The 115,343-nt window shown below is 59.7% G+C and carries 97 protein-coding genes and 10 pseudogenes; 46 read left to right on the forward strand and 61 right to left on the reverse strand.

What is annotated here, in order from left to right; all coding sequences use genetic code 11:
• Positions 1-96: 96 nt before the first annotated feature.
• Positions 97-456 (forward strand): annotated as a pseudogene (locus B0G69_RS31720) (GNAT family N-acetyltransferase); the annotation flags it as partial.
• On the opposite strand, the gene B0G69_RS31725 reads toward B0G69_RS31720, so the two are convergent.
• On the reverse strand, positions 451-1,542 hold the full coding sequence (locus B0G69_RS31725; protein WP_121321042.1) for an IS630 family transposase: 1,092 nt from the start codon (positions 1,540-1,542) through the stop codon (positions 451-453). The pseudogene B0G69_RS31720 and the gene B0G69_RS31725 sit on opposite strands and share 6 nt — an antisense overlap.
• 71 nt (positions 1,543-1,613) lie before the next feature.
• Here B0G69_RS31725 and B0G69_RS31730 point away from each other — a divergent pair.
• A pseudogene (locus B0G69_RS31730) lies at positions 1,614-1,832 on the forward strand (GNAT family protein); the annotation flags it as partial.
• A 302-nt stretch (positions 1,833-2,134) separates the two neighbouring features.
• A complete protein-coding gene (locus B0G69_RS31735) occupies positions 2,135-3,487 on the forward strand; it encodes a serine hydrolase (protein WP_121324023.1) in 1,353 nt (450 codons plus the stop codon).
• A 216-nt stretch (positions 3,488-3,703) separates the two neighbouring features.
• Here B0G69_RS31735 and B0G69_RS31740 read toward each other — a convergent pair whose 3' ends face one another.
• From B0G69_RS31740 to B0G69_RS31750, 3 genes are all read right to left on the reverse strand, one after another.
• The gene (locus B0G69_RS31740) at positions 3,704-4,093 is read right to left on the reverse strand and encodes a VOC family protein (RefSeq protein WP_121324024.1); all 390 of its coding nucleotides are present in this window, start codon (positions 4,091-4,093) and stop codon (positions 3,704-3,706) included.
• A gap of 126 nt (positions 4,094-4,219) precedes the next feature.
• Positions 4,220-4,735 carry a GNAT family N-acetyltransferase gene (locus B0G69_RS31745; RefSeq protein ID WP_158609009.1) on the reverse strand — a complete coding sequence of 172 codons (516 nt, stop codon included), beginning with the start codon at positions 4,733-4,735 and terminating at the stop codon, positions 4,220-4,222.
• 846 nt (positions 4,736-5,581) lie between these two features.
• Positions 5,582-6,214: a TetR/AcrR family transcriptional regulator gene (locus tag B0G69_RS31750; RefSeq protein WP_121324026.1), complete on the reverse strand. Its 633-nt coding sequence runs from the start codon at positions 6,212-6,214 to the stop codon at positions 5,582-5,584.
• A gap of 127 nt (positions 6,215-6,341) precedes the next feature.
• Here B0G69_RS31750 and B0G69_RS31755 point away from each other — a divergent pair, with 127 nt between their 5' ends.
• The 3 genes from B0G69_RS31755 (at position 6,342) to B0G69_RS31765 (ending at position 8,973) form a co-directional block, all read left to right on the forward strand.
• Positions 6,342-7,289 (forward strand): SDR family NAD(P)-dependent oxidoreductase, encoded by a 948-nt coding sequence (locus B0G69_RS31755; RefSeq protein WP_121324027.1) that lies wholly within the window; start codon positions 6,342-6,344, stop codon positions 7,287-7,289.
• 50 nt (positions 7,290-7,339) lie between these two features.
• Positions 7,340-8,086 (forward strand): SDR family oxidoreductase, encoded by a 747-nt coding sequence (locus B0G69_RS31760; RefSeq protein WP_121324028.1) that lies wholly within the window; start codon positions 7,340-7,342, stop codon positions 8,084-8,086.
• A gap of 140 nt (positions 8,087-8,226) precedes the next feature.
• Positions 8,227-8,973: an SDR family oxidoreductase gene (locus B0G69_RS31765; protein WP_120294497.1), complete on the forward strand. Its 747-nt coding sequence runs from the start codon at positions 8,227-8,229 to the stop codon at positions 8,971-8,973.
• A gap of 621 nt (positions 8,974-9,594) precedes the next feature.
• Here the strand turns inward: B0G69_RS31765 and B0G69_RS31770 are convergent.
• The 3 genes from B0G69_RS31770 to B0G69_RS31780 form a co-directional block, all read right to left on the reverse strand.
• On the reverse strand, positions 9,595-10,020 hold the full coding sequence (locus tag B0G69_RS31770; protein ID WP_241991575.1) for a hypothetical protein: 426 nt from the start codon (positions 10,018-10,020) through the stop codon (positions 9,595-9,597).
• 180 nt (positions 10,021-10,200) lie between these two features.
• Positions 10,201-10,425 carry a CDGSH iron-sulfur domain-containing protein gene (locus tag B0G69_RS31775; protein ID WP_121324030.1) on the reverse strand — a complete coding sequence of 75 codons (225 nt, stop codon included), beginning with the start codon at positions 10,423-10,425 and terminating at the stop codon, positions 10,201-10,203.
• A gap of 478 nt (positions 10,426-10,903) precedes the next feature.
• Positions 10,904-11,164 carry a transcriptional regulator gene (locus tag B0G69_RS31780; RefSeq protein WP_121325050.1) on the reverse strand — a complete coding sequence of 87 codons (261 nt, stop codon included), beginning with the start codon at positions 11,162-11,164 and terminating at the stop codon, positions 10,904-10,906.
• Between the two features lie 420 nt (positions 11,165-11,584).
• Between B0G69_RS31780 and B0G69_RS31785 the strand changes: the two genes are divergently transcribed.
• The 4 genes from B0G69_RS31785 (at position 11,585) to B0G69_RS31800 (ending at position 16,010) form a co-directional block, all read left to right on the forward strand.
• Complete coding sequence (locus B0G69_RS31785) at positions 11,585-11,902, forward strand: hypothetical protein (RefSeq protein WP_121324031.1); 318 nt, start codon at positions 11,585-11,587, stop codon at positions 11,900-11,902.
• Between the two features lie 154 nt (positions 11,903-12,056).
• Positions 12,057-12,311 (forward strand): DUF2513 domain-containing protein, encoded by a 255-nt coding sequence (locus tag B0G69_RS31790; RefSeq protein WP_241991576.1) that lies wholly within the window; start codon positions 12,057-12,059, stop codon positions 12,309-12,311.
• A gap of 201 nt (positions 12,312-12,512) precedes the next feature.
• Complete coding sequence (locus B0G69_RS31795) at positions 12,513-14,111, forward strand: SagB/ThcOx family dehydrogenase (RefSeq protein WP_121324032.1); 1,599 nt, start codon at positions 12,513-12,515, stop codon at positions 14,109-14,111.
• A 738-nt stretch (positions 14,112-14,849) separates the two neighbouring features.
• Positions 14,850-16,010, forward strand: a complete 1,161-nt coding sequence (locus B0G69_RS31800; protein ID WP_121324033.1) for an IS30 family transposase — start codon at positions 14,850-14,852, stop codon at positions 16,008-16,010.
• Positions 16,011-16,115: 105 nt separating this feature from the next.
• Here the strand turns inward: B0G69_RS31800 and B0G69_RS31805 are convergent, their stop codons facing one another.
• A complete protein-coding gene (locus B0G69_RS31805) occupies positions 16,116-17,909 on the reverse strand; it encodes a radical SAM protein (RefSeq protein WP_121324034.1) in 1,794 nt (597 codons plus the stop codon).
• A gap of 174 nt (positions 17,910-18,083) precedes the next feature.
• Here B0G69_RS31805 and B0G69_RS31810 point away from each other — a divergent pair.
• The 4 genes and pseudogenes from B0G69_RS31810 to istB all read left to right on the forward strand — a co-directional run.
• A pseudogene (locus tag B0G69_RS31810) lies at positions 18,084-18,407 on the forward strand (transposase); the annotation flags it as partial.
• 1,453 nt (positions 18,408-19,860) lie between these two features.
• A complete protein-coding gene (locus B0G69_RS41165) occupies positions 19,861-20,571 on the forward strand; it encodes a response regulator transcription factor (RefSeq protein WP_158609010.1) in 711 nt (236 codons plus the stop codon).
• A gap of 84 nt (positions 20,572-20,655) precedes the next feature.
• Complete coding sequence (gene istA / locus B0G69_RS31825; RefSeq protein WP_121315179.1) at positions 20,656-22,155, forward strand: IS21 family transposase; 1,500 nt, start codon at positions 20,656-20,658, stop codon at positions 22,153-22,155.
• Positions 22,152-22,967 (forward strand): IS21-like element helper ATPase IstB, encoded by an 816-nt coding sequence (gene istB, locus B0G69_RS31830; protein ID WP_121315180.1) that lies wholly within the window; start codon positions 22,152-22,154, stop codon positions 22,965-22,967. Before istA ends, istB begins: the two co-directional genes overlap by 4 nt.
• A 187-nt stretch (positions 22,968-23,154) precedes the next feature.
• On the opposite strand, the gene B0G69_RS31835 is transcribed toward istB, so the two are convergent.
• From B0G69_RS31835 to B0G69_RS42225, 3 genes and pseudogenes are all read right to left on the reverse strand, one after another.
• Positions 23,155-25,071 carry a hybrid sensor histidine kinase/response regulator gene (locus B0G69_RS31835; protein ID WP_158609011.1) on the reverse strand — a complete coding sequence of 639 codons (1,917 nt, stop codon included), beginning with the start codon at positions 25,069-25,071 and terminating at the stop codon, positions 23,155-23,157.
• 107 nt (positions 25,072-25,178) lie between these two features.
• On the reverse strand, positions 25,179-27,137 hold the full coding sequence (locus tag B0G69_RS31840) for a hybrid sensor histidine kinase/response regulator (protein WP_121324037.1): 1,959 nt from the start codon (positions 27,135-27,137) through the stop codon (positions 25,179-25,181).
• 1,077 nt (positions 27,138-28,214) lie between these two features.
• Positions 28,215-28,453: pseudogene (locus tag B0G69_RS42225) on the reverse strand (IS5/IS1182 family transposase); the annotation flags it as partial.
• 28 nt (positions 28,454-28,481) lie between these two features.
• Here B0G69_RS42225 and B0G69_RS40790 point away from each other — a divergent pair.
• The 5 genes from B0G69_RS40790 to B0G69_RS40795 all read left to right on the forward strand — a co-directional run bounded on the left by B0G69_RS40790 (position 28,482) and on the right by B0G69_RS40795 (position 34,050).
• Positions 28,482-28,955 carry a hypothetical protein gene (locus tag B0G69_RS40790; protein WP_147440796.1) on the forward strand — a complete coding sequence of 158 codons (474 nt, stop codon included), beginning with the start codon at positions 28,482-28,484 and terminating at the stop codon, positions 28,953-28,955.
• 245 nt (positions 28,956-29,200) lie between these two features.
• Positions 29,201-30,361, forward strand: a complete 1,161-nt coding sequence (locus B0G69_RS31855; RefSeq protein WP_121324039.1) for an IS30 family transposase — start codon at positions 29,201-29,203, stop codon at positions 30,359-30,361.
• 1,069 nt (positions 30,362-31,430) lie between these two features.
• A protein-coding gene (locus B0G69_RS31865; protein ID WP_199731125.1) for an IS3 family transposase occupies positions 31,431-32,608 on the forward strand; the annotation gives its coding sequence in 2 pieces (ribosomal slippage) (positions 31,431-31,698 and positions 31,698-32,608; 1,179 coding nt in all).
• A 9-nt stretch (positions 32,609-32,617) separates the two neighbouring features.
• Entirely contained in the window at positions 32,618-32,773 is a 156-nt protein-coding gene (locus tag B0G69_RS31870) for a type II toxin-antitoxin system CcdA family antitoxin (protein WP_121324040.1), read from the forward strand.
• Between the two features lie 1,043 nt (positions 32,774-33,816).
• On the forward strand, positions 33,817-34,050 hold the full coding sequence (locus B0G69_RS40795) for a hypothetical protein (protein ID WP_147440797.1): 234 nt from the start codon (positions 33,817-33,819) through the stop codon (positions 34,048-34,050).
• A 214-nt stretch (positions 34,051-34,264) separates the two neighbouring features.
• On the opposite strand, the gene B0G69_RS31875 is transcribed toward B0G69_RS40795, so the two are convergent.
• Positions 34,265-34,852, reverse strand: coding sequence for a hypothetical protein (locus B0G69_RS31875; RefSeq protein ID WP_121324041.1), 588 nt, complete (start codon positions 34,850-34,852; stop codon positions 34,265-34,267).
• Positions 34,853-35,131: 279 nt separating this feature from the next.
• On the opposite strand from B0G69_RS31875, the gene B0G69_RS31880 reads away from it, so the two are divergent.
• From B0G69_RS31880 to B0G69_RS31890, 3 genes and pseudogenes are all read left to right on the forward strand, one after another.
• Positions 35,132-36,913, forward strand: a complete 1,782-nt coding sequence (locus B0G69_RS31880) for a Rieske 2Fe-2S domain-containing protein (protein WP_121324042.1) — start codon at positions 35,132-35,134, stop codon at positions 36,911-36,913.
• A gap of 143 nt (positions 36,914-37,056) precedes the next feature.
• Positions 37,057-37,693, forward strand: a pseudogene (locus B0G69_RS31885) (IS6 family transposase).
• A gap of 300 nt (positions 37,694-37,993) precedes the next feature.
• Positions 37,994-38,797, forward strand: coding sequence for a class I SAM-dependent methyltransferase (locus tag B0G69_RS31890; RefSeq protein WP_121324043.1), 804 nt, complete (start codon positions 37,994-37,996; stop codon positions 38,795-38,797).
• 41 nt (positions 38,798-38,838) lie between these two features.
• On the opposite strand, the gene B0G69_RS31895 is transcribed toward B0G69_RS31890, so the two are convergent.
• From B0G69_RS31895 to B0G69_RS31930, 8 genes are all read right to left on the reverse strand, one after another.
• Complete coding sequence (locus tag B0G69_RS31895; RefSeq protein WP_121324044.1) at positions 38,839-40,095, reverse strand: oligosaccharide flippase family protein; 1,257 nt, start codon at positions 40,093-40,095, stop codon at positions 38,839-38,841.
• Between the two features lie 123 nt (positions 40,096-40,218).
• On the reverse strand, positions 40,219-41,316 hold the full coding sequence (locus tag B0G69_RS31900) for a glycoside hydrolase family 99-like domain-containing protein (RefSeq protein WP_199731447.1): 1,098 nt from the start codon (positions 41,314-41,316) through the stop codon (positions 40,219-40,221).
• Positions 41,313-42,569, reverse strand: a complete 1,257-nt coding sequence (locus B0G69_RS31905; RefSeq protein WP_121324045.1) for a hypothetical protein — start codon at positions 42,567-42,569, stop codon at positions 41,313-41,315. The genes B0G69_RS31900 and B0G69_RS31905 overlap by 4 nt, the downstream gene beginning before the upstream one ends.
• Positions 42,550-43,155, reverse strand: a complete 606-nt coding sequence (locus tag B0G69_RS31910) for a serine acetyltransferase (protein WP_121325053.1) — start codon at positions 43,153-43,155, stop codon at positions 42,550-42,552. Before B0G69_RS31910 ends, B0G69_RS31905 begins: the two co-directional genes overlap by 20 nt.
• A gap of 2 nt (positions 43,156-43,157) precedes the next feature.
• Positions 43,158-44,045 (reverse strand): glycosyltransferase, encoded by an 888-nt coding sequence (locus B0G69_RS31915; protein ID WP_158609012.1) that lies wholly within the window; start codon positions 44,043-44,045, stop codon positions 43,158-43,160.
• 34 nt (positions 44,046-44,079) lie between these two features.
• Positions 44,080-44,979, reverse strand: coding sequence for a glycosyltransferase family 2 protein (locus B0G69_RS31920; RefSeq protein WP_121324047.1), 900 nt, complete (start codon positions 44,977-44,979; stop codon positions 44,080-44,082).
• Between the two features lie 96 nt (positions 44,980-45,075).
• The gene (locus tag B0G69_RS31925; protein ID WP_121324048.1) at positions 45,076-47,319 is read right to left on the reverse strand and encodes a polysaccharide biosynthesis tyrosine autokinase; all 2,244 of its coding nucleotides are present in this window, start codon (positions 47,317-47,319) and stop codon (positions 45,076-45,078) included.
• Positions 47,320-47,412: 93 nt separating this feature from the next.
• Positions 47,413-48,705 (reverse strand): DUF1972 domain-containing protein, encoded by a 1,293-nt coding sequence (locus tag B0G69_RS31930; protein WP_121324049.1) that lies wholly within the window; start codon positions 48,703-48,705, stop codon positions 47,413-47,415.
• A gap of 393 nt (positions 48,706-49,098) precedes the next feature.
• Between B0G69_RS31930 and B0G69_RS31935 the strand changes: the two genes are divergently transcribed.
• Positions 49,099-50,061 (forward strand): GNAT family N-acetyltransferase, encoded by a 963-nt coding sequence (locus B0G69_RS31935; RefSeq protein WP_158609013.1) that lies wholly within the window; start codon positions 49,099-49,101, stop codon positions 50,059-50,061.
• Positions 50,062-51,027: 966 nt separating this feature from the next.
• On the opposite strand, the gene B0G69_RS31940 is transcribed toward B0G69_RS31935, so the two are convergent.
• Complete coding sequence (locus B0G69_RS31940; protein ID WP_121324052.1) at positions 51,028-54,228, reverse strand: acetoacetate--CoA ligase; 3,201 nt, start codon at positions 54,226-54,228, stop codon at positions 51,028-51,030.
• A gap of 425 nt (positions 54,229-54,653) precedes the next feature.
• On the reverse strand, positions 54,654-54,824 hold the full coding sequence (locus B0G69_RS41170; RefSeq protein ID WP_158609014.1) for a hypothetical protein: 171 nt from the start codon (positions 54,822-54,824) through the stop codon (positions 54,654-54,656).
• A 799-nt stretch (positions 54,825-55,623) separates the two neighbouring features.
• Between B0G69_RS41170 and B0G69_RS31945 the strand changes: the two genes are divergently transcribed.
• Together B0G69_RS31945 and B0G69_RS31955 are read left to right on the forward strand one after the other, a co-directional pair.
• The gene (locus B0G69_RS31945) at positions 55,624-56,214 is read left to right on the forward strand and encodes a site-specific integrase (RefSeq protein WP_121324054.1); all 591 of its coding nucleotides are present in this window, start codon (positions 55,624-55,626) and stop codon (positions 56,212-56,214) included.
• 834 nt (positions 56,215-57,048) lie between these two features.
• Entirely contained in the window at positions 57,049-58,083 is a 1,035-nt protein-coding gene (locus tag B0G69_RS31955) for a helix-turn-helix domain-containing protein (protein ID WP_241991579.1), read from the forward strand.
• Positions 58,084-58,183: 100 nt separating this feature from the next.
• Here B0G69_RS31955 and B0G69_RS31960 read toward each other — a convergent pair whose 3' ends face one another.
• From B0G69_RS31960 to B0G69_RS40800, 4 genes are all read right to left on the reverse strand, one after another.
• The gene (locus tag B0G69_RS31960) at positions 58,184-59,479 is read right to left on the reverse strand and encodes a GNAT family N-acetyltransferase (protein WP_121324056.1); all 1,296 of its coding nucleotides are present in this window, start codon (positions 59,477-59,479) and stop codon (positions 58,184-58,186) included.
• A gap of 479 nt (positions 59,480-59,958) precedes the next feature.
• Positions 59,959-60,756: a substrate-binding domain-containing protein gene (locus B0G69_RS31965; protein WP_121324057.1), complete on the reverse strand. Its 798-nt coding sequence runs from the start codon at positions 60,754-60,756 to the stop codon at positions 59,959-59,961.
• 412 nt (positions 60,757-61,168) lie between these two features.
• On the reverse strand, positions 61,169-61,375 hold the full coding sequence (locus tag B0G69_RS31970) for a hypothetical protein (protein WP_121324059.1): 207 nt from the start codon (positions 61,373-61,375) through the stop codon (positions 61,169-61,171).
• A gap of 111 nt (positions 61,376-61,486) precedes the next feature.
• Positions 61,487-61,846, reverse strand: a complete 360-nt coding sequence (locus B0G69_RS40800) for a hypothetical protein (protein WP_147440798.1) — start codon at positions 61,844-61,846, stop codon at positions 61,487-61,489.
• Between the two features lie 248 nt (positions 61,847-62,094).
• Here B0G69_RS40800 and B0G69_RS42835 point away from each other — a divergent pair, with 248 nt between their 5' ends.
• Entirely contained in the window at positions 62,095-62,217 is a 123-nt protein-coding gene (locus B0G69_RS42835) for a hypothetical protein (RefSeq protein WP_277873596.1), read from the forward strand.
• A 338-nt stretch (positions 62,218-62,555) separates the two neighbouring features.
• Here B0G69_RS42835 and B0G69_RS31980 read toward each other — a convergent pair whose 3' ends face one another.
• From B0G69_RS31980 to B0G69_RS32010, 7 genes are all read right to left on the reverse strand, one after another.
• A complete protein-coding gene (locus tag B0G69_RS31980; protein ID WP_121324063.1) occupies positions 62,556-62,870 on the reverse strand; it encodes a hypothetical protein in 315 nt (104 codons plus the stop codon).
• Positions 62,871-63,080 (reverse strand): hypothetical protein, encoded by a 210-nt coding sequence (locus B0G69_RS40805; protein WP_147440799.1) that lies wholly within the window; start codon positions 63,078-63,080, stop codon positions 62,871-62,873.
• Positions 63,081-63,096: 16 nt separating this feature from the next.
• Positions 63,097-63,933: a hypothetical protein gene (locus tag B0G69_RS31985; protein WP_121324064.1), complete on the reverse strand. Its 837-nt coding sequence runs from the start codon at positions 63,931-63,933 to the stop codon at positions 63,097-63,099.
• A gap of 297 nt (positions 63,934-64,230) precedes the next feature.
• The gene (locus tag B0G69_RS31990; protein WP_121324066.1) at positions 64,231-64,716 is read right to left on the reverse strand and encodes a hypothetical protein; all 486 of its coding nucleotides are present in this window, start codon (positions 64,714-64,716) and stop codon (positions 64,231-64,233) included.
• 182 nt (positions 64,717-64,898) lie between these two features.
• Positions 64,899-65,243, reverse strand: coding sequence for a hypothetical protein (locus tag B0G69_RS31995; RefSeq protein WP_121324068.1), 345 nt, complete (start codon positions 65,241-65,243; stop codon positions 64,899-64,901).
• Positions 65,244-65,620: 377 nt separating this feature from the next.
• Positions 65,621-66,259 (reverse strand): IS6 family transposase, encoded by a 639-nt coding sequence (locus tag B0G69_RS32000; protein WP_241991580.1) that lies wholly within the window; start codon positions 66,257-66,259, stop codon positions 65,621-65,623.
• Between the two features lie 964 nt (positions 66,260-67,223).
• A complete protein-coding gene (locus B0G69_RS32010; RefSeq protein ID WP_121324069.1) occupies positions 67,224-67,673 on the reverse strand; it encodes a hypothetical protein in 450 nt (149 codons plus the stop codon).
• Between the two features lie 227 nt (positions 67,674-67,900).
• On the opposite strand from B0G69_RS32010, the gene B0G69_RS41175 reads away from it, so the two are divergent.
• The gene (locus tag B0G69_RS41175; protein WP_158609015.1) at positions 67,901-68,146 is read left to right on the forward strand and encodes a hypothetical protein; all 246 of its coding nucleotides are present in this window, start codon (positions 67,901-67,903) and stop codon (positions 68,144-68,146) included.
• Between the two features lie 449 nt (positions 68,147-68,595).
• Here B0G69_RS41175 and B0G69_RS32020 read toward each other — a convergent pair whose 3' ends face one another.
• Together B0G69_RS32020 and phaZ are read right to left on the reverse strand one after the other, a co-directional pair.
• Complete coding sequence (locus B0G69_RS32020) at positions 68,596-68,835, reverse strand: hypothetical protein (protein WP_121325055.1); 240 nt, start codon at positions 68,833-68,835, stop codon at positions 68,596-68,598.
• Between the two features lie 56 nt (positions 68,836-68,891).
• Positions 68,892-70,166, reverse strand: a complete 1,275-nt coding sequence (gene phaZ / locus B0G69_RS32025; protein ID WP_121325056.1) for a polyhydroxyalkanoate depolymerase — start codon at positions 70,164-70,166, stop codon at positions 68,892-68,894.
• A 579-nt stretch (positions 70,167-70,745) separates the two neighbouring features.
• On the opposite strand from phaZ, the gene B0G69_RS32030 reads away from it, so the two are divergent.
• On the forward strand, positions 70,746-71,405 hold the full coding sequence (locus B0G69_RS32030; RefSeq protein WP_121324073.1) for a TetR family transcriptional regulator: 660 nt from the start codon (positions 70,746-70,748) through the stop codon (positions 71,403-71,405).
• A gap of 5 nt (positions 71,406-71,410) precedes the next feature.
• Here B0G69_RS32030 and B0G69_RS41180 read toward each other — a convergent pair.
• From B0G69_RS41180 to B0G69_RS32040, 3 genes and pseudogenes are all read right to left on the reverse strand, one after another.
• Positions 71,411-71,599 (reverse strand): annotated as a pseudogene (locus tag B0G69_RS41180) (hypothetical protein); the annotation flags it as partial.
• Between the two features lie 1,030 nt (positions 71,600-72,629).
• Positions 72,630-72,794, reverse strand: coding sequence for a hypothetical protein (locus B0G69_RS41185; protein WP_158609017.1), 165 nt, complete (start codon positions 72,792-72,794; stop codon positions 72,630-72,632).
• Positions 72,795-73,046: 252 nt separating this feature from the next.
• Positions 73,047-73,247, reverse strand: coding sequence for a hypothetical protein (locus B0G69_RS32040; protein WP_147440800.1), 201 nt, complete (start codon positions 73,245-73,247; stop codon positions 73,047-73,049).
• A gap of 336 nt (positions 73,248-73,583) precedes the next feature.
• Between B0G69_RS32040 and B0G69_RS32045 the strand changes: the two genes are divergently transcribed.
• Entirely contained in the window at positions 73,584-74,717 is a 1,134-nt protein-coding gene (locus B0G69_RS32045; protein ID WP_121325057.1) for a substrate-binding domain-containing protein, read from the forward strand.
• Positions 74,714-77,536: an ATP-binding protein gene (locus B0G69_RS32050; protein ID WP_121324078.1), complete on the forward strand. Its 2,823-nt coding sequence runs from the start codon at positions 74,714-74,716 to the stop codon at positions 77,534-77,536. The genes B0G69_RS32045 and B0G69_RS32050 overlap by 4 nt, the downstream gene beginning before the upstream one ends.
• A gap of 31 nt (positions 77,537-77,567) precedes the next feature.
• Here B0G69_RS32050 and B0G69_RS32055 read toward each other — a convergent pair whose 3' ends face one another.
• The 4 genes from B0G69_RS32055 to B0G69_RS32070 form a co-directional block, all read right to left on the reverse strand.
• Positions 77,568-78,200 carry a response regulator transcription factor gene (locus tag B0G69_RS32055; RefSeq protein WP_027194259.1) on the reverse strand — a complete coding sequence of 211 codons (633 nt, stop codon included), beginning with the start codon at positions 78,198-78,200 and terminating at the stop codon, positions 77,568-77,570.
• A complete protein-coding gene (locus tag B0G69_RS32060) occupies positions 78,197-79,822 on the reverse strand; it encodes a response regulator (protein ID WP_121324079.1) in 1,626 nt (541 codons plus the stop codon). Before B0G69_RS32060 ends, B0G69_RS32055 begins: the two co-directional genes overlap by 4 nt.
• Positions 79,819-80,004, reverse strand: a complete 186-nt coding sequence (locus B0G69_RS32065; RefSeq protein ID WP_121324081.1) for a hypothetical protein — start codon at positions 80,002-80,004, stop codon at positions 79,819-79,821. Before B0G69_RS32065 ends, B0G69_RS32060 begins: the two co-directional genes overlap by 4 nt.
• Positions 80,005-80,136: 132 nt before the next feature.
• Entirely contained in the window at positions 80,137-80,457 is a 321-nt protein-coding gene (locus B0G69_RS32070) for a hypothetical protein (protein WP_121324083.1), read from the reverse strand.
• 307 nt (positions 80,458-80,764) lie between these two features.
• Here B0G69_RS32070 and B0G69_RS32075 point away from each other — a divergent pair, with 307 nt between their 5' ends.
• Together B0G69_RS32075 and B0G69_RS32080 are read left to right on the forward strand one after the other, a co-directional pair.
• Positions 80,765-81,010 (forward strand): hypothetical protein, encoded by a 246-nt coding sequence (locus B0G69_RS32075; RefSeq protein ID WP_121325058.1) that lies wholly within the window; start codon positions 80,765-80,767, stop codon positions 81,008-81,010.
• 27 nt (positions 81,011-81,037) lie between these two features.
• Positions 81,038-81,247 carry a hypothetical protein gene (locus tag B0G69_RS32080; protein WP_121324085.1) on the forward strand — a complete coding sequence of 70 codons (210 nt, stop codon included), beginning with the start codon at positions 81,038-81,040 and terminating at the stop codon, positions 81,245-81,247.
• 23 nt (positions 81,248-81,270) lie between these two features.
• Here B0G69_RS32080 and B0G69_RS42235 read toward each other — a convergent pair whose 3' ends face one another.
• The gene (locus B0G69_RS42235; protein ID WP_121324087.1) at positions 81,271-81,468 is read right to left on the reverse strand and encodes a hypothetical protein; all 198 of its coding nucleotides are present in this window, start codon (positions 81,466-81,468) and stop codon (positions 81,271-81,273) included.
• A 548-nt stretch (positions 81,469-82,016) separates the two neighbouring features.
• Here B0G69_RS42235 and B0G69_RS32090 point away from each other — a divergent pair.
• Positions 82,017-84,791 (forward strand): UPF0182 family protein, encoded by a 2,775-nt coding sequence (locus B0G69_RS32090; protein ID WP_121324089.1) that lies wholly within the window; start codon positions 82,017-82,019, stop codon positions 84,789-84,791.
• 16 nt (positions 84,792-84,807) lie between these two features.
• Here B0G69_RS32090 and B0G69_RS32095 read toward each other — a convergent pair whose 3' ends face one another.
• On the reverse strand, positions 84,808-85,584 hold the full coding sequence (locus tag B0G69_RS32095; RefSeq protein ID WP_121324091.1) for an aspartate/glutamate racemase family protein: 777 nt from the start codon (positions 85,582-85,584) through the stop codon (positions 84,808-84,810).
• Positions 85,585-85,865: 281 nt separating this feature from the next.
• Between B0G69_RS32095 and B0G69_RS32100 the strand changes: the two genes are divergently transcribed.
• The 8 genes from B0G69_RS32100 (at position 85,866) to B0G69_RS32135 (ending at position 95,345) form a co-directional block, all read left to right on the forward strand.
• Positions 85,866-87,068 carry a branched-chain amino acid ABC transporter substrate-binding protein gene (locus B0G69_RS32100; RefSeq protein ID WP_121324092.1) on the forward strand — a complete coding sequence of 401 codons (1,203 nt, stop codon included), beginning with the start codon at positions 85,866-85,868 and terminating at the stop codon, positions 87,066-87,068.
• 25 nt (positions 87,069-87,093) lie between these two features.
• Positions 87,094-87,993 carry a branched-chain amino acid ABC transporter permease gene (locus tag B0G69_RS32105; RefSeq protein ID WP_121324094.1) on the forward strand — a complete coding sequence of 300 codons (900 nt, stop codon included), beginning with the start codon at positions 87,094-87,096 and terminating at the stop codon, positions 87,991-87,993.
• Positions 87,994-87,996: 3 nt separating this feature from the next.
• Positions 87,997-89,805 (forward strand): ATP-binding cassette domain-containing protein, encoded by a 1,809-nt coding sequence (locus B0G69_RS32110; RefSeq protein ID WP_121324096.1) that lies wholly within the window; start codon positions 87,997-87,999, stop codon positions 89,803-89,805.
• Positions 89,793-90,554, forward strand: a complete 762-nt coding sequence (locus B0G69_RS32115; protein ID WP_121324097.1) for an ABC transporter ATP-binding protein — start codon at positions 89,793-89,795, stop codon at positions 90,552-90,554. The genes B0G69_RS32110 and B0G69_RS32115 overlap by 13 nt, the downstream gene beginning before the upstream one ends.
• 27 nt (positions 90,555-90,581) lie before the next feature.
• Positions 90,582-91,055, forward strand: coding sequence for a ferritin-like domain-containing protein (locus B0G69_RS32120; RefSeq protein WP_121324099.1), 474 nt, complete (start codon positions 90,582-90,584; stop codon positions 91,053-91,055).
• Between the two features lie 19 nt (positions 91,056-91,074).
• Positions 91,075-91,920: a DUF1989 domain-containing protein gene (locus B0G69_RS32125; RefSeq protein WP_121324100.1), complete on the forward strand. Its 846-nt coding sequence runs from the start codon at positions 91,075-91,077 to the stop codon at positions 91,918-91,920.
• A 96-nt stretch (positions 91,921-92,016) separates the two neighbouring features.
• Complete coding sequence (fusA, locus tag B0G69_RS32130; RefSeq protein WP_121324102.1) at positions 92,017-94,071, forward strand: elongation factor G; 2,055 nt, start codon at positions 92,017-92,019, stop codon at positions 94,069-94,071.
• A gap of 29 nt (positions 94,072-94,100) precedes the next feature.
• Positions 94,101-95,345 (forward strand): D-amino acid dehydrogenase, encoded by a 1,245-nt coding sequence (locus B0G69_RS32135; protein ID WP_121324104.1) that lies wholly within the window; start codon positions 94,101-94,103, stop codon positions 95,343-95,345.
• A gap of 266 nt (positions 95,346-95,611) precedes the next feature.
• Here B0G69_RS32135 and B0G69_RS32140 read toward each other — a convergent pair.
• Both B0G69_RS32140 and B0G69_RS32145 read right to left on the reverse strand, forming a co-directional pair.
• Positions 95,612-96,253: pseudogene (locus B0G69_RS32140) on the reverse strand (IS6 family transposase).
• 73 nt (positions 96,254-96,326) lie between these two features.
• Positions 96,327-96,851, reverse strand: a complete 525-nt coding sequence (locus B0G69_RS32145) for a PRC-barrel domain-containing protein (RefSeq protein WP_121324106.1) — start codon at positions 96,849-96,851, stop codon at positions 96,327-96,329.
• Between the two features lie 417 nt (positions 96,852-97,268).
• On the opposite strand from B0G69_RS32145, the pseudogene B0G69_RS32150 reads away from it, so the two are divergent.
• A pseudogene (locus B0G69_RS32150) lies at positions 97,269-97,756 on the forward strand (aldehyde dehydrogenase family protein); the annotation flags it as partial.
• 179 nt (positions 97,757-97,935) lie between these two features.
• On the opposite strand, the pseudogene B0G69_RS42240 reads toward B0G69_RS32150, so the two are convergent.
• From B0G69_RS42240 to B0G69_RS32165, 4 genes and pseudogenes are all read right to left on the reverse strand, one after another.
• A pseudogene (locus B0G69_RS42240) lies at positions 97,936-98,124 on the reverse strand (IS3 family transposase); the annotation flags it as partial.
• Positions 98,125-98,129: 5 nt separating this feature from the next.
• Positions 98,130-99,704, reverse strand: a complete 1,575-nt coding sequence (locus tag B0G69_RS32155) for a glycoside hydrolase family 32 protein (protein ID WP_241991581.1) — start codon at positions 99,702-99,704, stop codon at positions 98,130-98,132.
• Between the two features lie 113 nt (positions 99,705-99,817).
• Positions 99,818-100,069, reverse strand: a complete 252-nt coding sequence (locus B0G69_RS32160) for a winged helix-turn-helix domain-containing protein (RefSeq protein ID WP_121324110.1) — start codon at positions 100,067-100,069, stop codon at positions 99,818-99,820.
• A gap of 91 nt (positions 100,070-100,160) precedes the next feature.
• A complete protein-coding gene (locus B0G69_RS32165; protein WP_121324112.1) occupies positions 100,161-101,762 on the reverse strand; it encodes a glycoside hydrolase family 68 protein in 1,602 nt (533 codons plus the stop codon).
• Positions 101,763-101,962: 200 nt separating this feature from the next.
• Between B0G69_RS32165 and B0G69_RS32170 the strand changes: the two genes are divergently transcribed.
• The gene (locus B0G69_RS32170) at positions 101,963-102,976 is read left to right on the forward strand and encodes a substrate-binding domain-containing protein (RefSeq protein ID WP_121324113.1); all 1,014 of its coding nucleotides are present in this window, start codon (positions 101,963-101,965) and stop codon (positions 102,974-102,976) included.
• A gap of 595 nt (positions 102,977-103,571) precedes the next feature.
• On the opposite strand, the gene nirD is transcribed toward B0G69_RS32170, so the two are convergent.
• Genes nirD through B0G69_RS32215 form a run of 8 tightly spaced genes read right to left on the reverse strand, consistent with a single transcriptional unit; the run spans position 103,572 to position 110,062 of the window.
• The gene (gene nirD, locus B0G69_RS32180; protein WP_121324115.1) at positions 103,572-103,892 is read right to left on the reverse strand and encodes a nitrite reductase small subunit NirD; all 321 of its coding nucleotides are present in this window, start codon (positions 103,890-103,892) and stop codon (positions 103,572-103,574) included.
• A gap of 1 nt (position 103,893) precedes the next feature.
• Positions 103,894-104,262 carry an SUF system Fe-S cluster assembly protein gene (locus B0G69_RS32185; protein WP_121324117.1) on the reverse strand — a complete coding sequence of 123 codons (369 nt, stop codon included), beginning with the start codon at positions 104,260-104,262 and terminating at the stop codon, positions 103,894-103,896.
• A gap of 8 nt (positions 104,263-104,270) precedes the next feature.
• The gene (gene sufU, locus B0G69_RS32190; RefSeq protein ID WP_121324119.1) at positions 104,271-104,723 is read right to left on the reverse strand and encodes a Fe-S cluster assembly sulfur transfer protein SufU; all 453 of its coding nucleotides are present in this window, start codon (positions 104,721-104,723) and stop codon (positions 104,271-104,273) included.
• A complete protein-coding gene (locus tag B0G69_RS32195; protein WP_121324121.1) occupies positions 104,720-105,973 on the reverse strand; it encodes a cysteine desulfurase in 1,254 nt (417 codons plus the stop codon). The genes sufU and B0G69_RS32195 overlap by 4 nt, the downstream gene beginning before the upstream one ends.
• On the reverse strand, positions 105,970-107,295 hold the full coding sequence (gene sufD, locus B0G69_RS32200; RefSeq protein ID WP_121324123.1) for a Fe-S cluster assembly protein SufD: 1,326 nt from the start codon (positions 107,293-107,295) through the stop codon (positions 105,970-105,972). Before sufD ends, B0G69_RS32195 begins: the two co-directional genes overlap by 4 nt.
• On the reverse strand, positions 107,292-108,083 hold the full coding sequence (gene sufC / locus B0G69_RS32205) for a Fe-S cluster assembly ATPase SufC (protein ID WP_121324124.1): 792 nt from the start codon (positions 108,081-108,083) through the stop codon (positions 107,292-107,294). Before sufC ends, sufD begins: the two co-directional genes overlap by 4 nt.
• Before the next feature lie 30 nt (positions 108,084-108,113).
• Positions 108,114-109,562 carry a Fe-S cluster assembly protein SufB gene (gene sufB / locus B0G69_RS32210; RefSeq protein WP_121324125.1) on the reverse strand — a complete coding sequence of 483 codons (1,449 nt, stop codon included), beginning with the start codon at positions 109,560-109,562 and terminating at the stop codon, positions 108,114-108,116.
• The gene (locus B0G69_RS32215; RefSeq protein ID WP_121324127.1) at positions 109,559-110,062 is read right to left on the reverse strand and encodes an SUF system Fe-S cluster assembly regulator; all 504 of its coding nucleotides are present in this window, start codon (positions 110,060-110,062) and stop codon (positions 109,559-109,561) included. The genes sufB and B0G69_RS32215 overlap by 4 nt, the downstream gene beginning before the upstream one ends.
• 401 nt (positions 110,063-110,463) lie before the next feature.
• Here B0G69_RS32215 and B0G69_RS32220 point away from each other — a divergent pair.
• From B0G69_RS32220 to B0G69_RS32230, 3 genes and pseudogenes are all read left to right on the forward strand, one after another.
• Positions 110,464-111,150 (forward strand): annotated as a pseudogene (locus B0G69_RS32220) (IS6 family transposase).
• A 33-nt stretch (positions 111,151-111,183) separates the two neighbouring features.
• Positions 111,184-111,717 (forward strand): hypothetical protein, encoded by a 534-nt coding sequence (locus B0G69_RS32225; protein ID WP_121324129.1) that lies wholly within the window; start codon positions 111,184-111,186, stop codon positions 111,715-111,717.
• Between the two features lie 426 nt (positions 111,718-112,143).
• Positions 112,144-112,530: a DUF3022 domain-containing protein gene (locus B0G69_RS32230; RefSeq protein WP_121324131.1), complete on the forward strand. Its 387-nt coding sequence runs from the start codon at positions 112,144-112,146 to the stop codon at positions 112,528-112,530.
• 329 nt (positions 112,531-112,859) lie between these two features.
• Here the strand turns inward: B0G69_RS32230 and B0G69_RS40815 are convergent, their stop codons facing one another.
• The 3 genes from B0G69_RS40815 to B0G69_RS32245 form a co-directional block, all read right to left on the reverse strand.
• Entirely contained in the window at positions 112,860-113,042 is a 183-nt protein-coding gene (locus tag B0G69_RS40815; RefSeq protein WP_147440802.1) for a hypothetical protein, read from the reverse strand.
• A gap of 367 nt (positions 113,043-113,409) precedes the next feature.
• Entirely contained in the window at positions 113,410-113,754 is a 345-nt protein-coding gene (locus tag B0G69_RS32240; protein ID WP_147440803.1) for a hypothetical protein, read from the reverse strand.
• A gap of 487 nt (positions 113,755-114,241) precedes the next feature.
• A complete protein-coding gene (locus B0G69_RS32245; RefSeq protein ID WP_121325059.1) occupies positions 114,242-114,937 on the reverse strand; it encodes a FadR/GntR family transcriptional regulator in 696 nt (231 codons plus the stop codon).
• Between the last annotated feature and the right edge of the window lie 406 nt (positions 114,938-115,343).

Below are 115,343 nucleotides of genomic sequence, written 5' to 3' on the forward strand. Positions count from 1 at the left end.
TTGCCGGCAGACGGCTGTGGGGACAGCTAACTGCCCCGACACGTCGCATGCTCACATACTTCGCTCGAGTCATCTATCCCGATGCCCCACTTCGACATGCCAAGCTTTGAACCGGTCACCTTAATTACCGCGCGCCTCATTCTGCGGCCGCTTCGTCATGAAGACGCGCAAGCGCTGCTAGCAATCTGGTCGGACGCCGAGGCAATGCGTTATCTTCCATTTCCAGCGATGACATCGCTAGATCAGGCAACGGATCGCGTCGCACGTAAATTGAAGACGTCCGTTGTAAGCCAGGATTGCATCTGCGTAGTCGAATTGCAGGCGACCGGTGAAGTGCTCGGCGACTGCGCTCTCTTTAATGCGAACGAGCAATGCCGACGCGCGGAGATAGGTTTTAGTCTCAAGCGCAAGCATTGGGGAAACGGATTTATGCGAGAGGCGGCTTCCGCGCTAGTGTCCCGTTCCGCTGATTCGCGAACAGAGTCTGTGTAGCTTTTCGAGGATGGAATCAGCGGATGCGGTCCACATGAATGGTTTGCAGTTTTCGTTGTAGTGGGAAACGAACTGATCGATACGCTTGATCAGTTGTTTGACCGAGCCAAACGAGCCCCTGCGGATGGCCTTGTCGGTGATCAGCGCAAAGAAGCGTTCGACCTGGTTAAGCCACGAACTGTAGGTAGGAATGAAATGCATGTGCCAGCGGGGCTTTGCTGCCAGCCACGCCTTGACCTTGGGATGCTTGTGACTGCCATAGTTGTCCACGATGCAGTGCACGTCGAGTTCAGCCGGTACGGCCTTGTCGATTTCGCGCAGAAACGACAGGAACTCCTGATGCCGATGACGCGGCTTGCAGGTGGCGAGCACTGCGCCGTTGAGTACGTTCAGGGCGGCGAACAGCGTGGTGGTGCCGTGACGAACGTAGTCATGGGTAACGCCTTCGACGTAACCGAAACCCATCGGCAGCATGGGTTGCGTACGTTCGAGGGCCTGACACTGGCTCTTCTCGTCCACGCACAGTACCAGCGCGTTCTCCGGTGGGCTCAGGTACAGGCCGACCACGTCGCGCAGTTTCTCGATGAAGAATTGATCGGTCGAGAGCTTGAAGCTTTCGCTGCGATGCGGTTGCAGGCCCAGCAGCCTGAAGTAGCGGTGCACACTCGTCGGCGAGATAGCCGTTTCGGCGGCGATCGTGCGCACGCTCCAGTGCGTGGAGCCATCCGCTGGCTTGGTGTGCAGGGTCTTGTGAATCAGTTGAGCCAGCCGCTCATCGTCAATCGTGCGCGGCTTGCCGGGCCGCACTTCGTCATACAGCCCGTTGATGCGATGCTCCAGGAACCGGATACGCCACTTGCCCACCGTGGCACGCGTGATCTGAAGACGCTGGGCAATTGCGCTGTTGGGTTCCCCGGCAGCAGCAGCCAGCACGATGCGCGCACGCGTCACCAGCGCCGCCGAAATCGAGCGCGAACGCGCTATCGAAGTCAGTTGCGAGCGCTCATCTTCACTCAATACCAGGTCGGCCTTCGGTCGTCCCATGGGCATGCTGGTATCTCCCGTTCCGTTGATACCAGCATGCTACGTGAACATAGATTAGTTAACAACAGAACGGGACACTAGTCGAGCATGCATTCCGTGCGCTGAATTTACACCGGATCGAAGCAGATATCGACCCGCGGAATTCAGCCTCCGCGCGTCTTCTCGAGCGGCTCGGGTTTGTCCGTGAAGGGCTGTTGCGTGATCGCTGGATAGTTGGCCATGAGGTGTCAGATAGCGCGCTGTATGGCCTGCTTGAACGTGATCGTCTGGCCTACGTAGAAACTGACCGCCGCTAGACCGGTGAGTTTGTCGCCGTGCCTGAGAGGCTAGGATTCTCCTGGGCGGCGCAAATTTACGTCCGGGGTATCGATTTACCGGAATTGACTGACCGCGGCCGCATTCTTTGCCACGATAATGGCCACCCGACCAACGGGAGCGGGCGCGGTCCCGAACTGGCCAGTGATCCATCTACGTCGCGTAGGCCGAGCGAGTGCCGACTGAGGTTTTGCCTTTCTTTTGACGACCGGGCGGTCGCAAGTTGTCACCTTCGCCAGTTCAGCTGCGACACGATTAATTTGGTCTACGCCAAAGGAACCCAATGCCGTCCTGTGATCCCCTTACGCCCCGCACTCACTTCCCAGACGACGACGCAATCCGACGTATCCTTTCGGACAGGATCGATACGCGCCGCGAAGGCGTAGCGATCGTCGTTGGGATGGTCGGCGACGGCGAGCGGCGCGTCGTCGGCTATGGCCGATTCAGTCAGAACGACGCCCGTATTCCCGACCAACACACTGCGTTCGAAATCGGTTCAGTCACGAAGGTCTATACGGCGATCCTGCTGGCGGACATGATCGGGACGGGCGAAGTCGCGCTTGATGAGCCAGTTCAGCGTCTGTTGCCGGGCAATCCGCCCGTGCCAGAACGCAATGGCAGGTCTATCACCCTGCATGACCTTGCGACGCATACGTCCGCGTTGCCCCGTCACCCCGACAACATGGCTGAGAACGGCTCTCCCGACCCGTTCTCGGGTTACACGATCGATCTCCTTTACGCGTTCCTGGCCCACTATGAACTGCCCCGTGACATCGGCTCGGAGTTTGAGTATTCGAACCTCGGCGTTGGCCTCCTGGGCTATGCGCTTGCATGCCGGGCAGGAGCGGATTACGAAACCGTGCTGAGGGCTCGCATCCTCACACCGCTGCAACTGGCGAATACGGCCATCGAACTGCCTGACGAGATTGAAAGAAGGCGAATCCCGGGTCACGACCTCGACCTGCGTTTCGCGCAACGGATGGATCTCGGCCGGGTATTTGGAGCGGCAGGGGCGTTGGTGTCCACGGTAGAGGATCAATTGCAATTTCTCGAAGCCGTGATGGGGCATCGGCCGTCCGCACTCGATAAGGCGATTGGCAAGACGCTCGACATACGTCGGCAGCTTGGCGACCAGGTCATTCCACTGTGCTGGGGAATGGGCGTGGGCGGCAGACATGGCGAACCCCAATGGTTCGGCCATACGGGAGGAACACTGGGCTGCCGGTCGTTCATCGGGTTCGACCGTCGCACATCACGAGGCGTGGTGGTGTTGGCGAACGCGGCGTTCGACGTCGGCGACATTGGCCTGCATCTGTTGAGACCCGAAAAACCCCTACGGCAACCGGTCAAGATTCGAAACGAGATCGACGTCGATCCTGTCCGCCTGCGGTCCTATGCAGGGCGTTTCTGGCTGCGTCCGGACTTCATCCTGACGGTGACGGTCGATAATGGACAACTTTTCACCCAAGGCACCGGGCAATCGAGAATCGCGCTGTATCCCGAGGCCGAACACCGATTTTTTGCGAAGTTGATTGACGCGCAGATCACCTTCGAAATGGACGATCAAGGGTTCGCCGAAAAGCTGACGCTGCATCAGAACGGATGCGATCGGGTCGCGCGCAAACTGGACTCTTGACGACGCGAATTTCCTCGTATCGCTATTGACTCGATTGTCTGCACAACATGACGATTCTCAACGACAGCGATGTTCACCCGCTGAGCAAGCGCGGCGTCCGAAAGGCAATTGTCAACGACCTAGGCTTCGGGGTCGAACGTCCCAAATTGGCCCGAGTTCGCCTCTCACGCGACCGTTCGACTTGCTGCAAAGCGATCGAGCCGGCATCCGCATGCATCATGAGGGCCACGCCGAGTTTTGCAAAACGATTCGGTAGCCGTCGTGATCCTCAAATGTTTTACCTGACACGTCCCAATAAGGATTGAGCGACGCCACGCAAACAAATCCGCTCTCGGCGAGACGATCGCAAGTCGACTGCCACTCAACTCGATCCGGGGCGTAAAACACCAGCAAATCCTCACGTGTTGGTGTTGGCGCTACCGGATGTTCACGGCACTGTGTGAACTCGAAGTGATAGTCCATGCCGGAACGTCCGAGCATCAACCCGTCGAAGCCCTGATGGTCTTGAAATTTCGCCAGCACAATGAGGCTGAGCGCTGCGCAATACATGCTTTCCACCCGCGAAAGGTCGCTGACAGGTCTGGCTATTCTGAGATGTGCTTGCATCGGGTTTTGTTATCGGGATCGTTGGCCTGAGTGTCGGAACATCAAACCTCAAGGATACGTCGAACGAAAATTGTCGCCGCCTTTCCGCGTGACCGGTTGTGGCCGAAGCGAGTTCTTGCGCTAAGCTCAGTCAGAGACAGCAAACACCGTTTGCAGGTCGCGCTTCATATAGCGAACCCACCCGATTCTTCCCTTGTCCCGGGTTCCCAGATCCACCCAGCCGGCTTTTGCATACGAACGGCGCCCGGTCTCATTCTCTTCGTCGACGGAAAGCATAATGGACTTGGTGTCGGGCCAGTGGGTCAAAAGCCATTCCGGCAGACGCTGGAGCGCAGCCGTTCCGATTCCTAGACCTTGGAAGCGTAAGTCGATACGTAGGGCCGAAATGACGGCGGCTCCCGTTGAAGCCCAACTGGGGGCGGCGCTTCGCCTCTTCAGAACGAGAAAACCTACAATTACTTCCATGTGGAAGATAGCCGCGCCTTGGATTTCGCCAGTCAGATCGGATATGCAAGCCTCGACTGCGCGGTGAGTTGGCCCAGCATACTCAATCTGTCGATCGGAAATCTTCAAATTCTCAACGACGATTTTCTGGGCCGGGCTTAACGCCTCCCATCGGACGATGCGGATCACATGAGTCATTGCTTTTTCCAACCAGGCGAACGCGGGAAAGGGTATCTGGGTAATCCGCCACATTCTACTGGCTGTTCGCCGCGTCGAAATTGTCGACGATTCAGTATTCGCCGACGACCGTCCGTTCGTGGCCGGCAGTACGCGTTCAGCCACCTCGCCGGAAAGCTGGCATTGACGACTCCAACGTCAGCTCTGTAGAACGTTCACGGAACTGGTGCTCTCGGCCACGAGCCGCCGGTCGAGGTCGCCATCCGATTTGAATAGCCAAGGTCTCGTCCGCCCTCGCTGAATGGCCGGTTTCCGGCGAGCGAATTGCCGGTGGTACCGCCTCAACCCGGCCAACAACGGCCTGTTGTGAAGGGCCGCTTCGGAGTCGCCTGCACGGAACCCTGGAAGTCTCATCGGACACGAGCATGCGCCGCTACAACGGACGTTGAACGAAGATTGAGGTGACGAATTTGCCTGGTAGGGGAGCTTCCGACTGGCACTTCGAGGTCAAGCCGAAGAAGACCATTGTGCGGCAGATGGAGGTGTACGACGCGGCAGTCGTTCTGCAGCACGACCAACAGCATCTTGAGGTGATTCGGAGTTATCACAGACAAGCCGTGCGATGCCGCGCGGTTTCCAGTTGCCGAGATTGCGCGCAACGATTTCGAGAGGGCATGATCAACTCATACTGCCGTGAATCGCCACCCGAGAGGGACCGCGCTTGGGGCCAACTGGCTTACAGGCTTCGATTTCCAAATCAAGGTGATCCATCCTGTCCGAAACGGGAAACGATTGATCGGGTTTGAGGGGCGCGCGGAGCGGCAACTACCAAAGCCTACTGCTCCGCAACGCCCCTTAACGTCGGCGTCAACTTTCTGACCCCGCGTTTCCACGCCGCGGCAAGAGCACTAGGTCGGCCGCTTCGTCAGCATCTTTCAGGAGCGTCTTGCGCGGCGTGCCTATCTGCGCACGCATGGTCAGGCCACGAGCAAAATCCGTGACTTGCGTTGCGCGCGCGACTACGGGAAAGTCAGATGCAATTTCTCCCGCGCTGATCCCGTCCCGGAAACGGCGCTCCACTAGCGCCGTGCCGCCAGCGACCGCGCTCTGCAGGAACCGCTGAACCTCAGCGTCGTTCACAAGCGGCGCGACGCACACCATAAGGCAGCCCCGGGCGGACCCTTTCTCGGTCGCACTTTCGACGGCGTACCTCAAAAAGCCCGCGATCGAGTCGCGAAGACTCTGTGCCGAGAGGAGTGCCTTCGCGGCTCTTGCGCCCTTCCGTTCTGCATACGCCTTAAGGACGCGCAAGAATATCGTCCGCTTGTCGCCGAAGACGGCATACAGGCTCGGCCGTCCCACGCCCATCCCGGCGACAAGATCGTCGATCGTGACGCCATCATAGCCTTTCGACCAGAACACCTGGGTCGCCTTTTCCAGCGCGTCTATCTCGTCGAAGCTGCGCGGCCGTCCACGCGGCACAGGGAGATTATGAACCATTTAGTTTAAAACTCCTTGACACCTGTTAATGCACCAATATATAACTGAACAGTTCTAAATTAGCAAGTTGGTCCCAGCCTCGCGGGGCCTTACGACTCGACCTTAACCATTTACCACGGAGACGCCCTTGGAACATTCGATCGCTCTCGTAACCGGCACCACCTCCGGGCTCGGTCATGCGGCAGCCCGCCTTCTTGCCGGAGCGGGCTGGCGCGAAATCATCATCACCGGGCGCAGCCTGGCTCCAACCCAGGAAACGGCCGCACAGCTTGCGGCGGAGACCAAAAGACAGGTCTTCACGCCGCTGGAACTGGATCTGAACACGCCCGCCAGCGTTCAGTCCGCCCTCGCCGAACTGGTCAAGCGAGGTCGGCCGATCGATTTCCTACTGCTCAATGCCGGGATGGTCCCTGGCAAGGCGCGCGTGATCACTGCGGCGGGCGTCGAGGCTTCTCAGGCCCCGCTCATTGGCCATCATCAATTGACTGTCGGGTTGCTCCGCGCCAACCTGCTGAGCCCCAACGCGCGGATTGTTATCGCCGGCGCGGAACCTGCCCGAGGGGGCGTACCCCTGTTCCGCTACACCGACGTGGACGCATTCGCTGCCAAATACCACCAGGGCGACCTGACCGCTGCTATGGAAGCCCTGATTCGCAACGGGCCGAACGTGAAGTACGTGCCCAACAATGCGTATGCCGACGCGAAGCTCATTATCGCCTGGTGGGTCGCGGCACTGGCGCGCCGGCTACCCTCCGGCATGGCCGTGTACGCTGTCTCGCCCGGTGCGGCGACCGACACCAAGGTGGTGCGAAACGCTGGCCCGGCGTTGAAGTATCTGTTTATCCCAATCGCGAACTTCATTCCCGGCATGAATCAGACGCCGGAGACCGCGGCCCGTCGGTACCTCCAGGCGTCGGAGTTCGGAACCGACGTCTCAGGGCAATTCTTCGCCTCGGCTCAAGGGAAGTTCACAGGCCCAATTGAGGCGCAGCGCCACCCACACCTCCACGATGGCGCTAATCAAGAAGCCGCGTGGCAGGCCGTCGTCAACGTCTCTGGCGTCAACTTGTCTTAAGCGATCACGAGAGCCACCGGGCTCTGCGCTCAAACGAGAAGGAAACCAAAATGTCACGATTGAAAAACAAGATTGCGGTCGTCACGGGCGGCACCAGCGGTATTGGCCTCGCGACTGCCAGGAGGTTCGTTGAAGAGGGCGCCTACGTTTTCATCGCCGGTCGCCGCCAGGCCGAACTCGAAACGGCCGTCGCGGGGATCGGCAGGAACGTCATCGGCGTAAAGACCGACATCTCAAAGCTCGATGACCTCGACCGCTTCTACGAAACCGTCGCGAAGAAGGGCAAGATCGACGTTATTTTTGCGAGCGCGGCCTTCGTTGAAAAAACGATGACCGCCGAGGCGACGCCCGAGCATTTCGACAATACATTCAACACCAACGCCCGCGGCACTTATTTCACCGTTCAAAAGGCTCTGCCCCACTTGAATGACGGAGCCTCCATCATCCTCGTGGCGTCCGCCGGAAAGAACAAAGGCTTACCGGGCCGCAGCACCTACAGCGCCACCAAGGCGGCGCTGAGGTCACTAGCCCGGACGTGGACCAGCGAGCTTAAAGATCGGAAGATCAGAACCAACGTGTTAAGCCCCGGCGCCGTCGAAACGCCGATGTTCAACGATCAATACCCTTCTCAGGATGCCGCCGCCGAAGCCCGCAAGCAGATCACTTCGATGACCCCGCTCAACCGCTTTGGCCGCGCGGAAGAGATCGCCGCCGCGGCGCTGTTTCTTGCCTCGGACGAAAGTAGCTTCATCGCCGGTATCGACCTTCCGGTCGATGGCGGATTAACAGCAGTTTGAGCAAAGAACAGAAGCCACCCGGCGGTTACAGTATTTTGAATTAAATAGTTCGAATATCCTTGACACGGCCATCACGTCTATTTTTTTACAAAACAGTTCAAAATCTGCAAAACAACCCCAACCTCGCAAGGAGAATACACATGAAACGGTATCAAGGTAAAAAGGTGGTAATTATCGGCGGCACGAGCGGCATGGGACTCGCGACGGCGAAGATGCTCCTCGATGGAGATGCGCGCGTACTGGTGACGGGTCTCTCGAAGGTCGGCCTGGAATCGGCGCAGAAAGAGATTGGAAAGAACGCCATCGTGGTTTCGAGCGACGCGCGGTCGTTGACCGACATCGACGCCCTCGCCGCTCAGGTAAAGGCCGAGTTCGACACCATCGACCTGCTTTTCGTCAACGCCGGGTTCAGCATTCCAACGCCTGTCGCGAACGTGACAGAGGCCGTCTACGACGAGATGTTCAACCTGAACGCCAAGGGCCCCTTTTTTGCGGTCCAGAAGCTCGCGCCGCTGATCAATCGGGGAGGCGCTGTCGTCCTCACGACCTCCGTCGCCAACGTCAAGGGACTGCCGGGCCAAGCCACATACGGAGCCGCCAAGGCTGCGCTGCGGTCATTCGCCCGGGTGCTTGCCGCCGAGCTGCTTCCTCAGGAGATCCGCGTAAACGCGGTGTCGCCCGGCCCCATCGACACGGGCATCCTCGAAAAGGTGTTCCCTACGGAAGAGATGCGTACACAGGTCAAGGGGCACACCGTCGGCATTATTCCCATGAAGCGCTTCGGGACGTCGGAGGAAATCGCCAAGGCCGTCCTATTCCTTGCGTTCGACGCGACCTTCACGAATGGTGCCGAACTGCCGGTTGACGGCGGGTGGTCGCAGCTTTGAACGCGGTACAGACCGCACGCGTCACCAGACGGGGGCTTCACGATGAATAGGTTGGCCGCCATCCGCTACTCGACCGGATGAGCGTCCACTTCCGGGCGCTCGGTGCGGCCAGGCCGATGGCAGCTATCGGGTCGGGAGACGCACTGCCGACTGGTCGCTTCCGGGAAGCGGAATTCCACTGGCCGCTTTCCGGCGATGCATTTGAAGAGCGGGCTGACGCAACCCGACCCTGAGCTGCCCTTCGACCCGGAGTGACCTTTACGGCAGCTCACCAAGGTGAAACAGACATTCGTCCCCTGGTGCCTGCCGGCAAGTCATCGGCCATTCAGGCCGGTTGCCGATTGCAACCGCGTGCCACCTTACATGATGCGCTGTCTGTCCGCTTTCGAGAACCACGAACGGATCCCGCGGACACGAAAAAGGGGGGCGGGCCTTGCGGATGCGGGTGATGTTCGATCGGTTTCGGGCGAGACGTGCGCGGTCGAGTTGGTGGCGCTAGCCGGCGATCTTCAGCGCGAGTTCAGCGACATGTTTTGTCCCGGAAGCGCGCGATATCTAGCTCATTTTGTGAAGTCCCGATCTTCTTGCTCGGCCGCGCCTCCCCGATTGCACATACGTTGCTCAATGTGGCTCGCCGAGGCAAGCATCAGCGACATCGACAATCGGCTCGCTGTCGCCATAAGCTTCGTAAAAGCGATCGACGCACCTTATCTGACCGAAGGTCCACCATGTCCCGGGCGGATCATGACCCAGCCACATCACAGTCGCCGCCGCCTTTGTCCGAAGTCCCCATTGTTGCCAATCAGAGCCTGTTGGCAAAAAACGGCCGTGCTTGTCCACGTACAAGTTCAGGTCCAGGCCGTATCGCTTCAGGTATGGCGGGTTAAGGAGACCCTCGATAGCAGGCTTTTCGCCACGGGAAATTCGGGCGTTTTCGACCGCCTCATCCAGCCGAAAATCGCTCATGGCACGGCTGATCACTGACAACTCGAACAGCAGCGGCGCGCCGATTGCCAGGCACGTAACACCTATGCAGAGTACGAGCACTGCAAGAACGCGCCTTCCGGTTAGCGATGTCCGCGACACTCGCGTCCCCCATCGTCTGCTTTTCCTGTATGCCTGCGCGCGCTCGGGCAGCGTGAAACCACGCACAGTCTCATTGGGACAATGCACGGCCTTGACGCGTGTGCGAAGCCCGCGCCGAACTTGTCGACAGCGCCTGATGCATCAGGGTGTTTGACCTTCCTGCGGCTGTTCGTCAAGATTGCTCTTGAACTCGTACTTTTTGTGCGAACCGTCGCAGAATGGCTTGTTCTGCGAGTGGCCACATCGACACAGCCAGACCTCGTCCTTATCCACCTCAATGTTTTTCCCGCCTTGAGTGGTAATCTTGAAGTCGCCCTTGATGTGGTACGGGCCATCATTCCGGGGGGTAATAATTGCAGTCGCCATTTGCGCCTCCGCTGATTCTGAATCACGCGTTCCGCACACGTTCGGGACACTCGATGCGGCAACCTGAATACAAGTCAAATTCAGTCTATATCTGATACCGCATGAAGGTGCGGCGAGCGTTGTGGCGTCGCACAAAAGCTTGTGGAAAGGTTCGCCGCGAATGGTATGAGGACATCATGATCTGGCTTGGTGGAGGCGGTAATTATCGGCCACAGTTTCGGACGCTCGAACTCGACGCCCCGTAAGCGGACGGTCACCTGTGCGATTGCAGGGAGCGACGTGGCAGGGCCACGCTGACACCAGTCAAGACCGCCGCGTAGGCGCATTGGGCTCCGGGATGCTTGGGGTTACTGATCAAGGCCGCCCGCATCGCTCCGGATCGATAAGGCCACATCACTCCCTCCCCCACCGTTGATCCGGCTTCCACTTCGCCATACCTGCTTGCTCCGCTCGGAGAGTTCGCCGCAACAGCGGGATCTCATTCCGGGTTATCGAAGACGCCAGCTTCGAGATCCTGTCTGAAATGCTGCACCCAACCGGTTTCGAAGCCGATGGGATATTCCCTCGCAATTTGTGTTGAGAGTCTCGTTACGGTGACATATCCCTGCAGGCCGACGTTCTCGTCGCCCTTGGGGTCAGTCGTATCCGTTTCCAGCAGTTCGAATTCACCTTCTGCCAGTCCCTTGCGTTGCAAGGTCGCCAGGAAAGCCTGGCGTTCATCCGGTTCGATCAGTCGCATCTTCCGCCCTCCCGTCTGTCCGACACCGATATTCGTGGTCCCCTTCACGACGTTGTCATAACCCCAGAACGTTACGCAGTGCGTCATAGCTGCGGCTGAGGTTGTGAAAGCCGAATGCCATCCGCTCATCTGGGTCCGATCCTGTCGCAGTCGGGAATCACCAGCGTACAGCTTTTGTGCACGCGCTCGAAGGAAAACTGTCCGAACAGTTTTGTCATAGTTCCTGCCATCCTTCATGACCCGTCGCAATTTGCATCGGTGCGCAAAGCGCCCGGGGCTCGTATCTGTGCCGATTGCGACGTCCGCTCGCTGGACGAGCCGATGCGAATGGACGGATCAGTCCATGCGCAGACCGATAGCAGAGGCTCGTTGGCCACAACAGGGCTACACTCAAAATGGGATAAATTCCGGAGCAATACCATGACCGACGCTACCCCCCAAAGCACATTTCGCGGTCTTCCCCTGACGCCGGAGCAGGACGCAGAAGTCAGGCACTACATAAAGAAAAGAGAGCAGCATGGCGCGCCGTGGGGCACGCCGGAGTTGGAGGCCATGCTTCGAGACATGCTGCAGCCTCCGAGCGACGACGAGGGAGGACTCGGTTCCACCGTCGACGAAACGAAGGCGGCCACAGAACGCGCGACAGCTTCCATCGACGAGACCATGGAACCCATTGAAGCCTGCGAAGAGCGGAATGCTGCGATGGAAACCGAGGGTATGAGGGGACCGAAGCGTTGAATCCCAGGCAGCGCTCGCGACTGGTGTTGAAATTCACCCTACGCGTTCGGACCGTGGCATGAGCCTGTTGGGAACCCGGAATCACATCGATTGCGCGGACGTTGTACCCGTGGCGCCCTTTCGATGTATGTCCTATCTGCGACAGGAGGAGATCGTGAAACGCGATATGAATCTGGCACTCGCAATATTGAAGACTCTCGAGGAAAACAAATCCCCGCACCTCAGCGAATTTGACATTGAAAGCGCGCTCAAGGATGCGTTCGATGTTTCGAACCGGGGTGTGTGGTATCAATTGAACCTGCTGGCCGATGCAAATCTGGTCCGCTCGATGGGTAGCGACTGGCGGCTAACCTGGGATGGCCACGAGTTTTTGAAGTCGGCGGTCCCGAATACCTTCGAAGATACCTGAAGGGTGACCTAAGCGCGGGAAACATCCCCCGGCTTTTGTGAAGACAACCCGATTGCCGGGGCATCGCACAGGAGGCGCCGAACGCAATAGCAGTTTGCCGAAGCGCATTCGATTCCACGACTTGATGACGACTTCGCCCCAACGTCCAGCGAGCCGGTTTTGTACAGCCGCATGTGCGGATATTCCTGGCCTGAGGGGAATATGGACCGGTTAAAGTATGCGATGCTTGAATATCACGAGCGCAGCAAGCATCGCGTCAGCGGCTACGCCCCTGGCCCCGGGAAACTCGACTGGGCAACCCAACCGGATCCGTTCCGGGCGTTTCACGGCGCACCGCGCATTGGTCTGCCGTTAGCCGCGGATAGCCTGACTACACGCTACAACGAACTGCGCTGCGGCGCTTTGCCGACCGCGCGCAGATTCGATCTTTCCAGTCTGGCAATCCTGTTCGAACTTTCGCTCGGCCTGTCGGCGTGGAAATCCTACGGCACCCAGCGGTGGGCACTGCGCTGCAACCCTTCGAGCGGAAATCTACATCCGACCGAGGGCTATCTTCTGTGTCCGACTCTGCCCGGCTTGTCGGGTGGGGTCTACCATTACCTGAGCCGGAACCATTCCCTTGAATGTCGCGCTGCAGTGGATGACGAACGATGGAGCGAGGCGTTCCCGCAAAGTGGCGTCCTGATCGGTATAAGCTCGATCCCCTGGCGCGAGGCGTGGAAATACGGCATGCGCGCCTGGCGCTACTGCCAGCACGATTGCGGCCATGTCATCGCCGCGGTGAGTTACGCAGCGGCAGCGCTTGGCTGGCAGACGCGGCTGGCGGAGTCTGCTGCGGACGACGCAGTCGCCAACCTGCTTGGATTGAACCGCGGAGAAGATTTCGGGAAGGCAGAAGCAGAGGCGCCGGATGCCTTGCTCTGGATCGGCAACCCCGAATCGCGGCCTGATCTTGAGCGCATGCTGATCGCCTTGCATAGCGCACAGTGGCACGGACGCGCGAATCAGCTGAGTCCGGGACATGTGAAGTGGCCGGATATCGATTCGATCCATCGCGCCACGCATAAGGCCCGTACTCGCGATCCAACCTTGCCGGATCTGGAGCTGCATCCGTCTCCCGCGGCACCCGCCCTTGATCTCAGCTTTGCCCGGATCGCGCGGCAGCGTCGCAGCGCGGTGAATTTCGACGGTACGACGTGTATCACCAAGGCGGCGTTTTTCAACATGCTGGCGTGCTTGTTGCCATGTCATGGCACGCCGCCGTGGAATGCACTGGTGTCTCCTGCAGCAGTGCATGCAGCGCTAATGGTGCACCGGGTGGACGACTTGGAGCCGGGCCTGTATATGTTCGTGAGAAATCCGGGCGCACTGCCGGATCTCAAGCGGTCTCTACGTCCAGAATGGCTGTGGCAAAAGACCGGCCCCGATCATCTGCCGCTCTATCTTCTACTGCCTTACGATTTGCGCGCCACGGCAAAGTCGATTTGCTGCCACCAGGATATCGGCGCCGATTCCTGCTTTGCGCTGGGGATGATCGCGGGATTCGGAATCGCGTTGAAGCAGCCATGGCGTTATCGCCATCTGTTCTGGGAATGCGGCATTCTTGGCCAGGCGCTCTATCTCGAAGCCGAAGCCGCCGGCGTGCGCGCGACAGGGATTGGCTGCTTTTTCGATGATGAAATGCACGCACTGCTCGGCGTGGAGGATCACACCTGGCAAAGCCTGTATCACTTCACCGTCGGCCGTGCGGTAGACGATCAGCGCCTGTCCACATGTCCACCATATGAGGTTCAGCCTTGAAGCGAGAACCTCATGTCCCGATCGTGGTGAGACGGTATTTTCTACGAGCGCCCGGCGATTGAACGTCACACATAGTCCTCGTTTTCCTTATCAATGCACGGCGAACCAAACGTATCGGCGTGAGAATAAAACGGAAAGCGACTCGCCCCCATACGAAGAATAGAACCGTCGGCGGAAAGCTTGCTTTAAGGTCTGCTTTCCAAGGCAGCGATGGTTGAAAGCATCTATTCGAATTGCATCGAAGCGGACATTTTCGAGTGGTCGCAACTGGAAAGGCATAAGCGGCCGCTTCGACCGAACGTTGCCACGCTAACCTCTGCGAATGTCTCCTTTACGAAGGATACTGTTGAAAAAGTTGCCGTGTGATTTTATCAGTTCTCCTGCGCGAAAATCGACCTCTCAGATCGGCCTACAAACCGCTCGCGCGTGCCGGCTAAGGGTAAGAAGACCCCTGAAAACCTCGCGACAGAGACGGTCAGCGATTTTTTCAACAGTATCCGAAGGATTCCGGACAATCGGAGGTGTGCATTCCGTGATCAACCACCGACGGCTCCTGGCCGGGTGCTGTCCGATGCAAAGTGCAAGTTTCCCGCTTTGCTCCTCGACGGCGGTGGTCGGCAGCACGCGACCCTGAACTGCCCTTCAATTCCGGAGCTAATCTACGGCAGCTTACGAATGGCGGATTCAACCGGTGGATGCAACACACTAGAAGCTGCGTGAGCAGTGGGAGTGTTGCAAATGAAACAGCGACGCCGGATTTATTACAGTGAGGCGCAGAAAGCACTGATGTGGGAGCGTTGGCGCAAGGGCGAATCTCTGCAGAAGATCGCCCAGCTTTTTGATCGTAATCACTCGTCGGTCCAGGGGATTCTGGCTGGGACAGGCGGGATCCAGCCACCACAAAGGCATCGATCGAGATTGGCATTGACGCTGGAGGAGCGCGAAGAGATATCGCGAGGGCTTGTGGCTGATGAATCGACCCAGTCAATTGCGATGCGACTTTCACGAGCGCCTTCCACCATCTGTCGTGAGATCAAACGTAACAGCGGACCAAACGGCTATCGGGCAAGCCACGCCGATCAGCTCGCATGGGATCGCGCGCAGCGCCCCAAAGCCTGTAAACTGGCTGAGCACCGGATGCTGGCGCACATCGTGGCAGGCAAGCTTCAGTTGCAGTGGTCACCGCAGCAGATTGCCGGATGGCTCAGGCGGGTGTATCCAGACGACGAGGACTACCACGTGTCTCACGAGACCATCTATCGGACTCTCTTCATACAGGCCCGTGGTGCCTTGAAGAAGGAGTTGCTGGAGCACTTGCGGCGCACCCGGGCCATGCGCCGTTCGCGCCATCACACACAGAAGACGGACGATCACGGCAGGATTCGGGACACAGTATCGATCAGCGAACGCCCCGCGAGCGTTGAAGACCGTGCGGTACCGGGCCACTGGGAAGGTGATCTGCTGTGCGGCAGCGGCAGCAGCCAGATTGCGACGCTCGTCGAACGCCAGACGCGTTACGTCATGCTCGTGAAGATAGCCAGCAAGGATAGCGAGACGGTCGCCAATGCACTCATCAAACACGCCTCCAAACTGCCGCAGGAGCTCTATAAGTCGCTGACATGGGATCGGGGAACGGAGATGGCCGGGCACAAACGCTTCACCGTGGCCACTGATATCCAGGTGTACTTCTGCGATCCCCAGCATCCATGGCAGCGCGGCTCGAACGAAAATACAAATGGGTTGTTAAGGCAGTACTTCCCCAAGGGCACCGACCTGTCAATGTATTCGCAGGCCAAACTCAACGCTGTGGCAAGGCGACTGAACGAGCGTCCAAGGAAGACGCTGGACTACGAGACGCCCGCCGAACGGTTCCAGCAAACTATTGCATCCACCGGTTGAATCCGCCAATGTACACCAGTCGTTCGTGCTGTTACCGCGACAAGACTGATCTACTGTTTCGTGTCGCATGTGTACTAGGAAAACTGGATGACATTGTCAACGATATCACGCTGCAGATGGGCCCGATGACCGGATGGCAATACGCCGGTGGTGGACAGCCAGCGCTGCCTCGCCGCCGCTCGTGGAGTGAAAGAGTCCAAGCTGCTCGAACTCCTCTTCCTGCAGCGGCGTGATGGCGATATCCGTGTAGGCGTAACGTTCCGGTGCCTTCACGACTTCCCTGAGGATAGCCTCTGTCCTGAGGTAGAAGCGCAGATATTTTGTCGCCTTGACAGCGGTCTCACTCCAGTAGCGCGGATAGAAGCGAAGCGGCGATTCGACCGGTAGCCGCCAACGGCGGTCACGGCGGTGTTTCATCCGCAGGGCTCCCCCTTCGAGCGGATGCACACCCTCGTGTTCGATCATCAGTCTGAACCAGGCGATTGTGCGCATGATCGTCTTCGGTCGGCCGTTCGGGATCTGCGCTGCCCGCTTGACGATCGTGCGGATGTGCTCGTACGAGTAGAACGCGCTCCAGGCGCACCGATACGCTTCTTCCCATTCAGCGTCCGACATTTTCGGGTGGTGCGTGACCCGGTGGTTGGTGTCGTATTTGTTGATGTCCGGATCCATCCATTCATCGTTCCTTATCATCGTCTGATGATCCTCGGAGCCCGGAAGTGGGGTGAGCATGAAGAATTCGAGAATGTCGATTGGCAATTCACGCTTGATGATCTCGATGTCGCGCAGGATCGATTCTTTCGTGTCCGCCGGGAATCCGATGATATAGCCAGCGTAGGTAATCGCGCCGTGGGCGCGCCACTTCTGCAGCATGGCGCGGTATTCGGTGATCTTGTTCTGCCGCTTCTTGGCCGCGATCAGATTCTCGGGATTGATATTCTCAAGCCCGATGAACACGCGACGCACACCCGCGCGCGTTGCCTTCTCGATGAAGTCTGGAATCTTGTGACAGAGCGTGTCGACCTGGATCGTGAAGCCGCAGTGAATGCCTTCCTTTTCCCGAAGTTCGATTACGCGGTCGAGAAGGATCTCCCAGTCGTGGTTGCGTGCGAAATTATCATCCGTGACGAAGAACCGGTCGATGCCCTGCGTTGCGTTCTCGCGGATGATCTTCTCGAGATCGTCGGGGGTGCGAAAGCGACTCTTGTGCCCCTGCACGTTGATGATGGTACAAAACGAGCACTGATACGGGCAACCACGACCGAGGTCAACCGAGGTATAGGTACCTGCCGTGCGTTCGATATGCTTGCGCGGCAAGATGGGCTGGGGAGCACCTTCGAGCGAGGGTAACGTGTCCATGAAATTATACAAGGGCTTCATTGCACCATTCCACGCGTCGAGAAGGACTTCATCAAGACGCCGTTCCTCGGCCTCCCCAGCGAAGAGCGCCACACCCATTGCTTGTGCTTCCTTAAGTTCAGCGGGCATCTCGGGCAGCATGGAGATGCAGCCAGAAACGTGGAAGCCACCGATCGCAACCGGCAAGCCTGCGGCACGGAACTGGCGGGCGAGGTCGAGTGCGCGCGGGTACTGGTTCGACTGCACACCGACCAGACCAATCATCGATCTCCCGCCCTTTGCCTTCAGGTCACGAATGATGCGCTCTGGCCACACCCGCTGGTTGGTTTCGTCGCATGTTTCGATCTCAAAATGGACGCCAGGGCCCAGCAACTTTCGCTTTCGCGCGTCATCAGCGAGCGCATACATACAGGCCAGTGTATTGGAAGGCATGACCGAGCGGAGCCACTGGATTGGGTAGCCGTCGTCGTCGTAATGGGTCGGCTTGATGAGGACGAGAGAGAATCGGAAACTGTCAGAAATCGAGTAGATCGTGTCCATGGTCTGCTCTGTAGCCCTGTCTGGAAGTGACAAAACCGTGAAGGTCGTCCGTCTTCAGAAAAATCGGAGATGGATCGTGAACTGGCAAGCAGTACAACAACCCGCATCCTACCCGCCTGGCCCCCTGCTGTGTTTACAATGCCGCAGGCGCCAAGTTTCGAGGATTGGGATCCTGTTGGGGCCGAGAAAAACTATGACACGGCGGGCTTCGTGGCGAGTTGCCGCGCCAATCGTGTGACGCCGCATGTGGCGCAAAACGACGGCCGCGGAGGTGGTTCAGCGATTGACGGTCGCACGACACGCTGGGCCGGCTACGCCATCATCCAGCGCAAGCGCAAATGCATCGAGCAGGTCTTCGGCTGGAGCAAGACGGTAGGCCGGATTCGTCAGGCGATGTATCGTGGCCGCGAGCGGGTCGAGCAGTGGTTCCTCCTGACCCAGGCGGCCTACAACCTGACGCCACCGACGCCGACCTTGCCGCGCCCGACCTTGAAATGAGGCACACAGGGGCGCAGCCTCTTCCTGGAGCCGGCCGTCAACGTAACGTGCTCCGCAGGTAGCGGGTTGTCCTGTGCGGCGCGGCCTGATAGGCGGGATGGCCCGGATCGATGCGCTTGATAGCTGCCATAACTGGAACCTCCTCAGAGGATTCTATGCCGAAGCGGCACGGCGGTTATGCCGCATTCCTGAATATGTGCTGTAGTCAAACCTGCGACCAGGCGGTCAACAAACCGGGCGTGCGCTTGGCGATCGGCCCACCTTTCGGCGACATGTTCGATGGCGTTCCTCGGCCAGTAGGTTCGGGCTTCTATCCCTGGTAGCATGAACGCGACGTGGATCGTTGAGGGACTGTCAATGCCGCCCGTAATTTCCCCAGAAGGGGGTGCGGACAAATTCCTGGACTGATTTATGCCGCGATTCCAAGACTCTGCCGGTATTCGCTCGTGGCCGAGCCCTGCCGGACGACGAGCGTGAACACGGCCATTCCCGACATTCAAGCCTCATGGTTCACGAGGCAGCTTCAGGTCACCTTCCTGCCAATCGGATCCCTATAACCGCGAATGTCACGTTCACTTCCAGCGGATGCGTACTCTCAACTAGTTGCAGTCGTTCGACGCCAGGCGACCACAGCGCCGGCTTACGGGGCAGTTAATAAGGACCATTTGGAGTCGTATGCTAGTCGCGACGCGCAGCCGAGGCTGCGCGCTTGGCTTGACCGCGACAGTTTGTGGAACCCCGTGCGCGGAAGCGGGACCTCGATTGTCCGAGGTGGTCACCTGGAGGTTGCACTGCGCGAGCAACCCGCTGCCTTCCGGCGTCGGCGTCACGCCGTTGACGGTTTCCATCGGCGTGCCCGCAAAGGCGATCTCCGGGACGAGACAATGATGCGTTCCCGCAAACGCCGACCAAATGTGAGTTCCGTTGACAGGGTGTTGGGCTCTCATTGTGATGTTCCTCCCTTCCAGAACGCGATGTATGCTCTTCGATATGTCGCGCCACCGGCCCGGTCGCGTAAAGCAAGAATCAGACCCTCAACGAGGCGAAGCAGGCGATGACGACTCTGAAAGGTTTGCGCGATCGCGCGATGCTGTCGACGCTGCTGCGGCGCCGCCCGAGAGCGCGCCACATTAACTTACCCCTCGGCGTTCCATGCCTGGGCGTGCACGGCAAGGATGCTAAGGCGGCTACGGCACGCCAATCTGCGGGGCGACGTTTATCCGAGCCTCATCGCGTGTGCCACCAGCCTCCGTGCGAATGCAGCGCCAAACGGCCAAAACTGCCTCGATCCCGTCGACCCGAAGTCAGGGGCACGCGCATACTGCGGCGCTTGAGGCACGAATTTCGACGCTCGGAGAATGCCTGTGTTCAAGTTAGCTATCAAGCGGTGCCGCGCACAAACGTAGCGCGTAATCGATTGTTTTTCTCTGAGGTATTGAGGAGGGAAGCGGCCATGAAAATCCTATGGGTCGATGACCACGAAATTCTCTGCGTTGCTCTTTCCGAATATGTCCAAACACACGCATCGGAGTTGAGCGTAGTCCCAATCGAAGTCACACCCGTATTCACGCTTGCCAGCGCGCTTGAAGAAATGAGCAAGGCACCTCCCCCAGACCTTGTATTCCTGGATCTCAATCTGGACGGTGAGAACCGTGGCGCGACGACGCTGGAACATTTCCAGGCCGGCAATCCATCCAATGTTCCCGTGGTCGTCTGCACGGGACTCGCTCCGGGAAACGATGATGAAGTTGAAATCTTGCGAATGTGCATGCGTGACTACGCTGCTCGAGGAATCATTTTGAAGGGAGGCGCACACAAAAAAATGTTCATTGGACTGAGCAGGATTTTAGGAGGTGAACTCTGGATTCCGGAAGAAGTCTTGATGCGCTTTGCCTGCCCGACGCAAGCGCCTTCAGCTATCCGGAATCAGCATCATCTTGGACTCTCCCCACGAGAGTGGGACGTGGCGCGTTGCATTGCAGGTGGCCTGTCAGGAAAACAGATCGCAAGAGAGCTTAACGTCACCGAGGGACATGTCAGACAGGTTTCCTGTGTCATTTACGACAAGCTTCAAGTCAGAAACCGCGTTTGGAGGGCGACAATGATTGCGTCCGGTGTAGCGACATTCATCTTGGCCGGTAGTGAGGAGTCGGAGGCGGCGTAGCCGCCGCAGACGACGAGCTGCCGGCGGCGCCGGGTCGGCGAGGTCTAGGATGGCTGACTGAATCTAAAAAGAGGCGGTCAGCCCATGTCTGGAACCCGCATCACCGACCAACAGGTCCGCCTCTACATGAACCAGCGCAAACTTCATCCACAGAAGGTCGCCGCAGCGAAGTCGGGCATGAGCGAGCGCACGGCGCGCCGCGTCGAACGTGAAGCCGGGCTTCCGTCGCAGCAGCCCCGGCGCTACTGGCGCTCGCGTCCTGATCCATTTGCCGACGTATGGGAAGCCGAAGTCGTCCCATTGCTGCACAGTGCCCCAAAGCTGAAGGCGATCACGCTGCTGCGCAAATTGCAGGAAGACCATCCCGAGCGCTTTCCCGACAGCATGCGTCGCACGTTTGAGCGGCATGTCAGCCAGTGGCGCGCGCTCGAAGGGCCGAACCGGGAAGTGTTCTTCCCTCAAACGTATCAGCCAGGCGCGCGAGGCCTGTCGGACTTCACCCACATGGACAAGCTGTGCGTGACGATTGGCGGCGTTCCGTTTAACCACCTGCTGTATCACTTTGTGCTGGCGTTCTCGCGCTGGGAATACGCCAGTGTGGTCGATGGCGGAGAGAGCTTCCAGGCGCTCGCGACGGGATTGCAGAACGCGCTGTGGCAGGCCGGCGGGTGCCCGCGCGAACACCGCTCCGACAGTCTGTCGGCGGCCTTCAGGAACCTGCAGGAAGAGGAAGACTTCACAGCTCGCTATGCGGCGCTACTCGAGCACTACGGGATGCAAGGCACGCGCAACAATCGTGGCATGGGTCATGAGAATGGCAGTGTCGAATCCTCGCATCGCTATCTGAAGGATCAGATCGATCAGGCCCTGGAGCTGCGAGGTCACCGCGACTTCGCGGACCGGGGCGCGTACGACGAGTTCGTGCGCGGGGTGGTGATGCGCCGCAACCGGCGTAATGCTGCAGCGTTCCAGATCGAGCGCGAACACCTGCTGGATCTACCTGAGCACCGTACCACCGACTTCGACGAAGAAGAGGCGCGCGTGACACGCTGCGGCACGTTCACCGTGCGTTGCGTCCTGTACAGCGCTCCGTCGCGGCTGATCGGTCATCGCCTGAAGGTACGCCTCTACAGTGACCGGCTCGATTGCTATCTGTCCGGCGCGCTCGTGCACAGCACGGCGAGAGCCACACACACGAGCAAACGGCGCGGTCGCGGCATCGACTACCGGCACTTCATCGATTCGCTCAAACGCAAGCCGCAGGCCTTCCGGGGCCTCGCGTTCCGTGACGATCTGTTTCCGCGTGAAGCCTACCGTCGGACCTGGGAGCGACTGGAGCAGGCGCTGACGCCGCGCAGCGCATGCAAGACCATGGTCGGCCTGCTTGAGCTGGCAGGAAACCACGGCGTCGAGGCGCAACTCGCCGAGAGGCTCGATGCATTGCTCGAACTCGGTGAACTACCCGATCTGAGGGCGCTGTTCGATGAGTTGGCGCCGCGCCAGGCCGAGTGTCCGATGGTTGTCGTCGAGATGCCGTCTGCCGCGCTTTATGACACGTTGCTCGATGAGGAGCTGCTCGCATGAACGCCGCCTACGATGCTGGCCGTATCGCGCTGATGCTCAACGAATTGCGGCTGCCCACGATCAGCCGGTTGTGGCCGGACTTCGCTGAACGCTCGGACAAGGAAAGCTGGCAGGCGTCGCGCTTACTCGGCGCATTGCTCGAACATGAACTCGCCGAGCGGGCCAAACGGAGAATCGAGCGTCATCGAACCGAGTCACATCTGGATCCGACCAAGACGCTCGCCACCTTCGACTTCGGCGTTGTGCCGATGGTCTCGAAGGCGCATGTGATGGCGCTGGCCACCGGCGATTCGTGGCTTGAGAAAGGCGCCACGATCCTCCTGTTTGGTCCACCCGGCGGCGGAAAAAGTCACTTGGGGTCCGCCATCGGCCATGCGTTAATCGACGCCGGCTATCGCGTCTTGTTCACGCGCACCGGCGAAATCGTGCAGAAGCTCCAGGTCGCGCGCCAGAGTCTGCAACTGCCTTCGGCGCTCGCGAAGCTTGACCGCTTCGACCTGATCATCCTCGATGATCTGTCGTATGTGAGGAAAGACCAGGCCGAAACCAGCGTGCTGTTCGAGCTGATCGCCGAGAGGTATGAGCGGAAAAGTCTTCTGATAACAGCCAACCAGCCGTTCTCAGGCTGGAATGACGTCTTCCCGGACCCCGGCATGACAGTGGCGGCCATTGACCGGCTTGTGCATCACTCGACGATCTTCGAACTGAATGTTGAAAGCTATCGACGCCGCAAAGCCAGCGACAAACAGAAGGAGCGGCGCCGTCAATTACCCGCTGACAATCCGAACGGAGCGACAACCATGTCCAATTGACAGCGACAAACATCTCGACCGACCGGCCAAGATGTTTGTCGGTAAACCGGACTTCCTGCTTGACGCTGTCCACGCGTTGAAGCTGCACTAAAAGTCAATGCCGAGATGGGCGGCGGAAGTGGGCCAGCTAAGGGACTGTCGTGAAGATCTCTGCTACACCACGCCTTACGTTACACCGCCATCACTTTCACCTGCCTTCGGTGGAAGTTTTTGGCTTATGTTTTGCCAGCAAGGTCAATAAGGTCTGCTCCGAAACCGGTTTCGACAGAAGCTTCATGCCACTGGCGGCTACTTTTTTGAGCACAGCTGACGAGGTGTCCCCCGACCACAGGATCGCAGGGATCGAAGCGTCGGTAGCAGCGCGGACTGCCACAATTGCGGCAATGCCGTCCTCGCTTTTCAGCCGGTAATCAGAAAGGATGAAGTGCGGACCACTGGCCAAAGCTTCGATGCGCAACTGCTCGATCACGTCGGATGATGATTCTCCCGCCACGACGTAGCATCCATGCTCGATCAGGCGCATCGATATTTCGATTCTCAAGTCGCTATTGTCCTCGATGACCACCACGACCATACTGGTCAGGTCCAGGTCGCCGCTTTCAACCGTCTGAACCTCCAGCAACTCTGGCGGTATGCGTCCTGCGAAGGGGACCGTAACCGAAAAACGCGATCCCCGCCCTGGCGTCGAGTTCATGTCCAGTTTGTGACCAAGAAGGTTCGCGAGACCCTGAACTATGGACAGACCCAGACCAAATCCCTTTTCACGATCCCTCTCGGGATTATCGACCTGTACATAGCTTTTGAAGATATCCGCCTGTCTATCTTCAGGGATACCGATCCCGTTGTCCCAGACGCTTATCTTTACGAGGTTGCCCCGCCTTTGGCAACTCACCAGAATATGCCCCTTCTTTCCTCCCTGTTCGGAAGGTGTGTAACGGACGGCATTGGTCACCATATTTCGGACGATCCGGTCCAACGCTTGTCGATCCGTATGGGTCAGATAGGGCCGGCTATGGAGTTTTAACTTCAGCCCCTTCGCCCGGGCCAGCGGCTGCATATCCACAACTATGCCGTGTAAAAGGGAAGGCAGCCCCACCTCCTGAATTTCTACACTCCAGGTGCCGGACTCCAGGCGGCAGATATCCAGTGTGCCGTTAATCATCCCTTCCATCGCATCCACTTGCCTTTGCGCAATCGAGACGTCTTCGGCCAGCCTGGTTGATTCAATGGTCCGCTCGATATAGTTCAACTTCAAGCCGAGCGTTGTGAGCGGCTGGCGCAAATCATGGCTTATCGCAGCGATAAGTTGGTTCTTCTCCGCCCTTGCCGCTTCGGCCCGCGATCGCGCCTCTTCGAGAATAACCTCTTTTACACATGCGTGCTTCTGATCGTAACAAAGAAACCATGCGATGAGACAATAGCCAATTAGTTGAGCCGTAAGCGACTCAAACAAAGTTGGCCGATTAATTAACAGAATTCCTCCCACGCTAAATCCAAATGGGATAGTGCCGAGCACGAGTGAACCTAAAGTTGCACGAAGACTAGGTGCGAGCAGCAGCACAGTAAATACATGACACATCAGCGTCAGCTTTAGGAAGAAAGTCCTGTGAAAAATAATATGAGTATCACCATGGTAGGCCCAGAAAATGGGTGGCTTTATCCCAAAGCTACCGGCCGCCCACCACACCGATGTCAGTATGACCAATGCAGCCCATGCCCAGTGCATGTGCTCGACCGCGTTGACGCCGGCTTGCTTTGGAAGCGCCATGGTCTTTTTCAGTAAATGTATTGCCATGGGAGCGGCCATCCCCCACAGTCCGAAGATCCAGACGACACGGAACAAAAGATAAATATCCGACGTCTTGATCCAATTTCCAAGTACGAACACGAACAAGCTTACGAACAACATCAACGCCATCCAATACACCGCTCGACGCGACAGTGATTCCAATAAATCGCGTTTGACAAGGAGATTCTGCTCGGCACTGAGTGCCGCAACCGGTCCCCGAACAAGATTCACAAATTCACCGAATCTGCGGCGACCGACATTGTGAGCTGTTTCACTTGCGCTCAGTGATATCCTGGCCCCGGGCTTTTCGTCCACGTCAGAATCACGTCGTGTTTGAGTACTGGACGCCATAGAAGGCCTCTTCGGAGGGGCACTTTCAGCATACGCCCCTTTGTGCTAGTTACGTTCTACCGCCATCACCTTCACCTGCCTTCGGTGGAAGTTTTTGGCTTATGTTTTGCCAGCAAGGTCAATAAGGTCTGCTCCGAAACCGGTTTCGACAGAAGCTTCATGCCACTGGCGGCTACTTTTTTGAGCACAGCTGACGAGGTGTCCCCCGACCACAGGATCGCAGGGATCGAAGCGTCGGTAGCAGCGCGGACTGCCACAATTGCGGCAATGCCGTCCTCGCTTTTCAGCCGGTAATCAGAAAGGATGAAGTGCGGACCACTGGCCAAAGCTTCGATGCGCAACTGCTCGATCACGTCGGATGATGATTCTCCCGCCACGACGTAGCATCCATGCTCGATCAGGCGCATCGATATTTCGATTCTCAAGTCGCTATTGTCCTCGATGACCACCACGACCATACTGGTCAGGTCCAGGTCGCCGCTTTCAACCGTCTGAACCTCCAGCAACTCTGGCGGTATGCGTCCTGCGAAGGGGACCGTAACCGAAAAACGCGATCCCCGCCCTGGCGTCGAGTTCATGTCCAGTTTGTGACCAAGAAGGTTCGCGAGACCCTGAACTATGGACAGACCCAGACCAAATCCCTTTTCACGATCCCTCTCGGGATTATCGACCTGTACATAGCTTTTGAAGATATCCGCCTGTCTATCTTCAGGGATACCGATCCCGTTGTCCCAGACGCTTATCTTTACGAGGTTGCCCCGCCTTTGGCAACTCACCAGAATATGCCCCTTCTTTCCTCCCTGTTCGGAAGGTGTGTAACGGACGGCATTGGTCACCATATTTCGGACGATCCGGTCCAACGCTTGTCGATCCGTATGGGTCAGATAGGGCCGGCTATGGAGTTTTAACTTCAGCCCCTTCGCCCGGGCCAGCGGCTGCATATCCACAACTATGCCGTGTAAAAGGGAAGGCAGCCCCACCTCCTGAATTTCTACACTCCAGGTGCCGGACTCCAGGCGGCAGATATCCAGTGTGCCGTTGATCATCCCTTCCATCGCATCCACTTGCCGTTGCGCAATCGAGACGTCTTCGGCCAGTCTGGTTGATCCAATGGTCCGCTCGATATAGTTCAACTTCAAGCCGAGCGTTGTGAGCGGCTGGCGCAAATCATGGCTTATCGCAGCGATAAATTGGTTCTTTTCCGCCATTGCCGCTTCGGCCTGCGATCGCGCCTCTTCGAGAATAATCTCTTTTACACATGCGCGCTCCTGATTGTAACAAAGAAACCATGCGATGAAACAATAGCCAATTAGTTGACCCATATACCAGTAAAACCATACTGGCCGTTCAATTAACAGATAATTTCCCACGCTAAATCCGAATGGGATAGTGCCGAGCACGAGTGAACCCAAAGTTGCACGAAGACTAGGTGCGAGCAGCAGCACAGTAAATGTATAGCTGATCAGCGTCAGCTCCAGGAAGCCAATCCTGCCGGAACCGGTACCATGAAACTGGAATTGGAGGGGGATTAACCCAAAGCTACCGGCCGCCCACCACACCGATGTCAGTATGACCAATGCAGCCCATGCCCCGTGCATCTGCTCGACCGCGTTGACGCCCGCGTGCTTTGGAAGCGCCATGGTCCTTTTCAGTAAATATATTGCCATGGGAGTGGCCATCCCCCACATTCCCAAGATCCAGACCATACGGAACAAACGATAAATATCCGACGTCTTGATCCAATAGTCGGGTATTATCCAATATCCAGATTTAAGCTCGAACAAGCTTCCGAACAACACCAACGCCATCCAATATACCGCTCGACGCGACAGTGATTCCAATAACTCGCGTTTGACGCGGAGATTCTGCTCGGCACTGAGTGCCGCAACCGGTCCCCGAACAAGATTCACAAATTCACCGAATCTGCGGCGCCCGATTTTGTGAGCTGTTTCACTTGCGCTCAGTGACATTCTGGCCCCGGACTTTTCGCCCACGTCAGAATCACGTCGTGTTCGAGTGCCGGACGCCATGGGAGGCCTCCTCGAAGGGTCACGTTTAGCATACGCCCCTTTGTGCTAGCGGCCTGTGCCCGCTGTGCCGGGAATTGGGTGGAAGACTGTCAAAGCTGACAATCGAGGGTAAGTGTGCGGCGTGCGCAGTACCAGCAACCCGCAGTTGTCCTTGTGTCGCGTCGACCTGAATCCGTTACCCGGCGTGTGCCCCGCGCTCTCAAGAAGTCACTTTGACGAATAGTCGCAAAGCGGCACCGAACATTTGTTCGCCCCTTAAGGAACATTTGATACCGAGCATTAAATAATCGATCTAACTACAAATGACAAGGTTACACGGCAGAACAATGCAGCATAATTCGAAATAAGGATGTTGTAATTCATCGAAAGACAATTCAGATTCTTCTCTTCTCGCATACATATTAGGAATGAAGAATTATTATCGAATGGTGAGGAACATGCAGTGCATACATAGGCACCATGTGCGATGTATTTCACCTCAATTGTCGTTGCCGACCTCGTTTTGATCCTGATGCCGAGATTCAAGCGAACCCACCCGATGCCCAACGCATGCTCGAACCGAGAGCATCGCGAATATACGGTTCATTCGTGCATCGGCAACTGCTTCAATTTCACGTCGGCAGCAATAGTGCGCTCTCTATTGCGCACCGGGCTTACCAGCCCACCGGCGGTCATTCAGGTGCTCCTGTCACCTCGGACGCTAAGCGCGGTATTGCCGCGCATGTCGGCTGCTACGTCCTCCGCCTATGTCAAAGCGGCCGCCCTAACTGAACCTGATTTCATACTGAAGGAGTTAAGCCATGAAGACGACAATATTCGTGTCTGCAGTGCTCCTGGGCATTCTCTCGCTTGCGGGCGTAGCGCAAGCGCAGGATGCATCCGGGCAACAAGATGAGCAATCGGCATCGGCCAATGCTAGCAATAACTCCGGGTATGGCGGGGTTTCAGGGAGCACCAGTGCAAGCGGCAGTATGGATCGCTGGGGGGCGGCTACCTGTGGTCATCTACCCCAATGCAACCCCGACAGTGGTCACTAGATAGTCACCCCTGAACAATTCTTTTCTCATGCCGCCTGCGTCAAACCACTGCGTTGGCGGCAGTATTACAGTTGGACAAAGCAGCGAGAATGAAGGCACAAAGAAGCCGCAGCTTCCTGATGATCATCCTCAGGTTGTAGCCCGCGCCGCACAGCACTGCGTGCATCGAATCGCCGAGTGCGTCTTTAAGACAACTCGGACCTCAGTCAGCATCCAAGATATCTAAGGGTCCCTCGCTTCCTCTCGCCGTAGCATCGCGTCTAGCTTGGTACGCGTCAAGAGCTCTCGGTGTCATGGAACCACGTGGGTGGAAATGCGTCGATCTCTATGGCTCGAACGGCTCCATGATTTTGATGGCGCCGGACGACGCACGCCAGTTGGAGCCGCTCACGACAGTCCCATCAAGGGCCGCGACATTCAACTCAGCACGTCGTACGGGGTACGTCCGGGAGCTTTGGAGCAGCCAAGATCGCTGGACAGGGGTTTCCGAACCGACAAGCCTTCGTCGATGCAGTGGCGAATGAAGGTATCTTGCCAAAGGAAGCATTCAGAAACTGTCCCTAACGATTGCATTCGTCGCTTTGGCTCGGATCAAGTTTCGTTTGAAACGCCAACCAACGAAGACGGCATAGGCACCATGAGCCGACTTGTGAAGTCGGAGGACCCGATTCAGGGCATGGCGAAGATGAACGAGGACAACGATGACACGTTGCTTGTAATGCGGCTGAACCCGGCGCTCCGCAACCTTGGCCCAACCATCCTGAGCGTAGAGCTACCGTAGTGGATTGTTCAACCGAGCTGCCCACCGTGAATGATCGCTTTCCGGCCGCGGACTTCTCCTCTGGGTCGCGAGAACTCATTCACTCGCATCGGCACATGATATTCGAGGCCACGGCGGCGCGAGGGGCGGCAAAGCGCCCCTCAGTTGCCCATCAGTGGCCGACATTCCTACGTCCGCAATGGCCTGCGGATTCAACCGGTCGATGCAACACAATAGAAGCTGCGTGAGCGGCGGGAGTGTTGCAAATGAAGTACCGAACCCGGATCTATTACAGCGAGAGCCAGAAAGCGTTAATGTGGGAACTCTGGCGGAAAGGTGAATCACTCCAGCATATTGCGCAACTGTTCGATCGGAATCACTCGTCGATACAGGGAATTCTCGCGGAGACAGGCGGAATACAGCCGGCACCGCGACGTCGTTCCAGACTGGCGTTGACGTTAGCCGAGCGCGAGGAGGTATCGCGCTCACTGGCAGCCGGGGACTCGATCCGTTCGGTGGCCAGCCGGCTTGGAAGAGCACCGTCCACCATCGGTAGGGAAATCAGGCGAAATGGTGGATCTCAAGGCTATCGGGCGAATCAGGCTGATGCGCTTGCCTGGGATCGTGCCCGTCGTCCCAAGGAATGCAAGCTCGTCAGGAACCGCGAGCTCGCCCGGGTTGTGGCGAGCAAACTCCAGTCGCAGTGGTCGCCAGAACAGATTGCCGGTTGGCTCAAGCACTCATACGCGGTCAACGGGGACTATCAGGTGTCGCACGAGACTATCTACCGGAGCCTTTATATACAGGCCCGCGGCGCGCTAAAGAAGGAACTGCTGGAGCATCTGCGCCGGACGCGGGCGATGCGTCGTTCACGTCACCACACCATGAAGACCGACGATCACGGCAGAATCTGCGACGCCGTATCGATAAGTGAACGCCCCGCGACAGCGGAAGACCGTGCGATACCCGGGCATTGGGAAGGCGATCTGCTGTTTGGTAACGCGAACAGCCAGATTGCAACTCTCGTCGAACGTCAAACCCGCTACGTCATGCTGGTGAAGATTGCCAGCAAGGATACAGAGACCGTCGTCAACGACCTCATAAAACATGCTGGCAAGCTGCCTCAGGAACTGTACAGATCACTGACCTGGGATCGGGGCAAAGAGATGGCTGGGCACAAGCGCTTCACGGTGGCTACTGACATCGCAGTCTACTTCTGCGATCCGCAGCATCCATGGCAACGCGGCTCGAACGAAAACACGAACGGATTGCTGAGGCAGTACTTCCCGAAAGGTACCGATCTCTCCGTCTACTCACAGGCCCGGCTTAATGCAGTAGCAAGGCGACTCAATGAACGCCCCCGGAAAACACCAAACTTCGACACACCAGCTGAGCGATTTCATCAAGCTGTTGCATCGACCGGTTGAATCCGCACCGATCAGCCGCCGGATTCCGCCCTTCCCTCGCACGCGCGGTGCCCGAGTTGGGAGGATTGCCGTGATAAGGCGCGGGTTATCACCGCTACGCCCCGGGCAACTCCGGCGGCGTCTCCCTACGTGCTGACTCGTATGGTTCGGATGGGACCCCGCCTTAGAAAACATCCGCATTTATGCCAAGCACTCCTACAGAAAATGTCGAGGCAATTCTTTTTATGTAAAGTGCAAACGAATCGGGGGATGAACGAGGTGGAATTCAGCCCCCTGAATCTCCGGACACCTATCACCTCTTAAAGTCGAGGATAGTCTTGTGACTGGTTTCAAGCCTAGCTAGGGTTTGATTCCACTGGTGCAGCTCATCATCCAAACAACGAGCTCACTCGACCTTCGATAGTGCGATAGAACTCCATCGTTGCGGCGATATCGGCATCGCCCCGATCACGCGACACCAACCACCGATTCAGGTGCGAACCGGGACTACACCCCGACAGGGCGAATCACAAACATGCTCAAGAATATGCGAAATGCGCAAGTTCTTGGACGATCGGTTGGGCTCCCGTTGCCATTCACGAGCCTCGCAGGCATGCGCCCACGTTTTCGCAGTCGAATGCATAGTCTTGACGTGCAGCAGTCCTTATCATATCAGTATGGTAACAAATCTACGGCTGCAGTACTAACCGGGTGTACGCACTGGCCGCACTCAAGCCCATCCTCGGTGCATCCAGCGCTGTCTGGACGGCCTCGCCGGTGTGCTGGAAATGATCCACCAGACTCGATGCCGGAACCAGCCCTCGAGCTCCTATCCAAGGCCACCCAGAAAAGCCAAGCCTCACTTCCATCTCGCGTACAAACTCGCTTCATGCAGTGAGGCTTAAGTTGAGAGCGTTGCCCCGCACAGGGGCAACGCTAATAAGCCAATAAGAAATCAAGGAAAGGCCAAAGCAGCAGGCGAACAACAAGGAAAAGTCAACTCCGCAGGCGAACAAACCCTGTAGTGGTCTAATTTCCTCGGACAGGTCGATAGGGGGACAATCCGGAATCGACGAGGAAAAAGAGCAGGATGACAAGAAGGCGCCGACAATTTGACACCAGCTTCAAGCTGGAAGTGGTACGGATGGTACGGGACCAGGGGTTATCGGTCAGCGAAGTCTGCCGGTCGATGGACCTTGTTGAGACAGCCGTGCGGCGCTGGGTGGCCCAGTACGACGCAGAGCGTGCGGGCGGCCCCGGCGAGGGCAAGCCGTTGACGGCGGAACAGCAGCGCATCCGGCAACTTGAAGCGGAGAACCGGCAATTGCGCGAGGACAATGCGCTGCTAAAAAAAGCGTCGGCCTTCTTTGCCCGGGAACTGAAGTGAGTTACCGCGTGGTAACTCACTTGCAACAGGAGGCCGTATCGGTCAGTCACGCCTGCCGGGTGTTGGAGGTGAGTCGCTCTGGCTACTATGCGCACCAGCGCGCTAAGCCGAGTGCAAAGAGTCTGCAGGAGCGGACCCACGTCAAGGCAGCATTCGTCGCCAGTGGCGCGAGCTATGGCAGCCGCCGTGTGATGCATGCGCTGCGGGAGCATGGGCTGCATATTGGTCGCTACCGGGTGCGGACGCTGATGCGCGAAGCGGGCCTGCGCACGAGCTGGAAGCGCAAGTTCGTCTCGACGACCGACAGCAGGCATACGCTACCTGTCGCGGAGAACGTGCTCGACCGGAAATTTGAGGTCGCCGAGCCCAACCGCGCGTGGGTTTCGGACATCACGTATATCCGCACGGCGCAAGGCTGGCTGTATCTGGCGGTCGTACTGGACCTGTACTCACGCAAGGTGGTCGGCTGGTCCATGGCGCCGACCATGCCGGCCGCACTGGTCATTTCGGCACTGACCATGGCGCTGCAGCAGCGTCGGCCAGCGTCAGGCCTGCTCCTGCATTCGGACCGGGGCAGCCAGTACGCGAGCGATGAATACCAGGCCTTGCTCAAGCAGCATCACGTGGTTTGCAGTATGAGCCGCAAAGGAAATTGCTGGGACAATTCGGTAATGGAGCGGTTCTTCCTGAACCTGAAAATGGAGCGCGTGTGGCAGCGTCAGTACGCCAACCACGATGAAGCACGGCGCGACATCAACCAGTACATCGTCGGTTTTTACAACGCAGTACGCTTGCATTCGACTTTGGGCTATCTGTCGCCCGTTGCCTACGAGGCAAAACCGACAGTAAAAGAACCTATCAGCCTGTCCGAAATAACTTGACCACTACAGATTAACCTTTCTCGAGCGAGCGAGCGCGGTGTGTGGGAAGAAATTCAGGAGGCGGAAGCTCGCCGTTGGGCCGATGCCAATGCCGAACTGGTCGCCGCCTACAGTGCAATGATCGATCGCGGCGGGCTTCCGCTAGCGAAATTCAGGACGTTCTAATGGCGCGGTTCGATCTCTACGTCAACCCCGACAAAGAGACGCGGAGACTCGCGCCGTAGCTGCTCGACATACAGAGCGCGCACGTTGGAATTTTGCCGACGCGCATCGTGATCCCCCTGCGACCTGTCGAGCACCTCGACTTTTCGGGCAAACCATCCGACCCTGCTGCCGGTTTTCGAGGTTAATGGCGGAACATGTTTCCTCGATACGCCCGGCATGAGTGCCGTCCCTCTGAACGCTTCGCAAACGCATCGGTTCTCTTTCGGATGAACGTGAAGCCATCCTGGCGGCGCTCGTCCGGATCTTCGGTGCATTCTGAGTGACAGCAAGGCAGCGCGATAGCCAGCGACGTGACGATTCAGCGGACCGGCGCCGTGGCCGCCGGTCACAAGGCGCCTGGTTCGATCTCCAAAAATCGCCGCCTCTCGCTGCAAGCCGGGTTTGCCTTTGTGGTGTGAATAGTTGAGGTAGACGGTTAGTTGCGAATCGACAATTGTTAGTCTTTACGACTGGTGAGCTTTTGCGGGGGTAAACCAGGTGCGCGAACCGGAACGTCGAGCCCGGGCGCTCAGTGCGCGAATCGCTGCACCCCTGCGTGGGAAGTTAGAGAAATCCTGGCGTGACAGTTCCCGCCTCTCCGGCCAGTCGCGGCCCGTCTGCACCGGTCAATGAGCAAGCATCCGCTCCGGCTTGACCGCATCTAGGACAGTCACCACGAATTTGCGCCCTACCCGGCATGTCCGTTAGCCTGCGACGGGCGATGCCGCGTGCTGACGGGCGCCCCCCGCCCTGTTCTGAAACCGCGGCTCGCTGACATGGGCATTCGCGGTCCCTGTACCGGTAATGCGCACGCTGCGATCGAGCCACCAGAAGTTACAGGCAGCATGACCGTCAGCGACGCAGTTGTTGGTCTCCGCGAAGAGTGCGCCTTTGCGGGAGTGACGTTGGTCGGTGGCGCGATGCTTCGAGACCCGGCCCCGAGCCGCGATGCCAAGTCCCAGGTCGCGGGGAGCTGAAACCGTGCAGCAGCAATCCACGTGTCCTTGAATCAGCAACTGCTCTCCTGGAGCGATACGGAAAAGAACGTAACCGCTTTGCAGGTCTGCCTGATCTCTTCAAACGGCACGGCCAGCTGGAGATCCTTCATGGGCGGTGCCGCTTCCCTGCGCAGTGCAACAAATCCGCATGCAACCAAACGTTTACGAGCCTTTCCCGCGGGCTTGTCCGCGGGCTCTTTCACGCCTTCTGTGTACAACTTTGATCGAAGTTTCATGTGACAGGACGACAACGGCGAAACAGCGGGCTACAGGGGGCATGTAATTGCCCGAAATTTCGAGTTTCAAAAGCTTCGGTTCATCCCAGGATACCGCAGGCGGGCGCTTCCCGCGAGACGGTCGATGCGGATATACGCGAGTTGCGACGTGCCGGTCCCGACGCAGGGTCTCTCGTTCGGGCCTTCGACGAGTGGGAATCAGGCAACGCTCGGTCAGACTAGGCTTCATCGCTCGGATCGATCAGTTCCATCCGGAACTGCCATCCTTCGCACATCATTAACATCGCCCCAAAATCGCTCCAGTCGATCCGTCTGCCATCAATGACCACACATGGCAGGCGGCCGTCCTGGCTGTCGTCCCACTCGATCCGCCCGCGGACCGTCGTTCCGGCTATCTCAAGCTGGCCCGCACGCTCGACCACGTGCCGGACCGCGAGACCGCGCCTGATCTTCTGCACCAGGTGGCCCAACAGCTCGAACGGGTCCGTCCGCGGATCGCCCAGAAGCTGGAAGCGGAAGCCCCCGCAGTCTTCCTCTCCGGAAGCCAGTTCGAACGCCTCCAGTGAAAGCTGATCGCCGAATAGCAGGCTGCGGAAATGAAACTCGTGAACGACACCATCCGCATCGGGCAGGCGCACGGGCGTGAATTCCGGATGTTCGAATGCGTCGACATCCGCAAGATGGGCCATTTCGGTGTTGAAACAGCGGCTACAGAGCAACCGGTACGCGCCATCCGGTGACGCGACGCTGACAACGTCGTGCGGTGACGTGACTGCTCCGCACCGGGCACACATAACATCGGTCATCGGCGCTCCTTGGGCTGCAATTACTGGACGGCAAGCATTGTCCAATCTTCAATGATGGGATTTCCGTTGACGCGCGCCCTACCCAACGGCTGGCCGCCAGGCAATCTAGAAGCCAGTATCGCGGTACCTGATAAGCTTACATTCGCTCCGGCTCTGGAAACGCAGCGTTCGCATTCCGGTCCCACGCACATCCCGGCGTTTGCCCGGAGTATGCTTGTGTTTGCACGCGAGCGCACGTACCTGTGACGCCCGTGCAAGGAGGAATGCCGGAGGCCGAACATGGATGCACCCGATGACGGATTCGTGCTCGCGGGAAGCCTTGAAGAGCTGCGAGCGAAGGGGCGGCGCATTGTGCAGGGCGGCCATGGTCCCATCCTCGTTATCCATGAGCGCGGGCGCGTCTTCGCCATCGACAATCGTTGCCCCCATATGGGCTTCCCACTCGAGCGGGGCACTGTTGAAGACGGCATTCTGACCTGTCACTGGCACCACGCCCGCTTCGATCTGGAAAGCGGCTGCACGTTCGACCTGTGGGCAGACGACGTACCGGCCTGCGCGGTCGAGGTCCGCAATGGCGACGTCTGGGTGGCGACCACGTTTGGATACTCCGATCCTGCAACGCACTGGCATCAGCGACTTGCGGACGGGCTCGCACACGACCTCGGACTCGTCATCGCCAAAGCCGTGCAGGGTCAGCTCGCGGCCGGCGTCCCCGTGGCCGATATTGTGCGGCAGGTCGCGCTGTTCGGCGCGCAGAACCGTGATGGCTGGGGCGTCGGTCTCACGATACTGACGACGCTCGCCGACCTGTTGTCCGTACTGCCAGCGGACGATGCCTATCTCGCCCTCTTTCACGGCGCGCGCCATGTAGCGGCGGACTGCAACGGCGAAGCACCGCGGCGGGAGCGCGCACCACTGGGAAGTCGGCCGGAGCCCGCCGCGCTCAGGCGCTGGTTGCGCCGCTGGACCAACGTGCGCCATCGCGAGGCGGCCGAGCGCACGCTGTTGACGGCGATTGCCGCCGGTCTTTCACCGGCCGTGCTCGCCGATGCCCTGCTGTCCGCCGGGACCGAGCGGGCTTTTGCCGACACCGGTCATCTGCTCGACTTCATCAACAAGGCGTTCGAGTGCCTCGACCTGATCGGCTGGCAGCACGCGTCAGCCTTGCTGCCCACTGTGGTCGCCCAGATGGTGAGCGCCCGTGGCGCCGAGGAGTCGACCGCCTGGCGCCAGCCCGTAGATCTTGTCGCGCTGTGCGACGAAGCAGCCAGCCAGATGTCACGCCTTTTCGCTGCCGGGGGCGCTCTGCAAGGCTGGTCGCAGCACGCCGCGCTCGCCCGGGAACTGCTTGCAGACGATCCGGCGAAGATCATTGACGCGCTGAAGGCGGCGATTCTCGCAGGCGCCGCTCCGGCTGACCTGGGACAATCCCTCGCGTATGGAGCGGCGCTTCGCGTGGCCCGCTTCGGCGATGCCAACGAGCACGCCGACTGGGAGACCGCGCATCACGTTTTTACCCATGCCAACGCACTCCACCAGATGCTCGGACGCATTGGGCCCGCGGGTATCGACCGTGACGTCGCGCCCGCTCGCGGCATCCTGCACGCCGCCATGGCGCTCTACCTTGCGCGGTATCTGAATGTGCCACCGGCCCGAATCCCGGGCGACGGCAATGATCCGCTCGACGACCTTCCTGCCGATGAGGAGACGATCCGGACCGCCCTGCTCGACGCCTTCGACCGGCAGCGACAGGTCGATCTTGCGGCGAGGCTCGTAGCGCGCCATCTCACGCTTGGCCATTCGCCGCAGGCACTGATCGCCACACTTGCGGTTGCGGTACTGCGCGAAGATGCGGGCTTTCATGCCTATCAGATGCTGGAGGCCGGCGTCCGCCAGTTTGCTGCATGGGGCAATACTGCCGAGGGACGGCACGTTCTGATTGCGGTCGCCCGCTATCTCGCGGCCCATTCACCGACGGAACGCGCAACGCTGCAAACGGCCGACATCGCGCGGCGCCTGATGAGGGGCGGAGAAATACATCAGGTAGCTGGAGCAGCGTAACGCTAACCGTCCTGGCGGTTCTGTCGCGGTAAGCGCGTCTGCTATGGTGAGAGGTCCCAAGACGAACGATGTAACGAATGGTCAAGACACCCAACGCCGTTGTGAGCAAGGCGCTCAAACGGCTGCATTAGCCACTGGACGTAATGCTGACGTGCGTACGTTGGTACGTCGCCTACCCGTTGAGCCTTCGCCATCTGGAAGAGATGATGTCCGAGCGCGCTGTGTCTGTCGACCATTCGACGGTCCACCGCTGGGCCATCAAGTTGCTACCTGTGCTGGGAAAGGCGTTCGGACCGCGCAAAAAAGGGTCGGCCGAAGTTGGCGGATGGACGAAACCTACATCAAGGTCAAGGGCTAATGGAGGTACTTGTATCGCGCCGTCGATAAAGCCGGTGAAACGGTCGACTTTTTGTTCCGTGCCACGCGAGACAAGGCCGCTGCCCGGCGCTACTTCGAAAAGGCGATCGCTGGAAACGGCGTGCCGGAGACGGTGACGATCGACAAGAGCGGGGCGAATCTTGCCGGGCTCAATGCGATCAATACCGATCGCAAAACGCCGATCAAAATTCGTCAATCGAAGTATCTGAACAACGTGGTCGAGCAGGACCATCGAGCGATCAAACGCATCGTTCGACCAATGCAAGAATTCAAGATCTTTCGCTGCGCCCGCATCATTTTAGGCGGCATCGAACTCATGCACATGAAGCGAAAGGACAGATGAAGAGTGACGGTGGACGGCAACGTTCAGTCGCCGAGCAGTTCTACGATCTAGCGAAATAAGTAATCCTATTTGTTCCGTCCAAACTCCTCCTAATTTCCTTACTGCTACAAAACCGAATCGACTGGCTACCAGAACGCAGTGTTTATCTATTGATAGACACCATCGAATCAAGGCTCTTTTCCTCAGCCTTTACGAGGACTTCACCTTGGATGCATGACGAGCGAGTTTATGCGGAAACGCACACTCACTTCGGACTCCCGAAGCTATATTACGTTAAGGCGCATGTAGTACAAGGAGTTACTTATTTAGATCGGTTGTATTTACTCGCTCAACCATGAGGGTCTTTACTGATGGGGACAATGGTTATCCGCAGTGCAAAGAAGCGTCTGAAGCGACGCATCAAGTGGCCGCTCATTCGTGCGGTGGCGTCTCTACCCGATCCCGTACAAACCATGCTTTTCATTCCGCACATCCGGAAATTCGCGCAACATGTGCCGGTTCTGAAGGTCGTCTATACCGGTTGCTATCGCACGCATCCGATTGACACGGCACTCGGCACGGATACCGGCGGTATCGAGCCGCCCGAATCCATTTTCGGCGATGACAACGACGCGGGCCATCTTCCCTATATGGGATCGCAGCCAAGCACGATCCGCTTCGCACTGCAGCAACTCGGCGACTTGCACGACCATACGTTCATCGATATCGGCTGCGGCAAAGGCCGGCCGATGATCGTCGCGACCGAATTTCCGTTTCTCGAGGTCACAGGCTTTGATTTCGCGCCGCGTCTGGTGGATATCGCCAATCACAATGCGCGGATCGTAGGGCGCCGTTATCCCGAGCGCGTGCCAATGCGTGCGTTCGCGACCGATGCGCTCGCGGTCGATTTCCCGACCGGAAAGCTTGTCGTGTACCTGTTCAATCCATTCGGCAACCAGACGATGGCGCGCCTTCTCGCCAAGCTCGTCACTGCACATGAGCGCGGTACGATCGAGGCATTCGCCATCATCTACCTGAATCCCGTTTGTGCAGAAGTCTTCGATTCATCGCCTTTGCTGGAGCGTCGCTACTGTGGGACGGTACCCTATGCCGACGATGAAATCGGCTATGACGAGGGAACCTGTCAGCAGGTGAGCATCTGGAGTTCCACGCCGCGTAACTGAGCAAGATTCCGCGCTTTGTCAGAACATCGAGAGTCCGGCTACTAAGCCACCTTACCAGATAGCGGACTTTTCCCAAACGACGCTCGATACGTCAGGACAATCCCCAAGACCGTGAGTACCGCACCTGACAGGGAAAAGGCCTGGACGCTTTGCTGAACCGGAAGACCTGCCAGCTTCGTCAAATACAAAGTTGCTAAAAGCCCTATGCACGACATAAGCTGGAAAAGGAAATCGGTGCGCTGCGCCTTGGCCGCAAGAAAGACTTGGGCCAGCGGCAGAAAAATGAGTTGCAGCGTGAACATTGGAATGAGACGGTAAAACAGATCGATCGTTTCCTGCCAGTTCGCACCCAGACTCAGTTTTACAAGTGGCGCGAATAGTACACCACCTCCAAGCGCATAGAGCACGCCAAGCAAAATCAACGTACGTGCGTAGGCGACATAGACCCGTCGCAAGCCCATGCCCTGATCATCCTCTGATACGGCTGCAATCGCGTCCCGTCTGAATACGCCGCCCAGGCTCTGCCCGATCAGCGAGACGGGGAAAAAACCCAAACGAAAGGCCGCCGCGAAGTAACCGGCACTCTCCGCGCCATACCATCTCGGGATGACGATCGCGAGCGCATAGGTGGATACCGAACCAAACAGTGTCGACGGAAGGATATAGATCGCGAAGCGACGATTGTCGACGAAGAAGCGCTTCGAAATCCGAAATGGAAAACCCGCTTTACGCCCCTTCCTCAAGATGTCGAATACCATTGCGAGGGCAACGCCTGTTGTGATCCATGTGTACCAGACGAACGGGTCCGAACCATCGGAGTGCGTGCGGGAATGATCGAGCAGGAGATAGCCGACGAACAGCGCGTTGATCGCAATCCGCGAGAGCGCAATAACGCCATACAAGCGCAAGCTGTTGTAGTACAGCGATGCAGCCATTTGAATGAACGACACCAGCGAGAAGACTTCGACGACCCAGAACTCCGAATGACCAAGCAAAAGCGTGATGAACAGAGTAGTCAGAGCGACAACAACCGCCAACACGCCCGAGTTGACGAAAGCATTGAAGGAGTTTGCAGGCTGGTCATCGACGCAGGCGAGTTCATATCGAAAGGCCAGTATGAAACTGGCAAAAGAGCCTATCGCGAGCCAGTAATTAAATCGCCCAAGCGTTCCAGGTCCGTGCCAGTGGCCCAGAAGATATACGCAAAGGAACATCGCAAGCTGACCAACGATGACCCCGCAGAGTGAGACAACCGAATCCATTGGATTCGTGAGGGTTGCACGCTGTTGGCGAAGCATCGGACTAGCCTTTCAAAATTGCTCGATCAACGTACACGGGAATCGAACTGAACATTCGGGAATCCAGGCATCCATGGATTCCGGCTTGGGTCGGCGCGGACGACAAGACAAAGTCTTTTCCGGTTACTGCACGGGACCGCCGAATACATTCTTTACTTGTTGCAGATAGTCGAACCTCCACTTCTCCGTCGGCTCGATGAATGAACCTTCGCCGAACTCGTTCCAGCAACAGATGACCACGGTGCGATGCGTTTTGTCCGGATATTGATCGAGTACCGATCTTGCCTGCTTTAAATGTTCTTCAAATTCGTGCGGTACGCTAAAGGACAGGTCGTGCAATTTGTCCGGACTTCCGCCCCAGGGACGCTTGTCCCAGCCAGAGGTAACGGGTACGAAGTAAGGTAGTCTGGAATGCGTGAGAATCCATGTCCAGCTCTGGCGGTATCCATTGGTCAACTCGGAATACGAGTGCGATTGCGGCATGTCCGGTGAATAATTCCCCGACAGCCCCATGTGATAGTTGTAGGCACTGATGGCCGAATACTCGGCCGCGGGAAGGCCATGTTCGACGGGTTCCGCAACCGCCTGGCTCGTGGCGACGAAATAGATTCCAGGTATGCCCGCTGCAACAGCCTCTTTGCGCGCCCGTTCGAAAAGCTGCGCGACATTCGTCCCGAACGAGGTAGCCTTGCGATCGAGGTCCTCGGGCGCAAAGATGAAGACGACAGGCAAACCGTCAATGCGGTAATAGGACTTCTGCAAAAAGTAGTGATGGATCCAATAGTCGACGATGGCATCGAATTGCGCCAGCGAAGACGGTGTATCGGTATGGTTGGCCCACAGTATCGAAAACTTGACGGCCGATCGGGCCGGCGATGCCAGATAGGCATCTATGGGTTGCGTGAGAACCGCACCGCCATCGTTGATCCAGTACCAGTCGTAAACAACAAAGTCGACGCCATAGTCGTGCATCCAGCGAACGTGTTGCGTTGCGATGTCGATCCGGCTGTCGTCGTAGAAACCCAGAAGCGGCTTGCGACCACCATACTGACGAATGGCGTCCCACGGTGGACTTTTGGCGAACGGGGGAGCAAATTTCCAGCCGGGAAAGTAGTACACGCCGACGGAATAGGGTTTCGTGGGTGCCTCGCCGGCGAATGCCGAGATGACCAAGAGCATGGCCATCCATGCCAGAACGCACGCACGCGCCAACGCCTTCATTGCGCCTCCGCCGCGCGGTTGCCTTCGTCGAGTTGAAGCCGCCCCTGCGTCGTGCCACCCGAAGAGGCGATACCCCTCGCGTATGCGGCCACAACGGCGCGATCAGAAAATAGCAGCACGAAGAACATCACCGGCAAGTACTTATAGAAGCCGTTCACGAATGCAGCCGCGAAGATGAAGAATCCCAGCACCGACAGCAGGATTGCCGATGAGCGCCGTTGAATAGCGATCCTTACCGCCATCAGGTGCGGAATAGCGTACGCAATTAGAACGGGCATTCCGTATGAATAAAACGTGCTCAGGAAGTCGTTATGGAACCAAATGTAAAGACCTATTTGGCGCATGTTGAAGTCGAACGAACTCGAGAAATTACGACCAATTAAGAAATCGAGTCCGTTGAACGAGACGATCGCCGAGAACCAACTGTTCCATATGATCACGCGGCTCAAGCGGTCGAAATTGTCCAGTACTGTCTCGAAGAAAGAAAGGTACTGATACAGAAAGCTTCCGAACAAAAAGTCGAGAACCTCTCTCATGTGCACGGCAAACAATCCGGCGAGCATGAAGATGCTAGCCGTTATCAACAACTGCCGCGCCTGGAGCCGGATGTTCGCGACGAGATAGGCCGCCGCAATCACGATAATCGGCGTGCGCGATCCTGTGTACAGCGTGAAATAGAGAAACAGGGCGGCAAGCATGAAGTGCCGTTTCTTCCGGCTGAACGAGGCAACGTAGATCCACCAGAGGCTTCCGAACGCGAGCAAATACGACGCCACGTGAGGGAGCCGATACAAGCCCTGGTTGTAAAGTCTCAGGAACTCGATGTCGTTCGATCCCGACGTGAAGACATCGGCATCGTCGCCATAGTCGCTTCCGTTGATACCGATGAACGCCGGCAGAAAAAGCAACGCGAACACATAGGTCGCGTGGCTGATCGCAGACGGACTAATACGGGTGTTTTTAGCGTAGAAAAATGCGGCAAAGAACTGCATGAGAAACAGGATGTCAGATACATCTTCTATCGTCATGGTGAAGCGCAGAAAGTTGATCAGCGCCGATGTCAGGAGAGACAAGATGCACGCGATAAACCAGAGCCGGTCGATCTTGTCACGCGTGAAACGGAACATCAGTAGTATCGATAAGGGGATCGATGCCACGAAGACCGGTATTGCTGTAAAGTAATTGACGACGTTATCGAGGGCGAACGCTCCGACAATGTAGTAGATGATTAGGTCATCGGACTCGTGGCGCATGGCGAGCGACCTCCCGCGCAGGATTGCCGACCACGACCGCACCGGGCGCCACATCGCGGGTCACCACGGATCCCGCGCCAATGATCGCCTCATCGCCAATAAGAATATCGCCGATCACGATCGCACCCGCACCAAACTCGACGCGATTCCCGATCGTCGGCGGATCACTTTCACCATCGTCGCCTAGCTTGTTTCCTATCGTGACGCCGTGGCGGATGATGCAGCCATCGCCCATCTTCACGGCCTCATTGATCACGATACCGACAGAGTGATACAGCACTACGCCTCTGCCAAGCGTGACCCGACACGGGATGTCGATGCCCATCACCCAGTCCACGATCAATCGGTACACGAATCGGTACGGCGCCATCAGCGCTCGCGTCAATCGCCAACGATCGTTGTACGAAGCATGGGCGAACCTGAAAAGTACGAGAACGAATCGCGACTTCATATGCGAATTGACGCGCCAGTCCTCCCCGATTATGGAGAACAGAGAGACTCGACGAGGCCGATCCTCAAGCTCGATAAGCCGATCGTGCAATGTCCCTGTCGTCACCGTCACCTGTTCATGGATTTGATCTGTCATGGTCATCTTCCCGGACGGTAAACAGTACGCGTTGCGATCTTACGCACCAGCTTTTGGGGATAGCAGAGGGAGGAGAGCGCGCCCCATAGCGATTTCGAAACTGTCGATTGTGAACCCAGATAGTTTCGATACGACTTGATGAAGCAGTAATAGGAAACTATCTTCCAACGTGATGTATATCCCCCGAAAATGGTGTCGCGAAGTCGAAATGTCCTCGCGATCGTCGCGTATCGAAGCCGGCTGGATGCACTCTTGTCGTGTATCCGATAACGGATCAGCGGTTCCGCGACGTTGCCAAATCTTGCGCCGGCTTTGAGAAAACGGGCAAAGATATCGTAGTCTTCTGCGGGAACGTTTTCCTGAATGTAGGGGACATTCTTGAAGAAAGAAGCGCGGCCTAGAACGGTAGGATGGAGCACTCCGTGCTCACCCCTCAGAATCGTTGTTTCGATGTCCGCGTGCCGCGCAGGAAAATTCGTCTTTCCTATCGGCAGATTGGTCGAGTCGTGAAAGATCACCGCGTTGCTTCCGACTACATCCAGCGCGTTTCTGGTGATGTATTCGTACTGACGCTCAATGCGCTCCGGAAGAAGTACATCGTCCGGATCCATTCGCATGATGTAGGTAGAAGAACAGTTCGCTATACCGATGTTCAATGCATTCGCAAAGCCGACGTTCTTCGATAGCGCGATGATCCTCACATTGTCCAGCGCATCCGACGCGTGTTGCGCGATGATCAGCGAGTTGTCAGTGGAGCCGTCGTCGACAAAAATCACCTCGCGCGGCTGAGACGTCGATTTTAGTATCGAAAGGAAAAAGTCTTCGAGGTAGCGACCGTTATTAAAATTGGCCACTACCATGCTTACATCTACTGTCGCTCTGGTCTGCATGCACGACTCCTGAACCGTCTTCATCCCGGTTTGCCTATATGTCTTTACGAGCCGCCATCTTCACGGTGTTGCGGACCCGAATTCTTCTGGTACGTTTATGCAGCCAGCTGCATGTCGGAGCGGTCGCGTTGATGTTCCTTGCCAGATCGCCCGTGCCGAGGAAATACGCAATCGCCTTCTGCACGCCGGAGTCCGACGGCCAGAGGAACTCGCTGAGTTCGCCTGTTTGAACCGTGCAGCCGTGTCGCTTCAGAACGTCTTTGGCTATTCCAACGTGGGCGTCCCTCTGACGTGCAATTCGTCGCGCTCCAACCTGGCCGCCATGGATTCGGTAACGGAGCAACGGCAGCGAAATGTTGGCGAACTCCCCGTACGAAACGAGGTCAGTCCACAACCGGTAATCTTCGACGTATTCAGCGTCGGCGCGGTACTCTAGACCTTTCTGCCTGATTACCTGAGCACGCATCATGACCGTAGGATGCGCGAAGCAACTCTCGATCATCAGGAGTGCCTTGCACGCTTCATCGGTAGGCGGAGTGGCGACATATTGATCCACCTCTCCGAATTTGACGATATCGGTGCCACAAGCAACAAGACGGGGTTCCGCTTCCATCTTTGCCAACTGGAGTCCGAGCCGCTTGGGATGTGCGATGTCGTCTGCATCCATTCTCGCCAGATACCTTCCGGTCGCCCGGTTTATCCCATGGTTCAGCGCGGCGACGATGCCGCTCTTGTCTTGCCGAAGAACGTGAATGCGCTTGTCGCTGCGGCTCATCCGACTCGCGATCATCGGAGTGTCATCGTCCGACCCATCGTCGACGATCAATAACTCGAAGTTTCGATACTCCTGTTGCAAGATCGAGTTGACGGCCTCCTCGATAAATCGGGTGCCGTTATGCACTGGCATCAACACGGATATCTTTGGTTCTGACATGTTTCGATCACAGACGTAATGTGAGCCTGATGCTGCCGGATCATCAGGTTGTGGTGACTGGCACAATACTGCCAATGAACCTGGATGTCGAGTGAGCTATCCAGCAACTCTCGGAGGCTCCGGGTAAGAGTTCGGGGAGTACCGGTAACTTCCGTACATGGAACCGAGGCCGTATCGACTGAGATCCGGATTGGCGCCATTAAAGAGTACGCCGGTCGGTATCACGCCATTCTGCGATAGCCGCTTTATCGACTCTTTTACTTCGCCCGCCTTGGTCGCTCCCGCTCGTGCGACGATGAATACTGTTCCCGCGGCGGGTGCCATGACGGTTGCATCGGTAACGGTGAGGATCGGCGCCGAATCGATGAGCAGAACATCGTATGCATTCGACAGTTCTTTGATGACGTCACGTACGCGATCCCTCATCAACAGTTCTGACGGATTCGACGGAATAGAGCCTCTGGAAATGAAATCGAGATTAGGAGCGACCTTTCTGATCACGGATTCAAACGAGGCGTGCCCCGTGATCAGTTCGGTAAAGCCAGCGTTCACCTGTCCGTCGAAGCAGCGATGTAAATGTCCCTCGCGAATATCGCAGTCCAGAAGAAGCACGCGCTTTCCCGCCGCCGCGAGCAGTGCTGCAAGGTTGGCGGACACGAATGATTTGCCGACGCCCGGTGTCGGGCCGGTCACCAGCACCACGCCGTTCTTAGCTTCGAAGAGCACGAACTGCAAGGCGGTGCGCAACGCGCGCAGGCTTTCTACCGCTGCATCATGCGGTGCTTCGGATGCGAGCAAACTCATGCGCGGTTGACCATCGGTCTCTGCCCGCGTGATGCCCTTTTGAATCTTGCTATATGGGATGGTCGCATACACGCTGAGACCAATGTTCTTTTCAATCTGGGACGGCGAACTAAAGCCGCCGAACAGGACGCTACGTGCGTAAGCTGCCGCACTGGCTACGATAAGCCCGAATATCAGAGACGCCGCCAGCACCATGGATTTCTTTGGTTTGACCGATTCCGGAGGCAAGTCGGGGGTATCGACAAGTCTTACACTGCCGGGCTTTCCTGCCTTGACCAACAAAAGTTGCTGCGCGTTGGTCAAGAGCGAGGTATAGAGATCCGTATTCACTTTGACATCCAGCATCGCCTTGGCTAGTTCCTGCTGCAAGCCCGGGAGCCGCTTGATTTTATCGTCAATTACGGCGGCCTGCTGCTGCAAGGTATCGATTTGCTGATTGGTTGCCACAACCTCTTTGGCGGTGGCACCGAAGTGAGCGGATAACTCCTGCTTCTTCTGCACGAACTGGATCAATCGGGTCTGGACGTCCGCTGCCTGTCCGAGCGCGATCTTCGCCTCTTCGTCCAGATCGAACGTCCCGTTCGTATCGCGGAGTTCCTTCAGGTGCTGCTGCGATGCCAGGAGCCGCTGCTTGAGTACCGGCAACTGGGCGTCGAGGAAATTCATCGACAAAGCCACTTCTTCTGTCTTCCGACCGACATTCTGCCTGATGTACTCGTTGCCTATCTGCGTCATCAAATCGCGCAGGTAGACTGCATTGTTGCCCTGAAGCGTAGCGATGACCACCCCCGATTGCTTGATCTTTTCCTGGATATTCAGCCCGGCCTGGACGTCGTGGATCGTCGTGGCTCTCGAGTGACGCATGAGGACGAATGTGGCACCGGGCTTTCCCGTTGCCGATTCAACAGTGAGTGAGATGTCGCCATTCCGGGCATGAAACACTTCGCGCTGTCCAATGCGCCCCTGCACTGACGGTTCCAGTCCCGGCCCGGACAACGCATAGCGTCCCTCGCCCAGCAGCGTCAAATCGAAGCTTTTTTCCTCGCTTCGATCCGGTACGTCGAAGAGCGGAACGTGGATCTTCTCCGTGCCCCATGTATAGCCGCCCCGACCGAAGAAGCCGGGATTCGATATGTCGGTTGCTTCGCGCGCGAACAGGCGCCCAAGGAGTGGAAACCACTTCGGCGACGCGCTGATATAGGCATGAACCGCATCCACTGCGCGACTCACGATCAGACGGGATCCGAGAATTTGCGCTTCAGCGGAAGCGTTCGACTTCACGTCGAAGAGTGCCGACACGTCAGCAAGCGTGCTTCTGCTTGCCGACGTGTCGGGATTATCTTCGACCTGCAACATGATGTCGGCCTGATACACCGGCGGAGCCAGAAATGCATATGACGCCCCGGCCAGGAGAAAGGCGAGCGTGACGAGGATGATCATCCGGTGTTGCTGGATGGCTATGTCGATGAGCCGGACCAGTCCGTATTCGTCGGACTCTTCCACGCGATCTGACGGCAGAAAATTGCGGTTGTCCATAGTCGAAATTCGTTCCGAGTTATGCTGACATCTCGTTGCCTTACGAGATCGTGCGCTAGCGTGACCGGGTATGAATACCGGTCTCGCTAGCGCCTAGTGATGGTTGGTTATCTCCGGCTCTGCGAATATCCCTTCTGCCTCGATATTTGCTGCTGGAGCGAGCATGCCCGTCGCTGCGAGTGCACCCGCTGTCGTTGCGACCGATTCGAGTACCGCGCTGATCGGTGCCGACTCGGCCGGCGCGTGTGCAGGCGAAACTTTTGGCTTCTTCTCGTCTCGCAGATTGCGCTCGAGCAGCGCCTCATACTGAGCCAACACGCTGTCCCATCGAAAGGCGCTGTCGAAACGACGGCCGCTCGCCTCGCGCATCGCACGCACTGTGGCGTGATCGACGAGCAGCGCCGAGATATGCAGATCGCAGTCCGATTCGTTCGAGAAGAAGCGTGCGTCGGGGCCGGCTACCCAACGGTTAAACTCATTCTCATGAGCGATAACGGCGGAACTGGCTCCCAACGCTTCCACGAGTGAAGGATTGGTGCCGCCGACCTGATGCCCGTGCAGATAAAACAGTGCATGGCGTCTCAGCGCCTGTACGGCGGTCTGGTCGTAGATAGCCCCGGGGAATACGACCTCGGGACCCGCCGCATCGACGACTTCGCGATGGTAAGGATTACCAACCGGATCGTACTTTCCCAGTACGACAAGTTTGGCGCCACGAGGTCGGCGTGAGAAGGCAGTCACCATCTCGAGAATCGAATTCTCGGGTTCAGGACGCGCAATGACCAGCGCATAAGGCGAATCACCGAGGCCGAGCTCCTTGGGTACGAGGCCGCTATATTCATCGATCCGGTCTGCGCCATAGGGGATCATCGTGATCTTCCGCTGATTCACGCGCGTCGCGAGATGCATGGCGATGGACGGATGATCGGCTATCAGATGATTGCCGGTCCAGCAACCGATACGTTCGTTCATATATAACCACGCGCGCTCATACCAGCGCCATTTCGTACGACGCCATTCCAGACCGTCCATGTTGATCAGGTTTCTGATGCCGCGCCAACGCAAATAACTACAGAAGATAGCGGTGTTGTAGCCCAACGTCAGCACCAGCCCAGTGTGCCGCTTCGCGGCTATTCGAACCGATTTCCAGTCGAACTCGACGGTTCCCATCGCGCCATCCCGCTGGACCGGTACAAAAATGCGCCTGATCCCGCACCAGCTATCTTCGGCCACGTCAGCGTCGCTATTCGGTCCCTGGCAATAGACGGTCACGCTCCATCCGCGCTTCGTCAGATAGAGCGCAAGTCGCTCAGCGAATGTCTCGAAGCCGCCGTGCTGCGCCGGAATGCCCCGGATTCCCATAATGGAGAGTCGCTTTTCTGCCATATCGATCTACCTCAACGTTGAAGTCATGTTGCTGAGACGGACAAGTGTCGTAGGACTTAAGCCTATGGCAGGCAGCATGGCGAATTCGGTCACTATTGTGAGCAAATCCGCCAACGTTGAGTCTTTCTTACTGAAGGAAGAAATAGAGGTGTGCCGCTCTCGGTCATGACTACCTGTGTGCAGACATTGTCGTTTAAAGACACAGGTTTGACGGAAAGAGATCGATAGGTTTCCATAGTATCGTGGAGCCAAACGTGAGAGGAATCAACCGCTATGACGATAGAGACCGTTTCCGCGGTAGTCGTGCCTGCGTCCTTAAAACCCCATACGATCAAGCGAAAAATCGACACGAAAATGAGGTCTGTTCTTCCTGCCAGTTCATATGGAGGGCTAATGGAAAGATCGATCTTTCATGAACCCTGGTGGCTGAATGCCACTATCGGCGAGAACTGGCACACGGCCGTCGTCGAAGTCGACAACGAGATCATTGGCGAAATGCCTTACACGCTGACCAAAAAAGGCTTCTGGAGTCTGTCGTATCTGCCGCCACTCACTCGCACACTCGGGCCTGTGATCAAGCGCCAGGCCGCGGATGCCAGTGATCCTGACTGGTCTCATCGTCTGGAGGTGACACGCAAGTTGATTGCCCAGTTGCCCAAGTGCGCGCACTTTCAGCAAGTGGCCGACCCACTCGTATCGGAAGCGGAAGCTGCCGCGTTCATGCTGGCCGGCTTCAAGGTCTCGGTGCAGTTCACGCTCAAGATCCCTAGGGGCGTGGACGAAGAAACCGCCTGGAGCAGACTCCGATCGAACACGCGCAATCGGGTCCGGCGCTCGTCCGAGCGATTTATCGTACAGGAGATCTCGAGCGTCGAAACCTTCGTCAACTTCTACGATTCGAATCTTGCCGCCCGCGACCTCGCCAATGTCTATGGCTCGACCATCATGCGGCGACTACTGACCGAAGTATTTAGGCGCAATGCCGGCACGATCCTCGGTTCCTTTGATAGCGACGGCGCCCTCGTTGCCGCTACGGCGCTCGTATGGGACCGCTCCAACGCCTACTACGTTCTGACGACGCGCCAGGCCACTGCGCATAGCGGTGCTGTTGCGCTGCTCGTTTGGCAGGCGATGAAACTCGCCCGTGAACGAAAGCTCGAGATGGACTTCGACGGCGTCTCCACAGCGGGGATACTTCAGTTCCTCGCGGGCTTCGGCGGGCACCTCGTCCGGCGTTATGTGTTCGAGCGAATGCGAGCCGACTTCGCTATTTATCGTGGTGCGCGCAGCAAATCGCGCGAGCTTGCAACGTTTGCGCGCAACATCAATGCGAAGAAAAATGCGCAGGCCGAGTAATTCCCAATAGCCGTTCTCCCGATTATCAATACCACATGAAATATCGACAATGCGAGGATCGGCTTAATCGGCGTTGCAACTGGTACTAATAAAATAAAGCCGTTGGCGCGATTCCCTCTTGTCAATGAAGAGATTGAAGTAGCGCGGTCAGCGCAGATGGTCATATGCATCTGATGGCGCGATCAAATTACCCGGCGCGTGCGCCTGCCCTGGTCGGTTGTTCCTTGTTTCTGTACTTCATGTAGAGCCTCATCTGGTGGTCGTTGACGTGACGCCCCGGCACCGTAGCCTCCCGTGAAATGGAAGGCTCCTTCATACCCGATCCACCGTGACCACCGACAAGGATCGCCTGGCGTGACGAGGCGTCGCGACGGCTATAGCGCCTTCATCACGGACTCCGCGAGCATGCGAGGTTCGTCAAACTTGGTGGCGAGTTCGAAGAAGAACAGGAAAGCCAACATGTAGCATGGTCCCGGATGCGAATTGATCAGTCGCACGACCGCTGGCGCGAAGCGCGTACGCACCGCGTGTCTTGTAATCACACGCGATCAGAATGCCGATCGCGGCGCCGACAATCACGTCAGTCGGATAGTGCAGCCCAGCTCAAAGGATCTTTTATCAGTCTGCCTTCGCATCGCTTCGCTGCGAGGAAAGCGCAGCCTTCTATGCGCGCAAACACAAGGAAGGAAAGCGGCATCATCGGATCATCATTGCGCTCGCCAGGCGACGGGTGAACGTGCTGTGGGCGATCCTGCATAACAGGACGCCTTACACGCCCGGATCCTTGGTGACTTCTTGACAAAATCATTAGGCCGCCTCCTGTGCGTCACGTCGGTGTTCGCACCCTGACTCTACGCCAGCCGTTGAGCCGAACGGAGGGAAGCCGGCTATATGATTATCAGAACCGCTCGGCGTTGATGCGGTTATCCGAAACGTCCGCTTCGGATATAACGATCGCGTAAGCGTTCATGTCGGGGTCGATTTGCTGTAAGCAGCCATGTTCGCAGTGTAGTTCGCGTATCCCGAGGAATCGGTCGCGGCTCGGTTGACGGACAACGCTGCATCGAGTGCCGCGGCAACCACATCCGCGTTCGGTTTGAAGAGCATGTCGCTGTGGCCTCCCGCCACGTCGACGACTTTCAATCCACCGCATGCAACTCGCTGCCACAATGACAATGGATTCCCGCAGCCCTCTATTCGGATCAACGCGCGGACATACAGGATCGGCCCGGCGCGATAGCGCTTCGGCCGGTACGTGGCCATCGCAACCTGCATTGCTTTGCGTACGCGCAGCAGCACAGGCGGCAACCCGACAGTATCGGGTTCAGCCCTGCGTGCCCTGTACCCCAAGCGTAGGCGCGCCCGGTCAATCGCCGCCGCTACCTTAGCGGACACGTATCGGATGCGTTGCGGCGACGGCATGTCGCGGAGCGTCCGCCATTTCCGCCATTGCTCGGCGACGAAGTGGCTTTCGTAACGTATCCACGCATCCCACGGCAGATAACGCTCACTGACATAGGTGTCGAGCAGGCACAGCAACTCGATCGGCTCGCCGGCGCGATGCAGTTGCTGTGCGATCTCAAGAGCGATCAAGCCGCCGAAAGAGTAACCAGCCAGCGCATAAGGCCCGTGCGGCTGCAACTGACGTACCTGCGCGAGGTAGACGCGCGCCATCTCGATGACATGCTGTCGAGGCGGCTCATCGCCATCCAGACCTTGTGCGTTGAGTCCGTACACCGGCCTTTCGGTTCGCAGCGCGCCGATCAGCGCGCGGCATTCCATCACCGAACCGGTGACGCTGTGCGCAAGAAAAAGCGGCGTCCCGTTGCCCGGGCGCATCAGCACCAATGTGCTCGACGGCGCCGGTACAGGGCCGGCCTCCAGGATATCGGTGATCTGCGCGATGGTCGGTGCGGTCATCAGGTTCGTCAACGAGATCGTGTGCCCGGTTGCATCGTGTACATGACTCGCCATCTCCGCCGCGAGAAGCGAATCGCCGCCCAGATCGAAGAAGTTATCGTCGCTGCTTATCGGTCCAAAACCGAACATGCGTTCCCACAACGCCCGCAGGTACGTCTCCATCTGCTCACGCGTATTGCCGGGCAACGGCAGCGAGCCTTTTCCCAGGTTCCGCGCCGCTTGCCGGCGGATGGCGTCAAGACACTCGGGATTACGCAACGCCCCGGCGTTTCTGGCCGGCACCCCGTTGATGGCATCGCGCGCCGCGGCCTCCGAGGGCTTGCCACTATGGGTGGTCGGCAGAGCTTCGACCGCGAGGACCAAACCCGGCACATGCGCGGGCGATGCACGGCGAACGAGGTCACCGCGCACGCGTGACAGCAACGCGGCGGAAAGCTCGACACCGGGTTGCAATACCAGCAACAGAACGATGCCTCGTTCGCGCGAACCTGCGGTCAAGGTCGAATTCGCCCCATTGCGGCCTGCATGGGATAACGAACCGGCCGCATTCCGATCGACCACCATCGCGTCGCGAATACCGGGAATATCGTTCAGAATGCGATAGATTTCGGCGGGTCCGACGTTCACGCCGCCGACGTTCAGCACGCCATCGGAGCGGCCGTGCATGCGCGCCGATCCTTGAGGGGAAAATTCGATCAGGTCGCCGTGCGTCCAGGCGCCCGGGTCAGCGGCAAAGTACGACGCATGAAAACGCGTCCCGTCGGTATCGCCAAAAAAGCCAACCGGTCGCGAAGGGAACGGATTGGTGCAGACGAGTTGGCCGATCCCGACTGCCGGTCGGCCGTCATCCCATGCCTGCACATCGAGCCCCAGACTCTTGCATTGCGCTTCGCCCGCGTAGACCGGCAAGTTCGGATTGCCAAGTACGAAGCAGCCGATGATATCGGTGCCGCCCGAAATCGACTGCAGCGGCAACGCGCCGACGTGTTCTCTTACCCAGTCGTACTGCGAGTCGAACAGGACCGCGCCGGTCGACAGCATCGCGCGCAGTGCCGAAAGGTCGAATTGCCGTGCAGGCTCGAGATTCGCCTGCTCACACATCTTCAGATAGGCGGGGCTCGTTCCAAACACGTTCACGCGGTTATCGGCCGCAATACGCCACAAAGTATCGACCGTCGCAAGCGGACCGTCATAGGTGACGATCTCGACCCCGGATGCAAGCGCCGAGAGTTGCCAGTTCCACATCATCCACGCGCAACTGGTCTGAAAATAGAGCTTCTCGCCAGGGCGCAAGTCGGTATGGAGCCGATGCTCCTTCAGGTGTTCGAGGAGCGTGCCACCGGCACCATGCACGATACATTTTGGCTTGCCGGTCGTACCCGACGAAAACATGATGAACAGCGGATGATTGAACGGAAAGCGCCGCCAGACGAAGTCCGCCGGATCGGATTGTGCAATCAGCGCGCCAAGCGAGTGAACCGGCAGCGTGACGCTGTCGGGCAACGGTCCATCATCGAGGCTGATGATGCCTTCGAGCGAGGGCATCGCCGAGGCGAGGCCTGCGATGTTCTCCGCGAGCGGCGTGCCCCTGTCGGTTGCACGCGTGGCCGTGTGCGCGAACAGCAGCCGTGGCGCGAGCGGTACGAAACGATCGAGCAGCGCATCGGCCCCCATCTCCGGGGCCGCGCTCGCCACCGTCGCGCCGAGCGCGGCGACGGCCAGCGTACAGATGACGGCCTGCGCGTCGTTGCGCATGACCATGGCCACGCGATCGCCACTGCGCAACCCGAGACGTTCGAGCGTGCAAGCGAGGCTCGCCACTCGCTCGCGCAGTTCGCCGCGCGTCAGGCGCACAGTCGGCGCGTCTACATGACACTCGGTCAATGCAGGGGCGTCGGCGCCGGCGATGGTCAAACCGAGCAGGCTATCTGCATAGCTGAGTTCGAGCCGCGGAAAAAATTTCGCACGCTCGATGTCTTCGCCAACGCAGACCGGCTCGACTTCGCCTGAAGTTTCGATATCCGTGCACCACTTAAGAAAGCCACGCCAGAAACTCCGGTATTCACGTACCGAAAACTCGTGCAGTCGCGTGTAATCGGACAGAGGCAAACCAGTGCGCACCTCGAGCGCTGCAGCGAAAGCGCTCATTTGCGATGCGGCAATCTGTTGTGATGCCGGTGCATAGACTGGCATACGGAGACTGTCAGCGACCCGTGGAATGGGGTCGTGATGATCGAAGGGCGTCATGTTTGGAGCTCAAGAGAGAATAGAGACCCCGCGACGAAGCGGACGCATATATACCCTGCGCTAACGATTCGCGAGGCACTTCGCTGATCAAGCCAAGGGTCTTCGGCGGAGCATGCATACAAATATACGGGAGCGCCCCGCACTGGAATGTGCACTATCGTACCAACGTATTTAGTCGTTCATCGACGTCTCCCAGAGTAGTTCCGAGAGCGGATGAAGCGTGGTAGGACTGGCGCTCAGCGCGGGCCGGCCCCTGTTCCAGGATCGAAGCCCTGCTGGAGCTCGAAAATCGCGCTCGAGGTCGGACTGAGAGCTCTGATGTACTGATTCAAGGCATGGACACAGTGCCTCGTAGCCTGCCCGTTCGTTTAGGGCGACGGTCTGCTGTCTGGGGATACTGTGGAAAGAGTCGCTGCGTGGCTCTTTCAGTTCTCCCGCGTGAGAATCGACCTCTCAGTTCGGCCTACAAACCGCTCGCGCACGCCGGTCAATGGCAAGAAGACACCGAAAAACCCCCTGACAGAGACGGTCAGCGACTTTTTCAACAAAATCTGAGCGAAGCCGCGTTCGAATGTCCACATGAAGATCTCTGCCATCCGCCGTCGTTGGCCGCACTCTGTCCGATTAACCTGTCGCGCGATCCTTCGTCGGCGGTGCGCGATGCAAAGGGCATATCCCGACCCGGAGCCGCCACTCACAGTCTCGCTCGGCTGAAGGCCGTAATAGAGGCAAACCGGTCATCTGACGGTTTTCCGAAGTCTTGCGGTATGCCGAACTAGGCGGCCATATGCGATCTTGGAAAAACAGATGCCGCCGCCCAGCCTACGTCTTGTGGGCCGCAATCATCCGTTACGCCGGCTATGTTACAGGGAGGACCTATTGAGCAGGAACGTATCGACGCAGCGGCGCTGCTAGGAACAATACTCGCCGTCGTACTTGCAGTCCTGGTTCCGGCAGGCACTTTCGATTACATGAACATAGCGGTGGGTGTACGCGCCCAGGTTGACCCAGCGCATCGAGGAACACTTGCGAGAGTCCCTGCTTTTTCATGTAAGCGAGGTCTGGAACGTACAGACATCCCGAGGCTACTCCCAGATCAGAGTCAGCAAGCTGCTCGTCCAGGTGATCCGGGATTCTGGCTGAAGCCCTTGCCCGGTTATGCAGGTCCTCGCGTCCATGATCTTCGACACGCTCTGGCGGTGAATCGGATGACCGCCTGGTATCGCGACGGGATCAATCCCCAGGTGCATCTGCCTTACCTTGCCGCATATCTTGGACACGCCAGTATCAAGTCGACCCTCGTCTCACCACGACGCAAGAGTTGCTGCAGCAAGCGTCCGAACGGTTCGGAGTCTTCGGCGCGCGCAACCTCGGGGAATCGGTTGGAGGTGAATCATGCGAATGACCGCATCGTTTGTTCAACTGTTACGCGCCTTCTTCGAGAACTGGCTCGTGCAGCAGCGTAACGTCTCTGCTCACACCGTCTGGTCCTATCGAGATACATGGCGCTTATTTCTTCGTTTCACCTCTGAACCCCAAAAGCGGCCGATCGCACACCTGACTTTGGCGCAAATCACCGCGACTGAGGTCTGTGCCTTCCTCCAGCATACGGAAGTTGAGCGGCACGTTTCGATCGGCACACGCAACTGCCGTCTCGCAGCGATAAAAAGTTTTTTCCGTTTTGTGCAAGCGCAAGAGCCTACGGCGCTGGCCCAGTGTGCGGAAGTGCTCGCCATTCCTAGCAAGCGCATGCATCGACGTCTGGTCTGCTATCTGGAATCAGACGAAGTAGCGGGCATTCTTGCCCAGCCAGACCGCAGTACCGTGGAGGGGCAGCGTGATCACGCTCTACTGTCCTTTCTTTACAATACAGGCGCGCGCATCCAGGAAGCTCTCGATATTTGCCCGCAGGACATACGGTTCGATGCACCTTGCCAGGCGAGACTCGTGGGGAAAGGCAACAAAGAACGGATCTGTCCGTTGTGACCCGAAACGGCAGCGCTACTCCAGGCTCTGTTGAAACGCCGACCGTGGCCCGGCATCTGACAACCGTCCTGATGGAATCCGCATGCCAAAAGTGAAACAGAAAACATCCGGCTGCTTTCGCACACTCGACGGTTCCAAAAATTTCTGCGTCATTCGGTCCTGCCTCGACACACTCCGCACGCAAGGGCATGGCATGCTCGACGTATTACGCCGTGACTTTGCTGGCAATCCTATACAGCCAGCGACCCGGCTGCTGAACAGTCACGATTGAAGAGAGTTTCCCCGACTGGTTGCGCCCCATCATTCGCAAAAGCGTGCGCGGCCACACAGAACGGGATTATTGTATGAAATCCAATGGAGCCAATCGAATAGCATCCTCCAATGATGGCGCATAAATATTAAATATCCACTTAATTTTTGATTCATGTGTGCGGACGACACCCCATTTGAATCGCGCATCTTAGTTTCAGGCCCGCATAAGAACAAAACCTTTTGGCAAGATAAAAAAATGAATCAAATATTTATTGAGCGCAGTCGTGACCTGTCCGACCGCGCAGGGGAACGCCGGTTGAGATCGGCCGGTATGGGCATCGATGATCTTGCAGATATATCGCGTTTTATAGGCGTTGGAAGGCGGAATGGAACCGCCAGAACGATTCTGCCTCGTACCGTCGATTGACCGGGCAACGCGGGATGACACGCCTGTTCGACATCGCAATACACAGACCGACGACTCAGGGCGTTTCGCTTCACAGTAGAAGGCGCCCGGTCGCCGTAGTACCTGCTTGCCATCGCGGCGGCAAATAAACGTTTGCGGTGAGCCTGGAGATTAAAATGCATTCGGCGTTAAATCAACAATCCGCTGGCATCACCAGCTTCGGAAAGCGTCCCGTTTCGGACGTCGAGATTGTTTTATTCGATGGATTTTCGTTGCCGGGAATCGCGGCAATCATCGAGATCTTTCAGCGCGCCAACGCATTGACCCGAGCGCAATCTGGAAATGGATCGCATTTTAACGTTTCACTTCTGTCTTCAACGGGCGGAACAATCGTCAGTTCATCGTCGGTTCCCGTTGGAACGGAAAAAACGACGCTTCATCAAGCCACGAGTTCCACGATTCTGCTTTTCATTGCGGGCGGTGCCGGCGCGAAACAGGCGGCATCCGACGATCGGCTTTGCAAATGGCTGCGCCAGCGCCATCCGATGAGCACCGTCGTATGTCCGGTTTCAGAAGGTGAATTGATATTGACTGCAAACGGGTTATCGGGCCGATATGACGTGGACCTGATGAACCCAGGCATCGCAGGCGACATGTCCTGGCAGGACCATTCGAGGACTGCTGCGAGTGCCATTCGCACGGCGCTACCGATTCCCAAAGAGGAACTCGACGCTGAAATGGCGAAGCACTTTGCCCGCGCTCTCACGCCATCGACGCGCGACTTGCTGGATGCGGCTCTCGCACGCAGTTTATCGACGCCACGTATCAGCGACAAGATCATGGTGTCTGCGCGCTGGCTCAAGGAGAATGCCGCCCGTCCGATCACCGTCGAATTGGCCGCTGAAGCAGCGGCAATGAGCGAGCGCAATTTCCTTCGTCGCTTCAAGGCGGAGATCGGCATGACGCCGTCGGACTATCTGCAGCGCATACGGCTCGAGTTGAGTTGCCGGATGCTCATTGATTCGCAACTTCCCGTGGACAAGATCGCTCGGCGTTGCGGGATCGGGAGCGGTGGCCAGCTCGCCAAGCTTCTGAAGAAACACTTGTCGATCACGCCGACCGACTATCGGTTCAACAAGACGGCACCTGACAGAACGTCTTTTCACTCACCCGACTTCGAGGACCGGGAGTCGTTGCAAGCCGGTGCGTAGAGGGTTGAATTGTGCACCGTTGATCGGGAACGGTTTAGTTAGCAAGACGCACTTAGTTGATCGTCGCCACGCCGTCGTGCCGCTGCGTGGCTTCACATGCCTATGACTCTCGCTCCGCCCCGGTGCGCTCCGGCGATGAAGGTTCGTCCGGGCGTTCATCGCTTTCACCGGGGTTGGCGTTCGACGCGGCGCCGTGGGCATGATGTGTTTTCGCCGGCCCTGCAGCGACTTTTCCGCGACGCATATCGGCACGAATCGCGGACAGTCTGCTCGCGCCATCGCGCATCGCATACGCCACCCGGCCCCATGCCGAATGAGCGATCTCGATGCTGGAAACCCTGGAGATGTTTCCCTTGCTCCAATAAGGTTTGAACGTTTCGGAGCCGACGCCGAGATCGAAGTCGTTGCCATGTTCAATTGCCCAGCGCACCCACGCTTCCATCGCGATCGCACCGGGCGCGAGTTTGGCATGCTGGCGGTCGAAGCTGTTCATGATTCCCAGGATGCGCTGCTTTCCCATGCCGACCATGCACACCGCGATGGGTGCGTCGTTCATCGATAGGACCAGTATTCTTGCGCACGCCTCTTCGTCGCCCTCGCTCTTCTGATTTGCGAGCGCAATGAGGTAATCGCGATATATGCTCGAATAGAGCCACTGTCCCTTCTTGTCCACGCGCTCCGCCCAGTCGCGCTTGCTGGCAAGCATCCAGTCGATCATGCACACATTGTTATCGCCGTCTTCGGGGCCAAGCACGCGCACGTCAACCTTGCCTTGCCGTTCGAGACGTCTGCGCAGCGCGCCCGCCTTTCTTCCCGACAGCGTACCGAGCGACCCAGCGAAACTTTCCCAGTTCACTTCACGCGACAATCGCGCAACTGCACAGGGATCTTCCTTATGCGTCACCAGGCCATCGTGCTCCATGGCCAGCCGATAAAGATGACTCTCGCAGTCGAGAAAAGGAAGCAGAATGATGTCTGATGCGCAATGCTTCCGTGCGGCGAGCCATATCAATTCGATTAGTTTATCTGAGGAATGCTCGGGATCGACGAGTATCGTCGTATAGTCTGCCGAGTCCGGACCCAATGGCCTCAGCATGGTCCACAGGCGATTGCGCGAACGCACCAGTGGCCAGACCGCAATGAGCTTTCCATTGTGGCGGGCAGTGACGATCCGAAGCGATTTCCCTGTTCGTTTCGCAACACAATCCCAGGCGATCCAGCAAACGTCGAACGACTCATGATGGAGTCCTTTCGCACGGACCCATAGTTCGCGCCATTCACTGCGCAGAGCGTGAAATCCCTCAGGTAACTTGATTACATCGATTTCTTCGACCGGGGCATTCATGCGCTTTCCCAAGATTTTTTGTCTGATCTGTTCATTGAACTGATGCGTCATGCGGCGTACACACGCTTTATCGCTGCCGGGCTGGCTAGATATATTGCATCGCAGACCGATTTACGCAACGTGCGATGACGCACAAAGTCGCTCGCGAAGCGCTAGCACGCGTGCACGAGATATTTGCTTGGTGAGAATCGCCAGGCACCGCGCTCGAGCGCGGGAAAGTTCACATGGCAGTCAAACGTCAAGGGACGATACTTGGACGTTCGTTGCAGCACACGTCTACAGACACGTCGCGTGTGCAAGCGTTCGCCGCGAAGCCCATACATAACCTCTACCCGAGGTCTCCAAACAATTTTCCGTCAAAAACTTTGATTGGGAGCTTACTGACTTTCACTCCCCGGCGATCGACCGATATCGGCTGAAGCGGACCTTCAAGTGTCCGACCAGTTTGCTAGCTGGAAGGCCGTTCATGGCCGTTCTCGGAAGATCCGGCCGTCACCTAGCTCGACGGCGCGGAGGGCTCACAGCTACACTCAGTTCGAAGTCTTCGGCGTTAGCGGTTCGAGCCCGGTCCCCTCAATCGTGGGGGCCGCGTCCGGCGATGACAGAAAACGGATCAGGGCCGCTGCGCCCGCTGGATTTTTGGCATTGGTGGAGATGCCCCCGGAAAACACCGTGTACCTTTGGACCTCCGCGGGCAAATTGCCGACCACCGTCACCCCGTCCACCGGCAACAGTTCGACGATCTGCTGAAATCCGATCTCCGCCTCGCCGTTCGCGACGACATTGGCGACCCGCTCGGATGGGATCATGCGGCTCTTGTTCGCCACCCGCTCCTCGATACCGAGACGCCGGAAAAGTTCGGTGCCGATATAGACTCCATTGGCGTCATCCGGATAGACGATCGACTTCGCGGCGAGCAGCGTGCGCCGCAGAGCGTCAACCGAGCTGATATCCGGCTTCGGCGCCCCCTCGCGAGCCGCAATGCCAATTGCCGAGCGTGCGAAGTCCACCTTGCTGCCAGACACGACCTTGCCGGCGTTGAGCTGATCGTCGAGTGCATAGCCGACCAGGATCAGCACGTCTGCCCATTCTCCGCGCGCGAGTCGCACAGGGATGGCATTCGCGGCCGTGCCCACCACAGGCCCCCAGACAGTGACCAGCGTATCGCCGGCCGCCTGCTCGAATTGTGGACCCAGTGCGCGATAGGCTGACGCAAACGCGCCCGAAATCATCACCCTAACTTCATCTGCCGAGGCCGCGACGCTGCCCAACAATGCGCCCGTGGCGCAGAAGACGAGTACGTGAACCCTCAGCTTGCGGCAAATCATGGCCCGCTCCATGTCGATCGGATGACCAAGCCCAGACATGCATCAAGTCTGGACGCCACTGATGATGTTCGCCGGCAGCGCGGCATCGCGCGCAGCACCGATGCCCCGCCAATTCGAAGTCCCTCGGCTCCGTCTCATTAGAACCGATAATGCCTGCCCTGCTGGAGACGCCGTTCGCAGTTGATGGGGATATAGACGGGCCGGACGGTTAGTTGCGTTTATGATCGATTGGGATTTCCGTGGTGAGTCTTTACGCTAGATGAACTTGACAGTCATGCCGACTGGGCGCGTTATCTGGAGACAGCCGAACCGGCCAACCTGCAGGCTGAACCCGCCTGTTCGCGTGGGAGACACGAGCAGGCAATTGGCCTTCTGGGTCGCTAATCTCGCTCGCCTGCCAACTGGAAGTGTCTCACTTGCTCCCCTTCTTCTTGATCCGCGCGGCAAGCTCAATCAGTGCCTTGCTCACGACCTCGGTGATCGCGCCGCGCTCCGGTTCCGGGCCGACCAGGGCGTCCAGCGCGGCCTTGGCTTCCGGGCCAATCCATTGATTCAGACGATACTCGCCCCGCTCCGCGCGCTCGGCATCGCTCTTCCTGCGGCGCTCAGTGGGCGTCATCGGCTCTTCGTAAATCCTGAGTCGGACCATTGGTGAAACCCTTGTAAATGCTTCCCTGCGCGCGAGTATTCCCGCGCTTGTCTCCTAGCCCAATCGGGGTTTTCCGCCTCTTCACAACAGCGGTGGCGTCAGTTCATCCTCGCGGTATTCTGCGGCCTCAACGACATTCACGCCGACCTCGCCGCGACCATCGTAATAGCCGACGTGCGCGAGAGAGCCTTCCTTCGTGCGAACGTTGTCGCTCGCTTCGAAGCGCCGCGGCGTCTCGTTGACTTCGACGTCTGGGGCGGGACCGCTGCCCGGCTTGAACTGTCTCTGCAACAACATGTCGCAGATTAACTCCAACCGCTTGCGCGAGTACCTCGGCCAGTACGAGGCGCAATGGTACGGCTCCGCAGGGGCGGAATCGACTGCGAGCTGAACGGCAGTAAGGCGTCCGGGGAACTGTGTAACGTCGATGTGCAGTTTCATGGCACAACGGCGAGCAGCAACGTCGGCTTCGGGATGCAGTGAGGGAATGACAGCAACTCCGTGAAGCACTTCAACATAACGTCAGGCTTCAAGGGCGAACGCGCGCTCGGGGGCCTACGGCACGGTCGGGGTCCATGGCATCACGATGGAAGGCTACCCGACCCTGGCTGATCGCCGCACCATCGGCGGTATCCTCAACGACCGACACGGCGACGCCTGTCGCCATGGGCGGCATTAGGTGGCTGCACATGGCATTTCTGGACATGCTGCTCGCGGGCGCGCAGCCGGACGGCACGCGGGGGCGTCCGAAGGCCAATTGGGATATCAACCGGGCGCGTGGCCGTCGGGCGACTGATGCCGCGCGTCCATGATGTGATGCACCGCGGGGGGAACATCGCCTACTCGATGGCAGCCCGTGGGCTGTTCAGATACTTTCATTCAATCATCTTCGTCAAACATGCCGGGCTGCTCGATGACCGGGTCGGACACCTTACGCGCGGGGCGCAACAGAATCACCGATTCGTATGCGTATCCCCCACCCTGATGGGCCGTTTCCGCATAAATCCACGCGCGCTCGATGGGATCGGCGACGGGCGGGATAACGGAACCATGCACTCGCCGCTAAATAGGCTCGTGTCGATTTTGCCGTTCCACGACCGGGGCGAGCTTGGGGATGCGCACGTATCGCGTCTTTTGTTGAGCGGGTTATTCACGGATTCTCCTTCGGTGCCCCGTACAGGTATAGCGCGATCATTTCTTCTTCCGTTGCTACGTGCGATCCGTCAGGCCCGGCGCGATTGGACGCCAACAGGTCCGCCTTCGTGAATCCGTACATGCCGCCGCTGCAACCATACTCACGCACGCGCGCCATGCGGCAGTCGAATATCTCGCGTTCGAGATACGGGTGATCGCGCGCCAGCGCCGCGAACAGTTCGGCCTCGGTCATAAGGCGCGTGGTGGGCGCGCCCTTGACCGTGCTCCACGCGCAATACTTGCCGCCGAATTGCACGATATAACCTGGCATTCACGTCTCCTGGAAGAACTCGCCCCGTGCGGGCGCGGCGGGGTCGATTGCTGGTATGTCCGCATGATAGCCGCGGCCTTCTGGCGGCGTTTTCCGGCTCACGTCACGTGTCTGGCGTGCCATGAAGAGTGCTGTGGATACCGGCGAACGTGCATGGCCTGCGCCCAGAAAGGTCCGCGCCATGCGGATATGCCAGTCCCGTTCGCTCATTTCGTCAGCTTCGCTATCAGGTGCCGGGTGGCGCGGGGGGTGACGCTTTCACGATGCCGACCGGCGCGAGCGCGATGACCTCCTGTGCATGCTGCATGACAAAATCGCGCTGGCGCTGGTTCATTTCGGCCAGCATGCGCAAGGTCGGCTTTCGCGGCCATGCGTAGGTTGTCATCCACGCAACTGGCACGAGCGGCATGACTGGCGCGGGCGGTGCGACCGGCGCAACTGGCGAGAGCGGCGCGAACGGATTGACGTGCTCCCACGAACTGCCGGGCTGGCCGACCTCCTTACTGCCGGTGCATCGTTTTTCGTGCCACGTTGCTTTCGGGCATCTTTGGTTGCCGCACGTCGGGCACAGGATCATGCGCATATCGGCCAGCGTGCGTGGGCGGCACGTTCCGCATTCGCATTCCTTCTGCAATGTCTGCACGTCCACAACCGGGAACAGGCGCGATGCATCATCCTTCGCGGGCGTTGGCAATGCGTTCGTGAACGGTGCTTCGCGGGTGTGTGCGTTGCACATCGATTGCGCGATAAACGGCGCGCGCTCATTCCATGCGAGCGTCGCGAGTGGCGTCGTCTCGCGCTTCACCTCGAGCTTGCACACGTAGCAATGCACGATGCCGCTATCGCCGCTCACGTCGCGCGATCGGCACACAGGGCACGGAACCGGCTTAAGGCCGGATGCCGGTAACTGCGCTTCTAGCGTGCGAATCTGCGCCTGCAATACGGCCTCGCGGTCGAGCGCGTCTTTCGCCTTGACGTATTCGCCGTCCGGTCCCGGAACGAACCATGCTTTAAAGTCTCCTGCCTCACAGTGGAACCGCTCGAACTCGAATCGCTCGCTCATAGCCAATCCTTGGGGTTATCGGTCAACGCCTGCCAGTGCGACAAGTCGATCATGTTCTTGCAGGTCTTCAGGTCGCCAAATTCGTCGTAGTCGCGACTTTCCGTATAGAACCGGGTGCGCTCCTTGTCACCCCTGGACGATCCGCCGAAGTAGGCGACCTGCTGAACCCATTTCCTTGCTGCGGTAGCGGGCCGCCAGTACCTCGGCGCGGTACTGCCCTTCGAATCACCGGCAGGCCGTTAGAGACGCGAATCCACGCATCACGCGCCGCCCCGCCATTGCCGTCCGGATAGAGGATCAGAACTTCGGGCATATCGGTTCTCCCGTCAGGATGCGAAGGTTCATGTTCCCGGAAGGGGACTGCTGCGCGACCATCCTGGCCTCGCGGTCGTACGATTCGAGCGTGTCCACGACGAGCGCAGCGATTTTCACGATGCGTGAGCGATGTTCCGCCGCTTTTTCGCGGGTCATCTTCTCGCACTGATCGGCGATATAAAAAGGGAAGTCACTCAGCCTCTGCTGGTCGTCGTACGTGGGTCCGCCCCATTGCGCATCCTGCCGGGCGCGCTCGTCGCGAATATCGCATTCCGCGATGGTGAGCATCGCGGCCGGCGCATCCTGCGCGGTTTGATGCGCATTCACGCGCGTCATGGCGGCGTCCGTCGTGATCGATGGCATGCCACGCGCGAGCGAATCGTCGATATCTTTGCGATTCGTAAAGTTCTCTTCTGTTGGTGGAAGGGTGGCGTTACAGGCCGCCGTATGCGCGGTCGTCTTCGCCACTCTGACGTGCCATGCCGGCGCAGGCCGATCTCAACCATCAGGCCTATCGATGCACTCCGCCGAGCACTGAGACGCTTACCACTTAGGCATACGAAATACACATGCCGACATCCATGCGGATTGAGGTAACAAAACTAAAGCTCGCAAAGCGCGTTGCTCGCTCGGCGTTTTCCTCAGCATGGTTAGCGGGCAAACGGTGAGTCGGACGCAGCGACGCGGGACGGGGCGGCGATGGGTTCGCAAACTTCCAGGCGCAGCATGGCGCGCCAAATGGCGTTGAATGCGTCCAGGCAAAGGCCGCAGTACGTCTCAAGGCCCTCGTGGGTCAGATACAGCACCGACCCGTTGCCATGCATTTCGATGATTCGGCCATAGCCCTGCTGTGCGGCGGCGCGTATTTCGGCCAACCGCTCCTGATTTCCCAATTTCTCGACGGCGAGTTTCAAGATAAGCCATTCCTCGCATTTACTGACCGGCTCCTCGGCTACGGGATTCGATGCGAACAAGGGGGCGATGAATTTGGACATGATGATCTCTCAGTTATGTTGTTTTCGGTCTGGGTGCCCCCGCGAATCAATAGTATGCTCTCACAATTGGAAGAGCAAGAAGCAACATATAGGGTATGTAGGGGACTGCTTTTTTCTATGTTGTAAAGCACACATAGTTGCGCGAACAATGCTCTTAGAGTAGTGACCAACATGGATGGCTCATACCGAAGTGCGAAGTTCTGGCAGGTAAGTTCGGTATCCCGATTGCTCCACGCATTCCCAGATGGTCTGGATTGGCGCAACCTTATATGCGCAGCGCATAGCCGCGCTTAACCCTGGTTGAGCCCTGCCCCGCCTTTTTGGTTTTGTCGCATTAAGGAAATTAGGAGGAGTTTGGACGGAACAAATAGGATTACTTATTTCGCGAGATCGTAGAACTGCTCGGCGACTGAACGTTGCCGTCCACCGTCACTCTTCATCTGCCCTTTCGCTATCATGTGCATGAGTTCGATGCCGCCTAAAATGATGCGGGCGCAGCGAAAGCTCTTGAATTCTTGCATTGGTCGAACGATGCGTTTGATCGCTCGATGGTCCTGCTCGACCACGTTGTTCAGATACTTCGATTGACGAATTTTGATCGGCGTTTTGCGATCGGTATTGATCGCATTGAGCCCGGCAAGATTCGCCCCGCTCTTGTCGATCGTCACCGTCTCCGGCATGCCGTTTCCAGCGATCGCCTTTTCGAAGCAGCGCCGGGCAGCGGCCTTGTCTCGCTTGGCACGGAACAAAAAGTCGACCGTTTCACCGGCTTTATCGACGGCGCGATACAAGTACCTCCATTCGCCCTTGACCTTGATGTAGGTTTCGTCCATCCGCCAACTTCGGCCGACCCTTTTTTTGCGCGGTCCGAACGCCTTTCCCAGCACAGGTAGCAACTTGATGGCCCAGCGGTGGACCGTCGAATGGTCGACAGACACAGCGCGCTCGGACATCATCTCTTCCAGATGGCGAAGGCTCAACGGGTAGGCGACGTACCAACGTACGCACGTCAGCATTACGTCCAGTGGCTAATGCAGCAGTTTGAGCGCCTTGCTCACAACGGCGTTGGGTGTCTTGACCATTCGTTACATCGTTCGTCTTGGGACCTCTCACCATAGCAGACGCGTTTGCCGCGACAGAACCCTCAGGCGCACACGCAGGAAAAAGCGCACACGTGGTGGCAAGACACGCGGGGCGTTACAACTTTAGTTGAAATTTAGCTACAAGATTAGCTGCGTGAACGACGGGGACGAGTGAAAAAGAAGCATCGCGAAACTAGGCTATTTGGATATTTTACTTCTCACAACAGCCGTATCTCGTTGCAAAACTTAGCCGATGCAATTCTTGCCGGTTAGCGTGGCCGCGGCCGCGTCGGCAGTGTTGAGTCACTCCTGCGCGGGGCTGCGGCATTTGGCAGGCATGTAATTTGTAATCCATATTACTTGCACGTTGCGATTACGCGAGTGTTGGCTTTAGCTCGATGACAGGCCGTACGTCCCTGCCACTTTCGCGGCATTCCTCGAATTTTCGACAAGCGAAGCAGTCACCGGCTCCTGCGTCAGCGGCCCGGCTGCGCGCGGCCGAGACGGCGCTGTCAGGTTGAGAAGGCGCTCGGGTAAGATGTCTGGATGAAGAAAGCAAAATCCCTGTATCACACGCATGAAAGGATTCCGCATCCCGCAGCGCACGCAGGCGTTGCGGTCGGACCGATCCGTCAGCACTTCGCATTACCCAGACACCGGATGAACGCATCGTGCCATCGAAACGAACTTGAGGCGCGACTCACCGCCTGACAGCGGTGGACAATTGTCGAAGCCGCCAACCGCGAACATTAATGAGGATGCCATACGTTATCGGCATAACTCATGCGGCCCACGTCAAGTCGACCACGCCGAAAGGCCGATTGATTGCACTACTGCGACGCAAACACTCATGGAACAACGCCATCCCACTGCATGCATGACGGCATCGCTGGGCGCGTCACGGTCTGCTGCAGAAAATGGCCGTGAGCAAGAGAGGGACAACCTGATGAATGACAGCGCCGCTGCCGGTCTGGCGCGCGTGCGCTTCTACTGACTCGGTGGGGCCGATTACTACCACCCCATAGGCTGAGTCCGTGACGGGCCGGCCATCTCCGCGTTTGAAGAGTGGATCGTCGTGTTCATACCCAAGGACGGCGTAGACCGGAAAGCCAAATGCCGTCAACTTGCTGCCGTGCGCGGGTCGAAAGGCGTTGACCGAGTTTGCTTCGACGCGCATCGGATTCGGATCGATATACTGGCTCTTTAGCAGCGGGGCGATGAACGCGTGTGCGTTCGATCTACAGTCGAGTTGCGGATCGAGCGCGTGGGCGTAGGACGAGCCCGAAGGGAGCCCCCCGGCGATTGCAGTAAGCACCGTTACCCAGGTGTAGATTGCGGAAACCTTCATCAGTTACTCCACTCAATCGAGCTTGCTCACGGTCCGGGACCAGCATGTCCTGCACCCGCTCCGGTTTCACGGCCAGTACTCAGAAGCGCATTCCAGGTCAGCGTGAGGGTCTCCCCTGGTGGCACTCCGGCAGCATGTCTTCAAGATGACGACGACTCCGCGCACAGGCCTCCCCGACACCGAGACCAATCGGATTCCTCACCATTCGCCAATGCCGACTCCAACGCATGAACAAAACGCTGAAACGCATCCAGGGTTCCATGGACGCTTCGGTAGTCCGTGCAAACGATCCTGCCATCAAGTATCACCAGCATTCCGGCATTCCCCGCCAGTTCCAGGATGTTCATTGCGTTCTCCTCAGATCGCCCGACTATCGGACCCGTCGCTCACGCCGCAAGCCGGTAAGCGCGCATCGCGGACCTCCCAGCATCCAGCAAGACCGGGTTCCTCAAACAGAAATCGGTCCGACCTGATGCCGGCATTGCCTTGCCAGCAGGATCCGGTCCGCGATCTCTACTAGTCTCGATGAGCTCCTGGGAACATAGCGAAGTGCCCACCCCGGGACGGGACGATAAACATGCAGTGCCACGCGTGATAAGCGCAGTGCGCTTTGAATACCTGCTCATTGGACAGGTCCCAAGCTCGCCATGCGACAGCCAGGACCTCACGACGCCCACCGCGCCCCACTACTCCAACACCTCCCGCACGCCGTTTCATCGCAGTCCCGTCCGAACCAGGATCTCCTTCGCTCGCCATCCGCACAGTATGGCGAGCACCAGGCGACATTTAAGGCCGGGCGATTCCAGACACCCGCAACGCGAAACCGCGGCTTGCACTAAAAATGCGAGCCCGCCGCGTTATCACACGGCCGACCAGGCCGGCCAGACTTCCCGTGCTGACGTGCCAGGTCTGTCTATCCAGTTCATGGGTAGGCATGCATCACTGGCCGTCTGGATGCGGGCGGGAACACGCGCCACGATCCGTCATCGTGCCGGAAGAAGAAAATGGCCAGCGAGCCGGTCGTTCGCAACGACTCCACGCGCACGCAGCGTCTCTGGCTCGAGTTTGCACGACCGTATCGGGTCAGGCGGACCGGCATGGCCGGCGTGGGCGCCAGCCATTTGTCAATCAACCATCGCAAGGACTTCTGATCGGTGTTCATCTGCTGCTCCTTCAACCCCATGGCCGTTGATCGGCCGCGCCCCTTGCCGTGCGCCGTCACGCCGCCACGTCCTCGAGGAATTCAGTGTGCAAGTCGGCCGCGGATTCGTCGCCGGCGCGCGCTTCGTGCTGATAGATCAGGTCGCGAAGTTGCGGATAGATCCCGGTGCGCCAGGCATTGCCCGAGAAAATTCCGTAGTGGCCGCAGCCGCGGGCCGTCAGGCGGTGTTTGAGCGAGGCGTGAAGTCCCGTGCACAGATCGTGAGCCGCGTGGGTCTGGCCCCGCCCGCAGATGTCGTCCCGGTCACCTTCGACGGTGATCAGTGCAGTGGCCTTGATGGCGCCCGGGCGGACGTGTTCGCCGCGCACCTGCCAGGTGCCGCGCGCCAGGCAGAACTCCTGAAAGACCACCCGAACCGTTTCCAGATAGTATTCGGCCGCCATGTCGAGCACGGCGTTGTACTCGTCGTAGAAGCGGCGATGCGCGTCGGCCGCTTCGCTGTTGCCGGCTGCCACGTCGCAGTAGTAGCGCAGGTGCGAATCCAGGTGGCGCTCGGGATTCAGCGCCACGAAGGCCGCGTGCTGCAGGGAGCCGGGATACACCTGGCGGCCGGCACCGGGATAGTTACCCGGCACGGTATCGATCAGTTCGCGTGCGAACCAGTCGAGCGGTTTGCCGACGGCGAATTCGTTGACGGTCGTCGGGCCGCGACGGGCGTCGATCGGGCCGCCGATCAGCGTCATGCTTCTGGGCGTCGTCCCGCCATGGGTCGCCATCAGCGAAATAGCGGCGAGCACCGGCACGGTCGACTGGCAGACCGATACAACATGAACGTCCGGCCCCAGGAAACGCAGAAATTCGCGCAGATACGCGACATAGTCGTCCAGGTGAAAGGCGCCCTCGGCGAGCGGAACCGTGCGGGCATCGCGCCAGTCGGTGATGTAGACGTCGAAATCCTGCAGCATCGCCGCCACGGTGTCACGCAGCAGCGTCGCGTGATGGCCCGACAGGGGCGCGACGACCAGCGCGACGGGATGCCTGTGGGGCGTGGCGCGCTCGAAATGCAGCAGCCGGCAGAACGGCTGGTTCAGCACGACAGTTTCAGTCACCGCGACCTGCTGACCCTCGACGACGGCGTCGGTCAGGCCCAATTCAGGTTTCGGGTAACGCTTGCAGAGCCGCGCCAACAGCTCGCAGCCGGCGGCGAGCTGACTGCTGGGCAGCGCGGAAGCGGCGTCGCCGGAACCCGCAAGGAAGCTGGCGGTGGCCTGCAGCCAGGGAAGGAACGGCGCCCAGATCGCAGTTTGCAACTCGCGCAGGGGGTAGGACATCAACACGTCAGCTTCTCCTTGACTACGGCAGCCGCCTCGACGCATTCAGCAACCAGAGCTGCTGAAATAGGTCTTATGACCAAATACTAGTGGTCGTTAGACCAATAATCAAGACCAGTAAGGAGGGGAGAAATACCAATAAGTACGACGGTTTATCGACTGCTCGGTGGGTCATAACCAAGCATTTGGTCGTTAAGGCGGTGCTCTGCAGTATGTTAACTGTGCTTAATTGGTTTATTGACCTACCATACATAGGTCGAATGACAGGAGGGACGGCTGCTTTTGCTTCCCATCGGTCCGGAGAGACTGACTGAGGAATCTCTTGAGCCAGACGCGAGCCGAGTCGGACGCACCATTTCAGCGGCCGGAAGGACTGTCCTGCGGAGGATGTTGTTGAAAAAGTCACGGACCGTCTCTCTCGCGAGGTTTTCAGGGGTCTTCTTACCCTTGACCGGCGAGCGCGAGCGGTTTGTAGGCCGATCTGAGAGGTCAATTTTTTCGCGGGGGAACTGACAAAGCCACGCAGCGACTTTTTCAACAGTATCCGGAGATAACCCGTCACTGAGGAGTTGGGCGCAGATGAAAGAAATGACGATCACATCGGCGGAAATGCTCGGCTCGAGCGCGCCAGGCGAGCCCAGGCGGCGAGGCAACCGAACAACCCGCGTGCCGGAGATCCTCGAGGTCGCGATCAGCGTTTTCGCTACCGAAGGTAACGCAGGGTTCACCCAACGCCGTGTGGCGAGCGATGCGGGTATTCGCCTGAGCACCTTGCAGCACTATTTCGGTACCCGGGAAGACCTGTTGCGAGCCACGATGAGAGCAATGGCCAACCGCTACCTTGAGCTTTATCGAACGCTCGCCAGGGATAAGCTTCGATCGCCGGAAGCCCGCCTCGACGCGATCATCGACGAGGCGTTTGCTGCTCTGACGCGGCCTGGCACCAGCACGAGCGCCTTCGCCCTCGAATCGTGGAGTTTGGCCGAGCATGAGGATTTTGCGCGCGACTTGACGGCGGAAATCACAGGAGAATTCCAGGAAATCTTTGCGGGTCTTGTTGCGAAAATAAACCCGGCGCTGACGTCTGGGGAATGCGCGCTCCGAGGTGCTTTGCTCGTCTCGCACTTGCAGGGCCTGGTCGTTTTTATCCGTCGAGCTGGAGATAACGCGCCTGATCTGGACGCATTTCGGACCGCCGCAAAAGTCGTTTGGAAAGCGCTGAGTAAAGCGCCTCAATAAGCGCGCTCAAATTCGACCGCCTGATACGAGCGGGTCGCCGCGGGCGTCGCTGCCTCGTCCTCCCAACGCGGCAAGCCCTTGAGGTGCGAAGCGCCTGCTGCGCGGACAGCGGTGCCGAAGCTGCGCAACAGTTCCGTCTTCAACCCTTGCGCGAGCGATCGAATCGCACGTGCCGTCGCCTAAGGCAGGTTTGCCAGAAGGTCCTCTGCTCAATTGCGGATCGCCTTCGTAGATACTGTCGAGGTTGTGTTCGACGAGCATGATTTTCCAGGGCTTTCCCGTGAGCCGATCGAGGATTGATCGGCGTTCGGCGCGGCGCGTTCAGCGGATATCAAAAAGTGCAGGTGGCTGGTTACCCTGCGTATTGTCGCGCGGCATGATTTCCGACTCGATCCGCCGTCCGTGCGCGCGTAGTCGGGTGTTCTCAAGATTCGGTTTTTTTCGTACGCCATCCCTCTGGTGGTAGCGGCGGCAACACGCTGACCGTGAACATCAGCAAAAAGGAAGTCGCCGAAGAACTCGCGGCCACTTACCGGGCGCGATTCGATTACGACGCAGCGACCACCCGCCCCGGATACTTGCAGGTAAAGCTGCACGCCGACGGCGCGACGATGTGGATCGGCTGCCCCGCGCAACGGAGTTCTCTCCGGCTGAACCAAGCCGTCGGTTCAGATCCGACAGCGCCTTGCAGATCGATGTGCGTGCAGGCATCTCCGTGAGTGCCAATTCAAGCCGGTCCAGCAGTTCCATCAGACCGACTTGCGATGCCGTCGTTCGTGCAAGCTTCCGCTGTCGCTTAAGACACCTCCCTTGCTTGTGCCAACCAGGCCGTCGTTGGCTTCGAAATCACCCCGCCCCGTTCAGATCCAGCGACAATTGCCTCTTCGCATTTGCGCCTGGCGCTTCACCAGATGCATTCCGTTGTAGCGATGCGGCTTTTAGCACATCAAGATGAAAAGCCGCCCCCGCGCCGACGCTGACAATGCCATCGAACTCCTGCGCGGGATGATCGCCGCCTGTGGGGATCGCTGCGCCCCACCGCTTCCTGAAGCGCCTCGCTCAAGCGACGTCCGCCAGCATCGACTGGCGACAGTCCGACGCAGAACACCGGCACGCATACTGCGCCCCACGGAGGGATCGAAACCTGCCGCCTTGAAGGCTTCAAGCCCCTTTCTGTAACCCGCACCCATGATCGAATGTGCAGTGGCGAACTGCTCCACCAACTTACGGCTCCCTGCCGTCGCCCAGTTTCGCCAGCAGCATGGCGGTCTGCTCGTGGACGGAACGCTCCTGCTGCTCGAAAGCCGCCCATCCGCTCGTGAGCTTCGCGGGGTTCTTGTCGCGCAGCGGAATGTCCTTCCACTCCTGAACCTGCATCTTGAATGTCACCAGTATGCTGGTGACTACCCGTCCGTTGGCGCGCTATCGCGGGCAACGGTGTCGTATGCCGTAATCGACTGATCCTGCGAATGAAGTCCGTACATCGCACCGACGAACATCAGAAATAACGAGGCTAACCTGCGGTCTTACAGCTCACCCACCTAAGCAGATCCTCACGACGCTTCTCCGGTCTGCAAGTGGATTTTATATACCGCACGCTACTTAGTTATACCAATGAAAATTCGCCAATTTCTTTTATGTCTACATGAACGCCCCCGTTTGCGCCAGATGTTCGAGGTCTTGACGAATAGGATGGGCTGCAGCTCTGCACTCGGCCTCTCTGCAGGGTTTGCGATTGGCAAAGTATTCGAGAAACGCCGCTCGCTTGACGGGCCGGTTCACGATTTCGCCGCTTTCGGGATCCACCCAGTGAACCTGCATTACATTCTTTGCGATGTCCACACCCACGATCGTATGTGCCGTGACAGATCCCCTCTGTTCGGTTGAGCAGATGAGTATGATCAACCACTTCTCAATTCGGTAGAAATTCCGCATAGCGGTGGATCGCTCACACGGACCGACTGGGTGGGGGCGTTCATATCATTCAAATAACAAACCGCGCTGTGGCCCGTCGCCCGGTTATCGTTGCGTTGCCAAGCCGTCGCTTCGGTGCTCACCGCCGGTGCGTGACCGATGAGAATCCGGCACCGCGGTGTAATATCTTGGTCACAACGACCTCCGTGAGCGGCGCTTGGTTATAACCACCAATCGACCTCGATGGAGCCCATGGGGAACAGCATGAGGGGCTTCCTTCTGGCATTGGCATGCGGGTGTGTGCTGTCGGTCGCCACGATGCAGGATCTATTGCCCGCCCCCGCGCCCGTAGCGCCCGTCGGCGGGAAAGACTTCCTTGCCCAGGCGAAGCGAGTGGTCGACGCCGCCACGCGACCCGCCGCACCCTGGAGCGGGCCGCGCAGCGGGCCCCGCGCGCAATCCGGGAAACGCATCGCCGTCGTCGCCGAGGATTTGCGCAACGGCGGCATCCTCGGTGTGGTCGACGGTGTGCTGGAGGCGGCCAAGGTCGTAGGCTGGAGCGTGAAGATATTCGACTCCGGCGGCGCGGCCGACCTGCGGCTGAAGATGCTTGCGAATGCGCTGGCAAGCCGCCCCGACGGTCTGATTATCGCGGGCGGTGACGCACACGCCCTGCTGCCGGGGCTGCGGCCGTTTGCGGAGCGAAGCATTCCGATCGTCGGCTGGCATGTCGCGACTCGGCCTGGACCCGTGCCAGGTACACCCGTCGCGATGAACGTGTCCACGGATCCGCTCCAGGTCGCGCGGGTGACCGCGCTGGCGGCCATCGTGCAGTCGGGCGGGCATGCGGGCGTCGTCATCTTCACCGATAACAGTTTCCGGATTGCACAGGAGAAGGCCGATACGATGGCTGCCGTCGTGCGCGCGTGCAGCGGCTGCACCCTGCTCGAAGTGCGCGACGTGGCGATTTCGCACAGCCAGCAACTCATGCCGGGCGCGACACGCGCCCTGCTCGCGCACTACGGCTCGCGCTGGACCTGTGCGCTGGCGATCAACGACATCTACTTTGACTATGCCGTCCCGGTGCTAACCCAGGCGGGAATGTCAAACGCTGCAATGATCATGCTGTCGGCCGGCGACGGTAGCGAGTCCGCCTTCCTGCGCATCCGCACGGGCACGTTCCAGACGGGCACCGTGGCCGACCCCCTGAATCTGCACGGGTGGCAGCTGGTCGACGAAATGAACCGGCTCTTCGCCGGGGAAGGCGTCACGGGTTACGTGAGCCCCGTGCATCTCGTGACCGCGGACAACATCGCCGCGGACGGCGGCGATCGTCTACTCTACGACCCTAACAACGGCTATCGCGACATCTACCGTCGGATCTGGCACCGCCCGTGAAACTCCCGCTCCCACAGTCCCTCACCGCGCAGTTCGCGCTCGTGGTTTCCTGCCTCGCCGCATTGGTGGTCATGGTCGGTGCCACGACCATATACTCGTTGGCCGGGTCGGCCCACTCGATCCGCCAGCTGGCCGACGAGCGGCTCGCCCGCCTCGCGGATGCGCAGGATCTGGCGCAGCATACGCTGACGATCGAACGCCTCGCGTTGCAGTTGTCTCGTGACGACACGGTTGAGGCCGTGCGTGAGACGCATCGGCATGTGCTTGAACAGCTGGCATCCTTCGACAGCCTGGTGGACCGCCTCGCCTCCGCGACCGCAAGTGACGGGCGAGGTGTCGACGCGCTGGCGCTATATCGCTCGAGCCAGCGCTTTCGCAACATCGTCAACATCGAGGCGCAGGTGCGTGAGACCGCGCTCGGTGAGCAAGTTGCGCCGGCGTCCGCGCAACGGTCAGGCGTGTCGTTGGCCAGCCTCGACGACGATCTGCGCCGCGCGGCCGACGGCCTCGCTGTCGCGGCTCACGAGCAGTCGGAGTATTTGACGCGCGACTACCGCGAAGCAGTCCAGCATCTAGCCGATCAGGCCGATCGCATCCGCACATGGGTAGGCGGCGGAGTCGTGGTGAGCCTGCTGTTCGCCTGGCTGATCGCCCGCGAATTCCTGGGGCGCCATGTCGTGAGGCGGCTGCGCCGGGTCAGCCACTTCCTGCGGCACGGCGATGCCGGGAATATGCAAGCAGGTGTCCCCGTGCAAGGCGGCGACGAGATTGCCGACATGGCGCGCGCGGTCGAGCAGTTCCTCGAAGACCGGCGCCAGCGCCGTCAGGCCGAGGATGCACTGAAGGAGCTCAACGCCGGACTCGAGGCGCGTGTCGCGCAGCGCACGGCCGAACTCAGAGCGGCGCTCGCGGGCCAGGCGGCCGAGATCGTCGAACGCCAACACGCCGAAGAGGCGGTCAGGGAGAGCGAGAACTTCCTGAACAACATCATCGAAAACATGCCGGACGTGGTCTTCGTCAAAGAGGCGTCGACGCAGCACTTCGTGCGCCTGAACAAGGCTGCAGAGCAACTGCTCGGCTACCGGCGGGAAGAACTCATCGGCCGGTCAGTTCACGACCTGTTTCCCGCGGGCGAGGCTGAATTCTTCGCGCTGAAGGATCATGCCGTGCTGGAGTCGCGACAGATGATCGACGTGCCAGAGGAGCCGGTCCATACGCGTTACGGGCTGCGCTTCGTGCACACGATGAAGATTCCGATCCTCGATGTGCGCGGCGAGCCGCAGTTCCTGCTCGGGATATCGCGCGACATCACCGAGCACAAGCGTGCCGAAGAGGAATTGCGGCGCTATCGCGAGCACCTGGAAGACATGATCCGCGAACGAACGGCGGAACTGGCCGTTGCGAAGGACCATGCGGATGCGGCCAACCAGGCCAAAAGTGACTTTCTCGCGCACATGAGCCACGAACTGCGCACGCCGCTCAACGGGATTCTCGGTTACGCGCAAATCCTCAGACGCGACAAGAGCCTCGATCAACGACAGATCGACGGGCTCACAGTCATCCAGCGCAGCGGCGAACATTTGCTTACGCTCATTGACGACATCCTCGATATGGCCAAAATCGAGGCCGGCAGAATGGAACTCAATCTCTCCGACGTTCCGCTCGAACGGTTCGTCTACTTCATCGCCGAGACGATTCGGGTGAAGGCAACGGAAAAGGGCCTGGCCTTCGTTTGCGAGATGGCGCCCGACGTGCCCGCGGCTGTGCTGGTGGACGAACTACGGCTGCGCCAGGTGCTGCTCAACCTGCTCTCCAATGCAATCAGATTTACCGACCACGGGAGCGTGCGTCTTAGCGTCGGGTTCACGCCGTCCGCGCGACTGCGTTTCGAAGTGCAGGACACCGGCATCGGCATAGACGAAGCGCGCCTGGACGCGATTTTCAGGCCTTTCGAGCAAGTGAGCGACGCCCGCCACCGATTGGGCGGCACGGGGCTCGGCCTGCCCATCAGCCGCCAACTCGTGCGCCTGATGGGAGGCGAGATTCGTGTCGAGAGCCGGCGCGACGCTGGCAGCCTCTTCTCGTTCGAACTGAACGTCAAGGTGGTGGCGCCTCCGGCGGGTGTGGCCGCGTCCGAACGGCTCGTCAGCGGCTACGAGGGGCCGCGCAAGACTGTCCTGGTCGTGGACGACGTGGCGGAGAACCGTGCGTTGATGGTGGATATGCTTGGGCCGCTCGGATTCATCATCGCGGAGGCCGCAAATGGATCAGAAGCGCTGGAGAAAGCCAGAGCCCTCCATCCTGCGCTCGTCTTGATGGATGTCATCATGCCCGGGATGGACGGGCTCGAGGCCACGCGTCGCCTGCGCCAGATGCCCGAGTTCCGGGAGTTGCCGATCATCGCGGTTTCCGCAGGCGCCTCGGGGACCGATGCGGCGCAAAGTCTGGCCGCAGGAGCGAATGCCTTTCTCCCCAAACCGATCGACTTCAGTGGGTTACTGACGCAGGTCGCGGCTTTGCTGAATGTCGAGTGGAGCGACGAAGCTACGGATGCAGGCCCGGGCCAAACGGCTGTTACCGCTGCTGCCCCTTTCACCGGGACCTTGATCGCACCGCCGCCGCCGGAGATCGAAGCGTTGCACCACCTGGCGCGGCTCGGCGACATGCGTGCCATCATGCAGTACGCCACGCACGTGACCGAGCTTGACGAGCGCTATCGTCCTTTCGCGGACCACCTGTGCCGGCTGGCGAAGGGTTACCGGTCCAAGGCAGTCCTCAGCTTCGTCGAGCAATATCTGGAAACTAGGCAAACTCGATGATCGTGCTGCATCGCACCGGGCAAGCGGGCTTCTACTCGATGACCAACCCGTGCCGGATCGCGTAGCGGATCACCTCGGCATTGTTTGAAAGCCCGAGTTTCTGCATCAGTCGCATCTTGTGTGTACTGATCGTTTTGGCGCTGAGCGCGCATGCGTCGGCGATTTCGTTGATGGTCTTGCCCGCCGCTAGCATCTGCAGCACCTGGAATTCGCGGTCCGACAGCACTTCATGCGGCGGCACGTCGCCGCGCTGCGTTTCGAAGACCATCGCATCGACGAGCTTCGGATCGATGAAGCGGCCGCCGTCCATGAGCTTGCGGATCGCAGCGAGCAGCAGTTCCGGGTCGCTGTCCTTGGTCAGATAGCCGGTTGCACCCGCGCGCAAAGCGCGCGAGGCGACCTGGGCCTCGTCGTGAATGCTCAGCACCAGCACGGGTAGCGAAGGCTGCTCGGCGCGCACACGCCGGATCAGGTCGACGCCACTGATGCCGGGCATCGTCATGTCGAGCAGCAGCAGATCGACGGCGCATGAGCGCAGCTTGTCGACCACTTCCGAGCCTTGCGCCGCTTCGGCCGCAACGACGATATCGCTCGTGGTTGCGATGATCTGCCTGAGTCCGCCACGCACGATCGCATGATCGTCTGCAATGAGTATTCTGATCATGTTCGAGGTCCGCCATCGAGCGGAACTTCAATCGAAACCGTGGTGCCCGCACCCGGATCGCTGTCGATCGAAAGCGATCCGCCGATCATTCGCGCCCGCTCGGTCATGCCGAGCAGCCCGTATGAATAGTCGCGGCGCGCGGTCTGCAGATCGAAGCCGCATCCGTCGTCGCGCACATGCAGTTCGAGCCTCGCCGCCGTCGAAATCAGCATCACCTCCACGCGCGTCGCATCCGCGTGGCGCGCGACGTTCGTCAGCGACGCCTGCACGATGCGGAACACGGCTGTCGCATGTGGGTCCGACAGCACGGGCTCACCGCCTTCGATGCGCAACTCGCAGGCAATGGCATTGCGCCGGTTGAAGTCATCGACGAGCCATTCCAGCGCCGACACGATACCGAAGTTGAGCGCAGCCGGTCGCAAGTGGCTCGCGACATTGCGCACCATCGAGATCGTGGCCTCGACCAGTTCGCGCATGTCGTCGGCTTTTTTCGTTGCTTCCGGGTCGTCCGCGATCCGCATCTTGAGCAGCGACACGTCCATCTTGAGCGCAGTCAGCAACTGGCCAAGCTCGTCGTGAATCTCCATCGCAATCCGCTTTCTCTCCTCTTCACGGATCGCTTCCATGTACGCGGACAGCTCGCGTAGCTGCTCGCGGGACTCGACGAGTTCCTGTTCTGTGTGCTTGCGCCCCGTGATGTCGTTCAGGCCGACGTAAATCGCCGGGGCGTCGTCGTAGGTCGCCACGCGCGCCGTCGCCATCGCCCAGAACTGTGTGCCGTCGGCGCGCCGGAACTGCACCTCCGAATTGCGCAGGCTACCTTCCGTCTTCAGATGTTGGATCAGATGTTCGCGCTCGTCTCGATCGGCGTAGAAGTCCGCGATATTGGCCGACATGCCTTCGCTCATGCGGAACAGTTCACGCAGCGGCTCGTTCGTGTACAGGATGCGCCCCTCCGGCATCGACGTGATGCAGAGCGACACCGGACTTGATTCGACGATCGCGCGAAAGCGTGCCTCGCTTGCCTTCAGGCGCGCGTCCGCGCGCCGCCGCTCGTCGATCTGCGCCTGCAGATTCGCGTTGGCGCGCTCCAGTTCTTCGGTGCGCAACGCGACACGCCGTTCGAGATCGTCGCGCGCTTGCGAGAGCGCAGCCTCCGTTTCCTTGCGCACGGCCACTTCCGCGAGCAGTCGCCGGTTTTGCGCGAGAACCTGCTTGTGCATCACGCGCAGTTCGAGATGTACGCCAACGCGGGCCAGCATCTCGTCGACGCGCAACGGCTTGGTCACATAATCGACGCCGCCCGCCGAAAAGCCTTCGACCCGATCTTCGTTGGCCGTTAGCGAAGTCATGAATATGACGGCGATATCGCGCGTGCGCTCATCGCGCTTCAGGCGCCGACAGGTCTCGAAACCATCGATGCCCGGCATCTTCACGTCGAGCAGGATCACATCGGGCTGCGAGAAGGCCGCGCGCTCCAACGCTTCGATACCGTCGAGCGCCACCAGCACACGAATGCCGCGTGCCTCGAGACTGTCGACGACCACGCCGACATTTGCCGGCGTATCGTCGACGATCAGGATCGTTCCCCTATGCGCAACTGGAGCGGCGAGATCGCTCATGACGCGGTGTTCCTTTCGAGGTACCGCACAAGCCGTTGCGCGATCGCCTTCGACTGACGTTCCATCAGCACCTGCGTGATCGCGTAGCTAAACACGAGCACCGTCGCAAGCAGCCGCAGCACCGCGCTGCGCCGCACGTACCGAAGCCCGCTCCACCATGCGTCGAACCTGTCGAGAGCCATATCTCCCCGCGAGCGCCGCCGTTGTGGATGTCCTATTCTGCACTCGATGCCAAAGCCCGGTCTACCGCGGCCTCACAGCCGTTGCGCGCTGCCTGCATGCCTTTCTGCGGTTTTGCCTGCGTTGCCCGTTCGCTATTGCGGCGCCTCGCCCACCGCCACCAGCCGGACCGCGCGCGCCGGATGCCCGATCAGCTCGTCGAGCAGATCCGCCATTTCGCAGAGCGTCTGGAAGCCCCGCTCGTCCATTTGATCCGCGTGATAGCGCCGCAAATCGTGCATCGTTTCGCCCAGGCGCCTGAGCGCGTCGGGGGTGCTGTCGACCAACGGCCAGCAGTGCATCAGATACGCAAGCGGTGTCACGCTGCGCGTCTCGCACCAGGTATCGAACAGCCGCAGACAGATTGCGTTGACTTGCTCGACGATGTTCTCCCGCTCCGACAGATAGGCGATCATATTGCATCGGTATGAATGGCGTTTCGACCACCCATCATCTGCCAGCAGAATGTCTGTCGCACTCAGCGCAAGCTGGAAAACCAGGGTGTGACATTCTGATTCGCGCGTCAGGAAATCCTTAACGCCATTCACGCAACGAAGGCCCCGATGGGTGAAAACCCTTGTATGCCATTCTTCATGCTGCTCGCGGTTCAGGAAATCCTGACGGCCGAAATCAGCGCTTCCTGATATGACATTCCGCCGAAGCCGATTGGTCGCGCACACCGATCGCCATAGCATCGATTCATCGTGCATCGCGGGGAAAGTCATGGCGGGCGACAGATCGCTGCGTTCTCAGGTCGAAAAACTGATTGGCTCGACGCGTGGCCAAGCGGCGCGCGTGCGCCTGCTGGAGCGCACCCGCTCGGGCGGCATCTGCCGCGTGTGCATTCAGATCGACCGGCCGACCGGGACGTTTTCACTTTTCTTTTTTCGCCATGCCGACGGCACGTGGCACGTGTTTCCGCCGGGCCAGCGCCGTCCGGCGATGGGGATAAGCCGCAAAGCGGCCTGACCGTTCAGCAAGCCGAGGGAGACGCCCATGCTCGATGACGCTTCAAACACACTGCCGCAATATATGATCGAACTGCGCGCCTGGATCAGCGACTGGTACGACCATGCGTTCAAGGTCGGCTACATCTACCCACCCTTCGCGCTCGACGCGGCGATTGCTGATCGGCTCGAAGGCTATTTCCAGGCGGGACTGACGCCAGCCGAAGGCGCGATTGCGTTCTTCGGCCTCGTGCACTGAGAGGCGCGAGCGATCTGCGCCGGTCAGCGTAACCGCCCAAACGCACGCAATACGGCGTCACCCCGCGGCGTCACGCGAGGAAACCGCAAGCCCGACCCAGCTGGCTCGTTCGCGATCAACTGCAGTTCGCGGAGCGCGCCAAGCTCCACCCGGTCCGAATCGATCCGTTCGGGCGCATCCTTCACTAGTAACAACGTGGCCACTTCGTGCGGGCTCAACATGTCGTTTACCTCCCGGCGGGAACGAAGAACGGGTAACCAGCGCCGGCCACGGCTGGATCGGCTGGATCGGCGGGACGCCAGGTGCGGCGCGGAACTGGTCGGGCGGTTGCATCAGGTTGGTCGGAACGGATACGGCAAATAGCCGGGCCTTAGAGCAACCATTCTAACTTTGTTAAGTCGGACTATCATTTCCACGCGCCAGGGAGTTTCCCCAATATGTGGGAAATGGATGCCTATGCTCAGTGGGCTGCGGGCACGAAGGGCTCATCGACGTAGGTACAGCCAATCCCGGTTGCAACGCGTGTGACTTGTCGGGCGCGTCGACTATGATGTTCTTCATCCGAAGATGTTGACGATCCGCGAGAACGGCGATGAAGCCAATCAGATTGCGAGTGCCATGCGACGAAGCGGCCGACCTGCTAGACGATTTGACTGCCGTTGGACCAGCGGCGACGCGCAATTACTGAGAACGCAACAGCTGCGCGGTCTGTGAAAACAGAACCACGGCGTTGAGCACGCTGGACTGCCCCGTCAGCACAGGAGGGCCTATGCACTCGGGAGTGAAGTCCGGCGTGCGTCTGAGGCGTTACGCAATCACGGCAACGGCGATCATCGCCGGCTTGATTGTCGTCGGACGCATCACCGGCATCCTCGTCGACTGGCTGTGGTTCTCGTCGATCGGCTACGGTGGCGTTTTCTGGACCATCCTCTGCGCGAAAGGGCTGCTGTTGGCCGCCGTGTTCGCGGTCTCGGCTGGCACGATATGGCTCTCGGGAATCCTCGCGCATCGTTACGCGCAGCGCGTCGATATCTTGCAGCCGGCAGCACCCGGTCGGTCGGGTGCGACGGAAGTCACCGACGATCTGGCCGAACTGGTCGCGTCGCGCATTCCCTGGCGCGCCAGTATTGCCTGCGCCGCAATCATCTTTGGGATGGTCATCGCGGCCAGCGTGATCGCGAGGTGGGACATCGCGCTTCGCTTCCTTTACCAGGTGCCTGTCGGCGAGCGCGATCCGATCTTTGGCAGGGACATCGGCTTTTATCTCTTCTCGCTGCCCGTGTATGTCGCGCTCAAGAACTGGCTGCTGTGGCTGGTCTTCTGCAGCGCGATCGTGACAGTTGCTGTCTACGGGTTGCGCGGCGATATCGCGCTGGAGCGGCCGCCACGGACGCTCTCGGCCGCCGCGATCACGCATGGTTCGGCACTGCTTGGCTTGTTCTTTGCGGTAATGGCCTGGTCATGGTGGCTCGACCGCTTTTTGCTGCTCTATGGCAACAACGGCGTCGTAGTCGGCGCCAGCTATACCGATGTGCATGTTCAGGTGCCGATCCTGTGGATGCTTGTCGGGCTCGCCGCGGCGTCATCCGTCGCCCTTTGGCTCAACATGCGCCGGCGCAGCTACCGGCTGCCTGCCGCCGTCGCGCTGCTCGTATCCGGCTGTGCGTTGGTATTCGGCGCGATCTATCCGCCGCTATTTCAGCGTTTCTATGTCAAACCGAGCGAACTGAAACTGGAAGCACCCTATATCGCGCACAACATCGCGCTGACGCGACAGGCTTACAACCTCGCACAGATCGCAGTCAAGCCGTTCGACGCCGAGCCGGGATTGACGCTCGACTCGCTGCAGGCCAATCGTGCGACGATCGACAACATCCGGTTATGGGATGTGCAACCGCTGATGGATACCTACGCGCAGTTGCAGGAGATCAGGACTTACTACAAATTTTTCTCGGTGGACATCGACCGCTACCCGCTCGATGCCGGGTATCGGCAGGTGATGCTGTCGGCGCGCGAACTGGAGCCGGCGATGCTGCCGCCCAACGCCCAGACCTGGGTGAACCTGCACCTTATCTTCACCCACGGTATCGGCGTCGTGATGTCGCCGGTCACCGAGAAATCCACCGAAGGCTTGCCCTTCTTCTATCTGCGGGACATTCCGCCGGTCGCCAATGGCGGTCCGGTCATTCGCGAACCGCGTCTTTATTTCGGCGAAGGCCGGCAGAACTATGTGATCGTGAAGGGCAACGTCGCCGAATTCGACTATCCGAAAGGCGCGGACAATGCCTACACCACGTACAGCGGGCGCGACGGCGTCGCCATCGGCGGTGCGGTGCGACGCAGTCTGTTCGCCTGGCAGCTCGGAGATCCCAACATCCTGCTGAGCGGCTATCTCACCGACCGGAGCCGCATCCTGCTTCACCGCAACATTCAGGAGCGCGTGCGTAGGATCGCGCCGTTCCTGACCCTCGACCATGACCCCTATCTCGTCGCAAGCGCGGGGCGTCTGTTCTGGATCCAGGACGCCTATACCGTCAGCCAGTGGTTTCCTTACTCCCGGTCTGGTTTCGGCGACGGCGACGGCGACGGCGCGAATTACATCCGCAATGCAGTCAAGGTGGTGGTCGACGCATACAACGGCACCGTCGATTTCTACCTCAGCGATCCCGCCGATCCGCTCGTGCGGACCTACGAGCGCATCTTCCCGGCTTTGTTCAAGCCTTTGGCCGCGATGCCGCCGGAGCTTCGACAGCATGTCCGCTACCCCGAAGATCTGTTCCTGATCCAGGCGCAACTCTTCCGCGCCTATCACATGGATGCGCCGGAGGTCTTCTACAACCGCGAGGATCTGTGGCAGTTTCCCCGGGAGCTGGCCGGTATGGATGGCGAGAACACCGCCAGCACGATGCCGCCGTACTACACGATCATGCGACTGCCCGGCGACGCACGCGCCGAGTTCATCCTCATGCTGCCGATGGTGCCGAGCCAACGGGAGAACATGATCGCGTGGCTCGCGGCGCGTTGCGATCCATCTGGGTACGGCAAGCTCATCGTCTATACGTTTCCGAAGGACAAGCTGGTCTATGGGCCGTTTCAGATCGAAGCGCGCATTCAGCAGAACACCGAGATATCGCAGCAGATCTCGCTATGGAACCAGATGGGCTCACGCGTCATTCGCGGTCATCTCGTGGTCGTGCCGATCGAGAATTCGCTGCTCTACGTCTCTCCGCTCTATTTGCGCGCGGCGTCCGGTCAGTTGCCGGAACTGAAGCGGGTAATCGCCGCCTATGGTGACCGCGTGGTGATGGAGGACAGCTTGGGCGATGCGCTGGCGGCGCTTTTCAAGCAGACCGCGCAAGCCGCATCGCCAGCCGGGGCCACGACGAACGCGCCGAACGCGCGCGCCCGCGAGGCGCTTGCCCACTATGACCGCGCGATCGAGCGGCTGAAGGCCGGAGACTGGAGCGGCTTCGGCACGGAACTGGATGCCCTCCGGCCGTTGCTCGAGGCGCTCCGCGCCGGCCGTTCCGACGCCCGGAAGTGAAACGGGTGAAATTTCGTCACAGGGCAAACAGCCGCCCTAGATGAGGCTCGCGATCCCCGACGCCGGCGAGCCGCAACGCGTGCCAGGCCATTGCGTAATTGCTCGATATGACCGGCTTGCCGATCGCCGCCTCGAGTTGCGGAATCAATCCGGCAATGCGCAAGCTCGTGCACGATACGAAAATCGCATCCACGTCATCGTTCCGCGCAAGTCGCTCGACGCCAGTTCGCAGCGACGCCGCATCGATCCGCGCCACTTCGTTATCGTTGACATGCTCGAACGACGCCATGCGCGTAATCGCGTGGCCACGCGACTCGATGTAGTCGCGCATGTAATCGTTGATCGACCGTACATAGGGGGTCAGCAGGGCCGTGCGCTCAACGCCTAGTGCGCGAAGCGCCGCTAGCGCAGCGGTGATCGGCGTCGTGCTCGCGGCATCGGGACGCGCTTCGCGAATTCGCGCGAACACCTTGTCCTCGCCGATTACCATCGACGCGGACGTGCAGCCAAACGCCACCACATCGATGCGCTCGCCCGGGCGGATCAGCGCGACCGCCGGTGCAATGCGGTCCTCCATTTCCGCCAACCGTTCGGGCGTAATGTCCGCCGAGTTGTACACGCGGCTTTCGTAGAACGCCACGCCGTCCTGCGTCAGCAAACCCCGCCACTCATGCTCAATCGTATGATCGGTGGCGAGCACCACGAGGCCGATCGCGGCACGCCGGCAGATGCCGTCGTCCAGTGTGAATTCGAGCCTCGTGTACGCGTCGTTCTGCTGTTCAATCGCACTCATTTCAGCGTCATCCTGTCATGTCGCGTTCGGGCTCGCGAGTACCTGCCGTCACTGTCTTTTTAAAGGTAGAGGATTGCCGGCGCCTTGGCGTAACGATTTATACGCAAATACCCTATACGTCCCCACGCACACCGGCTCCTATCATGAAAGGAGCGCTTTTAGTGCCAGCGCGCCGGTGAAGCCAGCACGCGCAATCGCTCATTTCCGTCCGTTTTCTGATGTCACCGGGCATGTCCGTGTGGCGGATCGTCCGATCCCTTTCACAATAAGGAGTCACCAACATGATTGCTCAGAAGATTGGCTGGCCCAGTGCACAACGGGGCTTGCGGCAAACGACCGTCGCGGCCGTGACGGCGGCGCTGGCCGTGCTTGCCGGCATCGTTCCGGGTTCGGCGCTAAGTCAGGGGGCCGCCATCAAGATCGGCGTGCCCGTTCCGCTGTCGGGCAGCAGTGCCAATGCCGGCACCGACATCGTCAACGGCGCGAAGCTCGCCGCCGCCAGAATCAACGCGGCCGGAGGCGTACTCGGCAAGCAGATCGAACTGGTGCCCGAGGACGACGCCTGTGATGCGCAGACCGCGGTGCAGGCGGCACAGAAACTCGTCGATGCGGGCGTTGTCGCCGTAGCGGGCGGCTATTGCTCGAGCGCGGCGCTGCCGGAATCGAACACCTTTCATCGCGCCGGGATTCCCTACGTGCTGGATGCGTCGACCAATCCGCAACTGACCGAGATGGGGTACGACAACGTGTTTCGCACGATCGGCCGTGACGATCAGCAGGGCCCTTTCGCGGCAAGCTTCATGAAAGACGTGCTGCACGCGAAACGCGTGGCGGTGATCGACGACAACACGACCTATTCCAAAGGTCTCGCGCAGAACACCGTGCAAGCCCTGAAGAAGGACGGCGTCGATGTCGTCTACGCCAACTCGATCACGCCCGGCCAGATGGACTACTCACCGACGCTGACGCGGGTCGGCTCGCTGAAACCTGACGTGATCTACTACACCGGCTATTTCTCCGAAGCCGGTCTGATGGTCAAGGAGGCGCGACAACTGGGCCTAAAAATGACCTTCATGGGCGGCGACGCCACCAACGATCCCACGCTGATGAAGACGGCCGGCCCCGCGGCCGACGGCATGATCATCACGACCGCACCGCTTGCGCAGTTTCTGAGCGGCGCGCACGCGTACGTCGACGACTATACGAAAGCCTACGGGCAAGGGCCGGGACCGTACTCGGTCTATGAATACGATGCTGTCGGAGTCACGGCGAAAGCCATCGCGGATGCAAAATCGACTCAGCCTGCCGCGATCACCGCTGCTCTGCACAAGATCTCGAACTACCCGGGCGCGACCGGAACCATCGCCTTCAATGCGAAGGGGGACCGCAGTAAAGCGGTATACATCACCATCATCGTGCACAACGACAACTTCGAGCCCTATCAGCGGCAGGATGCGAACGGACATTGGGTAGCGATGAAGTAGGCGTCATTGCGCGCGCCGCCCCGTCATGAGCGACTTCTTCCAGTTCGTCATCGAAGGGCTGACGACCGGCTCGTTCTATGCCCTCGTCGCCCTCGGCTACACGATGGTCTACGGCATCATCCGGCTGATCAACTTCGCTCATGGCGACCTGTTCATGGTCGGCGCGTTCATCGGCTGGACCGGCCTGATGGTGCTGGCGTCCGCGCATCTGCCGCTTGCGCTGGCGCTGTTGATCGCGCTGGTCGCCGCGATGACGGTCACCGGCGCGCTCGGCCTCCTGATCGAGCGGCTCGCGTATCAGCCGTTGCTGCGCGCGCCACGGCTGTCGATTCTGATCACCGCGCTAGGCGTGTCGCTGGCGCTGCAAAATGGCGTGCTGCTGATCTACGGCGCGGGCTTTCGCACCTATCCGCACGTGCTGAGCCAGGCGGGATTCGAATTCCATGGCGTGCAGATCACCTTCGCGCAGATCGGTATTATCGTCGCGAGCCTCGCGCTGATGCTGGCACTGTATTTCTTCGTTCACCATACTTTCCTGGGCACCGCGATGCGCGCGCTGGCGATCGATCAGGACGCCGCGCGCCTGATGGGCATCGACGTCGAGCGCCTGATCCAGCTGACCTTCCTGCTGGGCTCCGTGCTCGCCGCCGTGGCGGGCGTCATGGAGGGGCTTTATTACACGCAGATCAATTTCTTCATGGGCTTCGTGCTGGGCCTGCGCGCATTCACCGCCGCGGTGCTCGGCGGCATCGGCAACATTCCGGGCGCGATGGCGGGCGGCATATTGATCGGCCTGCTCGAGGCCTTCGGCGCCGGCTATGTGTCGTCGCAGTGGACCGACGTGTTCGTCTTCGGCGTGCTGATCGGCGTGCTCGTGATCAAGCCGACCGGGCTGTTCGGCGAACGCGTCGTCGAGAGAATGTAAGCCATGAGCGCCGCCCAGGCTTCCGCGCGTTGGGCCAAGGCTGCCGGCGGCGCGCTGCTGGTCGCCGCCGTGGCGCTGCCCGCTGTCGCGAGCAACTATATCGTCGATGTCGGCCTGACCATCGTCACCTATTCGATCCTCGGTCTCGGGCTGAACATCGTGGTCGGTTATGCCGGCCTGCTCGATCTGGGCTACGCGGCCTTCTTCGCGATCGGCGCGTACACGACCGCGTTGCTGGAAACCCTGCTGCACTTCTCGTTCTGGGAAACGCTGCCGTTCAGTCTTGCGTTCGCTGGCATGTCGGGCATCGTCATCGGCTATCCGACGCTGCGGCTGCGCAGCGACTATCTGGCGATAGTCACGCTCGGGTTCGGCGAAATCACGCGGATCGTTGCCACCAATCTCGACATCACCGGCGGCCCGAACGGCATTTTCGGCATCGCGAGCCCGAGCCTGTTCGGTTTCGAGATCAGTTCTCCGATGGCGCTGTACGAGCTGGGAATGGTGTTTCTCGTGCTGGTGCTCGTGTTCGCCATACGGCTCGGCCGGTCGCGGTTGGGCCGCGCCTGGACCAGCATCCGCGAGGACGAGGCCGCCGCCGAAGCTGTCGGCGTGCCGACACTGCGCGTGAAGCTGCTCGCCTATGTGATCGGCGCGCTGATCGGCGGGCTGGGAGGCAGCCTGTTCGCGGCCCGCTTCGGCACCATCGACCCAACCGGCTTCACCTATCTGCAGTCCGTCACGATCCTCATCGTCGTCGTACTCGGCGGCCGGGGCAGCATTCCCGGTGTGATCCTCGGCGCCGTCATCGTCGCCGGCCTGCCGGAGATGCTCCGTTTTCTGAATCTGTGGCGCATCTTCGCTTTCGCGATCGGGCTCGTGATCCTGATGTTGCTGAGACCGCAAGGGCTGTGGCCGGCGCCGTTGCGCCGCGTCGCACCGCCGCGCAAGGGCGCCGACGCCGATCGGGCGCCAGTGCCCAGTCACGCCGTCACCGAGGAAATCCTGCTGGAAGTGCGCGACATGCAGCGGCGCTTCGGCGGCGTGCTGGCGGTCGGCGGTGTCAGCTTCATGGTGCGCAGCGGCGAGATCGTGAGCCTGATCGGTCCGAACGGCGCGGGCAAGACCACCGTGTTCAACTGCCTGACGGGGGTGATCCGCCTGACCGGCGGCCAGATCGTCTGGTGCGGGGAACGGCTGGCCGGCGGCGCGCCTCATCGCATCGTCCATCAGGGCATGGCACGCACCTTCCAGGGTATCCGCCTGTTCGGCCAGATGACGGCCTTCGAAAACGTGCTGATCGGCATGGATCACCGGCTTCGGGCCTCGCTTGGCGCCGAGCTTCTGGCTTTGCCGTCCGCGCGTGCCGACGCGGCGGACCATTCGTCCGAGGGCCTGCGCTGGCTCGCCTTCGTCGGGCTGGCGGGCCGCGCGGGCGAGCGCGCGGCGGATCTGCCCTACGGCGACCAGCGCAGGTTGGAGATCGCCCGTGCGCTTGCGAGCAGCCCTCGGCTGCTGCTGCTCGATGAGCCGGCGGCGGGCATGAATCCGACCGAGAAACTTGCGCTCATGGAACTGATCCGGCGAATCCGCGATCATGGCGTGACGGTGCTGCTGATCGAGCACGACATGATGCTGGTGATGGGCGTATCGGACCGGATCATCGTGATGGATCATGGTGTCGTGCTCGCCGAGGGCGAGCCCGCTGCGATCCGGACGGACCCGCGCGTGATCGATGCCTATCTCGGCACGGCCGAAAAGGACGAAGCGAGCGACGATGCTAGCGGGGAGAAATCGCTGTGGGACTCCTAGAAATCCGCGGCCTGCGTGTGAGCTATGGGAATGTCGAAGTGCTGCACGGCATCTCGCTGGACGTCGCACAGGGCGAGATCGTTGCATTGCTCGGCAGCAACGGCGCGGGGAAAACGACCACGCTGCGGGCGATTTCCGGCTTGATCCGGCCGCGGGCGGGCGACATCGCAATGGACGGCCAGCGGCTGACGGGACTGCGCGCCCACCAGATCGTCGCGCTGGGGCTCGGTCATGTGCCGGAGGGACGGCGCATTTTCGGCGCGCTGACGGTAGAGGAAAATCTGCATCTCGGCGGCTATCTGATCCGGCGTGACAATGCGGCGTTGCAACAGCGAAGGAATCAGCTCTATGCGGCTTTCCCCCGCCTCGGCGAGCGGCGCAGCCAGCTGGCAGGCACGCTCAGCGGCGGCGAGCAGCAGATGCTGGCGATCGCCCGCGCGCTGATGCTGCGCCCGCGTATCGTAGTGCTGGACGAACCCTCGATGGGACTTGCGCCGAAGCTGGTCCGCGCGATCTTCGGGATGATCGCCGACATCTGTCACGAAGGCACCTCGATTCTGCTCGTCGAACAGAACGCCCGTCAGGCGCTGCGCATCGCTCATCGGGCCTACGTGCTGGAAAGCGGGCGCATTGCGCTCGCGGGCTCCGCCCGCGAGTTAGCTCAGGATAGCCGGGTCCGCGCGGCCTACCTGGGCGGCAGTGCTGGCGCGGCAGAGTCACCCGCCGACGATTCGAATGACATCGGTTGAAACGGGTCAAACGCAATGGAGGCAAACATGGCAGAGATCGATAAGGACCAGGTCGTCGACGTATTGAACCGGGTTCTGGAGGCCGAACTAGCGGGAGTCATTCGATATACCCATTACTCATTCCTGGTATTCGGATTTGGCCGCATCCCCATTGTCGCGTGGCTGCGGCAACAGGCGGACGAATCGCTCGTGCACGCGCAGCAGGCCGGCGAATGGATCACCACCTTGGGCGATTACCCGTCTCTCGCGATCGGTCCGCTTCTCGACTCGCACGTCTTCGAGATCGCTTCCATTCTGCGTGAATCGCTCGACGCCGAGAGAGTCGCGCTGGACCTGTACCGGCAACTGCTCGCGCTGACGGAAGGTCGCTCGGTCGCGCTGGAAGAATACGCGCGCCAGATGATCCACGTCGAAGAACTGCATGCTGGCGAGGTCGACAAGATGCTGCGCCGCTCCGGCACGATGACCACGCCGCCCGAGCGCGATACGGCGTCGGCCTGAAATTGCAGGAGAATCGATCATGCTGAATTACCCCGCTGCCTATCAGTCCACGAAAGGCTCCGCGCTCGATGTCGATCGGCCGTTCTATCAGCGCATCGCTTCGCAGCAGGACACCCGCACGCTGGTCGAATCGATCGTCGTGCCGATCCGCTCGGGGCAGGCGTGGACCGTGCCGGCTGGCCACGTGTTTCGGATCGTCACGATCGAAGGTCCGCAGGTTGCCGACCTGAACCTGTGGAACCGGCACGACCCGCGCGAGCGCATGTGGGCATCGCGCACGCGCCAGTTGCAGCAGGCGCACGTGAGCACGTTCGACCGTCTATGGTCGACGCTGCCGTTCCTGCGCCCGATGGTGACCATCACCGACGACAGTCTGTCAGACTACGGCGTCGACGAGCACGGCGGCCGTGTTCACGATCTGCTCGGCACGCGCTGCGATCCTTATGTGAACCGGATGCTGACCGGCGAGGATTTTCATTTCCACTGCCACTCCAACCTGACGCGCGCCATCGCCCCGTACGGATTGACCGAGTACGACGTCCACGATGTGCTCAATGTGTTCCAGTGCACCGGCCTGAATCTCGAAGACAAATACTTCATGAAGGCATGCCCGGCAAAGAAAGGCGATTACCTGGAATTCTTCGCGGAGATCGACTTGCTGTGCGCGCTGTCGACTTGTCCGGGCGGCGATCTGTCCGTACCGATGTGGGGGCCCGACGCGCGCGATCCGCTGGACGTGTGCCGGCCGCTCGGCATCGAGGTCTGGCAGCTCGCGCCCCACCTGCTGGACGGGTGGACGCCGCCGGCCGTGGCGGCCTACAAGGGACAGCACGGAATGGTGCTCGATCAGCCGCAATGGAAGTAAGACGGCTGCAGCCCGCATCGCACGATTACCCGGGATGGCAGACAGGCCCGATTTCACCAATAATGGCCCCACCTCCCTTACCGTGCGAGGGCGAACATGCGTTATAGCCCCGATGCCATCCGTACCCTCGCCCTGGTCGGGCATGCCGGTTGCGGCAAGACCTCCCTTGTCGAAGCGCTGCTGTACCACGGCGGCGCACTCCATGCGCCCGGCAGCGTGGAGCGCGGAACGACCGTCGGCGATTTCGACGCGCTCGAACGGAAGTATCACCACTCGCTGAACTCTTCCGTCACTCACCTGCATTACCGCGACACACGCATTTACCTGCTCGATACGCCCGGATATTCCGACTTTTCGGGGCCGTCGATCAGCGCGCTGCAAGCCGTCGAGGCGGTTGCCGTCGTCATCAATGCGCAGACCGGCATTGAAATGACTTCCCGGCGCATGATGAGCTGGGCGGGCGAACGCAAGCTTTGCAGGATGATCATCGTGAACGGTATCGATGGAGAAAAGGTCGACCTTCCGGGCCTGCTCACGCAGATCCAGCAGACGTTCGGTATGGAATGCCTGCCCATCAACCTGCCGGCGCAGCGCGGCCATCAGGTGGTGGACTGTTTTTTCGAACCTGCCGGCGACGCGGATTTCCTGTCCGTGGAGGCCGCGCACAATGCGCTGGTCGATCAGGTGGTGGAGATCGACCCGGCCCTGATGGAGCTCTACCTGGAACAAGGCGAGGCCATCCGTGCGGAGCAGTTGCACGAGCCTTTCGAACGCGCGTTGCGCGAAGGTCATCTTGTGCCGGTCTGCTTCACGTCAGCGGCCAATGGCGCCGGCGTTGCGGAACTGCTCGACGTGTTGGTTCAGCTTCTGCCCAATCCGATGGAAGGCAACCCGCCGCTCTTCTACCGCGATCTCGGCGGCGGCCGTAAGGAAGTCGTGCACGCCGAACCGGTCGCCGACAAGCACGTGTTGGCCCACACCTTCAAGATCGTGGTCGATCCTTACATCGGCAAGATGGCCGTGTTCCGCATCCACCAGGGTACGGTCGAGCGTGACAGCCAACTCTTTATCGGTGACAAACGGCAGCCGTTTCGCGTCGCTCATCTGTTGATGTTGCAGGGCAAGGAACACGTGGACGTGCTGCGTGCCGGTCCAGGCGATATCTGCGCGGTGGCCAAGGCCGACGAGATCGGCCTCGATGCCGTGCTACACGACGCGCCCGAGGACGGCAACATTCACCTCGTCGCGCCGAACTTCCCGATGCCCATCTACGGCCTCGCGATCGAGCCGGCACGCCGCGGGCACGAGCAGCGGCTCTGGGAAGCGCTGCAGAAGCTAACCGCGGAAGACCCGTGTCTGCGTATCGAACGCGAAGCCAGCACCAACGAGACCGTGGTTCGAGGCCTCGGCGAGTTGCACCTGCGCTACATGCTGGAGCGGCTGTCGGACCTGTACAAGCTCGAAGTCGTCACGCGGCCGCCGAAAATTGCCTATCGGGAGACCGTCGGCAGCAGCGCCGACGGGCACTGCCGCCACAAGAAGCAAACCGGCGGCGCCGGACAGTTCGGTGAAGTGATGCTGCGCGTGGACCCGCTGCCGCGCGGCACGGGTTTCGAATTCGTCGACGCGGTCAAGGGCGGCGCAATCCCCGGCCAGTTCATTCCCGCGGTGGAAAAAGGCATTCTTCAGGCGATCGAGAGCGGCCCGCTTGCCGGCGTTCCAATGCAGGACGTGCGGGTCACGGTCCTCGACGGCAAGAGTCATTCGGTCGACTCCAAGGAAGTGGCATTCGTGACCGCCGGGCGCAAAGCGTTCATCGACGCGGTGCTCAAAGCCCAGCCCATCGTGCTCGAACCGATCGTCGACATCGAGGTGACGACGCCAGAACCCGCGATGGGCGACATCATCGGCGATCTGTCTTCGAGACGCGGCCAGGTTCATGGCTCCCGCCCGGTCGGCGGGGATGCCGTGGTCGTTGTGGGGCAGGTGCCGCTTGCCGAACTCAACGACTATCAGTCTCGCCTGAACGCGATCGCTGGCGGACACGGCAGCTACAGTATTCAACTGAGCCACTACGCGCCGGTGCCCGCTGCCACGCAGGAATCGCTGGTGGCGCAGCATAAGCGCCGGAGCGACGCCGCGCTGTCGTGAGGGCCCCGCCCCTTGCATCTGAGGACAACATGAAAGTTATCGTGCTCGGCGGCGGGGTTGTCGGTGTGACAACCGCATACCAGTTACAGAACGATGGCTGTGACGTCGTGATCGTCGAGCGGCAGCCTTTGGTCGCAGCGGAAACGAGCTGGGGTAACGCGGGAATGATCGCTCCCGGGCATTCGTTCGTGTGGTCCTCGCCCAAAGCGCCAATGATTCTGCTCAAATCGCTGGTGTTGAAGGATCAGGCGTTGCGCTTCAAATTTTCTGCGGATCCCAGGCTTTATAGCTGGTCGTGGCGCTTCCTGATGGAATGCACATCGAAGAAGGCGCGCCGCAATACGCTGCTCAAGCACCGGCTGGCCGCGTACTCGCAACGCGTGCTGCAGCAGGTGATCGCCAGGGAGGCGATCGAATACGATCGAAACGACCGCGGAATTCTGTATTTTCATCGTACGCAGGAAGCGCTGGACCGCGGAGTCGCACAGATGAAGTTGCTGGAGTCCGATGGGCAAGTCATCCGGGTGCTCAGCCGCGATCAGGTCGTCGCGGTCGATCCGTCCTTGGCTTCGGCAAAACACGGAATAGCGGGCGCCATTTACTGCCCGACCGACGAAACCGGCGACCCCGCAAAATTCACCCGCGCCCTGGCGGAAAAGATCGTCGCGCGCGGCGGTACGCTCTTGACGGACACCGCCGTCAGCGGCTTCGAAATAGCCGGGCAGAACGTGGTGGGCGTCAGAACGGATCGGGGCCTCGTCACAGGCGACGCGTATGTGCTCGCACTGGGTTCGTACAGTCCGGTTCTTAGCCGGCAGATCGGCATCGATCTGCCGATCTACCCGATCAAGGGATACTCGCTCACGATTCCCATCGATGGCCAGCCGTTGCCCCCCACCGTCGCGGCGGTCGACGAGCACAATCTCGTCGCTATTTCGCGCTTCGGCGACCGGATCCGGGTCACCGCGACGGCGGAGTTTGCCGGCTACGACACGAGCCACAAACCGTCTGACTTCGCGTTTATGAAGCGCGTCACGCGGGAGCTCTACCCTGCCGGGGGCAACTACGATCGCGCCGAAATGTGGGCCGGGCTCAGGCCGATGACGCCAACGAATCTGCCGTTTTTGGGCCGCAACAAGTATCGCAATCTCTACCTGAACACCGGTCACGGTCATATCGGCTGGACCATGTCCCACGGCTCGGCCCGAATCACGGCCGATCTGATCGCGGGGCGAGCGCCTGCCATTCCGACGGTGGGGCTGCTTTGCGACTGATGATCAAGTCTCCTTTGATGCATGCCGTATCAACGCAGGTCTCCGCGATGACCTGCCCGGTGCGTGGCCGGCCTCACTGCGTTCGGTGCGGAACATCGTTGGGGAAGGGATACGGTGCATGTGGCCCCGGCCATTCTGGCGCGGGCGGTCCGCTCAACGCGGCGCAACCACTGCAGCCAAAAAGAACGATCCCGGCCAGCAAACCGGTCGCAACCCCGCGCGGTTGTGTCGCAATAAGGGCGGCAGGATAAGCAAGTCCCGTATGTTCAGGAATTCTTAAATGACGAGCGAACGGATTGCTCGGCAACAGTCCCGTCTGCGCCAGCATCTTTCATTTGGCCCTTCCTGATCATATGCATCAGTTCGATGCCCGACAGGATGATGCGGGCGCAACGAAAATACTTGAAACTCATCATGGGTTTGACGATAGGTTTGATCGCGCGATGGTCGTGTTCGACAACGTTGTTCAGATATTTGACCTGGCGCACCTTGATGGGCGTTTTCCGTTCGGCGTTGATGGCTTGCGGCGCGGCCAGATTGGCACCGCTTTTGTCTACGGTGATGGTCTACGGTTCGCCGTTCTGTTCGATGGATTTCTCGAAGTAGCGACGCGCGGCAGCCTTGTCACGATGGGCTCGCAGCAGGAAATCGACGGTCTTTGCGGCCTTATCCATCGCACGATAGAAGTACTTCCACTGGCCGTTGATCACCCAGCGGTGTACCGTCGAATGGTCCACCTCGACACGGCGTTCCGCCATCATCTCTTCCAGATTGCGCAGGCTCAACGAGTACGCCACGTACCACCGAACGCACAGCAAAATCACCTCCAGCGGGTAGTGCAGTCGCTTCAGCACCTTGGCGATCCCAGGCGGCAATGTCTCACGCGGTGTCTTTGTCGTTCCGGTCATCTTTAGCGTCTGCAATTTCCGTTTGCTGAATTCTACCCAGCGCATTAGCGCGACAGAACCCGCGTCGCCGATGTTAAAGTTTGACGTCCCCTCGCTCAGGCGACGCAGGCGAATCCCCAACGCTTTCACCAATCCGCATATCGCCGCGCTCGTCGACGGGTAGTTCCGTGCGGCTTCCCCAGTATGGCTTGCTGCCATAGTATGCATGCACCGTGGCGGCCCAGTTCGGATCGGCCATCGCCGGCCAGTTATCCTTGTCGAAGCCCGGTGCATTCCTGATCTGCTCGGACGATGCCGACAGCACAAAACGTTCGTGCGACCTGTCGAGGGTCAGCATGGCCCAAGGTATCGCGAGTAGCTTGCCGCCGATGCCGAGAAAGCCGCCGCTTGCCAGCACCGCGTACGCTATACGACCGGTGCGCACGTCGAGCATGATCTCCTTGATCTTGCCAACGTCGTCGCCGTCCGCGCTCAGCACGGTATTGCCGTCGAGCGTTGCGGCAGCCATGACATCGCGGCCCGGCCCGTCGGCCGGATCGGCGCTCGTGCGCGTGATTTGTGCTCCGCCTTCATGGGCGGACTCAGGGGTCGGATTCATGATAACGCTCCTTATTTATCAATAATGGATGTAGGAAATGACGTGACGCACTCGTCACGACGATCCGCCTGCAAGGCGGCACGAGACCGCAGTTATTTTTTCGGGCAGGTCATTGAGCAGATCGACGATCTCGTGATTCGCGCTTTTGCCGCGTGCCGATCCGCAAAGATTCCTGGGTGTTGCCCGAGATCTAGCGCCGCCGAATGCTTTCTAAACATCCGACCGGATTTCCTGTGCCGGTTGATGCCAGCTGCCCGCGCAACTGGTGAGAGATGTCTTCAGTACAGCATCAGGCATGCCCGAGCCCCAGCTCACCCGCGCAGGACCGGGAATGTCTTCCGGGCGCCGAGTGACGTAGCCGCGGACGGTACAAACCGTGCGACGCCGATGACGAACTAGCCGGCTGAGGAACTGGCGAAGCTGAAGGTGGGCATGCCATGGGAGCCGGGTGTGAGCATCACGCCACTGCCGGGCATGCACCGCACCGCCCACATGACCGAGGCGATCGACGACGCGAAAGCCAAAGGCGCGCGCGTGGTCAATGATGCTGGCGGCGAGTTCTGCAAGACGCTGTTCTATCCCGCGGTCATCTATCCGGTCAGCGACGGCATGGCGCTGTATCGCGAGGAGCAATTCGGCCCGCTCATTCCAGTCGCGCCTTTCGACGATGTCGAAACCGCGCTTGAATACGTGACAACGTCCGAGCACGGCCGGCAGGTCAGCATCTTTGGCTTCAACCCGTCCCAAATCGGCGCGCTGATCGATCCGTTGGTCATCAGGTGTGTCGCGTGAATATCAACTGCCAATGCCAGCGCGGCCCCGACGTCTTTCCGTTCACCGGCCGCAAGGAGTCGGCAGAAGGGACGTTGTCCGTGACCGACGCACTGCGTGCGTTCTCGTTATGCTGAGCTCAGTCGGAAGCCGTGGACGCCAGCAGGGTCAGGCAGCGACCTGATTCACATAGTAGCGCTGCGTGAATGCCACGGGTGACAGGTAGCGCAGACGGGGCTGCATGCATTTTCGAAGCACTTTCCCCGCGACTTATTGACGTCTACATGCGGAACTGGCTCACGGGCGCCTGAAATAGTACTTCGGCAACGAGGTATGGTTCCTGTTGTGCTCGCAACGACAGCGCCCGTTTGCGCCACGCATAATAGCGGCTCACGGAAACGCCCAGCAGGCGGCAGATCGGTGGCACCGGGCAGTCCTGGCGCTTGTTTTCAATCACGCCGTGCCTTACCGTGATTCCTTCGCAATGCACATCGCGAATTCTATCGGCTAGCGCGGAGGCCCCTCACCGTGCTGCGCAGCAAGATCGGTAATCGCGATGTCGGAAAAGGTGGCTTCGCCGTCGTCGGCGAACACCGAAGCCCGGTTGTCGGTTTGCGCCGGAAAGATAAGATCGGTGATGACAGTGCGGCCGTCGCCCGCGAATACTTCCACCGAATTCCTGTCGACTATTACCGTAAGGCGCAACTTGCCGTTTTCCAGCGGCAGATTGACGATGTGCTGCTTGCTGAACGCGTCCGAGAAATCAGTTACACCAGACCTCGAACGGTCGAGCGTCAAAGTCCCGCGGGTGGTGTCGTAGAAGATCCGGGTGCCGGTCTCGCCGTTCTCCGAGCCGCGTACGATGAGACCCGCGCGTCGTGCCGAACCCGGGCTGATGGTCATCGTGATGTTCTGGACGATGCCTCGCGTGGGTGCGGCGAACTGTCGCGTCGCCGACGAGACGGCAAGCGCATTCACGCGCGTGGTCGACTCTTTACGCAGCAGGCGCGCGTATTGTTCCACTGGCGCGAATGTCAGCTGCCGCAGCCCGTCGACCGTTTTTAGCGCGAGCAGGCGAGGTAGTGCCATCGCGCCCTTCCATGGCGTAGTGGGTATCTGGCTTGCGTAGTCCCAGTTGCTCATCCAGCCGATCATGACTGCCTCGCCGCCAGGTGCGTTGGCGAATGTCCCGGCCGCGTAGTAGTCGGCGCCATGGTCGAGCCACTGATAGCGCGCGGGATCAGAACCCGCAGGCGCGACATGCTCCGGCGTGAACGTCTTGCCGTCGAAATTCCCTACGAAATACATCGCGCCGGATCCGCCGGCAATCGACCACGGATTGACGTTGACGATCATCACCCACTTCTGATTCCGGCTATCGCCATCGAGAGGAAGCACGAACAGATCCGGCATTTCCCACAGTGCGCCGCGATTGGGGACATCGGGAAGACTGAAGTCGCTGAGAAATGCCCAGTCGATCAGGTTGTTCGAGCGGTAGATCTTGACGACGTGCGCGTCCGCGACGACGGTGGTCATCAGCCAGTAACCTCCTGGCGCGTACCACGAAACTTTCGGATCACGAAAGTTTTTCGATTCCGGGTCGAGAGTCAATACCGGATTGCGCGGGTATTGATGCCATGTCTGACCGTCATCGATGCTGTATGCAAGCGACTGAGCCTGCGTGCCCTGTGGGTGCCCGGACCCTGTCTTATAAGCGCTCGTGTAAAGCGCCACCAATGGCGACGAATTCGCCGGGCCTAACCCGGAGCTGTTATGCGCATCCACGACGATCGAGCCGGAAAAGATCTCCTCGCGTTCGTTCGCGTGCATGGCAACCGGCTGCTCGTCCCAGTGAAGGAGGTCGCGACTGGTGGCATGTCCCCACGACATGTCGCCCCAGACGTTGCCGTTCGGGTTGTACTGATAGAACAGGTGGTAAAGACCCTTGTAGTACACCAGCCCATTGGGATCGTTCATCCAGTTGCGCTGCGGCGTGTAGTGAAGCGCCGATCTCCACTGCGTGGTGCCGTTATGGTCCGCTCCGACTGATGCGGAGGGCGCCGCGCACGCCGTGACTGACATGGTCAGCGCCGTGAACAACCAGGCTGACAGCGCACGCGGAAAGGGAATGAAGGAACGTTGCAAATCATGCATTGAGTGGTCTGTTTCTGTCGTGGGCAAAGCGGGCAGACTGTTCAGGACAACGGCCGAAGAACAACTGTGCCGCGCCTTGCGTCGCCCGTGGTCAACCCGCGACGCGCCGTTTCGCGCATCGCGCGGTTCACTGTATTCACGTGCAGGCCGAGGAAGTCGGCGAGCATCCGCTGCGACGGCAAGCGGTCGCCCGCTTTGAAGCCTCCGGCGCGTATCGCCGTTTCGATTTCATCCGCTACGGCGAGATACGCGGGGCCGCCGTGCGCGGACAGATCGGGAATCCACCTGCTCATGCCGCCTCGCTCATACTCGCGTCGGTGATTTCGTGATTGCGTGGGCGGATGGCAGGCCGGGCCGCCATCCGCCCACGTACGGCAGACAGACTTACTGAGCGCCGTTGCCGCCACCGTTGCCGTTGCCGTTGCCGTTTGCTGGAAGGTTGGCCGGAATATCGCCATAGCCGCCCAACCCGCCCTTGCCGTACGACCGGTCGACAGAGGTCGAAATGCCGCTAATGTTGATCTTCGCAGTCGGCGCGAGGGTGCCGCCGCGGCGCGGGCCGATCGCATCGATGAACGATTCGACCAGGCCGCCTGGCATGACGTAGTGCGAGTACGACTGGAACGCGCGCGGATTCTGGTTCGGGTCCTGCGCATAAGGCGCGCCGACCGGCATATCGAAGTCGGTCGGATTGCCAAGCACAAGACCGCTGCCCTGATTCAGCGGCAGGAAGTCGCTGCGGATGCCGTTACCGACGAAACCGTACACGCCGTCCGGACCGTCCACGCCCGCGGCCATCGTTCCCCGGTGACTGATCGTGAACAGATAGTACTTGCCGTCCTTCATGTAGATCTGCGGGCGTTCGGTCTGATCGTCCACGCAGTTCGCCGACAGGAGCGGCGGCAGGAACTTCCACTGTGTGAGCTTTTTGTCGGTCGCGACGGCAAGACCGACGTTCGCCTTCTGGTAGACCGCGCCTGAGTTCATCACGGTGTTCAGATCCTCACGATACGGGTCGTTGGCCGCGTAACCCAGATCCGCCTCAGTGCAGGTGCGTGCGCCGCGCGACCCTCCCGTGTTGCCCTCGAACACCATGTATGTCTTGCCCGGATGGGCCGGATCGGTGAAAACGAAGGGATCGCGGAACGAATAGTAGGTGTTCTGCTGCCCCGTCTGATACATCTGTCCGTCTGGCTGCAGCAGCGCCTGATGATTGTCGAAGCCGTCGAACCAGACGTGCTTGTCGTCTGCATGAATGTGGCCGTCCGTGCGCGTGATGATCGCGATTGGCGGCGTGATGTCCTGCCCGCCCGCGCCCGAGCGATTGAACGACAGCGCCGTGTAGTAGAGGCTCACGTTGTTGCCGTTCATCAAACGCGCGGAGCCGGACCATTCCGCGTTGTTGGTCATCGGCGCGGTGCCGAAGACCTTGGCGCTTGCACCGTCCGGGAAGAGATGGCCGCCCCACGTCCAGCCGCCATCCGCCGGACGTTGCGACGCCGGAATCCCCGCCCGGCGATAGAAGAAGCCGATACGCGCATGCACGTGGCGGTCGTCGAACGTATAGCCCGCGTGCGGGTCCGCAGTCAGCGAAAAGATCACCTCCCAGCCGTTATAGCTCAACTGGTTCGCACGCAGATCGGCCAGCGGCCAGGTATCCCAGACCCACACGTTCGGGTTGATCAACGGAAAGTCCTGGGCGATGTCCGGCATGGTCAGTGAAGCAGGCAGTGAATTCTTGTCCGCGGCCGTTGCGGTGTGGGACTGCGCCTTGATCTGACGGATGTCGGCGCGCGTCCAGCGCATCGTGAAACTATCCTCCGGGTCATATGCCTGCTGCGAGTGCGGGGTCGGTGCGGGAAAGCCCGCGCCATTGGATTGGGCGAGCGCCGGTACCGCAGCCGCTGCGAGTAGCGAGCCGGAGATGAGGCCGGTACGCAGGCGAGTACGGTTCGAGATCTTTTGCGGGGACCGAAGTGAATTCATGGGGTTCGCTTCCTGAAAGGGTCGAAAAAACAGCTGAGCAAGTTACTTAAAAGCACGTCCAAACCGGTTTGAATGCTAATCCAAACCGGTTTGGACGTCAAACGTTTGCGCAGACGTGTAGGATATGCATACTTCGGCATACCGCCCGCTTTCAGCGGCAGCGTCGGAGGATCGGAAACGGGGAGTCCAGAGGTGGCACAGTGAAGGTGAACTTGAAAATGCTGTCGAGCTCGCTCGGTCTTTCGCGGACGACCGTCAGCCGGGCGCTAAACGGATACGACGACGTCAGCGAGGCCACGCGCGCGCGGGTCAGGCAGGCTGCCCAGGAACTCGGCTATCACGCGGACCCCACTGCCCGCCGGCTCGCAACTGGCCGAGCGGAGGCGGTGGGACTGGTGTACCCGTTTGGCGCCAATGCGCTCGGCGACCCACGGTTCGGCGAAGTTGTCGCCGGCATGACGCAAGGCCTGGGGAAGAGCGGCCTGGACCTTTTCATCGTTTCGGCGCGGCCGAATGCAGAACTCGAGACGTACCGGCGCCTCGTCGACGGCAAGCTGGTGGATGGCCTGATCGTGGCGCGTACGCTGGTGGATGATCCGCGCATCCAGTTTCTGCAGGAGCGCAACTTCCCGTTCATTGCGTACGGCCGTACGAACAGTGCGCAGCCATACGGATGGTTCGACTTCGACAATGAAGCGGGCGCCCGCGCAGCAGCCCAACGCCTGCTCAGTTTCGGGCATCGAAGAATCGCGATCGTGAGCGCGCCGCTGACGCTGAACTTCGCGGCGCAACGGCGGGCGGGTTTTCTGACGGCTCTGCGTGAGGCAGGCATCGAGCCCGAGGCGCAACTGCTGATCGAATGCTCATTCGACAGAACAGGTGGCTACGATGCGATGCGCACCCTGCTCAACCTCGACGAGCCACCGACCGCCGTGCTGGTGGACAACAATATCGCCGGCACGGGGGCATTCCGGGCAATCGGCGATAGTGGCCGAAACGTCAGAACCGATCTCTCCCTGATCGTGTACGACGGCGTGCCGCCCGATGTTTCGTTCCCTCACACAGTGACCGCTGTCGTGCAGCCGACCGGGCACTCGTCCGGTGAGACCATGGCGGAGCTGATCCTCGGCGCCATATCCGGGCGTGGGCATTGTGCGCACCGCCTGGTGGCACCCTACATCGAACCCGGCGACACGGACGGGCCGCGCCGCTAACCGCACGTCAGAACCGGCGCACCTGTGTCCTGATATGGTCGCCGACGCGCAGTGCCTGCGCTGCCGATGATGGGAAGAAATTCGCATCGACCCCGAACGGTACTGTCACCCTGCCACACAATGTACCCCCGAGCGGCACCCTCTCCTATGCCGGCGGCTACCGGTCCCCGCCCGACGTCATCAGCTATGCGGCGTAACTGTTCTACCGTTTTCCGCTGAGCCTGCGCTTGGTCGAGGGGTCCTGGCCGCGCGCGACATCGATCTGACCTACGAGACCGTGCGCTGCTGGTCGGCGAAGTTCGGCCTGGGCATTGCCCGGGTTCCGTCGCAGTAAGGTAAGCGGGTCAAGCAAAGGATCCACGCTTATCAGATGCTAGAGGCCGGGATCCGGCAGTTTGCTGTGTGAAGCGATACTGGCGAAGGCCGGCACATTCTCATTGCGGTCGCCCGCTATCTCGCCGCCCATTCACCGACTGAACGCGGGACACTGCAAACGGCCGACATCGCCCGGCGCTTGAAGGCGGCGAGCTGCATCAGGGGGCTGGGGCGTCGTGACGTCGCTTTCGTGAGAACGAGAGCCGGTCGACAGCGCACCTCAATCCCACCGCTCGTCACGCACCTGAACGACGCCCGCCTCGACCCGCACCGGAAACGCCACCACATCCTCATATGCCGGCGGCGCCAGCACCTTTCCGGTCCTGATGCAAAATCGTGCACCGTGGCGCGGACAGACGACCACGTCGCCTTCCACCACCCCGCCCGTCAGGATGCCGCCGTCGTGCGGACAGACATCCTCGATTGCGTAACAGGTGCCGTCGACGTTGAACACAGCAACCTGCGCGCCATCGACCTCGACGCTGCGAACAGACCCGGCCGGAAAATCCCCGATCGCGGCGACATCGACCCAGTCGGACATGTCAGAGCATCCCCAATTGCAGGCGCGCCGCATCCGACATCCGGTCTCTCGACCACGGCGGATCCCACACCAGTTCAACGTGCACGTCGTTCACTCCGCTCACCGAAAACACTGCATCCTCCACGGTCGCCGGGAAGGTCTGCGCGACCGGGCAGCCGGGCGCGGTCAGCGTCATGCGGATCCCGACGCGGCCTTCGGCTTCGTCCACGTCAAGACCATAAACAAGCCCCAAATCGTAGATGTTGACCGGAATCTCCGGGTCGAACACGGTGCGCAGCGCGTCGATCACGCGCTCTTCAAGACGTTCAGTTGTTGCGCCGCTGCCGGGTTGTGCGGCCTCAGCGCGCTTCAGCCAGTCGAATGTGCTCATCGTCTGCCTCACTCTGTCGAAACGGGGCGAGCCTCGTCGTGCAGCGCGGCGCGCAGCGTATGCCAGGCCAGCGTCGCGCACTTCACACGCTCGGGAAACTCCCGTACACCGGACAGCACCGCCAGCTTACCCATCTCCGCGGCTGGCGCCTGCCCTGCAGCGGGTGTGGTCACCATGTCGTGAAAGCGCCCGAACAGCGCTTCGGCCTCTGCTTCCGTTTTGCCTTTCAGCGCCTCGGTCATCAACGACGCCGATGCTGTCGCAATTGCACAGCCTGCGCCTTCGAAACTCGCCTCTTTGACGATGCCGTCCTCGATTCGCAGATATAGCGTAATGCGGTCGCCGCACAGCGGGTTATAGCCCTCAGCCGTGTGATTGGCACCGGACAGTCCATGACAGTTACGCGGCCGCCGGTAGTGGTCGAAGATAAGCTCCTGATACAGATCACGCAGATCGCTCATGTTCCGAATATCTCCCTGACTTTGACGAGGCCTTCGATCAGCGCGTCGATATCCTGATGCGTGTTGTAGAGGGCGAGCGACGCGCGCACGGTAGCCGGTACGCCGAAGCGCTGCATCACCGGCATCGCGCAATGATGGCCCGCACGCACGGCGATGCCGTGTCGATCGAGAATCGTGCCGACATCATGGGCATGCACGCCGTCGAGCACGAACGACAGAATGCTTGCCTTGTCGCGTGCGCTACCGATAAAACGCAAGCCCGGTATCACCTGCAGGGCGGCCGTCGCATAGGCGAGCAGTTCGTTCTCGTGCGCGGCGATGACTTCCATGCCGATGCTGTCGACATAGTCGAGCGCCGCACCCAGCGCAATCGCGCCGGCAATGTTCGGCGTACCCGCCTCGAACTTCCACGGAATCGCGTTGTATTCCGTTTTCTCGAACGTTACCGAGCGGATCATGTCGCCGCCGCCCTGCCACGGCGGCATCGCTTCAAGCAGTGCGGCCTTGGCGTACAGCACGCCAATGCCAGTCGGTCCGTACACCTTATGCCCGGAAAACGCGTAGAAATCGCAATCTATTGCGCGGACGTCGACCGGCAGATGCGCGATTGCCTGTGCACCATCCAGCAGCACCGGCACGCCCCGCGCGTGTGCCGCTGCAACGATGCGCTCCACCGGATTGATGCTGCCGAGTGCGTTGGCCAGGTGCGTCATCGCGACGAGCCGCGTACGTTCACTCAACAAACGCTCGTACGCGTCGGCATCGAGCGCACCCGTATCGTCGATCGGCACGACTTTCAGCGCCGCGCCCGTATGCTCGCAGACGAGCTGCCACGGCACAATGTTCGAATGGTGCTCCATCGCGCTAATCAGGATTTCGTCGCCGGGCTTGATCTGCGGGCGAGCATAGCTCTGGGCGACGAGATTGATCGCCTCGGTCGTGCCACGCACGAATACGATCTCCTCGGGACGCTGCGCATTGATGAGGCGTGCAATCTTCGCGCGTGCGGCCTCGAATGAATCGGTCGCGCGCTGCGACAGCAGATGCACGCCGCGGTGCACATTGGCGTTGCTATGCCGGTAGTAAGCGTTTTCCGCGTAGATGACCGAGGCGGCCTTTTGCGTAGTGGCGCCATTGTCGAGATAGACCAATGGCCGGCCATGCACGCGCTCGCCCAGAATCGGAAAATCGGCTCGCCAGTGCTCGACATTGCGCGGATCGGGCGTCTGCATCTGTTCGATCGGCTTCATAGCAACTCCCTGATGCGCTCGCCTTCCGGGGTGCGCGCGAACAGCAGGTTTTCGAGCCGCTCACGCAGCGAATCGATGCGCACACGTTCGACAATGTCGCGCGCAAATGCGTATGTCAGTAGCGCCCGCGCCATGCGCTCTTCGACACCTCGTGCACGTAAATAGAACAGCTGGTTGTCGTCCAGTTGACCGACCGTCGCGCCGTGTGTGCATTTCACGTCGTCGGCGTAGATCTCGAGTTGTGGCTTCGTGTCGATTTCCGCATCGCGTGACAGCAGCAGGTTGTGATTCGCCTGATGCGTGTCCGTTTGCTGCGCATCGCGATGCACGATGACGCGCCCGTTGAACACGCCGCGCGCAGCGCCGTCGAGCACGCCGCGGTAGTATTCGCGACTCGTGCCGTGTGGCTCCGCGTGATCGATGCGCGTGTGGTGATCGACGTGCTGCCGGCCGCCAACGAAATAGAGACCGTTCAACGTGGCTTGCGCGTTCGCGGCGTTCAGGCTTGTGCCGATACCGGTGCGCGACAACGCGGCGCCGAAAGCGAATGCATGTGAGGTAAAACAGCTGCCGCGTTGCTGCGCCGCTGCGACCGACGCGATATGAAAAGCCTTCGAGCTTTCCTGCTGCAACCGGTAGTGCTGCACGTCCGCCTGCTCGTGGGCGACGATGCGGGTAACGGCGTTGGTCCAGTACGCGTCGTCGCTCAGCCCTACAAAATGCTCGACGATCGTGCAGCCCGAGCGTGCTCCCGCAAGCACGACATTGAACGGCTGCACCGCAAGACCCGCTTCGTCGGTCAGAAACAGGATATGCAGCGGTTGATCGATGACCTCGCCAGGCGGCAGCACGATGGCAAACCCATCCGTCATAAACGCCGTGTTCAGCGCGGCAAAGCCATCTGTATATGCCTGCGAGGCGATCGCCGCCTCAAGCCGTTGCGGCATTTCTCGCAACGCCCGCGTAAGCGAGCCTACAAATACCCCATGCGGCAAGCCATTCAGCTTCGACGGCCGCGGCACATGCCGACCGTTGACAAAGACCAGTCGATGCCCGGCAGGGTCCAGCTTGAGTTCATCGATGACGTGCAGCACGTCGCTATCGTCGGTGCGTTGCGCCCTGAAATGCCAGGAACGCTTGCCGATCGCCGACACGTTCGTGTATTTCCAGTCCTCGTGCCGCGTGGTCGGGAAACCCAGCGCGTCGAACTGGTCGAACGCGCTTCGGCGCGCGGCACGCAGCCACGGAAGCTCAGCGCCGGGCAACGTCTGCGCGAGTTGCGCAAAAGCCTGATGGAAGTAGTCGAGGGATTCGTTTTTCATGGATGCCCCGCGCTTTCCTGGCTTGCTCTATTTTCTGGTTGCACCGCTTCATCGTCGATCCAACCATAGCCTCTACGCTCCAGCTCCAGCGCGAGTTCACGGGACCCCGACTTCACGATCCGGCCATTCGCCAGCACATGCACGCGATCCGGCACGACGTAGTCCAATAGCCGCTGATAGTGCGTCACGAGCACGATCGCCCGTTCTGGACTGCGCATGCTGTTGACACCGTGCGCGACAATCTGCAATGCGTCGATGTCGAGCCCGGAATCCGTTTCGTCGAGAATGGCGAGCCGGGGCTCCAGCACGACCATCTGCAGAATCTCGTTGCGCTTCTTCTCTCCGCCGGAAAAACCTTCGTTCACGGCGCGATACAGCAGACTCTCGTCCATCTGCATCAGCGTCATCCTCTCCTTGACCCGTTGCAGAAACTCCATCGCATCGAGCTCCGGCTCGCCACGATACCGCCGCTGCGCGTTCAGCGCCGCCTTCAGCAGATAAACGTTGCTCACGCCGGGTATCTCGACGGGATACTGGAACGCGAGAAACAGTCCTTGGTGCGCGCGCTCTTCGGGTGCGAGCGCCAGCAGGTCACGGCCGAGATATGAGACCTCGCCGCCCGTGACAGCAAAGTCCTCGCGCCCGGCCAGCACCTGGGCAAGCGTGCTCTTGCCCGAGCCGTTCGGGCCCATGATCGCGTGCACCTCGCCGGCCTTTACACTTAGATCGATGCCATACAGAATTTTCTTGCCGTCGACTTCGACCTGCAGATTGCTGATTTCGAGCATGGTCCGACTCCCTCGCGAATCGCTGTGGGTTTATCCCACGGCGCCTTCCAGGCTGACGCCGAGCAGCTTTTGCGCCTCGACGGCAAACTCCATCGGCAGCTCCTTGAAGACCTCCTTGCAGAAGCCGTTCACGATCATCGACACCGCATCTTCCGGCGACAACCCACGCTGCCTGCAATAGAACAACTGATCTTCGCCGATGCGGGATGTCGATGCTTCGTGTTCGACCTTCGCGGTCGGGTTCTTGACCTCGATGTAGGGGAATGTGTGAGCGCTGGAACGGTTTCCGAGCAAAAGCGAATCGCACTGCGTGTAGTTGCGCGCGCCTTGCGCCGCACGGCCGACCTTCACGAGGCCACGGTACGCGTTCTTTCCCCGGCCCGCCGAAATGCCTTTGGACAGAATTGTGCTGCGCGTATTGCGGCCGAGGTGAACCATCTTCGTCCCGGTATCGGCCTGTTGATAGTGGTTGGTCAGCGCCACCGAATAGAATTCACCGACCGAGTTATCGCCCTGCAGGATCACGCTTGGATACTTCCACGTAATCGCCGAACCGGTTTCCACCTGAGTCCATGAAATCTTCGAATTCGCCTCGCGGCAGTCGCCACGTTTGGTCACGAAGTTGTAGATGCCGCCCTTGCCCGACGCATCGCCCGGATACCAGTTCTGCACCGTCGAATAGCGGATCTGTGCACCTTCCAGCGCGACCAGTTCGACCACAGCGGCATGCAGTTGGTTTTCGTCGCGCATCGGCGCGGTGCAGCCTTCCAGATAGCTCACGTACGCGCCTTTGTCCGCGACGATCAGCGTGCGCTCGAACTGCCCGGTGTTCTGGGCGTTGATACGAAAGTAGGTCGACAGTTCCATCGGGCAGCGCACGCCCGGCGGGATGTAGCAGAACGACCCATCGCTGAACACGGCGGAATTGAGCGCAGCGAAGAAATTGTCGGTGTGCGGCACGACCGAGCCGAGATACTTTCGCACCAGTTCGGGATGATGCTGTACGGCCTCCGAGAACGAACAGAACACAATGCCGAGTTCCGCCAGCTTTTCGCGGAACGTAGTCGCTACCGACACGCTGTCGAATACCGCATCCACCGCTACGCCCGCCAGCAGTTCGCGCTCCCTCAGCGGCACACCCAGCTTTTCGTAGGTACGCAGCAGTTCCGGATCGACTTCATCGAGACTCTTCGGACGATTCTTCTGCGTCATCGGCGCGGAATAATAGACGATGTTCTGATAATCGATCGGCGGGTGTTCGACCGTCGCCCAGTGCGGCTCGGTCATCGTGAGCCAGTGGCGATAGGCCGCGAGCCGCCATTCGAGCATGAACGCCGGCTCGTCTTTCTTCACCGAAATGAGCCGGACCACGTCCTCGCTCAGCCCGCGCGGAAGCGCATCGGCCTCCAGATTGGTCACGAAACCGTGCTGGTATTCGCGGTTGATCAGTTCATCGAAACCGGTTGTGGATGCGCTCATGCGTGGCCTCCGTCAGTCGATCTGCGGGCGGGCATCGCGCCCGCGCGGCGGCTGGGGATACTACGGGCGCGGATCGCGCTGATATCGACTGCGCGCAACGCGGGGCCCGCCATGTCCGCCAGCGTGACCTGCTGCAACGCTTCGTAAATCAGGCGATTGACCTTCTGCCAGTTGGCGCGCACCGCGCACGCCGCCTCCTGGATACACAGGCCTGGCGTCGTGCTGCATTCGGTCATCCCGATCGGGCCGTCGACAGCGGCGATTACTTCCGCCAGCGTGATCCGCGCGGGCGGCCGCGCCAGCAGGTAACCGCCGTTTGCGCCCCGCAGCGACTCCACGACACCACCGCGCGTCAGGACTTTCAGCACCTTTGACACCGTAGGCATCGCGACGCCGGTCGCCGCCGCAATGCTGCTTGCGCTGTGGACGGCATCGGGATCGCGCGCCATCGCGGTCATGATCACCGTGCCGTAATCCGCAAGTTTGCTCATGCGCAACATCGGAACATCTCCCGTTTTAATCAGGACCCAATTGGTCCAGATTACGTCGAAACGAAATCCGCACGTTTGCAGTGAGCGACACTGTCCTGTGTGGGGATTGCTGGCCACGTCGCCAGCCGCTTTTCTTTCGGCAGAAGCATTTCGCGAACGACGCAACGCCAATTTCATTCTAGACCTGTATGCACAACCTTGTCAGTGTAGTGGTCTTCGTGACGGACCGCTCTGGCGAGACACGCTCCATCGACCGCGAATACCCACTCGCCCGACGAGACATCAGTTGTTTGATATCCAGAATATCGAAAACCGATTTAAAAGCCGGAATCCGCGTGAAGGCATAAAGCGGCTGCGCAAAAAGCTCGGGCTGCGCTTCAGGCAAAAGCGTAAATTCATGGTGTGGCGCTTTGCGCCGGGAGTTCGTCAAACAGTGGAACCGCTTTGGCAGGCCCACCGGTCAGACGTGGCGTGTCGATGAGACTTACCTCAGGCTGCGCGGCAAGTGCGTCTGTCTTTATCGGGCAGTAGATCGGGAGGAGCAGACGGTAGACTTCATGCTCAGCGCCAAGCGCGACGTGAAGGCGGCAAAAGCCTTTTTCAGGAAGGCAATCAGGCATCAAGGCCAGCCACCGAAGACCATCACGCTCGATGGTTAAGCGGGATCGCACCGCGCCGTGCGCGAGATGAAGTCCGATGGCTTGCTGCCTGAGGACTCGAAGGTCCGATCCTCTAAATATCTCAATAATCTGGTCGAACAGGACCACCGCAACATCAAGTCCCGCACGAAAGTCATCCTCGGCTTCAAACGTTTCGGGAATGCAGCGATCACTCTCTCAAGTATTGAGTTGGTACATCTATTCGCAAAGGCCAATTCAGTCTCGCGAAGCTCGGCCTCAAAGATACCGCTGCACCCACGGTTTGGAAGGCCGTCCTGTCCGCTTCGTGAGGTATCCTTTCTATATAGCAAAAATCTCGTCCAGACCACCTTCCAGACCACCTTCCAGACCACCTATTTGCACCGGAGCCCGATTTCGCAGGCGCCGGCGCCACAGGCCCACGCGCTTGCATCCGGCAGGATCGACTGCTCGACCTAAAATGAATTATCCGGATCGATTGGGAGAGAAATTGTGGAACTTCACCTGGATTCCCATCATTTCACGCACCGTCAGCCCGACTGGCGGGCAGCCGCCCTGGCGGGGGTTATCGCCGGAGCGATATTCCTCATATTGGGGGTTTTTCTGATGGCGCTCGTGACCGGCCAGAGCCTGACGGAACCTCCACGCATGATCGCCGCTATCATTTTGGGTCGTGGCGCATTGCGATCGCCGCATGCGTTCTCTGTCGGCATTGTCCTTGCAGCCTTCATCGTCCATTTTGCCCTTGCGATCGTTCTCGCGCTCATCCTCAGCCTGATCGCGGTGTCGTTCAGCCTCGACTCGAGCGTGGGGATGGCAACGCTCGCGGGTGCCGTTTTCGGCTTGATCGTCTACATAATCAATTTCTATGGCATGACCCAATTTTTTCCGTGGTTCGCGGAGGCGCGGAACTGGGTCAGCGCGCTCGTTCACATTATCTTTGGCGTCGTAGCGGCGGACATGTACATGAAACTGGACCGCAGGGCATCCAACGTGGCCAAAGTGGATTCGGACGGCTCGTCGTAACTGGTTCGTCAGGCCAGAAGTGAGGGAAAAATGCGCTCTGCCCTGACCGAATCACCGCATACTCGGCACGGCCGCGTCGGTGAATCTGGGCCGTCGCGCAGCTCGCCCAACGCTCGGCTCGCATCCGTGATGTGCGTAGCGCCTCGCTTCGATTTGGAGCGCTACTTCGCCGGCAAGCGCATGAAGGCGTGAGCGTCGGCGTGTGTGAGTTGGCAGACGAGCAGACGCGCCGTTCGCCCCGCAACATGTCATACGGAAACGATTGAGATGCTCATATGCCGACGATGCAACCCTTAGCCTCGGCCTTCAGCGGCACGCAGATCCTCAACATCGCTTGGGCATCGGTCCGTTCCGGCGCCGCATGTATCCGGCCGTTTGCCGGGACGCTTATGTATCCCGGTCAGACGAATCTACAAGGATGTAATCATGAACCAGATAGATTTGCCCCAACGTATCGAAGAAATCGAACTGGCGCTCTCGGAAGTCTTTGAGTCCGCGAAGGCAGCCGCTGTCAGCAGCTATGACGAGGGGTCAGTTTATTTCATTCATCTCTCGTGGGTGGTGGAGTCGCACAGGGATGCGTCCCTTGATGCGCGGTGTGCCATCACCGTCCGGTTCTCCCGACAACAGATCGACCACTATGCAGCCCTTGATACGTCCGCACGTGCCGTGGTCCGCGACCGACTCTGTGAAATGGTTCGCACGCGCTTTAGCGAGCAACAGGATCCACCACCGCTACAAGGCGCATGCTCTGTTGAACTCGACGTCGACGATGCGCTGCTCGACATACCGGACGCTCCCTACGAGTTGTAGCGTCGAAACGGACGTCCGGAAGGCGGGTCACCCTGGTGTGCCCATCCGCGAACGACGACCCGATGGTTCCCTTGCGGAGTCCATGGAGCGGTGAAGAGGTTCGCGGAGCCAGAACGGCATTCCGGGCGACAGCGAACCGGGAGCCGCTTGGCGTCGAGCCCGTGCCGGCAAGCGCCAGGTTCGCGGCGCGCGCCATCCACGACCGTCGAGGCAGTGCCTGAGCCGGTGGAGTTCGCGACGGATTCACGCCGCCGCGCATCGGAGTGGACATTGAGGAAGGTCGGGATGTCGTGAATCACGCGGCGACACGCCGGCTGTCTCCATTTCCGCTACTGGCTGGCACCGCTCGCGCCCATGGCGCCTGGTGTGGCGGGAGCGCTCATCGTCCCGCTGGCGCCGACCGCCGAACTGGCTGCATCGCTGCTATTGTCTGCGCGCTTGCAGGCGGTCGCGCCAATCGCGAGGAGTACAACCGATGCCGCGACCGCGGCATATTTCATGTGCAGTTTCATTGAGGGCTCCCGTTATCCGTTTCGGTATCCGTTTGTCGGCCGAATCCATTCGTGGATCGCAGCTATGTCGCTGCCGGAACCGGCATCGCGCATCCCGGCCAATCCACATTCTTTGCCGGCTGGTGTCGCCTGTAACGTCAGCCTGTCATTGAGGATCGTGCAAACCGCGTGCCTCATGCCGGCATGCCGACTCTGGAAATAGCCAGGCAGGCTGCCCGATACCGGCGGGTGCCCTGCATGTATCGACGGCGGCGGTACAAAGTTACAAAGACAGTGTATATACATCGCGGTTTGAAGAGGCCGACAGTGATGCCAACAGACAGAACTGCGCCAGCCCTCTGCCATGCCTTCGCGGCGCGAAGCCCACTCATGGATAGAGGGTCAACAGGCCGATCACGGCGGGGTCGGGCAGTCCGCCGGCAAATTCGACTCCGCGGCGAAGCGCAGCGGATGCGGCCCCGTCAGCCGTACTGAACAGCGGGCCAGGACTACTTTCGCCAAAGAACGCCGCAGTGGGATCCGGATCGTCGACGCCGACAAAGAAAGCCGATCGCCACGCATTCCGTTCATACGTTTCCTGCGTATTGACCACATACCGACGTACATTAGCGGTTGTCATTGCAGTCTCGCATGCGCGGAACGGGATCAAAGCATAGTCATTGAATGGCTGTAATGCAAAAGCTGTGTAGTTCTGTCTCGCCGCATGCGCCACGTCGAGAGTCCAGGGTGGCGATGAGGCCGTCGGGACTGAGTCGCAGGGAGTCACGCGCCGTATTCATGAACGTCCTCTTCGCCGAACAGCCTCCAGCCCGGTCGGCCGGGTGATCGCGAACGGTTCGCCAGCGACCCCTTAGACGGAGTCAACGTTTACTCTGGTAAAGCGGACGCGTAGATGTCCGTTCCGCCCGATGCATTGGACTGCCGCAGGCCTTCAACGACGGCCTGCAACGACCGTTCATATAACCTTAGATTCAGGGTATCCGCGAATGCAGGCACGGCAAGTGAGAGCCGGAGCAGGCCATGACGCGCACGTATGAGTATCACGGATTCGCGCTTGAAGTGACTGTCGAATCAGACTTCCGTTGGCAGCAGGCCGTGAGAACCGTCACGCCGACGAGCCTTCGGTTGAGTTACCAAAGAGGAAGCACTCCCGGAAAGAAGACATCAGAAACGGTCCTCTCCGACGCTCCGAAATACTTTCAACTCGCCTCTATCCATCGCGCCTCTGACGCCTTCAGATGGCGACGAATGGCCGCCTGCGCGGCTAGCGGGTCTCGCTCCTCAAGGGCCCGATAAATTGCCTCGTGTTCTTCAAGCGCCGCCTGCCAGGTCTGGCTCGTTTCCGCGTGCCCGCTAAGGCGAGACGAAATGGGGCTGTGCCGTTCGTCGAACAATTCGGCCACCATCCGTACCAGCACGGAGTTTCCGCTCATTTCGGCAATGCACACATGGAACGCACGATCATGCTCCAGCGGCGAAAGTCCCGCTTTCACCTGCGTGCGCATTGCATCAAGGGTCTCGCGCAATTGGGCTAACCCATCTGGTGTGATCAGCGCGCTAGCCAACACGATCACCGACCCTTCCAGTACAGCCCGCGCCTGCATCAACTCTGACGGACTTTCGCCCATAGCGGCTGTCGTACTGGACGACCGGTCGGGCACGCGGCACACGTACACGCCCGAGCCCTGACGAATTTCGACAGAGCCGGCAATCTCCAGCGCGATCAGAGCCTCTCGAACCGACGGCCGGGAGACGCCGAGTTGCTGCGCGAGATCGCGCTCCGCCGGCAGACGCGTTCCTGGCGCGAAGCCGCCCGACCCAATCAGGGAGCGAATCTGATCGGCGATGTGCTGGTACAGGCGCCTGGTTTCGACCTGCTTCAGTTGTGTTGTCAAATGCCCTCTCCCAAGGTTTGCCTGGCCAGCTGAGCGAGCGTCCGCGTCTAATTGGTCTGACCACATTTCCAAAATACAATGCGGAAGAATTATATACGAATGTCCTTTCCTTACATTGCCTACGCCAATGAGCCACGACAGGTAAAGAGCTTTGCGGTTATGCTGACATGGTACGCTTCCCGTTGCAGCCAAAGCTCTACCACCACCGGAATTTAAAGTGACTTGACCAATTAATCGAATTTACCTATGCTGGAATCGGTCCTGACAGCCGTGGTTGCCGCCGTCGCCGGCGTCGACCACGGGACCGATCCGGCAGGCACGCCCGACATAGCCACTCGTGCGAAGTGACAAAATGGAGACAGACTTGCTGGATTTCCCTGCCCAGCCCGCCCCCCGTCGCCCGATC

Source organism: Paraburkholderia sp. RAU2J (assembly GCF_003634845.1).
Lineage (GTDB): Bacteria > Pseudomonadota > Gammaproteobacteria > Burkholderiales > Burkholderiaceae > Paraburkholderia > Paraburkholderia fynbosensis.

Bases quoted from the DNA above. Each gene is read 5' to 3' on its own strand.
- B0G69_RS32100 (WP_121324092.1), top strand. From the start codon at position 85,866: ATGATTGCTCAGAAGATTGGCTGGCCCAGTGCACAACGGGGCTTGCGG.
- B0G69_RS31900 (WP_199731447.1), bottom strand. From the start codon at position 41,316: ATGAAGGCGTTGGCGCGTGCGTGCGTTCTGGCATGGATGGCCATGCTC.
- fusA (WP_121324102.1), top strand. From the start codon at position 92,017: ATGCGTTATAGCCCCGATGCCATCCGTACCCTCGCCCTGGTCGGGCAT.
- B0G69_RS31985 (WP_121324064.1), bottom strand. From the start codon at position 63,933: ATGAGCGAGCGATTCGAGTTCGAGCGGTTCCACTGTGAGGCAGGAGAC.
- B0G69_RS31995 (WP_121324068.1), bottom strand. From the start codon at position 65,243: ATGTCCAAATTCATCGCCCCCTTGTTCGCATCGAATCCCGTAGCCGAG.
- B0G69_RS31905 (WP_121324045.1), bottom strand. From the start codon at position 42,569: ATGCGCCACGAGTCCGATGACCTAATCATCTACTACATTGTCGGAGCG.
- B0G69_RS31930 (WP_121324049.1), bottom strand. From the start codon at position 48,705: ATGGCAGAAAAGCGACTCTCCATTATGGGAATCCGGGGCATTCCGGCG.
- B0G69_RS32165 (WP_121324112.1), bottom strand. From the start codon at position 101,762: ATGAATTCACTTCGGTCCCCGCAAAAGATCTCGAACCGTACTCGCCTG.
- B0G69_RS31895 (WP_121324044.1), bottom strand. From the start codon at position 40,095: ATGCTTCGCCAACAGCGTGCAACCCTCACGAATCCAATGGATTCGGTT.
- sufC (WP_121324124.1), bottom strand. From the start codon at position 108,083: ATGCTCGAAATCAGCAATCTGCAGGTCGAAGTCGACGGCAAGAAAATT.
- istA (WP_121315179.1), top strand. From the start codon at position 20,656: ATGTCTGGAACCCGCATCACCGACCAACAGGTCCGCCTCTACATGAAC.
- B0G69_RS32075 (WP_121325058.1), top strand. From the start codon at position 80,765: ATGGCGGGCGACAGATCGCTGCGTTCTCAGGTCGAAAAACTGATTGGC.
- B0G69_RS31795 (WP_121324032.1), top strand. From the start codon at position 12,513: ATGGACCGGTTAAAGTATGCGATGCTTGAATATCACGAGCGCAGCAAG.
- B0G69_RS32195 (WP_121324121.1), bottom strand. From the start codon at position 105,973: ATGAAGCCGATCGAACAGATGCAGACGCCCGATCCGCGCAATGTCGAG.
- B0G69_RS31960 (WP_121324056.1), bottom strand. From the start codon at position 59,479: ATGACGCATCAGTTCAATGAACAGATCAGACAAAAAATCTTGGGAAAG.
- B0G69_RS32080 (WP_121324085.1), top strand. From the start codon at position 81,038: ATGCTCGATGACGCTTCAAACACACTGCCGCAATATATGATCGAACTG.
- B0G69_RS41175 (WP_158609015.1), top strand. From the start codon at position 67,901: ATGAACAAAACGCTGAAACGCATCCAGGGTTCCATGGACGCTTCGGTA.
- B0G69_RS32055 (WP_027194259.1), bottom strand. From the start codon at position 78,200: ATGATCAGAATACTCATTGCAGACGATCATGCGATCGTGCGTGGCGGA.
- B0G69_RS32135 (WP_121324104.1), top strand. From the start codon at position 94,101: ATGAAAGTTATCGTGCTCGGCGGCGGGGTTGTCGGTGTGACAACCGCA.
- B0G69_RS31935 (WP_158609013.1), top strand. From the start codon at position 49,099: ATGGAAAGATCGATCTTTCATGAACCCTGGTGGCTGAATGCCACTATC.
- B0G69_RS42235 (WP_121324087.1), bottom strand. From the start codon at position 81,468: ATGTTGAGCCCGCACGAAGTGGCCACGTTGTTACTAGTGAAGGATGCG.
- B0G69_RS31920 (WP_121324047.1), bottom strand. From the start codon at position 44,979: ATGTCAGAACCAAAGATATCCGTGTTGATGCCAGTGCATAACGGCACC.
- nirD (WP_121324115.1), bottom strand. From the start codon at position 103,892: ATGTCCGACTGGGTCGATGTCGCCGCGATCGGGGATTTTCCGGCCGGG.
- B0G69_RS31745 (WP_158609009.1), bottom strand. From the start codon at position 4,735: ATGACTCATGTGATCCGCATCGTCCGATGGGAGGCGTTAAGCCCGGCC.
- istB (WP_121315180.1), top strand. From the start codon at position 22,152: ATGAACGCCGCCTACGATGCTGGCCGTATCGCGCTGATGCTCAACGAA.
- B0G69_RS31740 (WP_121324024.1), bottom strand. From the start codon at position 4,093: ATGCAAGCACATCTCAGAATAGCCAGACCTGTCAGCGACCTTTCGCGG.
- B0G69_RS31875 (WP_121324041.1), bottom strand. From the start codon at position 34,852: ATGACCGATGTTATGTGTGCCCGGTGCGGAGCAGTCACGTCACCGCAC.
- B0G69_RS32070 (WP_121324083.1), bottom strand. From the start codon at position 80,457: ATGATCGCCTATCTGTCGGAGCGGGAGAACATCGTCGAGCAAGTCAAC.
- B0G69_RS31785 (WP_121324031.1), top strand. From the start codon at position 11,585: ATGACCGACGCTACCCCCCAAAGCACATTTCGCGGTCTTCCCCTGACG.
- B0G69_RS31760 (WP_121324028.1), top strand. From the start codon at position 7,340: ATGTCACGATTGAAAAACAAGATTGCGGTCGTCACGGGCGGCACCAGC.
- B0G69_RS32160 (WP_121324110.1), bottom strand. From the start codon at position 100,069: ATGAGCAGGTGGATTCCCGATCTGTCCGCGCACGGCGGCCCCGCGTAT.
- B0G69_RS42835 (WP_277873596.1), top strand. From the start codon at position 62,095: ATGGCATTTCTGGACATGCTGCTCGCGGGCGCGCAGCCGGACGGCACG.
- B0G69_RS31750 (WP_121324026.1), bottom strand. From the start codon at position 6,214: ATGGTTCATAATCTCCCTGTGCCGCGTGGACGGCCGCGCAGCTTCGAC.
- B0G69_RS32010 (WP_121324069.1), bottom strand. From the start codon at position 67,673: ATGAAGGTTTCCGCAATCTACACCTGGGTAACGGTGCTTACTGCAATC.
- B0G69_RS32125 (WP_121324100.1), top strand. From the start codon at position 91,075: ATGCTGAATTACCCCGCTGCCTATCAGTCCACGAAAGGCTCCGCGCTC.
- B0G69_RS32065 (WP_121324081.1), bottom strand. From the start codon at position 80,004: ATGGCTCTCGACAGGTTCGACGCATGGTGGAGCGGGCTTCGGTACGTG.
- B0G69_RS31765 (WP_120294497.1), top strand. From the start codon at position 8,227: ATGAAACGGTATCAAGGTAAAAAGGTGGTAATTATCGGCGGCACGAGC.
- sufB (WP_121324125.1), bottom strand. From the start codon at position 109,562: ATGAGCGCATCCACAACCGGTTTCGATGAACTGATCAACCGCGAATAC.
- B0G69_RS32230 (WP_121324131.1), top strand. From the start codon at position 112,144: ATGAACCAGATAGATTTGCCCCAACGTATCGAAGAAATCGAACTGGCG.
- B0G69_RS40815 (WP_147440802.1), bottom strand. From the start codon at position 113,042: ATGAAACTGCACATGAAATATGCCGCGGTCGCGGCATCGGTTGTACTC.
- B0G69_RS31780 (WP_121325050.1), bottom strand. From the start codon at position 11,164: ATGCGACTGATCGAACCGGATGAACGCCAGGCTTTCCTGGCGACCTTG.
- B0G69_RS31945 (WP_121324054.1), top strand. From the start codon at position 55,624: ATGCGAATGACCGCATCGTTTGTTCAACTGTTACGCGCCTTCTTCGAG.
- B0G69_RS31890 (WP_121324043.1), top strand. From the start codon at position 37,994: ATGGTTATCCGCAGTGCAAAGAAGCGTCTGAAGCGACGCATCAAGTGG.
- B0G69_RS31965 (WP_121324057.1), bottom strand. From the start codon at position 60,756: ATGATTTGCCGCAAGCTGAGGGTTCACGTACTCGTCTTCTGCGCCACG.
- sufD (WP_121324123.1), bottom strand. From the start codon at position 107,295: ATGAAAAACGAATCCCTCGACTACTTCCATCAGGCTTTTGCGCAACTC.
- B0G69_RS31970 (WP_121324059.1), bottom strand. From the start codon at position 61,375: ATGACGCCCACTGAGCGCCGCAGGAAGAGCGATGCCGAGCGCGCGGAG.
- B0G69_RS31840 (WP_121324037.1), bottom strand. From the start codon at position 27,137: ATGGCGTCCGGCACTCGAACACGACGTGATTCTGACGTGGGCGAAAAG.
- B0G69_RS32020 (WP_121325055.1), bottom strand. From the start codon at position 68,835: ATGAACACCGATCAGAAGTCCTTGCGATGGTTGATTGACAAATGGCTG.
- B0G69_RS31925 (WP_121324048.1), bottom strand. From the start codon at position 47,319: ATGGACAACCGCAATTTTCTGCCGTCAGATCGCGTGGAAGAGTCCGAC.
- sufU (WP_121324119.1), bottom strand. From the start codon at position 104,723: ATGAGCGATCTGCGTGATCTGTATCAGGAGCTTATCTTCGACCACTAC.
- B0G69_RS32045 (WP_121325057.1), top strand. From the start codon at position 73,584: ATGAGGGGCTTCCTTCTGGCATTGGCATGCGGGTGTGTGCTGTCGGTC.
- B0G69_RS32105 (WP_121324094.1), top strand. From the start codon at position 87,094: ATGAGCGACTTCTTCCAGTTCGTCATCGAAGGGCTGACGACCGGCTCG.
- B0G69_RS32215 (WP_121324127.1), bottom strand. From the start codon at position 110,062: ATGTTGCGCATGAGCAAACTTGCGGATTACGGCACGGTGATCATGACC.
- B0G69_RS32120 (WP_121324099.1), top strand. From the start codon at position 90,582: ATGGCAGAGATCGATAAGGACCAGGTCGTCGACGTATTGAACCGGGTT.
- B0G69_RS31980 (WP_121324063.1), bottom strand. From the start codon at position 62,870: ATGCCAGGTTATATCGTGCAATTCGGCGGCAAGTATTGCGCGTGGAGC.
- B0G69_RS32110 (WP_121324096.1), top strand. From the start codon at position 87,997: ATGAGCGCCGCCCAGGCTTCCGCGCGTTGGGCCAAGGCTGCCGGCGGC.
- B0G69_RS31805 (WP_121324034.1), bottom strand. From the start codon at position 17,909: ATGGACACGATCTACTCGATTTCTGACAGTTTCCGATTCTCTCTCGTC.
- B0G69_RS40800 (WP_147440798.1), bottom strand. From the start codon at position 61,846: ATGAAACTGCACATCGACGTTACACAGTTCCCCGGACGCCTTACTGCC.
- B0G69_RS31800 (WP_121324033.1), top strand. From the start codon at position 14,850: ATGAAACAGCGACGCCGGATTTATTACAGTGAGGCGCAGAAAGCACTG.
- B0G69_RS31955 (WP_241991579.1), top strand. From the start codon at position 57,049: ATGCATTCGGCGTTAAATCAACAATCCGCTGGCATCACCAGCTTCGGA.
- B0G69_RS31880 (WP_121324042.1), top strand. From the start codon at position 35,132: ATGGATGCACCCGATGACGGATTCGTGCTCGCGGGAAGCCTTGAAGAG.
- B0G69_RS31855 (WP_121324039.1), top strand. From the start codon at position 29,201: ATGAAGTACCGAACCCGGATCTATTACAGCGAGAGCCAGAAAGCGTTA.
- B0G69_RS32095 (WP_121324091.1), bottom strand. From the start codon at position 85,584: ATGAGTGCGATTGAACAGCAGAACGACGCGTACACGAGGCTCGAATTC.
- B0G69_RS31725 (WP_121321042.1), bottom strand. From the start codon at position 1,542: ATGCCCATGGGACGACCGAAGGCCGACCTGGTATTGAGTGAAGATGAG.
- B0G69_RS41170 (WP_158609014.1), bottom strand. From the start codon at position 54,824: ATGGCAGAGATCTTCATGTGGACATTCGAACGCGGCTTCGCTCAGATT.
- B0G69_RS31775 (WP_121324030.1), bottom strand. From the start codon at position 10,425: ATGGCGACTGCAATTATTACCCCCCGGAATGATGGCCCGTACCACATC.
- B0G69_RS40805 (WP_147440799.1), bottom strand. From the start codon at position 63,080: ATGAGCGAACGGGACTGGCATATCCGCATGGCGCGGACCTTTCTGGGC.
- B0G69_RS32000 (WP_241991580.1), bottom strand. From the start codon at position 66,259: ATGCTGACGTGCGTACGTTGGTACGTCGCCTACCCGTTGAGCCTTCGC.
- B0G69_RS32185 (WP_121324117.1), bottom strand. From the start codon at position 104,262: ATGAGCACATTCGACTGGCTGAAGCGCGCTGAGGCCGCACAACCCGGC.
- B0G69_RS32155 (WP_241991581.1), bottom strand. From the start codon at position 99,704: ATGTCAGTCACGGCGTGCGCGGCGCCCTCCGCATCAGTCGGAGCGGAC.
- B0G69_RS32145 (WP_121324106.1), bottom strand. From the start codon at position 96,851: ATGAATCCGACCCCTGAGTCCGCCCATGAAGGCGGAGCACAAATCACG.
- B0G69_RS31915 (WP_158609012.1), bottom strand. From the start codon at position 44,045: ATGCAGACCAGAGCGACAGTAGATGTAAGCATGGTAGTGGCCAATTTT.
- B0G69_RS41165 (WP_158609010.1), top strand. From the start codon at position 19,861: ATGAAAATCCTATGGGTCGATGACCACGAAATTCTCTGCGTTGCTCTT.
- B0G69_RS31910 (WP_121325053.1), bottom strand. From the start codon at position 43,155: ATGACAGATCAAATCCATGAACAGGTGACGGTGACGACAGGGACATTG.
- phaZ (WP_121325056.1), bottom strand. From the start codon at position 70,166: ATGTCCTACCCCCTGCGCGAGTTGCAAACTGCGATCTGGGCGCCGTTC.
- B0G69_RS31940 (WP_121324052.1), bottom strand. From the start codon at position 54,228: ATGACGCCCTTCGATCATCACGACCCCATTCCACGGGTCGCTGACAGT.
- B0G69_RS32060 (WP_121324079.1), bottom strand. From the start codon at position 79,822: ATGAGCGATCTCGCCGCTCCAGTTGCGCATAGGGGAACGATCCTGATC.
- B0G69_RS32030 (WP_121324073.1), top strand. From the start codon at position 70,746: ATGAAAGAAATGACGATCACATCGGCGGAAATGCTCGGCTCGAGCGCG.
- B0G69_RS31735 (WP_121324023.1), top strand. From the start codon at position 2,135: ATGCCGTCCTGTGATCCCCTTACGCCCCGCACTCACTTCCCAGACGAC.
- B0G69_RS32090 (WP_121324089.1), top strand. From the start codon at position 82,017: ATGCACTCGGGAGTGAAGTCCGGCGTGCGTCTGAGGCGTTACGCAATC.